110 protein-coding genes, 1 pseudogene and 1 riboswitch (2 of these 112 only partly in view) are annotated in these 111,525 nt (G+C 64.5%); of the genes and pseudogenes, 58 read left to right on the forward strand and 53 right to left on the reverse strand.

Going from position 1 to position 111,525, the window contains the following annotated elements:
* The 6 genes from gudD to IVB50_RS21385 all read right to left on the reverse strand — a co-directional run.
* Positions 1-856: the 5' portion of a glucarate dehydratase gene (gene gudD, locus IVB50_RS21360; RefSeq protein WP_018457542.1), read on the reverse strand. It extends 488 nt beyond the left edge of the window; the window shows 856 of its 1,344 coding nt (coding positions 1-856); the start codon lies at positions 854-856; its stop codon lies beyond the left edge, outside the window.
* Between the two features lie 24 nt (positions 857-880).
* Positions 881-1,825, reverse strand: coding sequence for a 5-dehydro-4-deoxyglucarate dehydratase (gene kdgD / locus IVB50_RS21365; protein ID WP_007602056.1), 945 nt, complete (start codon positions 1,823-1,825; stop codon positions 881-883).
* A 125-nt stretch (positions 1,826-1,950) separates the two neighbouring features.
* Entirely contained in the window at positions 1,951-2,856 is a 906-nt protein-coding gene (locus IVB50_RS21370; protein WP_018457543.1) for a LysR substrate-binding domain-containing protein, read from the reverse strand.
* A 123-nt stretch (positions 2,857-2,979) separates the two neighbouring features.
* Positions 2,980-4,320, reverse strand: coding sequence for an MFS transporter (locus IVB50_RS21375; RefSeq protein ID WP_018457544.1), 1,341 nt, complete (start codon positions 4,318-4,320; stop codon positions 2,980-2,982).
* Between the two features lie 299 nt (positions 4,321-4,619).
* Positions 4,620-6,572 carry a hypothetical protein gene (locus tag IVB50_RS21380; RefSeq protein WP_247297159.1) on the reverse strand — a complete coding sequence of 651 codons (1,953 nt, stop codon included), beginning with the start codon at positions 6,570-6,572 and terminating at the stop codon, positions 4,620-4,622.
* A gap of 154 nt (positions 6,573-6,726) precedes the next feature.
* Positions 6,727-7,809 (reverse strand): YbhN family protein, encoded by a 1,083-nt coding sequence (locus tag IVB50_RS21385; protein ID WP_247297161.1) that lies wholly within the window; start codon positions 7,807-7,809, stop codon positions 6,727-6,729.
* Positions 7,810-8,225: 416 nt separating this feature from the next.
* Between IVB50_RS21385 and IVB50_RS21390 the strand changes: the two genes are divergently transcribed.
* Complete coding sequence (locus IVB50_RS21390) at positions 8,226-8,732, forward strand: ferritin-like domain-containing protein (protein WP_007612365.1); 507 nt, start codon at positions 8,226-8,228, stop codon at positions 8,730-8,732.
* Between the two features lie 154 nt (positions 8,733-8,886).
* On the forward strand, positions 8,887-10,290 hold the full coding sequence (locus tag IVB50_RS21395; RefSeq protein WP_247297162.1) for an MFS transporter: 1,404 nt from the start codon (positions 8,887-8,889) through the stop codon (positions 10,288-10,290).
* Between the two features lie 14 nt (positions 10,291-10,304).
* On the opposite strand, the gene IVB50_RS21400 is transcribed toward IVB50_RS21395, so the two are convergent.
* Complete coding sequence (locus IVB50_RS21400) at positions 10,305-10,739, reverse strand: hypothetical protein (RefSeq protein ID WP_018457549.1); 435 nt, start codon at positions 10,737-10,739, stop codon at positions 10,305-10,307.
* A gap of 79 nt (positions 10,740-10,818) precedes the next feature.
* Here IVB50_RS21400 and IVB50_RS21405 point away from each other — a divergent pair, with 79 nt between their 5' ends.
* Both IVB50_RS21405 and IVB50_RS21410 read left to right on the forward strand, forming a co-directional pair.
* Complete coding sequence (locus IVB50_RS21405) at positions 10,819-11,406, forward strand: hypothetical protein (RefSeq protein ID WP_247297163.1); 588 nt, start codon at positions 10,819-10,821, stop codon at positions 11,404-11,406.
* A gap of 62 nt (positions 11,407-11,468) precedes the next feature.
* Positions 11,469-12,068 carry a YdcF family protein gene (locus tag IVB50_RS21410; RefSeq protein ID WP_247297164.1) on the forward strand — a complete coding sequence of 200 codons (600 nt, stop codon included), beginning with the start codon at positions 11,469-11,471 and terminating at the stop codon, positions 12,066-12,068.
* A gap of 18 nt (positions 12,069-12,086) precedes the next feature.
* Here IVB50_RS21410 and IVB50_RS21415 read toward each other — a convergent pair whose 3' ends face one another.
* Positions 12,087-13,430 carry a PLP-dependent aminotransferase family protein gene (locus IVB50_RS21415; RefSeq protein ID WP_247297165.1) on the reverse strand — a complete coding sequence of 448 codons (1,344 nt, stop codon included), beginning with the start codon at positions 13,428-13,430 and terminating at the stop codon, positions 12,087-12,089.
* A 184-nt stretch (positions 13,431-13,614) separates the two neighbouring features.
* On the opposite strand from IVB50_RS21415, the gene IVB50_RS21420 reads away from it, so the two are divergent.
* Positions 13,615-13,851: a DUF1127 domain-containing protein gene (locus IVB50_RS21420; protein ID WP_162496269.1), complete on the forward strand. Its 237-nt coding sequence runs from the start codon at positions 13,615-13,617 to the stop codon at positions 13,849-13,851.
* 914 nt (positions 13,852-14,765) lie between these two features.
* Here the strand turns inward: IVB50_RS21420 and IVB50_RS21425 are convergent.
* The 3 genes from IVB50_RS21425 to IVB50_RS21435 form a co-directional block, all read right to left on the reverse strand.
* Complete coding sequence (locus IVB50_RS21425) at positions 14,766-15,227, reverse strand: hypothetical protein (protein ID WP_247297166.1); 462 nt, start codon at positions 15,225-15,227, stop codon at positions 14,766-14,768.
* A gap of 15 nt (positions 15,228-15,242) precedes the next feature.
* Entirely contained in the window at positions 15,243-15,668 is a 426-nt protein-coding gene (locus IVB50_RS21430; protein WP_007602088.1) for a universal stress protein, read from the reverse strand.
* Positions 15,669-15,772: 104 nt separating this feature from the next.
* Positions 15,773-16,306, reverse strand: a complete 534-nt coding sequence (locus IVB50_RS21435; protein ID WP_247297167.1) for a histidine phosphatase family protein — start codon at positions 16,304-16,306, stop codon at positions 15,773-15,775.
* Positions 16,307-16,500: 194 nt separating this feature from the next.
* Between IVB50_RS21435 and IVB50_RS21440 the strand changes: the two genes are divergently transcribed.
* The 9 genes from IVB50_RS21440 to IVB50_RS21480 all read left to right on the forward strand — a co-directional run bounded on the left by IVB50_RS21440 (position 16,501) and on the right by IVB50_RS21480 (position 30,574).
* Entirely contained in the window at positions 16,501-17,958 is a 1,458-nt protein-coding gene (locus tag IVB50_RS21440) for an FAD-binding oxidoreductase (protein WP_247297168.1), read from the forward strand.
* An 85-nt stretch (positions 17,959-18,043) separates the two neighbouring features.
* A complete protein-coding gene (gene msrB / locus IVB50_RS21445; protein WP_026233843.1) occupies positions 18,044-18,556 on the forward strand; it encodes a peptide-methionine (R)-S-oxide reductase MsrB in 513 nt (170 codons plus the stop codon).
* Between the two features lie 178 nt (positions 18,557-18,734).
* Positions 18,735-20,990 carry a flagellar hook-basal body complex protein gene (locus IVB50_RS21450; RefSeq protein ID WP_247297169.1) on the forward strand — a complete coding sequence of 752 codons (2,256 nt, stop codon included), beginning with the start codon at positions 18,735-18,737 and terminating at the stop codon, positions 20,988-20,990.
* 35 nt (positions 20,991-21,025) lie between these two features.
* On the forward strand, positions 21,026-22,909 hold the full coding sequence (gene flgK, locus IVB50_RS21455; RefSeq protein WP_247297170.1) for a flagellar hook-associated protein FlgK: 1,884 nt from the start codon (positions 21,026-21,028) through the stop codon (positions 22,907-22,909).
* Positions 22,910-22,930: 21 nt separating this feature from the next.
* A complete protein-coding gene (locus IVB50_RS21460; protein ID WP_247297172.1) occupies positions 22,931-25,333 on the forward strand; it encodes a flagellar hook associated protein in 2,403 nt (800 codons plus the stop codon).
* Between the two features lie 71 nt (positions 25,334-25,404).
* Complete coding sequence (locus IVB50_RS21465) at positions 25,405-26,187, forward strand: hypothetical protein (RefSeq protein WP_247297174.1); 783 nt, start codon at positions 25,405-25,407, stop codon at positions 26,185-26,187.
* Positions 26,177-27,826, forward strand: coding sequence for a hypothetical protein (locus tag IVB50_RS21470; protein WP_247297176.1), 1,650 nt, complete (start codon positions 26,177-26,179; stop codon positions 27,824-27,826). Before IVB50_RS21465 ends, IVB50_RS21470 begins: the two co-directional genes overlap by 11 nt.
* A gap of 1 nt (position 27,827) precedes the next feature.
* A complete protein-coding gene (locus IVB50_RS21475) occupies positions 27,828-29,081 on the forward strand; it encodes a hypothetical protein (protein ID WP_247297179.1) in 1,254 nt (417 codons plus the stop codon).
* Entirely contained in the window at positions 29,078-30,574 is a 1,497-nt protein-coding gene (locus tag IVB50_RS21480) for an aspartate aminotransferase family protein (RefSeq protein ID WP_247297181.1), read from the forward strand. The genes IVB50_RS21475 and IVB50_RS21480 overlap by 4 nt, the downstream gene beginning before the upstream one ends.
* Before the next feature lie 98 nt (positions 30,575-30,672).
* Here the strand turns inward: IVB50_RS21480 and flbT are convergent, their stop codons facing one another.
* Complete coding sequence (flbT, locus tag IVB50_RS21485) at positions 30,673-31,113, reverse strand: flagellar biosynthesis repressor FlbT (RefSeq protein ID WP_027566886.1); 441 nt, start codon at positions 31,111-31,113, stop codon at positions 30,673-30,675.
* A gap of 319 nt (positions 31,114-31,432) precedes the next feature.
* Here flbT and IVB50_RS21490 point away from each other — a divergent pair, with 319 nt between their 5' ends.
* The 4 genes from IVB50_RS21490 to flaF all read left to right on the forward strand — a co-directional run bounded on the left by IVB50_RS21490 (position 31,433) and on the right by flaF (position 39,499).
* On the forward strand, positions 31,433-33,718 hold the full coding sequence (locus IVB50_RS21490; RefSeq protein WP_247297187.1) for a DUF1522 domain-containing protein: 2,286 nt from the start codon (positions 31,433-31,435) through the stop codon (positions 33,716-33,718).
* A 320-nt stretch (positions 33,719-34,038) separates the two neighbouring features.
* A complete protein-coding gene (locus tag IVB50_RS21495) occupies positions 34,039-36,324 on the forward strand; it encodes a DUF1522 domain-containing protein (RefSeq protein ID WP_247297188.1) in 2,286 nt (761 codons plus the stop codon).
* A 223-nt stretch (positions 36,325-36,547) separates the two neighbouring features.
* Positions 36,548-38,845 carry a DUF1522 domain-containing protein gene (locus tag IVB50_RS21500; protein ID WP_247297189.1) on the forward strand — a complete coding sequence of 766 codons (2,298 nt, stop codon included), beginning with the start codon at positions 36,548-36,550 and terminating at the stop codon, positions 38,843-38,845.
* Between the two features lie 285 nt (positions 38,846-39,130).
* Complete coding sequence (gene flaF / locus IVB50_RS21505) at positions 39,131-39,499, forward strand: flagellar biosynthesis regulator FlaF (RefSeq protein ID WP_007612319.1); 369 nt, start codon at positions 39,131-39,133, stop codon at positions 39,497-39,499.
* 141 nt (positions 39,500-39,640) lie between these two features.
* On the opposite strand, the gene IVB50_RS21510 is transcribed toward flaF, so the two are convergent.
* From IVB50_RS21510 to IVB50_RS21525, 4 genes are all read right to left on the reverse strand, one after another.
* A complete protein-coding gene (locus IVB50_RS21510) occupies positions 39,641-40,000 on the reverse strand; it encodes a hypothetical protein (RefSeq protein ID WP_247297190.1) in 360 nt (119 codons plus the stop codon).
* Positions 40,001-40,159: 159 nt separating this feature from the next.
* Positions 40,160-40,657 carry a hypothetical protein gene (locus tag IVB50_RS21515; RefSeq protein ID WP_247297192.1) on the reverse strand — a complete coding sequence of 166 codons (498 nt, stop codon included), beginning with the start codon at positions 40,655-40,657 and terminating at the stop codon, positions 40,160-40,162.
* Between the two features lie 11 nt (positions 40,658-40,668).
* A complete protein-coding gene (gene flgJ, locus IVB50_RS21520; protein ID WP_204511741.1) occupies positions 40,669-41,034 on the reverse strand; it encodes a flagellar assembly peptidoglycan hydrolase FlgJ in 366 nt (121 codons plus the stop codon).
* Positions 41,034-42,158 carry a flagellar basal body P-ring protein FlgI gene (locus IVB50_RS21525; protein WP_026233176.1) on the reverse strand — a complete coding sequence of 375 codons (1,125 nt, stop codon included), beginning with the start codon at positions 42,156-42,158 and terminating at the stop codon, positions 41,034-41,036. The genes flgJ and IVB50_RS21525 overlap by 1 nt, the downstream gene beginning before the upstream one ends.
* A 270-nt stretch (positions 42,159-42,428) precedes the next feature.
* Here IVB50_RS21525 and IVB50_RS21530 point away from each other — a divergent pair, with 270 nt between their 5' ends.
* Complete coding sequence (locus IVB50_RS21530; RefSeq protein WP_247297193.1) at positions 42,429-42,842, forward strand: flagellar assembly protein FliX; 414 nt, start codon at positions 42,429-42,431, stop codon at positions 42,840-42,842.
* 4 nt (positions 42,843-42,846) lie between these two features.
* Here the strand turns inward: IVB50_RS21530 and IVB50_RS21535 are convergent, their stop codons facing one another.
* Entirely contained in the window at positions 42,847-43,218 is a 372-nt protein-coding gene (locus IVB50_RS21535) for a helix-turn-helix domain-containing protein (RefSeq protein WP_247297196.1), read from the reverse strand.
* Positions 43,219-43,367: 149 nt separating this feature from the next.
* Between IVB50_RS21535 and IVB50_RS21540 the strand changes: the two genes are divergently transcribed.
* The 3 genes from IVB50_RS21540 to IVB50_RS21550 all read left to right on the forward strand — a co-directional run bounded on the left by IVB50_RS21540 (position 43,368) and on the right by IVB50_RS21550 (position 45,857).
* A complete protein-coding gene (locus IVB50_RS21540) occupies positions 43,368-43,979 on the forward strand; it encodes an NAD(P)-dependent oxidoreductase (protein ID WP_247297197.1) in 612 nt (203 codons plus the stop codon).
* 215 nt (positions 43,980-44,194) lie between these two features.
* The gene (gene dksA, locus IVB50_RS21545; RefSeq protein WP_008554760.1) at positions 44,195-44,560 is read left to right on the forward strand and encodes an RNA polymerase-binding protein DksA; all 366 of its coding nucleotides are present in this window, start codon (positions 44,195-44,197) and stop codon (positions 44,558-44,560) included.
* 517 nt (positions 44,561-45,077) lie between these two features.
* Complete coding sequence (locus IVB50_RS21550) at positions 45,078-45,857, forward strand: fumarylacetoacetate hydrolase family protein (protein WP_018456425.1); 780 nt, start codon at positions 45,078-45,080, stop codon at positions 45,855-45,857.
* A gap of 292 nt (positions 45,858-46,149) precedes the next feature.
* Here the strand turns inward: IVB50_RS21550 and flgH are convergent, their stop codons facing one another.
* Genes flgH through flgF form a run of 4 tightly spaced genes read right to left on the reverse strand, consistent with a single transcriptional unit; the run spans position 46,150 to position 49,637 of the window.
* Entirely contained in the window at positions 46,150-46,917 is a 768-nt protein-coding gene (flgH, locus tag IVB50_RS21555; RefSeq protein ID WP_247297199.1) for a flagellar basal body L-ring protein FlgH, read from the reverse strand.
* Positions 46,918-46,920: 3 nt separating this feature from the next.
* Complete coding sequence (flgA, locus tag IVB50_RS21560; RefSeq protein ID WP_204511688.1) at positions 46,921-48,060, reverse strand: flagellar basal body P-ring formation chaperone FlgA; 1,140 nt, start codon at positions 48,058-48,060, stop codon at positions 46,921-46,923.
* A 10-nt stretch (positions 48,061-48,070) separates the two neighbouring features.
* Positions 48,071-48,859, reverse strand: coding sequence for a flagellar basal-body rod protein FlgG (gene flgG, locus IVB50_RS21565; RefSeq protein ID WP_247297201.1), 789 nt, complete (start codon positions 48,857-48,859; stop codon positions 48,071-48,073).
* Between the two features lie 16 nt (positions 48,860-48,875).
* Complete coding sequence (gene flgF, locus IVB50_RS21570) at positions 48,876-49,637, reverse strand: flagellar basal-body rod protein FlgF (protein ID WP_018456422.1); 762 nt, start codon at positions 49,635-49,637, stop codon at positions 48,876-48,878.
* A 379-nt stretch (positions 49,638-50,016) separates the two neighbouring features.
* Between flgF and fliL the strand changes: the two genes are divergently transcribed.
* From fliL to IVB50_RS21595, 5 genes are all read left to right on the forward strand, one after another.
* Entirely contained in the window at positions 50,017-50,517 is a 501-nt protein-coding gene (gene fliL / locus IVB50_RS21575; protein ID WP_018456421.1) for a flagellar basal body-associated protein FliL, read from the forward strand.
* 19 nt (positions 50,518-50,536) lie between these two features.
* Positions 50,537-51,739 (forward strand): flagellar motor switch protein FliM, encoded by a 1,203-nt coding sequence (gene fliM / locus IVB50_RS21580; protein ID WP_018456420.1) that lies wholly within the window; start codon positions 50,537-50,539, stop codon positions 51,737-51,739.
* A complete protein-coding gene (locus IVB50_RS21585; protein WP_247297202.1) occupies positions 51,736-52,182 on the forward strand; it encodes a DUF6468 domain-containing protein in 447 nt (148 codons plus the stop codon). Before fliM ends, IVB50_RS21585 begins: the two co-directional genes overlap by 4 nt.
* Before the next feature lie 9 nt (positions 52,183-52,191).
* The gene (locus IVB50_RS21590) at positions 52,192-52,950 is read left to right on the forward strand and encodes a flagellar protein FlbB (protein ID WP_247297204.1); all 759 of its coding nucleotides are present in this window, start codon (positions 52,192-52,194) and stop codon (positions 52,948-52,950) included.
* Positions 52,951-53,052: 102 nt separating this feature from the next.
* Positions 53,053-56,778, forward strand: coding sequence for a hypothetical protein (locus IVB50_RS21595; protein ID WP_051112998.1), 3,726 nt, complete (start codon positions 53,053-53,055; stop codon positions 56,776-56,778).
* 277 nt (positions 56,779-57,055) lie between these two features.
* Here the strand turns inward: IVB50_RS21595 and IVB50_RS21600 are convergent, their stop codons facing one another.
* The 3 genes from IVB50_RS21600 to IVB50_RS21610 form a co-directional block, all read right to left on the reverse strand.
* Positions 57,056-58,261 carry a multidrug effflux MFS transporter gene (locus tag IVB50_RS21600; protein ID WP_247297206.1) on the reverse strand — a complete coding sequence of 402 codons (1,206 nt, stop codon included), beginning with the start codon at positions 58,259-58,261 and terminating at the stop codon, positions 57,056-57,058.
* Positions 58,262-58,458: 197 nt separating this feature from the next.
* Entirely contained in the window at positions 58,459-59,220 is a 762-nt protein-coding gene (gene fliP / locus IVB50_RS21605) for a flagellar type III secretion system pore protein FliP (RefSeq protein WP_026233171.1), read from the reverse strand.
* Positions 59,217-60,188 carry a flagellar biosynthetic protein FliO gene (locus tag IVB50_RS21610; protein ID WP_247297208.1) on the reverse strand — a complete coding sequence of 324 codons (972 nt, stop codon included), beginning with the start codon at positions 60,186-60,188 and terminating at the stop codon, positions 59,217-59,219. The genes fliP and IVB50_RS21610 overlap by 4 nt, the downstream gene beginning before the upstream one ends.
* A 350-nt stretch (positions 60,189-60,538) precedes the next feature.
* On the opposite strand from IVB50_RS21610, the gene flgB reads away from it, so the two are divergent.
* The 9 genes from flgB to atzF all read left to right on the forward strand — a co-directional run bounded on the left by flgB (position 60,539) and on the right by atzF (position 69,493).
* Positions 60,539-60,943: a flagellar basal body rod protein FlgB gene (flgB, locus tag IVB50_RS21615; protein ID WP_018456413.1), complete on the forward strand. Its 405-nt coding sequence runs from the start codon at positions 60,539-60,541 to the stop codon at positions 60,941-60,943.
* 18 nt (positions 60,944-60,961) lie between these two features.
* A complete protein-coding gene (gene flgC / locus IVB50_RS21620; RefSeq protein WP_007602149.1) occupies positions 60,962-61,387 on the forward strand; it encodes a flagellar basal body rod protein FlgC in 426 nt (141 codons plus the stop codon).
* 16 nt (positions 61,388-61,403) lie between these two features.
* Positions 61,404-61,712 (forward strand): flagellar hook-basal body complex protein FliE, encoded by a 309-nt coding sequence (gene fliE, locus IVB50_RS21625; protein ID WP_007612285.1) that lies wholly within the window; start codon positions 61,404-61,406, stop codon positions 61,710-61,712.
* A 64-nt stretch (positions 61,713-61,776) separates the two neighbouring features.
* Positions 61,777-62,040: a flagellar biosynthesis protein FliQ gene (gene fliQ / locus IVB50_RS21630; protein ID WP_007612284.1), complete on the forward strand. Its 264-nt coding sequence runs from the start codon at positions 61,777-61,779 to the stop codon at positions 62,038-62,040.
* A gap of 17 nt (positions 62,041-62,057) precedes the next feature.
* On the forward strand, positions 62,058-62,828 hold the full coding sequence (fliR, locus tag IVB50_RS21635) for a flagellar biosynthetic protein FliR (RefSeq protein WP_007612283.1): 771 nt from the start codon (positions 62,058-62,060) through the stop codon (positions 62,826-62,828).
* Between the two features lie 11 nt (positions 62,829-62,839).
* Positions 62,840-63,919: a flagellar biosynthesis protein FlhB gene (gene flhB / locus IVB50_RS21640; RefSeq protein WP_027518912.1), complete on the forward strand. Its 1,080-nt coding sequence runs from the start codon at positions 62,840-62,842 to the stop codon at positions 63,917-63,919.
* Positions 63,920-64,073: 154 nt separating this feature from the next.
* Positions 64,074-66,656: a PAS domain-containing protein gene (locus IVB50_RS21645; RefSeq protein WP_247297210.1), complete on the forward strand. Its 2,583-nt coding sequence runs from the start codon at positions 64,074-64,076 to the stop codon at positions 66,654-66,656.
* Positions 66,657-66,947: 291 nt separating this feature from the next.
* On the forward strand, positions 66,948-67,940 hold the full coding sequence (locus IVB50_RS21650; RefSeq protein WP_247297212.1) for a Tim44-like domain-containing protein: 993 nt from the start codon (positions 66,948-66,950) through the stop codon (positions 67,938-67,940).
* Positions 67,941-68,107: 167 nt separating this feature from the next.
* Complete coding sequence (atzF, locus tag IVB50_RS21655; RefSeq protein WP_247297214.1) at positions 68,108-69,493, forward strand: allophanate hydrolase; 1,386 nt, start codon at positions 68,108-68,110, stop codon at positions 69,491-69,493.
* 10 nt (positions 69,494-69,503) lie between these two features.
* On the opposite strand, the gene IVB50_RS21660 is transcribed toward atzF, so the two are convergent.
* The 4 genes from IVB50_RS21660 to IVB50_RS21675 form a co-directional block, all read right to left on the reverse strand.
* Complete coding sequence (locus IVB50_RS21660; RefSeq protein WP_247297215.1) at positions 69,504-70,229, reverse strand: Crp/Fnr family transcriptional regulator; 726 nt, start codon at positions 70,227-70,229, stop codon at positions 69,504-69,506.
* Between the two features lie 86 nt (positions 70,230-70,315).
* Positions 70,316-71,155, reverse strand: coding sequence for an ABC transporter ATP-binding protein (locus IVB50_RS21665; protein ID WP_247297218.1), 840 nt, complete (start codon positions 71,153-71,155; stop codon positions 70,316-70,318).
* Positions 71,156-71,175: 20 nt separating this feature from the next.
* Positions 71,176-71,997: an ABC transporter permease gene (locus IVB50_RS21670; RefSeq protein WP_247297342.1), complete on the reverse strand. Its 822-nt coding sequence runs from the start codon at positions 71,995-71,997 to the stop codon at positions 71,176-71,178.
* Between the two features lie 14 nt (positions 71,998-72,011).
* Positions 72,012-72,929 (reverse strand): NrtA/SsuA/CpmA family ABC transporter substrate-binding protein, encoded by a 918-nt coding sequence (locus IVB50_RS21675; protein WP_247297220.1) that lies wholly within the window; start codon positions 72,927-72,929, stop codon positions 72,012-72,014.
* Between the two features lie 461 nt (positions 72,930-73,390).
* Between IVB50_RS21675 and IVB50_RS21680 the strand changes: the two genes are divergently transcribed.
* Together IVB50_RS21680 and IVB50_RS21685 are read left to right on the forward strand one after the other, a co-directional pair.
* Complete coding sequence (locus IVB50_RS21680) at positions 73,391-74,068, forward strand: lectin (RefSeq protein WP_247297222.1); 678 nt, start codon at positions 73,391-73,393, stop codon at positions 74,066-74,068.
* 184 nt (positions 74,069-74,252) lie between these two features.
* A complete protein-coding gene (locus tag IVB50_RS21685) occupies positions 74,253-74,960 on the forward strand; it encodes a glutathione S-transferase (RefSeq protein WP_247297224.1) in 708 nt (235 codons plus the stop codon).
* 78 nt (positions 74,961-75,038) lie between these two features.
* Here the strand turns inward: IVB50_RS21685 and IVB50_RS21690 are convergent, their stop codons facing one another.
* From IVB50_RS21690 to IVB50_RS21700, 3 genes are all read right to left on the reverse strand, one after another.
* The gene (locus IVB50_RS21690) at positions 75,039-75,713 is read right to left on the reverse strand and encodes an isoprenylcysteine carboxylmethyltransferase family protein (RefSeq protein ID WP_247297225.1); all 675 of its coding nucleotides are present in this window, start codon (positions 75,711-75,713) and stop codon (positions 75,039-75,041) included.
* Between the two features lie 116 nt (positions 75,714-75,829).
* A complete protein-coding gene (locus tag IVB50_RS21695; RefSeq protein WP_247297226.1) occupies positions 75,830-76,003 on the reverse strand; it encodes a hypothetical protein in 174 nt (57 codons plus the stop codon).
* A 284-nt stretch (positions 76,004-76,287) separates the two neighbouring features.
* Positions 76,288-76,761 carry a hypothetical protein gene (locus tag IVB50_RS21700; RefSeq protein ID WP_026233168.1) on the reverse strand — a complete coding sequence of 158 codons (474 nt, stop codon included), beginning with the start codon at positions 76,759-76,761 and terminating at the stop codon, positions 76,288-76,290.
* A 246-nt stretch (positions 76,762-77,007) separates the two neighbouring features.
* On the opposite strand from IVB50_RS21700, the gene IVB50_RS21705 reads away from it, so the two are divergent.
* Positions 77,008-78,663: a fumarate hydratase gene (locus IVB50_RS21705; protein ID WP_247297227.1), complete on the forward strand. Its 1,656-nt coding sequence runs from the start codon at positions 77,008-77,010 to the stop codon at positions 78,661-78,663.
* 134 nt (positions 78,664-78,797) lie between these two features.
* Here the strand turns inward: IVB50_RS21705 and IVB50_RS21710 are convergent, their stop codons facing one another.
* The 6 genes from IVB50_RS21710 to IVB50_RS21735 all read right to left on the reverse strand — a co-directional run bounded on the left by IVB50_RS21710 (position 78,798) and on the right by IVB50_RS21735 (position 83,052).
* Positions 78,798-79,718 carry an SH3 domain-containing protein gene (locus tag IVB50_RS21710; RefSeq protein WP_247297228.1) on the reverse strand — a complete coding sequence of 307 codons (921 nt, stop codon included), beginning with the start codon at positions 79,716-79,718 and terminating at the stop codon, positions 78,798-78,800.
* A 14-nt stretch (positions 79,719-79,732) separates the two neighbouring features.
* The gene (locus IVB50_RS21715) at positions 79,733-80,029 is read right to left on the reverse strand and encodes a hypothetical protein (protein ID WP_007602176.1); all 297 of its coding nucleotides are present in this window, start codon (positions 80,027-80,029) and stop codon (positions 79,733-79,735) included.
* 104 nt (positions 80,030-80,133) lie between these two features.
* Positions 80,134-80,688 carry a septation protein IspZ gene (locus tag IVB50_RS21720; RefSeq protein WP_085349396.1) on the reverse strand — a complete coding sequence of 185 codons (555 nt, stop codon included), beginning with the start codon at positions 80,686-80,688 and terminating at the stop codon, positions 80,134-80,136.
* Positions 80,689-80,700: 12 nt separating this feature from the next.
* On the reverse strand, positions 80,701-81,276 hold the full coding sequence (locus IVB50_RS21725; RefSeq protein WP_018456401.1) for a hypothetical protein: 576 nt from the start codon (positions 81,274-81,276) through the stop codon (positions 80,701-80,703).
* Positions 81,277-81,344: 68 nt separating this feature from the next.
* Positions 81,345-81,614: a hypothetical protein gene (locus IVB50_RS21730; RefSeq protein WP_026233167.1), complete on the reverse strand. Its 270-nt coding sequence runs from the start codon at positions 81,612-81,614 to the stop codon at positions 81,345-81,347.
* Between the two features lie 40 nt (positions 81,615-81,654).
* Positions 81,655-83,052, reverse strand: coding sequence for a carotenoid oxygenase family protein (locus IVB50_RS21735; RefSeq protein WP_247297229.1), 1,398 nt, complete (start codon positions 83,050-83,052; stop codon positions 81,655-81,657).
* Between the two features lie 107 nt (positions 83,053-83,159).
* Between IVB50_RS21735 and IVB50_RS21740 the strand changes: the two genes are divergently transcribed.
* On the forward strand, positions 83,160-83,885 hold the full coding sequence (locus IVB50_RS21740; RefSeq protein ID WP_018456399.1) for a TetR/AcrR family transcriptional regulator: 726 nt from the start codon (positions 83,160-83,162) through the stop codon (positions 83,883-83,885).
* Positions 83,886-83,903: 18 nt separating this feature from the next.
* On the opposite strand, the gene IVB50_RS21745 is transcribed toward IVB50_RS21740, so the two are convergent.
* Positions 83,904-84,524 carry a hypothetical protein gene (locus tag IVB50_RS21745; protein ID WP_247297344.1) on the reverse strand — a complete coding sequence of 207 codons (621 nt, stop codon included), beginning with the start codon at positions 84,522-84,524 and terminating at the stop codon, positions 83,904-83,906.
* Positions 84,525-84,689: 165 nt separating this feature from the next.
* On the opposite strand from IVB50_RS21745, the gene IVB50_RS21750 reads away from it, so the two are divergent.
* A complete protein-coding gene (locus IVB50_RS21750) occupies positions 84,690-85,250 on the forward strand; it encodes an SET domain-containing protein (protein ID WP_018456397.1) in 561 nt (186 codons plus the stop codon).
* Positions 85,251-85,390: 140 nt separating this feature from the next.
* Here IVB50_RS21750 and IVB50_RS21755 read toward each other — a convergent pair whose 3' ends face one another.
* Both IVB50_RS21755 and IVB50_RS21760 read right to left on the reverse strand, forming a co-directional pair.
* Positions 85,391-85,789, reverse strand: a complete 399-nt coding sequence (locus IVB50_RS21755) for a hypothetical protein (protein ID WP_018456396.1) — start codon at positions 85,787-85,789, stop codon at positions 85,391-85,393.
* A 38-nt stretch (positions 85,790-85,827) separates the two neighbouring features.
* Entirely contained in the window at positions 85,828-86,058 is a 231-nt protein-coding gene (locus IVB50_RS21760) for a hypothetical protein (protein WP_026233166.1), read from the reverse strand.
* A 101-nt stretch (positions 86,059-86,159) separates the two neighbouring features.
* On the opposite strand from IVB50_RS21760, the gene IVB50_RS21765 reads away from it, so the two are divergent.
* The 3 genes and pseudogenes from IVB50_RS21765 to IVB50_RS21775 all read left to right on the forward strand — a co-directional run bounded on the left by IVB50_RS21765 (position 86,160) and on the right by IVB50_RS21775 (position 87,847).
* Positions 86,160-86,981, forward strand: coding sequence for a helix-turn-helix transcriptional regulator (locus IVB50_RS21765; protein ID WP_247297230.1), 822 nt, complete (start codon positions 86,160-86,162; stop codon positions 86,979-86,981).
* 109 nt (positions 86,982-87,090) lie between these two features.
* Positions 87,091-87,380: pseudogene (locus IVB50_RS42285) on the forward strand (helix-turn-helix transcriptional regulator); the annotation flags it as partial.
* A gap of 50 nt (positions 87,381-87,430) precedes the next feature.
* Positions 87,431-87,847 (forward strand): hypothetical protein, encoded by a 417-nt coding sequence (locus IVB50_RS21775; RefSeq protein ID WP_247297351.1) that lies wholly within the window; start codon positions 87,431-87,433, stop codon positions 87,845-87,847.
* Here IVB50_RS21775 and IVB50_RS21780 read toward each other — a convergent pair.
* Positions 87,835-88,230, reverse strand: a complete 396-nt coding sequence (locus IVB50_RS21780; RefSeq protein WP_247297231.1) for an acyl-CoA thioesterase domain-containing protein — start codon at positions 88,228-88,230, stop codon at positions 87,835-87,837. The genes IVB50_RS21775 and IVB50_RS21780 overlap by 13 nt on opposite strands.
* Entirely contained in the window at positions 88,194-88,634 is a 441-nt protein-coding gene (locus IVB50_RS21785) for an acyl-CoA thioesterase domain-containing protein (RefSeq protein ID WP_247297232.1), read from the reverse strand. Before IVB50_RS21785 ends, IVB50_RS21780 begins: the two co-directional genes overlap by 37 nt.
* A 168-nt stretch (positions 88,635-88,802) precedes the next feature.
* On the opposite strand from IVB50_RS21785, the gene IVB50_RS21790 reads away from it, so the two are divergent.
* Positions 88,803-89,468, forward strand: a complete 666-nt coding sequence (locus IVB50_RS21790; RefSeq protein WP_247297235.1) for a DsbA family oxidoreductase — start codon at positions 88,803-88,805, stop codon at positions 89,466-89,468.
* Between the two features lie 8 nt (positions 89,469-89,476).
* Here IVB50_RS21790 and IVB50_RS21795 read toward each other — a convergent pair whose 3' ends face one another.
* On the reverse strand, positions 89,477-90,640 hold the full coding sequence (locus IVB50_RS21795; protein WP_247297236.1) for a GNAT family N-acetyltransferase: 1,164 nt from the start codon (positions 90,638-90,640) through the stop codon (positions 89,477-89,479).
* A 171-nt stretch (positions 90,641-90,811) separates the two neighbouring features.
* Between IVB50_RS21795 and IVB50_RS21800 the strand changes: the two genes are divergently transcribed.
* Both IVB50_RS21800 and IVB50_RS21805 read left to right on the forward strand, forming a co-directional pair.
* A complete protein-coding gene (locus tag IVB50_RS21800; protein WP_247297237.1) occupies positions 90,812-91,240 on the forward strand; it encodes a YeeE/YedE family protein in 429 nt (142 codons plus the stop codon).
* Positions 91,241-91,245: 5 nt separating this feature from the next.
* On the forward strand, positions 91,246-91,713 hold the full coding sequence (locus IVB50_RS21805) for a DUF6691 family protein (RefSeq protein WP_247297238.1): 468 nt from the start codon (positions 91,246-91,248) through the stop codon (positions 91,711-91,713).
* 57 nt (positions 91,714-91,770) lie between these two features.
* Here IVB50_RS21805 and IVB50_RS21810 read toward each other — a convergent pair whose 3' ends face one another.
* Positions 91,771-92,100, reverse strand: coding sequence for a hypothetical protein (locus IVB50_RS21810; protein ID WP_018456387.1), 330 nt, complete (start codon positions 92,098-92,100; stop codon positions 91,771-91,773).
* A 110-nt stretch (positions 92,101-92,210) separates the two neighbouring features.
* The gene (locus tag IVB50_RS21815; RefSeq protein ID WP_018456386.1) at positions 92,211-92,615 is read right to left on the reverse strand and encodes a hypothetical protein; all 405 of its coding nucleotides are present in this window, start codon (positions 92,613-92,615) and stop codon (positions 92,211-92,213) included.
* 184 nt (positions 92,616-92,799) lie between these two features.
* Between IVB50_RS21815 and IVB50_RS21820 the strand changes: the two genes are divergently transcribed.
* Together IVB50_RS21820 and IVB50_RS21825 are read left to right on the forward strand one after the other, a co-directional pair.
* Entirely contained in the window at positions 92,800-93,033 is a 234-nt protein-coding gene (locus tag IVB50_RS21820) for a hypothetical protein (protein WP_247297239.1), read from the forward strand.
* A gap of 33 nt (positions 93,034-93,066) precedes the next feature.
* Complete coding sequence (locus IVB50_RS21825) at positions 93,067-95,082, forward strand: pyrroloquinoline quinone-dependent dehydrogenase (RefSeq protein ID WP_247297346.1); 2,016 nt, start codon at positions 93,067-93,069, stop codon at positions 95,080-95,082.
* 46 nt (positions 95,083-95,128) lie between these two features.
* Here IVB50_RS21825 and IVB50_RS21830 read toward each other — a convergent pair whose 3' ends face one another.
* Complete coding sequence (locus IVB50_RS21830) at positions 95,129-95,371, reverse strand: PilZ domain-containing protein (protein ID WP_247297240.1); 243 nt, start codon at positions 95,369-95,371, stop codon at positions 95,129-95,131.
* Between the two features lie 180 nt (positions 95,372-95,551).
* On the opposite strand from IVB50_RS21830, the gene IVB50_RS21835 reads away from it, so the two are divergent.
* The gene (locus tag IVB50_RS21835) at positions 95,552-95,845 is read left to right on the forward strand and encodes an HdeA/HdeB family chaperone (protein WP_007602202.1); all 294 of its coding nucleotides are present in this window, start codon (positions 95,552-95,554) and stop codon (positions 95,843-95,845) included.
* Between the two features lie 117 nt (positions 95,846-95,962).
* On the opposite strand, the gene IVB50_RS21840 is transcribed toward IVB50_RS21835, so the two are convergent.
* Entirely contained in the window at positions 95,963-96,427 is a 465-nt protein-coding gene (locus IVB50_RS21840) for a PaaI family thioesterase (protein ID WP_247297241.1), read from the reverse strand.
* Positions 96,428-96,787: 360 nt separating this feature from the next.
* Here IVB50_RS21840 and IVB50_RS21845 point away from each other — a divergent pair, with 360 nt between their 5' ends.
* Positions 96,788-97,099 carry a hypothetical protein gene (locus tag IVB50_RS21845; RefSeq protein ID WP_026233159.1) on the forward strand — a complete coding sequence of 104 codons (312 nt, stop codon included), beginning with the start codon at positions 96,788-96,790 and terminating at the stop codon, positions 97,097-97,099.
* 106 nt (positions 97,100-97,205) lie between these two features.
* On the forward strand, positions 97,206-97,460 hold the full coding sequence (locus IVB50_RS21850; protein ID WP_007612182.1) for a hypothetical protein: 255 nt from the start codon (positions 97,206-97,208) through the stop codon (positions 97,458-97,460).
* 9 nt (positions 97,461-97,469) lie between these two features.
* Here the strand turns inward: IVB50_RS21850 and IVB50_RS21855 are convergent, their stop codons facing one another.
* A complete protein-coding gene (locus tag IVB50_RS21855) occupies positions 97,470-97,703 on the reverse strand; it encodes a hypothetical protein (RefSeq protein WP_018456379.1) in 234 nt (77 codons plus the stop codon).
* A 140-nt stretch (positions 97,704-97,843) separates the two neighbouring features.
* Complete coding sequence (locus IVB50_RS21860) at positions 97,844-98,032, reverse strand: hypothetical protein (RefSeq protein ID WP_247297242.1); 189 nt, start codon at positions 98,030-98,032, stop codon at positions 97,844-97,846.
* A gap of 296 nt (positions 98,033-98,328) precedes the next feature.
* Between IVB50_RS21860 and IVB50_RS21865 the strand changes: the two genes are divergently transcribed.
* The gene (locus tag IVB50_RS21865) at positions 98,329-98,586 is read left to right on the forward strand and encodes a DUF2798 domain-containing protein (protein WP_018456377.1); all 258 of its coding nucleotides are present in this window, start codon (positions 98,329-98,331) and stop codon (positions 98,584-98,586) included.
* Positions 98,587-99,224: 638 nt separating this feature from the next.
* Here IVB50_RS21865 and IVB50_RS21870 read toward each other — a convergent pair.
* Entirely contained in the window at positions 99,225-99,392 is a 168-nt protein-coding gene (locus tag IVB50_RS21870) for a hypothetical protein (protein WP_247297243.1), read from the reverse strand.
* Positions 99,393-99,655: 263 nt separating this feature from the next.
* Between IVB50_RS21870 and recA the strand changes: the two genes are divergently transcribed.
* The 3 genes from recA to IVB50_RS21885 all read left to right on the forward strand — a co-directional run bounded on the left by recA (position 99,656) and on the right by IVB50_RS21885 (position 102,866).
* Positions 99,656-100,744 carry a recombinase RecA gene (gene recA, locus IVB50_RS21875; protein ID WP_026233157.1) on the forward strand — a complete coding sequence of 363 codons (1,089 nt, stop codon included), beginning with the start codon at positions 99,656-99,658 and terminating at the stop codon, positions 100,742-100,744.
* 103 nt (positions 100,745-100,847) lie between these two features.
* Positions 100,848-101,834, forward strand: a complete 987-nt coding sequence (locus IVB50_RS21880; protein WP_247297244.1) for a hypothetical protein — start codon at positions 100,848-100,850, stop codon at positions 101,832-101,834.
* A 9-nt stretch (positions 101,835-101,843) separates the two neighbouring features.
* On the forward strand, positions 101,844-102,866 hold the full coding sequence (locus IVB50_RS21885; RefSeq protein WP_247297246.1) for a hypothetical protein: 1,023 nt from the start codon (positions 101,844-101,846) through the stop codon (positions 102,864-102,866).
* 102 nt (positions 102,867-102,968) lie between these two features.
* Here the strand turns inward: IVB50_RS21885 and gcvP are convergent, their stop codons facing one another.
* The 3 genes from gcvP to gcvT form a co-directional block, all read right to left on the reverse strand.
* Positions 102,969-105,833 (reverse strand): aminomethyl-transferring glycine dehydrogenase, encoded by a 2,865-nt coding sequence (gcvP, locus tag IVB50_RS21890; RefSeq protein ID WP_247297348.1) that lies wholly within the window; start codon positions 105,831-105,833, stop codon positions 102,969-102,971.
* A 157-nt stretch (positions 105,834-105,990) separates the two neighbouring features.
* Positions 105,991-106,359, reverse strand: coding sequence for a glycine cleavage system protein GcvH (gcvH, locus tag IVB50_RS21895; RefSeq protein ID WP_085349374.1), 369 nt, complete (start codon positions 106,357-106,359; stop codon positions 105,991-105,993).
* An 11-nt stretch (positions 106,360-106,370) separates the two neighbouring features.
* The gene (gcvT, locus tag IVB50_RS21900) at positions 106,371-107,519 is read right to left on the reverse strand and encodes a glycine cleavage system aminomethyltransferase GcvT (RefSeq protein WP_247297248.1); all 1,149 of its coding nucleotides are present in this window, start codon (positions 107,517-107,519) and stop codon (positions 106,371-106,373) included.
* Between the two features lie 159 nt (positions 107,520-107,678).
* Positions 107,679-107,768: riboswitch (glycine riboswitch) on the reverse strand.
* Positions 107,769-107,990: 222 nt separating this feature from the next.
* On the opposite strand from gcvT, the gene alaS reads away from it, so the two are divergent.
* Positions 107,991-110,684, forward strand: coding sequence for an alanine--tRNA ligase (gene alaS / locus IVB50_RS21905; protein WP_247297250.1), 2,694 nt, complete (start codon positions 107,991-107,993; stop codon positions 110,682-110,684).
* 4 nt (positions 110,685-110,688) lie between these two features.
* Positions 110,689-111,525, forward strand: partial view of a cyclic nucleotide-gated ion channel gene (locus IVB50_RS21910; RefSeq protein WP_247297252.1) — the 5' portion only. The gene runs 390 nt beyond the window's last position; only the first 837 of its 1,227 coding nucleotides appear in the window; it begins with the start codon at positions 110,689-110,691; its stop codon lies beyond the right edge, outside the window.

A 111,525-nucleotide genomic window follows, 5' to 3' on the forward strand; every position in this document is an offset into this window, starting at 1 on the left:
GGCCCGTTGCGCGGCGGAACTCGGCCATGATCTCACGGCCGGAGAAGCCGCCTTCGGCGCCGCAGGGGTCCTCGGCATAGGCGAGGATGCCGTGCATGTCCTTGCAGAGGCTGATGGCCTCGTCGAGCGACCATGCGCCGTTCGGATCCAGAGTCACGCGCGCATTCGGAAAGCGCCTGGCGATCGCGGTGACGGCCTCGATCTCCTGCTCGCCGCGCAGCACGCCGCCCTTGAGCTTGAAATCGGCGAAGCCGTAATGGTCGTGGGTGGCTTCCGCGAGCCGCACCACGGTCTCCGGCGTCATCGCCTCCTGATGGCGGAGGTTGAACCATTCCGCCTTGCCGGTCTCGCCGCCGACATAGTCGAGCTTGGATTTGCGGCGGTCGCCGACGAAGAAGAGATAGCCCAGCGTCTCGACGCTGGTGCGCTGCTGGCCCTCGCCGAGCAGGGCTGCGACCGGCAGGTTGAGATGCTGGCCGAGCAAATCGAGCAGCGCGGACTCCACGGCCGTGACGGCGTGGATCATGACGCGGAGATCAAAAGTCTGCTTGCCGCGGCCGCCGGCATCGCGATCGGCGAAGGCGGTCCTGATATCGGCGAGGATGTTGTTCATCGCGCCGACGGTCTTGCCGATCACGAGATCACGGGCGTCCTGCAGTGTCTGCCAGATCTTCTGCCCGCCAGGCACCTCGCCGACGCCGGTGTGACCGGCATTGTCGGTGAGGATGACGATGTTGCGGGTGAAGAACGGCGCATGCGCGCCGCTCAAATTGAGGAGCATGCTGTCACGGCCTGCGACCGGGATCACCTGCATCGCGGTGACGACCGGTGCGCCAGTGATCTCGGTCTTGACCATCGCAGGCTCCTCCCTGTGTTGTTGTTATTCTGCAGCCTGTTGTGACGATCGGATGGCGGGCAGATTCTTCACCAGCGCCGTGACTTCCGCGATCTCCTGCTCGGTGAGGTCGGTCAGCGGCGGGCGGACCGGGCCGGAATCGCGGCCGATCACCTTCATGCCGGCCTTGATGATCGAGACCGCATAGCCCTTCTTGCGGTTGCGGATCGCGATGAGGGGCAGGATGAAGTCCTTCAGGCCGGCGTGGATCGTCGCGTGGTCGCGCTTGCGCACGGCGGCGTAGAAATTGGTGGCGAATTCCGGAACGAAGTTGAATACCGCCGAGGAGTAGGTGGTCACGCCCATGTCGAGGTAGGGCAGTGCGAAGGTCTCAGCGGTCGGCAGGCCGCCGATATAGGTCAGGCGGTCGCCGAGCTTGGTGTAGACGCGGGTCATCAGCTCGATGTCGCCGATGCCGTCCTTGTAGCCGACGAGGTTCGGGCAGCGTTCGGCGAGGCGGGCGAGCGTATCGGGCTGGAGGATGGCGTTGTCGCGGTTGTAGACGATGACGCCGATCTTCACGGAGGCGCAGATCGCTTCCACGTGGGCAGCAAGGCCGTCCTGCTCGGCATGGGTGAGATAGGGCGGCAGCAGCAACAAGCCGTCGGCGCCGGCCTTCTCCGCGCCGATCGCGATCTCGCGCGCGGTGGCGGTGCCGTAGCCGGTGCCGGCGAGGACGGGCACGCGGCCCTTGGTCTCGTCCACGGCGATCTTGACGACCTGCGGAACCTCGGCCGCCGTCAGCGAGAAGAACTCGCCGGTGCCGCCTGCGGCAAACAGGCCTGCGACGTCATAGCCGCACAGCCAGTCCATGTTGGCGCGGTAGGTCGCCTCGTCGAAGGAGTAATCCGCCTTGAACGGCGTGACGGGGAAGGACAGGAGGCCGGATCCGATCTTCTGGGCCATTTCCTGCGGGGTCATCTTGCTCATGGGCGCTGCTCCCTGGTCTCGTGTTGTGGAGGACGCAAAGGCTGCGCGTCCATGCGACCGTGGTTTAGGAGACCGTTCGATGCGGGTCCAAGCCAAAGCCTATATCGACCAATGCGAAATCAGCATCAATCTTCCATCGCCTCCGCCGAGGACAATTCGCTCGCGATTTTGACGAGTGCCGAGAGCAGCGGATTCTCGTCGTCGCGGCGCCAGACCATGAACAACTCGACCGGGACGCGGGTGCGCAGCTTCAGCGGCCGCAGGCGGACGTCCGCGATCTTCAGGCTCGCGGCCGCCGCCGGCACGATGGCGAGGCCGAGGCCGGCGCGTACCATGGCGAGGATGGAGTGGATCTGGCTCAGGTGCTGCACATAGCGCGGCAGGATGTCGGCGCGGGTGAACAGCGCCACCAGCACGTCGTGAAAGTAGCGGCTCTCATAGGGCGAATACATCACGAAGGGCTGGTTGTCGAAATCCTTGATCGTGACGCTCTCGGCATTCGCCAGCGGATGCTTTTTCGGGATCGCGGCGAGCAGGGGCTCGGCGACGACGCGGCGGCTGGCGATTTCGGGGCGCGCGATCGGCGGCCTGAGCAGGCCGGCATCGATCTGGCCCGAGGTCAACGCCTCGAACTGGTCGCCCGACACCATCTCCTTCAGCGAGAAGTCCACCTCGGGCAGCTTGGCGCGGCAGGCGGCGACGAGCTCCGGGAGGAAGCCGTAGGCTGCGGCTGCGGTGAAGCCGATCTTCAGCGAGCCGGACTTGCCGAGCGCGATACGGCGGGCGACCTGCGAGGCGCTTTCAGCAAGCTTCAGGATGCGCCGCGCTTCCGGCAGGAAGCTGCGCCCGGCAGGCGTCAGGCGCACCGAGCGGCTGGTACGCTCCAGCAGCGGCGCATCGATGATGTGCTCGAGCACCTGGATCTGCCGGGACAGCGGCGGCTGGGTCATGTTCAGCCGCGCGGCGGCGCGGCCGAAATGCAATTCCTCCGCCACCGTGACGAAACAGCGGAGCTGGTTGAGGTCGAACATCGATACATGCCTTAGATGGATAAGGCGTTTCCCCGGCGCTTCTAGCATCGATTACTCCCAAAACAAAGACGGCGGCCGTGAAGCCGCCGTTAAGTTGCCTGGTCAAGCTCCCATGGGGAGCCCTCAGGAGGAACGTTTGAGCACCACGCGCTCGATCTTGCCGACGACCACGAGATAGGCGAATGCGGCCACCAGCGCATTGGCGCCGACGAATATCAGCGCACCGTTGAAGGAGCCGGTCGCGGCCAGGATGTAGCCGATCACGATCGGGGTGCTAATCGAGGAGAGATTGCCGAAGGTGTTGAACAGGCCGCCCGAGACGCCGCCGGCTTCCTTCGGCGAGGTGTCGGAGACGACAGCCCAGCCGAGCGCGCCGATGCCCTTGCCGAAGAAGGCGAGCGCCATGAAGCCGACCACCAGCGCCTGGCCGTCGACATAGTTGCAGGCGATGATCGACATCGACAGCAACATGCCGCCGACGATCGGGATCTTGCGCGCCATCGTCAACGAGCCGGTCTTCCGCAGGATCGCGTCGGAGATGACGCCGCCGAGCACGCCGCCGATGAAGCCGCACAGCGCCGGCAAGGTCGCGACGAAGCCGGCTTGCAGGATCGACAGGCCGCGCTCCTTGACGAGGTAGACCGGGAACCAGGTCAGGAAGAAATAAGTCAGCGTGTTGATGCAGTACTGGCCGAGATAGACGCCGAGCATCATGCGGTTGGAAAGCAGCTGGCGGATATGGTCCCATCCGGAGCCGGGCTCTGGCGCGCGCTCCTCCTTGGGAGCGTCGAGGTCGACCAGCGCGCCACCGGCCTTGATGTAATCGAATTCGGCCTCGTTGATGCCGGGGTGCTCTTTCGGCCCGTAGACGGTCTTGATCCAGACCAGGCCCATGACGATTCCGAGCGCGCCCATCACGAAGAACACATAGCGCCAGCCGTAGTCGTGCGCGATCCAGCCCATCAGCGGCGCGAAGATCACTGTTGCGAAATACTGCCCGGAATTGAAGAACGCAGACGCGGTGCCGCGCTCATTGCCCGGAAACCAGGCCGCAACGATGCGGGCGTTGGCGGGGAAAGACGGCGCTTCGGCGATACCGACGAGGAAGCGTAGGCCGAACAGCACGGTGATCGCGGTGCCGGCGCTGAAGAAGCCGACCCAGCCCTGCATCGTCGTGAACAGCGACCAGACGATGATGCTGAAGGCATAGACAAGCCGGGAGCCGTAGCGGTCGAGCAGCCAACCGCCCGGCACCTGCGCGATCACATAGGACCATCCGAACGCCGAGAAGATGTAGCCCATCGCGACGGGATCGAGGTGCAGCTCCTTGGAGAGCGCGGGCCCCGCGATCGACAACGTGGCGCGGTCGGCATAATTGACGGTCGTGACCAGGAACAACATGGTCACGATGAACAGCCTGACGCGAGACCTTCTCACATCCGCTGCGGACATCACTGCGCTCATGACGCGCCTCCTTAGAACTCGAAACGTTTCCCCACTGCGACTCCTAGAGGTGCGCGCGGCAAAGTGTCCAAGTTCAAGGCAGTATCGATCGATGCTGCTTTTGGATTGATGGAACGGCAGGTGGGAGGAACGATCGAGGTGACGGCGAACCCGATCGCACCACGCGCGCCGTTGTCATTCCCCGCGAAGGCGGGGAATCCAGTACGCCGCGACGTCTCGATTCAATCACGTCTGTCACGGAGTACTGGATCGCCCGCCTGCGCGGACGATGACAGTGTGCGGTTAGAGGCTGCGCGCGTCTACTGCCGCGCGGCCGGCAGCAGCGGCGCGAGCAGCCCGCGTGTCACGCCCGGCGGTGCCGCATCCAGACCCAGCACGGCGCTTGCCGCCGGCAGTGCCGCGTCCGCCATCGCGGCGTGGCCTTCGGCGCTCGGATGCACGGCGCCGCCGTAGACGGCGGAGAGCACGCCCCAGGTCGCGTCATGAATGTCGGTCGGCTGGCTCGCCGCCGGCAGGCCTTGCGGATAGGTCATCGCGGCGAAATAGCTGTCGTTGGCGTCCCGGATCCACCGCGCGCGCGGCAAATAGGCGCGGAATTCGGAGGCGCCGCGGCCGCACAGCATCGGCTGGCTCGCCGCACTCACGATGTCGGGATTGAAGCTCTGGCCGTTCTCGGTAAAGCAGGTGCGGTCGAATTCGGGATCGTTGCCCGAATGCGCGCAGAAGCCGTGATCGGCGAACGCCGCCTGATGCGAATCCACGAAGGTCATGCGGTCGGCCTCGGGATCGCGGCACAGCGCGCCACGGGTGCAGGTGGCGAGCCCCTTGAGTTGCGGCAGGAATTCAGTGTCGACGAAAGTGGAGACGCGGGCGAGGCGCTGCGGATCGGCGTTGAAGGACGGATGGATGTCGAAGCCGGCGCGGCCGCCGCGGCAGGGCACGCCGCCATCGGCGAGCGCCGGGTTGGCGTAGGAGACGTAGACCACATGCGAGAGGTCGCCGCCGACCAGCGGCTTCAGCGCCTCGCGCAGCTTGACGAAATTCTGCGGCAGTTCGCGCGCCAGCGCATCGCGGGAATCATCGACGCTCGCCATCACGCCGGAGCGGCGGAATATCGCGCGCTCGGTTGCTGTCTCGACGATCACGTCGGCGACGAGGCCGGAGAAATAGACGTCGTTGGCGCCGACCGAGAGCAGCACGAGGTCGAGCGTGCGCTCTGGCTGGCGTTTCCTGGCGGCGGTCAGCGCCTCGCGCAGCTCGGCGACCTGCGCGTTCACGCTGATGTTGCAGACGCCCGTCTTGCCGGGCGGGCATTCGCGGGCGCGTTGCGAGCCGAGCAGCCCGTCGCTGATGCTGGCGCCGGTGCAGGCGAGCGGCAGAAAGGTCACCGCGACGTGGGTGTAGCGTACCGCGAGCGCCAGCGCGGTGCGGGCCTGGTAGCTGTAGAGCGATCGGTGGCAGGGCGAGTTGAACCAGAGCGCGCTGTAGCGCTGCCAGTTGGCAAGCGTATCCGGCGCTTCGCAGGCGCGGCCGCCCTTGAAGCCGGCGCGGCTCGGCCGGTAATACTGCGCGCCGGCGGTGCCGAGATAGGACCGGAAGCAAAAACCTTCGTCCGACAGCGCCAGCGGCCGGTCCGGATTGCCTTCGCCCGAGGCGATGCTGTCTCCGAGGCCAGCGACGAAGATGTCCCGGACCTGGATCTCGGTCTGGACCCGCTGGGTCGGATTGGAGCCGGAGGAGACATCGACGCTTGCGACCGTCTGCTTGCCGTAGCGGACCCTCAGATTGATCGGCTCGGCGCAGTCGAAGGTGGATTGTTGCGGCCCGTCGCCGTCGTCGAACGACCAGGCGCAGGTGGCGCCGACCGGCACCGCGCCGGCGAGGCGCACAGTGACGGGATGGTCGAGGGGGGTGAGATAGTTTTCCTTGGTGTTGTCGCGGGTGCAGGGCTGGTTGACCCGGCCTTGGAGGTCGATGCAGAGCCGGTTGACCATGTTGCGGGCCCAGCCGCGGCCCTCGCTCTGGAGCTCCAGCGATTGCTCGGCGGCGAGGATGCTGCGGTTACGCGCGTTCTCGACATGGAGCAGGAAGTCGCGCTCTTCGCGGAACAGCCGGAAGCGGTTGCGCACCTCCCAGCTGATCTGCATGGCGCCCGCGTCCTGCGCGGCCGCCCGCTCCGGCGGGAAGGCGGTGAGGAGCCCGGCGAGCAGCAGGGCACCGGCGAGGAAACGGCGATGGAATAAAGGGATCATGGCCCGCGTCTTCAACGGCAAAGTTGAGGCGGAAATAAGAGAGCTGCTCTCCGCCTGCAACATTGGTCTGACGGTTTTGCCGGCCGGCGTCTAGCGGACTATCGTGGGAGCATGATCTTTTCGGAAAACCACTTCGCACTTGTCCGGATCACGCTCAGCGTTTGCTGGCCTGCCGCAGCGAACGCTCGCGCTCCATCGCTGCCACCTGCTTGGGCAGGTTGGCCTGCGCGCAGGCCTCCGCCAGCCGTCGGCGCTCCTGCCAGGGCTCCACCACATTCATCCAGAGCTCGCGTGCGCCCATGATGGAGATGGCAAGACCGAACGGGATCACGAAATAGAGGATGCGGAAGACGAGGAGCGTGGCCAGAAGCTGCTCGCGGCCGAATTCGGGCAGCGCCACCAGCATGGCGGCGTCGAACACGCCGAGCGAGCCGGGAGCATGGCTGGCGAAGCCGAGCAATGTCGCCAAAATGAACACCACGGAGAGCGACAGGAAATCGATCTGCGGAGTGGCCGGCACCAGAAGGTACATCGCCAGCGCGCAGAATCCGAGATCGACGACGCCGATCAGGATCTGCACCAACGTCAGCGGCGCTGACGGCAGCACCACCTTCCAGCCTTTCTGGCCGAGCTCGCGGCGCTTCTCGCCCATGCACAGCCAGACCAGATAGGCGCCGATCGAGGCGAGGCCGCCGATCGCAATCAGCCGGTTGATCGACGACGGCAGCTGATCCATGTAGGAGGCGGCATCCGGATGGATGGCCATGCCGATCGAGAGCACGAAGATGTTACCGAGCCAGAAGGTCAGGCCCGACAGGAAGCAGATTTTTGCGACGTCGATCGCATTCAGCCCGTAATCCGAATAGATCCGGAAGCGGATCGCGCCGCCGGTGAAGACGGTGGCGCCGATATTGTGGCCGATCGAATAGGACGTGAAGCTGGAGAGCGCTGCTATGCGATAAGGCACGTGCCTCTTGCCGATCGTTCGCAGTGCAAAAAAGTCGTAGAAGGTCAGCGTACAGAACGCGAAGCATACGCAGATCGCCGCCAGCCCGATATTGCCGCGGGGGATTTCGGTCAACGCGGTCAGGATGACCCCGGTGTCGATGCCCTTGAGCGTCCGCACCAGCGTGGTGATCGCGAACGCGATGATGAAGACGCTCGCCGCAACGCCGAGTCGCCGCCAGCCGATCCATCTCTTGAAGCCGCGCTTCAGCGCGGTCAGCAGTCCGTGCATTCATCCTCCCGGCGGGGGGCAAGACCGACCAGGCCAGACATTGGCCGGTCGGATGCGATCAGTGCCCGATGTGGGCTTGGATCGCTAGGCATGATGTAGCTCATTTAAGGCAAAAACAGTGACTTGTGCAGCCCTTGACAAGGATTGGTTCTGCCTTGGACCAGCTACTTTGTCATACGCGGTTCACATCGGACGCGCGTTAAGCATATGAGTCGTGGCACCGGTCGCGTCCGTCCGTGACATAGTCTCAGACCCTGCATGGCCGGCATTGTTCCAGCGCAAGGGATGCGGGCTTTTTTGGAACGACGATGCCGTGCGCTGGTTAGTGCCCCATCAGCAATCGAACATGGCGGAATAACCGGCTTCTCCTGCGAGCCGGTGCCTCCGTGTTCCCACAACCCGAGAGGATCGGACCGATGGGATTGTTCACAAAAGACATCAAGACCATGAACGACCTGTTCGTGCATCAGCTCCAGGACATCTATTACGCCGAGCAGCAGCTCACCAAGGCTCTGCCTAAAATGGCGGATAAGGCGACCGATCCGCAGCTGAAGCAGGGCTTTTTGACGCACCTCGAAGAAACCAGGGAGCACGTCAAGCGCCTCGAGGAAGTGTTCAAGATGCACGGTGCGCAGGTGAAGGCGGTCGATTGCCCCGCGATCGACGGCATCATCGAGGAAGCCGACGAGACCGCCGGCGAAGTCGCCGACAAGGCGGTGCTCGACGCCGCGCTGATCAACGCGGCACAGGCGGCGGAGCATTACGAGATCGTCCGCTACGGCAGCCTGATCGCCTGGGCCAAGCAACTCGGCCGCAACGACTGCGCCAGCGTGCTCGCCAAGACGTTGGAAGAAGAGAAGGCGACCGACAAGAAGCTGACCACGATCGCCGAGAGCAAGGTGAATCTGCGCGCTGCGAGCTGAGGGCCAGGCGTAGCCAGGATCGAGCGTCGCGCGGTCATCCGCGCGACGCTCGAACATGACGCATCCGTCCCGCATCCATCATTCGACCCTTGTCGTAACATGACGAGGGGCAGGAAGCGTATCGTTCGCATGGGGCTGCAACCGAGGTGGCAGCATGCGAGTAAGCACCGCCAGATACGAAGCCTTCGAAGCCGGCGCGCCGCATTCCGGCTCCCGCCTTGCGACGTCCCTCACCCTTGCCGCGATGAGCCTTGGTTATGGCGTGGTGCAGCTTGACGTCACCATCGTCAACACCGCGCTCGACGCGATGGGCAGGACGCTCGGCCGCGGCGTCGCCGAGCTGCAATGGGTTGTCAGTGCCTACACCATTGCGTTTGCCGCCTTCATCCTGACGGCCGGCGCGCTCGGCGACCGCATCGGCGCCAAGCGCGTCTTCATGGCGGGTTTCGCAATCTTCACCGCCGCATCGCTCGCCTGTGCGTTGTCGCCCAATGCGACCGTGCTGATTGGGGCGCGCCTGGTCCAGGGTCTGGCGGCGGCGATCCTGGTGCCGAATTCTCTTGCCCTGCTCAATCATGCCTATCCGGACGACCGCGAGCGCGGCCGCGCCGTCGCGATCTGGGCCGCCGGTGCGAGCCTCGCGCTCACCGCGGGCCCCTTCGTCGGCGGCGCGCTGATCACGCTGGTCGGCTGGCGCGCGATCTTTCTCGTCAACCTTCCGATCGGCCTCATCGGCCTTTGGCTGAGTTGGCGCTATGCGACCGAGACCACGCGCGCGCCCTCACGCGAGATCGATCTGCCCGGCCAGCTCGCGGCAATTGGTGCGCTGGGGGCGCTCGCCGGCGCGATCATCGAGGGGGGCGCGCTTGGCTGGCAGCATCCGGCTGTGCTCGCGGCGTTCGCTTCAGCCGCTTTCCTGGCGGTGCTGTTCGTCTGGCGCGAGAGCCGCGCGACGCAGCCGATGCTGCCCCTGTCCCTGTTCGATCACCGGCTGTTCAGCCTGACCGCGCTCGTCGGCCTGCTCGTGAACGTCGCGATTTACGGGCTGATCTTCGTGCTCAGCCTTTACTTCCAGAGGATCAACGGCCTGTCGGCGTGGTGGACCGGTCTCGCCTTCGTGCCGATGATGGCGGTGGTGCTGCCGGTCAATCTGCTGGCGCCGCGTCTCGCCGAGCGCATCGGGTCGTGCCCGACCATCGTCGTCGGCGCCTGCGTCTCGGCGCTCGGCTGTCTCGGCCTGCTGTGGATCGAGGCCGGCACAAGCTATTGGGCGATCTTTGCGCAGATGATCGCGATCAGCAGCGGGCTTGGGCTGCTGGTGCCGCCGCTGACCTCGACCTTGCTGGGCAGCGTCGAGAAGGCACGCTCCGGCATCGCGGCGGGCGTCCTGAACGCGACGCGGCAGACAGGCAGCGTGCTCGGCGTTGCGCTGTTCGGTTCGCTGGTGGCCTCGGAAGGCGCGTTCATGACCGGCCTGCACGCATCGCTGGTGGTATCGGCCGCCGTCCTCGTGCTTGCTGCCGCCGTGATCGGGATCGGCGCGCCGTCGCGCGGATGAACTGTGCGGAGGAATTAGCCGCGGCGCAGTGCGAAATGCGCGCCGCAGAACGCCATCACGGCACCGAGGCCCAGCGCGGCAATCCCGGCCAGCACGCCTGAGACCGTCGGGACCGGGCTCGGCGCCGAGGCCACCTGGCCAGCCCCCGCAAGCAGCAGCACGCCGACCGCGATCAGGAATTGCCGCATCCGTTGCGGGATCTGGCCCGAGACGGCGCTCTGCATCAACGTCGCCGTGAAATAGCCGCCGGAGAAGCCGACGGAGGCGATCAGCCACCAGGCGATCGCCGCGCCCGCCGGTATGAACTCGTGCGAGTCCGAGTGCCAGAGGCCGCCGAGATCGAGCCCGTAGCGCGCGCCCAGCATGTGCACGGCGAGCGCGAGCAGCACGCCGGAGATCACGGCGGCGCCGAGAATCAGGCGGCGCGGAAAAAAAATCGTCTCAGCCATGTCTCGCTTGTAGGATGGGGCAGGGCGCTCACGCAAGCGGGTCGCAGACTGGATTGCCCGGATAGGATCGATTGTGAAGATGCGGGATTCGGGAGTTGAGCCGGCTGCGGGTGCGAGCTATGCCTACAAGGCGTCGCTGATCGGCTCGGCGCATCGCTTCGAACTGACCGAGGAGGGGCTGTCCTGGCACATCGCCGGCCGCACCTCGCTGTGGCGTTATGACGAGATCAGTGCAATCCGGCTGTCGTTCCGCCCCGTCTCGATGCAGCAGCACCGCTTTCGCGCCGATGTCAGCCACACCGGTGGCGGCCGTATCGCAATCCTCTCGACGAGCTGGCAGACCGCGGCCCTGATGGCGCCGCAGGACAATGGCTTTCGCAATTTCATCGTCGCGTTGCATGCGCGCATGGCGCAGGCCGGCAGCCACGCCGAGTTGACCGCGGGCCTTGGCCGCAGGACCTACGCGACAATGCTGGCTTTTCTTGCGGTGCTTGCAGTGGCGATGACGGGGCTCCTGATCCGGGCGCTTGCGATCGGCGAATTCGCCGGCGCGCTGTTCATCATCGGTTTTGCCGCGCTGTTCGCGTGGCAGATCGGCGGCTTCGTGCGGCGTAACCAGCCGCGGAGCTACAGCTTCGATCGCGTGCCGAGCGCCTTGCTGCCCTAGGTGCAACGGGCCGCAATCAAACGTGACTTCGCGCCGTTGCGGCAGTGTCGCATCGTGCTGCCATGTCAACCCTGGATCGCAGCACGCGGAGGCCTTCGGCGGATGAGATCGCCAGGATCAACTGCGCGCACCTGATCGATACGCGACTTCGGCCGGCCGACCTGTTGTTCATGTTCGGCACCCGCGAGGACGTCACGCTGCGGGCCGACACAGCAGCCCGGCTGTGGCACGAGGGTTTGTTCCGCTGGTCGATTGTCAGCGGCGGCGTGACGGCGGGCTCGGAGCAATCCGAGTGCACGATCATCAAGGCGGCGATGGTCGCGGCGGGCATTCCGGCTGAGCGAATCCTCGAGGAGCATCGTGCCCTAAACACCGGCGAGAACGTGATCCTCTCGCTGCCGATCATCGACGCGGCGCTCGGGCTGCACAATGTCCGCCGCGTGATCTGCCTCGGCAACACCTGGACCGCGCGGCGTTATCCGATGACGCTGCACCGGCACTGGCCGGAGGTCGAGAAAATGCTGCTCACGGTCGACAGCTTTGCGACGTCGCGCGCGCTCTGGCACACCGATCCCGAATTTTGCCGCCGCATGCTGCACGAATGGGACAAGATCGAGCCTTACAAGGCGAGGGGCTTCATCGCGGAATGGCCGGAGGCCTGAGCTTGGGGCAAGCGCGCGTTACTCCGTCGAGTCGAAATCCTCTTCCTTGGTGCCGAGCAGCGATGCGATCGTGCGCAGGCCGGAATCGAGCTGCTCGAACGAAGGCGGGGCGAGCGCGAGCCGCACTGCGTTCGGTGCGTGGCCATGCGCGATCGCGAAGGTCGAGGACGGTGTCAGCGCGATGCCGCGCCGGGCTGCCGCGGCGACGAAGGTCTGCGAGCGCCAGTGTGCCGGCAGCGTGAGCCAGAGATGATAGGAGCGCGGATCGGCGGCGAGCTGGTAGCCGGTGAGCAGCCTTGCCGCGGTCTGCTGGCGGCGCGCGGCGTCGATGCGTTTCAGCCGCGTCAGCTCGGCGACGGTGCCGTCTGCCATCAACCGCTGCCCGGATGCGAGCGCATGGCCGGACGCGATCCAGCCGCCGGTGCGGACCGCGCTCATGACGCCCTCGCGCAATCGCGGCGGGGCGACCAAGATGCCGAGCGCGAGGCCCGGCGCGACCTTCTTGGACAGGCTGTCGATCACGATGCAGCGGTCGGGGCCGAGCGCGGCCAGCGGCGTGTCGTCGGCCAGGAAACCGTAGACGGCGTCCTCGATGATGGTGAGATCGAGCTTCTGGGCGACGCGCATGATGTCGGCGCGCCGTGTCGCGTTCATGGTGACGCCGAGCGGGTTCTGGATGATGGGCTGGAGATACAGCGCCGACAGATGCGCCTCGCGATGCGCCTTCTGGATGGCGTCGGGGCGCGCGCCAAATTCGTCGATCGGTATCGGGACCAGCGTCACGCCGAGCCGCGCGGCGATGCTCTTGACGTAAGGATAGGTCAGCGCCTCGACGCCGCAGCGGCCGCCGGTGGGAACGAGGGCTGCGAGGGCGGCCGCGAGCGACTGCTTGCCGTTGGCGGTGAAGACGATCTGCTCGGCCTGCGGCGCAAAATCCTTGCGCGCGAGATAGGCGGCGGCTGCATTGCGCGCGCTCTTGGTGCCGGTGCTGGTGGAGACGCGCAATGCGGATTCGAGCGCGTCGACACGCTCGAGGCCCGCAAGGCTTTTGGCGATCATTGCCCATTGCTGCGGCAGCAGCGGGTAATTGACCTCGAAATCGATCCGCGCGTCGCGCGGCTCGCTCAGCGCCTCGACCTCGCGCCTGATGTCGCCGGAGATGAAGGTGCCACGGCCGACCTCGCCGACGACGAGGCCGCGGCGGAGCAACTCCGTATAAACCCGGCTCGCGGTCGAGACCGCGATGCCGCGGTCATAGGCAAAATTGCGCTGCGGCGGCAGCCGGTCGCCGGGCCTTAACGTGCCGTTAGAGATATCCGAGGCAATGGCATCGGCAAGCTTCACGTACTCGAACTTGGACATTATTGCACCGAGAGCAATGTTTCACTTGCTCCGAGCAGTGTACTGAAGCATTTAAGTTCCATCAAGCTTCACGATTGAGCCGAGGAGAGCGAGAGCAATCCGACGGCAAATGAGGTGCATGCGCTCAGGCGCTTGCGCCAACGGCATCCGCTTCGCCGCGTGGACAACAGGCCGGAGAAGGACAATGACCACGATCTCGCAGACCGCCGGGCGGAGTTTACGCTCATCCTCGTCAAACGGATTTTTCCGCAAGCTGGCCAACGGCGCCTATGCGCTGTTCGACAGTCTGGAGCGCCGCTCCGCCGTCAAGACGCTGAACGACCTCGATGACCGCGCCTTGCGCGACATCGGTATCACCCGCAGCCAGATCGAGGACGCGGTCTACGGTCAGGCCAAAGCAGAGCTGACGCGGTATCTGTAAGCGCTTCGCTCTTGTCCGGGACGCGCTGCAGCGTTCTGACGCTGCTGCGCTGCGTCCGGGGCACGAGACTAGCGTTTCGGGCACGCCTGCTTCGACATCGTCATTGCGAGCGCAGCGAAGCAATCCAGAAATCCCACCGCGGAAAGACCCTGGATTGCTTCGCTGCGCTCGCAATGACAGCGTTTGTGGGTAGCACTGTCGCTCCTTTAGCTCGCGCTTTCATTGCAGACACACCTTCGCCCTCTCGCGGCTTGTTCGCCCGAGCTTTGCTTGGTCGCCTCACCCTCGAATGAAAGAGGGCGCAGGGAAGACCGGGCGCCGGCTGGCACCCGCGGTCCACTGTGCGAAGTTGCAGTAAAAAATCTGCACAGCGTCATACAGGTGAAGCCAAAACGTCCGGCCTTCCCTGCGCAGCGGTTTTACGGCTTATGCCGTGCTCTCCCCGGGGAGCGATGCACTATTGCCCCCGTCGCCTCATGGATGGCTGATGCGCGAACCCGGTCGGGCCGCCACATCACCACAAGACTTGACGCACAGACCCCGGGCGTCAGGACGACACGGTTTTGCCGTACGCTGTCAGCACCGGTCGTGTGCGCGACGCCTTCGCTCACGGTTGCCCGCCCTGCGAAACCATTCGCGCCGGTGCCCAGCGTCCGCCGCTGTCCGGCCCGCGTTCGTGACGATCGCGATACGCCCCTCTTCCTTGGGCCGGGTTGCGGCGACACATACGTGATTTCCGAATTTCGGTAAAGTGGAATATTTTCAGCGGCGGGCGTTGACTGACAGCTTGGGTGTTTTGCCCGACGGGCAATGCAAGGGCTCGTAGCCCGGATGAGCAAAGCGATATCCGGGAATCGTGATACGAGTCGTCGCGGGTATCGCTCGCTCATCCGGGCTACGAGCTTGTATATGGCTCAGGCGAAGGCGGCCTGGTCCCAAACACCGCCGAGAGCTCGATCGTCTTCAGAGCGCTCGGGCTTGCGGTGAGGTCGTGTCGCTGCGCCGCGTTGGCGCCGACGCCGGACATCCCGACGCGGCAAATGTGCAGCGACGTTGCCCACGAACTTGGCGATACGTGCGGCGGTCTGTTCAAGGACGAACAGCATCGTCGTGACGCGGCTGAGCGCGCCGAGCAAGATCAGCACCGAGAAGATGTCGATATAGGCGAGGAGGTCGCCGACCAGCATCAATTCCGGCGGGATTGGGATCCTGTGGTAGTAAGCCAGTACGAGGATCACGACGGGGATGAAGGCGATCACCTTCCGCACCGTCAGCCTGTCCAGCAGTGCGGCCAGTTGCACGACCAGCACCTGCCACAAAGCATCGCCGATCGCGAGCGGGATCTCGTACGTCCATCTCCGCCACCATTGCTTCACGACATTGCTCCGAGCTCAGTGCCTGACCACCAGCACGGAGCATTTTGCGTAGCGCACGACGTGCCCGGCATTGGAGCCGAGAAAGTAGGTGCGCATCGCCGGCCGGTGCGAGGTCATCACGATCAGCTCGGCCTTCATGTGAACGGCTTCCTCCAGGATCTCGTGATAGATGCCGCCCTGGCGCACCACGCTGGAGATGCGGGAAGGCTCGATGCCGGACTCGCGTGCGACGATGGCGAGGGCTTCTTCCGAGGTCTGGCGCTGCTGCTCGTCGAAATCGGCCGGCACGTATTCGGCCAGCATCACCGGCGTCATCGGCAGCACGTTGAGCAAGCGCACCACGCCGCTCCAGGTCTGCGACAGCGTTGCCGCGGTCGCGATCGCCGGCTTGGCCAGGTCGGTGTCGGCGAGGTCGATGGGCACGAGGATGGACTTGAACATCTGCGCCTCCAAATCTTCCAGTCAGGACGTCTTGCCGGCACGTCGCGCGATCAACCCGATCGAAACAGCCTTAGCTTCGAAGCAACCTTAACTTCGAAGTAGCTTTAGCTTCGAAGCAGCCTTGGACTGACGAACAGCACCAGCCTACCGCGGCGGTAAGCCACGTCACCCCAATCCTTGACGTCAAAATCGAAGATCGCAAGCCCCGACGTGGGCAGGTTGTCGGCGAGCGCCTTGGCGGCGGCCGGATCGCCGCCGCCCGTCAGCATCAGGGCGATCTCGTGCATGCCCGGATTGTGGCCGACCAGCAGCAATTGTCTCGGATCAGCCGGAATGGTTGCAGTGCGAATGGATTCCAGGATCTGGGCGGGATCGGCGGCGTAGAGTTCCGGCAGGACCTCGACCTGCGGCGCGGCGACGCGGTCCTTCATGGTCTCCCAGGCAATGTCCCAGGTCTGCCGCGCCCGGACGGCATGCGATACCAGTACGGCCTCGGGAAAGGGGGGATGGGCGGCCATCCAGTCGCCGATCTCGGCGGCATCCTTGTGGCCGCGGTCGTCGAGCCGGCGGTCCTGGTCACGGCCGCTCGGCGCGTCAGTCTCGGTCTTGGCGTGACGCAGCAGCATCAAACGGCGCATGGCACTCTCGAATCGTTACGCGTTCCAGAATAATCTACAGGTGCCGGTTGAGGGCAAGGTGACAAGGGCCTGCACAGTCCTCTAAAGCGCGATGAGATTAGGACAATCCCCATCGCGCTTTAAATTATTGTTTTGAGCATGATCTTTTCGGAAAACCGCTGCACACTTTTCCGGATCATGCTCTAAGAAACGACATGAGCGAGACTTTCACAAGCGTGTCCCAGGAAGAAGCCGGCTTTCGTGAACGCGCGCGACTGTCGTTTGATCTCGACGCCGACATCTGCGTGATCGGGGCGGGGCTTGCAGGGCTCTCCATTGCGCTCGAGGCGGCCCGGCTGGGGGCCAGCGTCGCGGTGCTCGAGGGCCGCCACATCGGCTGGAACGCTTCCGGCAATCAACTCGGCACCGTGATGCCGGGCTTCGCGCTGCCGCTCGCCGAGCTGATCGAGCGCATCGGCTTCGAGGATGCGCGGGAATTGTGGACACTGTCGAAAGAGGGCGCCGAGTTCGTCCGGGCCAACGCCACCGAAGAGAACATGCCCGGGATCGGCCGGACCGACGGCGTGCTCGAGGTCTCCAACGTCGATGCCGGCGACCGGCTGATCAGCCGGTTGCAGATGCTGAACGAGGATTTCGACACCGAGGCCGAGGGCTGGCAGGTCGATCGCGTCCGCGCGGCACTCAAGACCGATCGCTACTTCCACGGCGTGTATTATCCGAAGGCGTTCCAGGTCGACGGGCGCAAATATGTGCACGGCCTCGCGGCGCTGGCGCGGCGCGCAGGCGCCCGCATCTTCGAGGACACGCCGGTCGTCAGCATCGATCATTCCGGCATCCGCAAGCGCATCGTCACGCCCTCGGCGCGGCTGCGCGCCACCCATATCGTGCTCGCCGGCAACATCCATCTCGGCGCGCCGTTGCGGCGCCTATCGGACACGCTGCTGCCGGTCTGGCGCTATGCCGGCATCACCGCGCCGCTCGGCGAGCGCGTGCACGAGATCATCGGCTTCAAGGGATCGGTGATGGATTCCGACGGCGTCGACCATTTCCGGATCGTCGATGGCGACCGGCTGATGTGGGAAAGTCCGGAGACCACTTGGGCCGCACGGCCGCAGCGCTTTGCAGGCAGCGTCAGGCGGCGGATCCGGTCGATCTTTCCCCAGCTCGGCAATGTCGAGATCACCGACATGTTCGGCGGCGCCACCGGCCAGACCGTGCATGGCATGCCGCAGATCGGCCAGTTGCGCAAAGGCCTCTGGGTCGCAAGCGGCTTCGGCCGCCAAGGCATGAACACCTCGGCCATGGCCGGGCAGATGATCGCCCGCAGCATCCTGTGGGGCGACGAGCGCTGGAAGCTGTTCTCGCCGTTCGAGCTGGTCTGGGCGGGGGGAACGACGGGGCGGGTTGCCGGGCAACTGGTCGGAATCTGGGGCAGGGCGAGTTCCGCCGCCGCAGGCTCGCTTGCCAGGTATCGCGAGCGTGCCGGGGTCAAGGACCGGGAACGCGAGGCGCGGCTGGCCGAAGCCAACCGGGCCGCCGGGACCGGTCCGCGCCGTCCGCCGCCCCGGGTTCGGCCCCGGCCGGCCCCACCGCCGAAGCCTGTGGCGGAAGCCGTGGAACCAGTCCCGCAGGACGACAGCGCCTCGCGATAAGGTGAGAAAAACTCGGCCCGGAAGTGTAACGTCGACGGTTAGAGCCCGTATCTCAGGGCGTAGACGCTCCCGCATGGAGAATGAGATGTTTGACCGCCGCATCCTGTTGACGACTGTCGCCGGCCTGTTCGGCCTTGCGGCCTTCCGCTGGCTCAGAGCATCGCCGGCTGAGGCTGGAGAGAAAGCCGCGCAAAAATTCGAGATCGAGAAGACCGACGCCGAATGGCGTGCCCAGCTCACGCCGCAGCAATATGAGATCCTGCGCAAGGAGGGTACCGAGCGGCCGGGCTCCAGCCCGCTGCTCAAGGAGCACCGCAAGGGCGTCTTCGCCTGCGCCGGCTGCGACCTGCCGCTGTTCGCCTCCGACACCAAATTCGAGAGCGGCACGGGCTGGCCGAGCTTCTACCAGCCGATCGAGGGCAATGTCGGCAAGACCGAGGACCGCACCTACGGCATGCTCCGCACCGAGGTGCATTGCCGGCGCTGCGGCGGCCATCTCGGCCACGTCTTCGACGACGGTCCGAAGCCGACCGGATTGCGCTACTGCATCGACGGTTTCGGGCTGGTCTTTCATCCCGCGGCGGCGTCCGCAACCTAGCTTTCGTCCCGGCAATTGTTGCCGGTCCCGGCAATTGTGCCCCGGTCATCAGGCCGGGGCTTTTTCGTTAAGTCATTGATTTTATGAGAAAACCCGCATTGGCATAGCCCTTGCGACAGTCTCCTCCGACTGCGGCCATGGTCGATCGGCCGCCGAGATCGGATCTGGAGACAAAGTTATGGGTATCTTCGATGCAATGAACACCTCGGTGGGTGGCCTGCAGGCGCAGTCCTACGCGCTGCAGAACATTTCCGGCAACATCGCGAACTCATCCACCACCGCTTACAAGGGCATCGGCACCAGCTTCGTCGATCTCATTCCCGACTCATCGGTCCCAAGCAAGCAGGTCGCGGGCGGCGTGACCGCCAACGCCAAGGCCACCATCACCACGCAGGGCACAATCTCGGGCTCCAGCGTCGCCACCAACATGGCGATCACCGGTGACGGCTTCTTCTCGATCCAGAAGGCCACGGGCGTCGTCGACAATGCGCCAGTGTTCAGCGGCGTCACCTATTACACACGGCGCGGCGACTTCCAGCTCAATGCCAACGGCAATCTGGTCAACGGCGCCGGCTATTACCTGATGGGCGTCACGGTTGACCCGAAGACCGGCAACCCGCAAGGCAACGTTGCGACGGTCCTGAAATTCCAGAACAACTTCATCCCGGCGCAGGCGACGACCTCGATCCAATACGCGGCCAACCTGCCGACCCAGCCGAACACCGTGGCGAGCACGACGGCGGCAACCAAGACGCTGCTGGCGGCCGGCGGACTGAACCCGTCGGACTTCGCCGCCAACCCGCTGCCGGTCGGCACGCCGCCTCCGCCCTATGCAAACGCCACAACGTCCGGCGCTGCCGCGACCGGCAATGTCCGCTCGCCGTACTCGTCGACCACTGCGACCGGCACAACGGCGCTCCAGAATAACTCTGCAGCGGTGGCATCCACGACAACGTCTTTGAACAGCGCGGCCGGCACCCATCTCGCCTCCAGCATTCTCGCTCAGCTGACCGGCCAGACGCTGGTCGTCAACGGTCACAATATTGTCTTCGATAATAGCTTGACCAGCACTCCCGACGGTCTTGGCGGTACGGCGATTGGTCTCGGCTCGGGTACTACCACAACGGTGGCCAGCATCATCTCCGCTATCCAGTTGGCCGGCGGCGCCGGCGTTACCGCATCGCTCAGCCCCAGCGGCAACATCGTCATCTCCAGCGGCACCGGCACCGACGTAGCGGTTGGTAGCGGCCAGGTGGCCACGGCGCTCGGCATCAGCAGCGTGACGCGCGGCGGCAACGTGCTGTCCTCGCCCGCGATCTCGGGTGCCACGGTGCTGAGCGGCGCGGCGGCTGCCGGCGGCGCCGAGGTGCTCACATCGGGCTTCTCCGCCGGCGACATCATCACCGTCAATGGTCAGTCGCTGACCTTCATGGCCTCCGGCGCGACAGGCCCGAACCAAATCAACGTCACTGACAACATCACGATGCTGCTCGGCAAGATCGACACTCTCTCCGGTGCAACGGGGTCGTCGGTCAGCAGCGGCGGCGTGATCACGCTGAACACCGGCACAGCTTCCAACCTTTCGGTGGCGAGCTCCAACAGCGCCGCCTTCGCCGCGCTCGGCTTCACCTCGACCATCACCAAGAATCGTGACGGTGGTGGCGTTGCCGGCACCGGCGGCGTAATCGGCAATGACATCGCCACCTTCACCAAGGAATCGATCAGCGGTGGCGCGGTGACCGCCTACAACGCAGCCGGCACGCCGGTGAACCTGCAATTGCGCTGGGCCAAGACCGACAGTGCCTCGCTCGGCGCCGGCCATGCCGATACCTGGAACATGTTCTACCAGACCGATCCGAATGCGACCGGCACGACGGTCGGCTGGGTCAATACCGGCCAGGCCTTCACCTTTGCCGCCGACGGCTCGCTGACCTCGCCCAGCGGCTCTGGCATCACTATCAACAATGTCAGCGTCAGCGGCCAGTCGCTGGGCTCGGTCTCCTTCAACATCTCCTCGGGCGGGCTGACCCAATATGCCAGCACCAGCGGCGCGGTCACCATCAACACCATCACCCAGAACGGCTACGCCGCCGGTCAGCTCCGCTCGGTCGCCGTCAACAACAACGGCCTCGTGGTCGGGACCTTCTCCAACGGTCAGAACCTCGACCTCGCACAGGTCTCGTTGTCGCATTTCAACGGCACCAACTACCTGAAGGCGCAGGACGGCGGCGCCTACGCCGCGACTGAACAGTCGGGCCCTGCCATCGACGGTGCTTCCGGTTCGATCAGCGGCTCGTCGCTGGAAGGCTCGAACACCGACATCGCCGACGAATTCACCAAGCTGATCGTGACCCAGCAGGCCTATTCGGCCAACACCAAGGTGATCACGACGGCGAATACGATGGTTCAGGATCTTTTGAACGTGTTGCGCTGATTGGTGCGTGACGTAACCAGAGGCGGCAAGCCAACATGGGTTTGAGTTCAGCCCTCGCCAGTGCGATGAGCGGTCTGCGTGCTAACCAGGCTGCGCTCTCGATCGTTTCCTCGAACGTCGCCAACTCGCAGACGCCGGGTTACGTCGTCCAGACGCCGAACCAGATCGAGGTCACCACCGGCGACTTCGGCTCGACGGTGACGACGACCGGCGTCAGCCGCGAGCTCGACACCTATGTGCAGAAACAGCTGCGCACCGAGACCGGCGGCAGCGGCTACGCCGACCAGATGGCGAACATCCTGAAGCAGCTTCAGAATGTCTATGGCACGCCCGGCAACAGCGGTACGCTCGAAACCGCGCTGAACAGTTTCACCACGGCGCTGCAGGCGCTGTCGACCAACGCGGGCTCGTCGTCGGCGCAAACGGTTGCGCTCGGCGCCGCGCAGACGCTGGCGCAGCAGCTCAACCTGACCACCAAGGGTATCCAGTCGCTGCGCTCCAACGTCGAGCAGGATCTCAGCACCTCGGCCCTAGCTGCCAACGCGGCGATGCAGCAAGTCGCCGACATCAACTCCAGACTTCAGGGCCTGTCGGAACACGACCCCTCGGCTGCGACGCTGATGGACCAGCGCGACCAAGCCATCAATAACCTGTCGAAATATGTCGACGTCCACGTCACCACCGACGGGTCCAATCAGGCCAACATCTATACCACCACCGGCATCCAGCTGGTCGGCGCAGGCCTCGCCTCGCAATTTACCTTTGCGTCCGCTGGCACGCTGTCGGCGACCTCGCTCTACAACATTGATCCGGCCAAATCCGGCGTCGGCGCGTTCAATATCAAGCTCCCGAACGGATCGTCGGTCGACGTCATCGCCAACAACGTGGTGTCTTCGGGGCAGATCGCGGCCGATCTGAAGCTGCGCGACCAGACGCTGGTGCAGGCGCAGAATCAGATCGACGAGTTCGCGGCGACGATGTCGAGCGCGTTGTCGGACAAGACCACGGCCGGCAGCACGGTCACCGGCCCGCCGGCCGGCTTCGATCTCGACCTTGCCGGGGCGGCGCCGGGCAACAGCGTCAACTTCACCTACACCGACACGACCACCAATACGAAACGACAGGTCACGCTGGTCAACGTGACCGATCCGGCGGCGCTGCCGCTCCAGAACGCCACCAACGCCAATCCGATGCAGATCGGCGTGAACTTCTCCGGCGGCATGGGCGCGATCGCCTCGGCGCTCAACACCGCGCTTTCCGCCTCGCATCTGTCGTTCGCCGCCGCCCCGTCGCCGGCGACGGCCACCACATTGCGGGTGACCGACGACAACAGCGGCCTCGCCAAGGTCAATTCGGCCTCGATCACCAAGACGATCTCGTCGCTGACCTCGGGCAATCCACAACTGCCGCTGTTCACCGACGGCGGGCAGGCGCTCTACACCGGCGCGATCACGGCATCGGGTTCGCAGATGACCGGCCTTGCCGGACGCATCGCCGTGAACACTCAGCTTTCCTCGGACCCGACCAGGCTGTCGATCTACAACACCTCGCCGGTGACTCCCACCGGCGACACCACGCGCTCGGACTATCTCTATTCGCAGCTCACCTCGGCGGTGTTCTCCTATTCGCCGCAATCCGGTCTGGGCTCGGCGAGCCAGCCCTTCACCGGCAGCGTCTCGAACTACCTCCAGCAGTTCCTGAGCGTTCAGGGCAATGCCGCGACCCAGGCGACTCAGCTCCAGCAGGGCCAGAGCGTCGTGGTCTCGACGCTGCAGGCCAAGTTCAACTCGACTGCCAGCGTCAACCTGGACTCGGAGATGTCGAACCTGATCCAGCTCCAGAATGCCTATGCCGCCAACGCCCATGTCATGTCGGTGGTGCAGAGCATGATGAATACGTTGCTCCAGGCTCAAGTGTAACAAGTAACAGGGCTCTGAAACATGTCGATCAGCAGCATCAACTACTCCTCGTCGGTTCTCGGCTCGCAGATCCGCAACATCAACCAGCAGCTCACCGACCTGTCGACGCAGCTCTCGACCGGCAAGCTGTCGCAGAACTATTCCGGGATGGGCACCAACGAGGGCTTTGCGATCGCCGGGCGCGCGCAGCTCTCCAACATTGCCGCCTATACCGACACGATGACCAACGTCAACGTCAGCATCAACCTCGCCAATACCGCGTTGCAGTCGCTGACCACGATCCGCAACACGGTGCAGACGGGCTCGGCCAACACCGCGCAGGATCTCAACGTCAACGGCCAGACGGTTGCGCAGAACACTGCGGCTGCGCAATTCGGCTCGATGGTCGGCGTTCTCAACACGCAGTCTGGCAACCGCTATCTGTTCTCCGGAACCGCCTTCAACACGCCGTCGGTCGCGAACGCCGGCGACATCATCAACGGCACCACGACGCAGGCGGGCTTCAAGACCGTCATGGCGGAGCGTCAGGCCGCCGACCTCGGCGCCAACGGCATGGGCCGGCTGGTGCTGACGACGCCACAGCCGACGCCGAGCTCGGTGAAGGTGTCCGAGGACTTCGCGGCATCGCCATTCGGCCTGAAGATCGCCGCGGTCTCCTCGACGCTGACCGGCGCGACGGTCACCGGCCCGAGCGGCTCGCCGGTGTCGTTCTCGGTCGACCTCAACGGCGTCAATCCGAAAAATGGCGACAAGCTCAGCGTGCAGTTCACGCTGCCCGATGGCTCGACCGAGCAGATCGACCTGACGGCGTCCACCGCGACGCCGACACCTGTCGGCAGCTTTGCGATCGACCCCGGTAATCCCAATGTCGTTCCGGTCGTTCCTCCGGACCCGAACATCACGGCGACGAACCTCAACACTGCGCTGAATACCGCGATCAAGAAGCTCGCCGGCACCTCGCTGGTGGCGGCGTCCGCTATCACGGCCGGTGACAATTTCTTCAATACGGCGGGATCCGCCACCGCGAATGTGGCGGCCACCGGCAATCTGCGCTCCTATACCTCCACGACCGGGACGGGCTCGGTCGCGTTGCAGGACAGCGCATTGGCGATTGCGTCTACGACCACGTCGCTCGACTCGTCGGCGACACCCCATCTCAACGGGACCATTCTCAACGCGCTCGCCAACGCTCCGACCGGTACCACACTGACCATCACCGGCGCGAGCGGCGCCCACACGATCACCTTCGACCCTACCGTCACTACCGTCACCACAACGGCCAGCGGCAATACCACTATCGGACTGGCTTCGGGCAGCGCCGCGAAGCTGTCTGATATCTTGAATGCGATCGCGACGGCCGCCGGCATCCCCGCCGCCAACGTAACTCTGAGCGCCGGCGGCAATATCCAGATCGCGACCGGCACCGGCACGGACGTGGCGGTCACCGGCGGCGCGGCGGCCACGGCGCTCGGTCTCAGCAGCGTGACGCGCGGCAGCGTGGCGTCGACGCCTCAGATCACCGGTTCAACTGTGCTGAGCGGCATTGCGACTACGGGCGGCCCGGAAGTCCTCTCGGCGGCGTTCCAGGCGGGGTCGGCGGGTCCGCCTGCCGTTAATCCCGATACGATCACGGTGAACGGTCAGACGCTGACTTTTGTCGCCTCGGGCGCCAGCGGCCCAAACCAGATCAACATCACCGACAACATCACAACTCTGCTTGGCAAAATCGATCAGATCACCGGCACCACGAAGCCGTCGACGATCCATGGCGGCGTGATCACGATCAACACGGACGATCCCGGGAGCCTCAATATCACGAGCTCGAACAGCACGGCGTTCGCGGCGCTCGGCTTCACGACCTCCCCGGTCACGGCGGCAAAGGCTCCGCTGCGCGTCGGCTCGTCGCCCCTCGGCTCGGCGACGACGCTGGTGAACGGCTCGGCCACCACCGTGCAATGGTACCTGGGCAATGACGGCCCCGGCTCGCCGCGCTCCACCGCGATGGCCCGGGTCGACGATTCCGTCACGGTGCAGTATGGCGCGCAGGCGAACGAGGACGCGATCCGCAAGGAGCTGCAGGCGGTCGCCGTGTTCGGGACGTTCTCGACCTCACCGACCGGGCAGTATTCGGGCGGGCAGGTCGCCGCGCTGAGTCTGCGGGTGACACAGGCCCTGACGAAGCAGCCAGGCGAGCAGCGCATCGAGGACATCCAGACCGACATCGCGATGGCCCAGAACACCATGAAGGACGCAGGCACGCGTCAGACCCAGGCCAAGGCGCAGCTCCAGACCATCATCGACCAGGCGGAATCAGCCTCGCCGGACCAGGTCGCGAGCGAGATCCTGTCGCTCCAGAATGCGCTCCAGGCGTCCTACCAGGTGACCTCGAACCTCGCGCAGCTCTCGCTCGTCAAGTTCCTGTAAGCAGGCGTTAAGGCGCCGTTAACCATGCCTCTTTACCTCTTGGTGAGGATTGCAGCGGGGCGGAGCTGACGATGTCGGAGAAGATGAAACTGGTGGTGGCCACGCCATGTTTCGGTGGGCAGGTGACGAGCATCTATGCGAGCTCGATCTTCGCGCTTCAGCGCGCCGTGCACGGCATGGCCAATCTCGCGCTCAAGGTGCTGCTGCGCGACGGCGATGCGCTGATCACGCGCGCGCGGGCCAATCTGGCCGCGATGTTCCTGGACGATCCCGAAGCGACGCACTTCCTATTCATCGATGCCGACATCGGCTTCAAGCCGGAGCAGGTGTTCCGGCTGATCGAGTGCGGCGCGGACGTCGTCGCCGGCTGTTATCCAATCAAGCGGATCAACTGGGACAAGGCCGCGCGGGCGATCCAGTCCGGCCGCGCCGACGTGCCGGCCGCATCGCTCGACTACGTGCTCGAGATCGAGGACCCCGACCGCATCGTGGTAGTGAACGGCTTCACCCGCGTGCGCTACGCCGGCACCGGCTTCCTGATGATCCGGCGCTCCGTGCTGGAGGCGATGTGCCGCCATCCGGACTACGCGGCCCTGCAATTCTTCCACGAGCATTCGCACGATACGCTGGCGGCGAGCCACAACCGGTTTGCCTTGTTCGAATGCATAATCGATGCGGCGACCGGCACCTATCTGTCCGAGGACTTCGCCTTCTGCAAGCGCTGGACTGATATCGGCGGTGAGATCTGGGCCGACATCGAGAGCTCGCTCGATCACGTCGGACCGTCGGTGTTCCACGGCGACATCACCTCGCAATTCGCACCGGCGCCCGCGGCGGCGGCCGATGCGGCGTGAGCCTTTCGGGATGAGCGCCGGCGCATCCCGTCTGTCAGCCAGCGAGCGCGCGTCCGACGGCGGCTCGCGCTATCGTCTGCGCGATCTCTTCACACCACTGGATACGCTGCTCGCCTCCGGCGGAGATCCGCGGCTGGCGCTCGATCCGAACTACCGTGTCAACGCCTACGGCTGCGCGGCTTCGCCGGAGCCGGAGCTCTGGAATTTCGCCTCCGCGACCGCATCGATGATCTCGCAGATGGCCTACGACCGCGCCGCGCTGGCGCGCGAAGAGCTGATGCACAAATGCCTGTTCGACGAGGTCGAAATCGCCTTCGACGCCCGCTGCGAGGACATGCGCGAGGAGCTGCGCGGCCACCTTGCGCTCTCGTCGCGGATCGACGTCGTGTTCTCGCCGTCCGGCACGGACTCCCAGCTTCACGCCCTGTTCGTAGCGCGCGCGGTGCTCGGCGCGGCGCCGGTGACGATCGTGGTCGGCGCCGACCAGACCGGAAGCGGGACGCCGCATACTGCACGCGGCCACCATTTCAGCACGATGACGGCAGGCGGCATGGCCGTGCGCAAGGACGGCGCGGTGACGGGGCTCGCCGGCGACAGCATTGCGGTGCCGCTGATCGACATGGCGGCCGGCATTGCGATGCGCACCGATGCCGATGCCGCGGTGCTGCATGCGGTCGAGACCAGCCTCGCGCAAGGCCGGCGCGTTTTGTTGCAGATCATGGATTCGTCAAAACTCGGTTGGCGTGCCCCAAGCGAGGCGTGTCGCGACGAGATCGCGCGGCGCTGGCCGCGCAAGGTTCAAATTGTCGTCGATGCCTGTCAGGCGCGGCTCGGTCGCCGGCGGCTGCGAGCCTATCTCGACCGTGGTTACATGGTGCTGATCACCGGCTCGAAATTTTTCGGCGGACCGGCCTTCAGCGGTGCGCTGCTGCTGCCGAAAGGCCTGTCGCGGTCGATCGACCGGATGGGCGGGATCGCGCCTGGCATCTTCGATTATGCCGGCCGCTGCGACTGGCCGGTGGCGTGGACGATGCTGCGCTCGCGGTTCGAGCGCCGGCCGAATTTCGGTCAATGGCTGCGCTGGGAGGCCGCGCTGGCCGAGATCGGCAGCTACTACGCCGTGCCCAGGGCTTTCCGCGCCAGGATGCTGGCCGAGCTTGCAGCCGGCATCGACAGCATGATCGCGTTGTCGCCGTCGCTTCGTGCCGTTCCCACCGCGATCGAGAAGTCCGGCGCGGACGACGAGGAGTTCGCGCAAACCACGATCTTTCCGTTCACGCTGCTGCGCGGCGGCAAGCCGGTCTCGCTCGCCGAGACCAGCGCCGTGCATCGGGCGCTGGCGTGCGACATGGCCGAGGAGATCAGCGGCAGCGTGGCAGACCGGCAAGTGGCCGCCCAGCGCTGTCTCATCGGCCAGCCGGTCCGACTGGAGCGGCAGGACGGTGCGCCGCAGGCCGTGTTGCGCCTCTGCGTCGGCGCACGATTGGTGACCGAGGCATGGTCGCCGAATACAATGCAGGCGCAACGCAATGTGCAGCACGTTCTCGATCGCATCGCCCATGTGCTGGTGAAGATCGAGCTGCTGCTTGACCGTGGCGCGGTTGCGGCCGTGCCGGCAAAGTCCGCGTTCGAGGTGTGAGATGCAACATCCAGTTTCCGCGCCGAGCGGCGTGACCGCGCCGACCTATGCCGACCGCATCGGCTTTGCGCAGTTGACGCGCCGCGCCTTCGAGGGCGGTGACCTGCATCCGTTGCGCGAGCGGCTGCTGGCGCGGATCGAGGAGGGAACGGCGGAGGCCGGCGAAGGCCTCGATCTCTCGCTGATTGCCCAGCTTCTCGGCGAGAAGGAGGCTGGGCTGGTGATCCAGACCGAGGTGCTCTCCTTCCACCAATTGTTTCGTACGCCTTGCGCGGCTCCAAAACCCCGCCTGCGCGTGCTCGCGCTCGCCGCCGATATCGACATGGGCGGCAACACGCCGATCGACTTCCTGCTTGAAGATTCCGACATCGAGCTGTTGACGCTCTACGTTGTCAAGGGCGTCGGCCTGCCGGAGACTCTGCCCGAGCACGACGTCGCCATCGTGATCGCATCCGATTCCGAGGAGTGCCGGGAGGCGCTCGCGCTGATCGAGAAGGCCGCGCCGCACTGGCCGAAGCCGCTGCTCAATCGTCCCGATCTCATTGGCAATCTCGATCGCGACAAGCTGTATCGTCTGCTGACGGGCGTGCCCGGCCTCGACATTCCCGTGACCGCCCCCACGACGCGTGCGCAATTGTCGGAGCTTTCGCGAGGCAGGATCGTTTGCGAGGAGATCACGGGCGAACTGCGCTTTCCAATGATCGTGCGGCCGCGCGGTACGCATGCCGGCGTCGGGCTTGCCAAGCTCGACGACGCGGTGGCGCTCGCGGCTTATCTTGCCGAGCGGCAAGAGCAGGACTTCTTCGTTGCGCGCTTCGTCGACTATGCGAGTTCCGACGGACTCTACCGCAAATATCGTCTCGCCATGGTCGACGGCAAACCCTATGCCTGTCACATGGCGATCGCCGATCGCTGGGACATCTGGTATCTCAACGCCTTCATGGCGTTCAGCGAGGAGAAGCGGGCCGAGGAAGCCGTCTTCATGCTCGACTTCGACCATGCCTTCGCGGCGCGCCACAAAATCGCGCTCGACGAAATGAGCAGGCGCGTCGGCCTCGATTACTTCATCGTCGATTGCGCCGAGAACCAGAACCGCGAGCTGCTGGTCTTCGAAGCCGACAACACCGCCGTCGTGCACAACATGGATCCGCCGGCCGTGTTTCCGTACAAGCCACCGCAGATGCGCAAGATCTTCGCGGCGTTCACGGCGATGCTGTCGCGGCATGCAAGAGCGGGTGAGGAGAGTGCAGCATGAACGAGATCATCCGCAACGCGCAAAGCTCCGTCACGCACACTTCGCTCGATCCGCAGGACTGGAGCGAATTTCGCGCGCTCGCCCATCGCATGCTTGACGAGACGATCGACGGCATCGCCAGCGTTCGCGCGCGTCCGGTGTGGCAGCCGATCCCCGACGGCGTTCGTGCGGCATTCAAGGCCGACGTGCCACGCGAGGCGAGCGATCTCGCCGACGTCTATCGCGACTTCTCCGAACATGTCGCGCCCTATGCGACCGGGAACGTCCATCCCGGTTTCATGGGCTGGGTGCATGGCGGCGGCACCGCGGTCGGCATGGTCGCGGAAATGCTCGCGGCAGGCCTCAACGCCAATCTCGGCGGCCGCGACCATATGCCGATCGAGGTCGAACGCCAGGTTGTCGACTGGATGCGCCGTCTGCTCGCCTTCCCGGAAAGCGCGAGCGGCATCTTCGTCACGGGCACGTCCATGGCGAATCTGATGGCAGTACTGGTGGCACGTACGAGCGCGCTCGGCACGCTGGCGCGGCAGTACGGCATCGGCAATGACGGTGCGCTTCTCACCGCCTATACGTCGCAGGCCGCGCATGGCTGCGTCTCGAGGGCGATGGACATCGCCGGGCTCGGCACCGACGCGCTGCGCAAGATCGGTGTCGATGCCGATCATCGCATGGACGTTGCCGCGCTACGTGCGCAGATCGCGATCGATCGCGAGGTTGGCTTCAAACCGTTCCTGGTCGTCGCATCCGCCGGTACGGTCGATATCGGCGCGGTCGACGATCTCAAGGCGATCGCGCAGCTGTGCCGCCAGGAGAGAATCTGGTTTCACGTCGATGGAGCCTTCGGTGCGCTCGCGATCCTGTCGCCCGAACTTGCGCCGCTGCTGGGCGGCATCGAGCTTGCAGATTCCATTGCGCTGGACTTCCACAAATGGGGACAAGTGCCTTATGATGCCGGCTTCCTGCTGGTGCGCGACGGCGAGCAGCATCGGCAGGCCTTTGCGCAGCCCGCGGCCTATCTGCGCCGCGAGGCGAGGGGACTTGCGGCCGGCGCGATCTGGCCCTGCGATCTCGGCCCCGATCTGTCGCGTGGCTTCCGTGCGCTGAAGACGTGGTTCACGCTGAAGACGTTCGGCACCGATCGGCTTGGTGCGGTGATCGCGCGAAGCTGTGCGCTGGCGAAATACCTGGAGACGCGCGTTCTCGCTGAGCCGCGGCTGGAATTGCTGGCACCGGTCAATCTCAACATCGTCTGCTTCCGTTACCGCGCCGCCGACGAGGTCAATCGCGAGATCGTTGCCGACATCCAGGAGTCCGGTATCGCGGCGCCCTCGAGCACGACGCTGGACGGCAGGTTTGCGATCCGCGCCGCGATCGTCAATCACCGTACCAACGAGTCCGACATCGACGCGCTGGTCGCGGCCGTGCTGGAATTCGGCGGACGCCGGAGCGGGGGAGTGATCGAGGTCGAGGCGCCGCCGCTCGCGGCACAGTAGCTCGATGCATGTCTGAAACGACAACGGCCCCCGGAGACGATCCGGGGCCGTTGTCGTTTCAGGCCGGTCGTTCGCGCGGCGTGGGCCCGCGAACGCGATCAGGCGGCGGTGCTGACGTCGTCTTTGTCCGCTTCGGCCTTGGGATGGGTGGCCTCGAACTGGCCGCGCAGCTTCTCCTCATAGGCGATCAGCTTGCGGGCATCCTTCAGTGCGCGATAGAGGTCGCCGTTGAGGATGTTGTTGTTGATGCCTTCGATGATCGGCCAGGAGCTCGGCACCGCGGTGACGATGTCGCGCACCAGGTTGAAATAGGTGCCGTGCTGGGTCTGCGGATCCGGCGAGATGTACATGAGCTGGACCGCCAGATAGACGAGCTTGGCGGGCGAGTCGGCGGTCTCCGGTGTGAGGATGTCGCGCTCGCGCAGGATCGGCACGTTGTCGCCGTCGATCAGAAGGCGGGCGCGCTGGTCGGTGTTGGTTATTACGCAGTTACCGACGATGATGCGTTCGTGCGGTCTGAGCTCGACCTTGAGGGCCATGCCTGTTCTCCATCAACGCTTTCGTAACCGAGCGTGTGTTGCGGCGGGTCAGGGCGCAATACTCCATCAAGACTAGTTAACGAGTTGTAAATCCCGGCCGATGCTGCGGAAAAACTCAATCATTTCAAGGCCGAAATCGCCCGGCTGCGTGGCGTCGCGGGTGTGCGAATGGGCCGAATCGCGCGCCGACTCAGCAAAAGCGCCGATTTCATTTCATGTTTCGTTAGAGGACTCCGCCCCACGGTCCGCCGGTCGCTGGGTCACTCGATCCATGCAGACGCGTAACAGTAAGCGTCGTTTACCAGAAAGGTAACACCTAATGTCCGGTATCGTTCTCTCCTCTTCGGTTCGTCAGAACCTCCTCTCCCTCCAGTCCACCGCCGACCTCCTCGCCACCACGCAGAGCCGTCTGTCGACGGGCAAGAGCGTCAACTCGGCCCTGGACAATCCCACCAACTTCTTCACCGCACAGTCGCTCGACAACCGCGCCAGCGACATCAACAATCTGCTCGACGGCATCGCCAACGGCGTGCAGGTGCTGCAGGCTGCCAACACCGGCATCACCTCGCTGCAGAAGCTGATCGACTCTGCGAAGTCGATCGCCAACCAGGCGCTGCAGACCACCGTCGGTTACTCCACCAAGTCCAACGTCTCCACCACGATCTCGGGTGCGACGGCTTCGGATCTGCGCGGCACCACCTCGTATGCAAGCTCGAGCGCGCTCGGCAACGTGCTGTATAGCGGCGCTGCCGGCGGCACGACCGCTGCGACCTCGTCTTCGACGCTGGGCAGCGCTGCCCAGGGCAGCTTCACGGCTGCCGCGGCAGTGAAGGCGGCCGACACTACGACCAACCTGGTCGGTACCGCGACCCTGATCGGTGCGGCCGGTGCTGCGACCGTTGCCGGTACGTCCCCGGCTGACGGCGACACGCTCACCGTCAATGGCCACACGATCACCTTCCGCGCCGGCATTGCGCCGACCGGTACGTCGATCCCGAGCGGTTCGGGCGTCAACTCGGGCGGTACCGTCCTCACCGACGGCAGCGGCAACTCAACGGTCTTCCTCGGCACCACCGGTACGCCGCTCGCCACGGTCAACGACCTGCTGACCGCGGTCGACCTTGCCAGCGGAGTGCAGACCGCTTCGATCAACAGCAGCGGTGTCGCAACCTTCGGCGCGGCTACCGGCGCAACCGGTTCGTCCATCGCCGCCGGTATCGCGACGATCAAGAGCTCGACCGGTGCCGACGTCAGCATCACCGGCAAGGCCGACTTCCTCAAGGGCCTGGGTCTCACCAGCGCAACGGGTAGCGGCAACGCGACGCTGAACGTCACGCGCACGACGGCGGGCGGCTCGCTGGGTTCGTTGATCCAGGACGGTTCGACGCTGAACGTCAACGGTCACGTCATCACCTTCAAGAACGCGCCGATCCCCGGCTCGACAAACGCTCCGGCGGTTCCGAGCGGCTTCGGTGCCAGCGGTAACGTCCTGACCGACGGCAACGGCAATTCGACGGTCTATCTGCAGGCCGGTTCGGTTGCCGACGTGCTGAAGGCGGTCGACTTTGCGACCGGTGTGCAGACCTTCACGCTCAACGGCAGCGGTGGCGGTACGCTCGCGACGGCAACCGGCCAGATCGCCTCGTCGATCAACGCCTCCGGCCAGCTCAAGCTGTCCACCGGCGTCAATGCCGACCTGTCGGTCACCGGCACCGGCAACGCACTGGCGGCGCTCGGCCTCGCCGGCAACACCGGCAGCGCCACCGCGTTCACCGCGGCTCGCAACTCCGGTGTCGGCGGCATCAGCGGCAAGACCCTGACCTTCTCCTCCTTCAACGGCGGCACGGCGGTCAATGTCACCTTGGGCGACGGCACCAACGGTACGGTCAAGACGCTCGATCAGCTCAACACCGCGCTTCAGGCCAACAACCTGTCGGCCACGATCGACGCCAACGGCCTGCTCACGATCTCGGCCACCAACGACTACGCGTCTTCTACGCTCGGCTCGAGTGTAGCGGGTGGTTCGATCGGCGGTACGCTCACCTCGTCGCTGACCTTCTCGACGGCTTCCACGCCCACTCAGGACGCGGTTGCCCAGACATCCCGGTCCAACCTGGTCAATCAGTACAACAATATCTTGCAGCAGATCGACTCGACTGCGCAGGACTCCTCGTTCAACGGCGTGAACCTGTTGAACGGCGATCAGCTCAAGCTGGTGTTCGACGAGACCGCCAAGTCGAGCCTGAGCATCACCGGCGTGACCTACAACTCTAAGGGTCTGGGCCTCGCCGCGTTGACCAGCGGTGTCGACTTCATCGACAACGCTGCCACCAACAAGGTGCTGACCAATTTGAACACCGCGTCCAGCACGCTGCGTTCGGAGGCCTCGGCGCTCGGTTCGAACCTGACCATCGTGCAGGTTCGTCAGGACTTCAACAAGAACCTGATCAACGTGCTGCAGACCGGTTCGTCCAACCTGACCCTGGCCGACACCAACACCGAAGCGGCCAACAGCCAGGCGCTGTCGACCCGCCAGTCGATCGCGGTCTCCGCGCTTTCGCTGGCCAACCAGTCGCAGCAGAGCGTGCTGCAGTTGCTCCGCTAAATCGCGGACGACATCGCAAGATAGATAGAGCGGCGGGGCTTCGGCCCCGCCGTTTTCTTTTTGCGCCAGTGTTTGCGGGCCCTCACGTTGTCCCGAAAAGTAACCCGCGGTTATGGTTAATGGAGCGTAAGCACGAAAAATCGCCAGTAAATTCAGTCGGATTTCAAGCTCTGCCAACGCCTGCCGCCGACTTATGGTGAACCGGCGCTTATACGAGCGAGTCTCATTTCACCCTTTCTTAGCCATGTCGCGGCACGCTGTCCCTGTCACTCGATCCGAAGCGATCGAACGAAGACGCGTAAACCAGAAGGGTAAGAGTTATGTCCGGAATTGTTCTCTCCACGTCGGTTCGCCAGAACCTGCTCTCTCTCCAGTCCACCGCCGACCTCCTCGCCACCACACAGAACCGTCTGTCGACCGGCAGGAGCGTCAACTCGGCTCTGGACAATCCCACTAACTTCTTCACCGCGCAGTCGCTCGACAACCGCGCCAGCGACATCAACAATCTGCTCGATGGTATCGCCAACGGCGTGCAGGTGCTGCAGGCCGCCAACACCGGCCTGACCTCGCTGCAGAAGCTGATCGACAGCGCGAAGTCGATCGCCAACCAGGCGCTGCAGACCACCGTCGGGTACTCCACCAAGTCCAACGTCTCCACCACGATCGCGGGTGCGACGGCTGCGGATCTGCGTGGCACGACGTCTTATGCCAGCGCCACTGCATCCAGCAATGTGCTCTACACGGGTACGGCCGGCGGCACCACCGCCGCGGCTTCGACTTCGTTGCTTGGTAGCGCTGCCCAGGGCAGCTTCTCGGCTGCCGCGGCAGTGAAGGCCGCCGACACTACGACCAACCTGGCCGGCACCGCGACCCTGATCGGTGCGGCCGGTGCTGCGACCGTTGCCGGTACGTCCCCGGCTGACGGCGACACGCTCACCGTGAACGGCCACACGATCACCTTCCGCGCCGGCACTGCGCCGACCAGCACGTCGATCCCCAGCGGTTCGGGTGTCAATTCGGGCGGTACGGTCCTCACGGACGGCAACGGCAATTCGACCGTTTATCTCGGCACCACCGGCACGCCACTCGCCACGGTCAACGACCTCCTGACCGCGGTCGACCTTGCCAGCGGAGTGCAGACCGCTTCGATCAGCACCACCGGAGTTGCGACCTTCGGCGCGGCGACCGGCGCGACCCCTTCGTCCATCGCCGCCGGTATCGCGACGATCAAGAGCTCGACCGGTGCCGACCTCAGCATCACCGGCAAGGCCGACTTCCTCAAGGGGTTGGGCCTCACCAGTGCGACCGGTGGCGGCAATGCCGTCTTCACTGTTACGCGCACGACGGCGGCCGGCTCGCTAGGGTCACTGATCCAGGACGGCGCAACGCTGAACGTCGACGGTCACGTCATCACTTTCAGGAATGCGCCGATCCCGGGCTCGACCAACGCTCCGGCGGTTCCGAGCGGTTTCGGTGCCACCGGTAACGTCCTGACCGACGGCAACGGCAATTCGACGGTCTATCTGCAGGCCGGTTCGGTTGCCGACGTGCTGAAGGCGATCGACTTTGCGACCGGTGTGCAGACCTTCACGCTCAACGGCAGCGGTGGCGGTACGCTCGCGACGGCAACCGGCCAAGCCAACTCGTCGATCAATGCCTCCGGCCAGCTCAAGCTGTCCACCGGCGTCAATGCCGACCTGTCGATCACCGGGTCGGGCAATGCGCTCGCCGTGTTCGGCCTCGCCGGCAACACCGGCAGCGCCACTGCGTTTAGCGCGGCCCGCACCTCCGGCGTCGGCGGCATCAGCGGCAAGACCCTGACCTTCTCCTCCTTCAACGGTGGTACGGCAGTCGACGTCACCTTCGGCGACGGCACCAACGGCACGGTCAAGACGCTCGATCAGCTCAACACGAAGCTGCAGGCCAACAACCTGTCAGCCACGATCGACGCCAACGGCCAGCTCACGGTCACTGCGTCCAACGACTACGCATCTTCGACGCTTGGTTCCACCACGGCCGGCGGTGCAATCGGCGGCACGCTCACCTCGTCGCTGACGTTCTCGACGGCATCTACGCCGGTGCAGGACGCAGTGGCGCAGACGGCACGTGCGAACCTTGTCAGCCAGTACAACAACATTCTGAATCAGATCGACACGACCTCGCAGGACTCCTCGTTCAACGGCGTGAACCTGTTGAACGGCGACCAGCTCAAGCTGGTGTTCGACGAGACCGCCAAGTCGAGCCTGAACATCACCGGCGTGACCTACAACTCGAAGGGTCTGGGACTCGCCGCGTTGACCAGCGGTGTCGACTTCATCGACAACGCTGCCACCAACAAGGTGCTGACCAACCTGAATGCCGCGTCCAGCACGCTGCGGTCGGAGGCCTCGGCGCTCGGCTCGAACCTCTCGGTCGTGCAGATCCGTCAGGATTTCAACAAGAACCTGATCAACGTGCTGCAGACCGGCTCGTCCAACCTGACCCTGGCCGACACCAACACTGAAGCGGCCAACAGTCAGGCGCTCTCGACCCGCCAGTCCATCGCGGTCTCGGCGCTGTCGCTGGCCAACACCTCGCAGCAGAGTGTGCTTCAGCTGCTCCGCTAATAAGCAATTGAAATTACAAGAAGAAATAGAGCGGCGGGGCTTCGGCCCCGCCTTTTTTTATTGGCGCGAAGCGCGGGCGGGAAGGGGGCGCTAACCGCGCATTAACCCTGTCCCTTAAACCGGCGTTAACCATACATTAAAGGACAGGCCCTAAGACTGGACGTAAGCCCGCTTTCAGACCCGCGCGGCCGATTCGTATCCGGTTCAAGAGGAAGACCTGCCAATGTCCAACATCGTTCTCTCGGCGTCCGTTCGCCAGAACCTGTTGTCGCTGCAGTCGACGGCCGACTTGCTGGCCACGACGCAGGAGCGGCTGTCGACCGGCAAGAAGGTCAACACAGCCCTCGACAATCCCACCAACTTCTTCACGGCCCAGGGGTTGGACAACCGGGCGAGTGACATCGGCAACCTGCTGGATGGCATCAACAACGGTGTGCAGGTGCTCCAGGCCGCCAACACCGGCATCACCTCGCTGCAGAAGCTGATCGACAGCGCGAAATCGATCGCCAACCAGGCGTTACAGACCACGGTCGGCTATTCCACCAAATCGAACGTCTCCACCACAATTCCCGGTGCGACGCCCGCCGATCTGCGCGGCACGACTTCCTATGCGAGCGCGACCGCCAACAGCAACGTGCTTTATACCGGCGCGCCCGGTGGCGTGACGCCCGTCACGTCGGGCGCCTCGCTCGGTGCGTCGCTCGGATCGACCGCAGGCACCTTGACCGGCGCGGCCGCCAAGGCTGCGGACGGCGCCACCAACCTCGTCGGCACCGACACTCTTCTCGGTTCTACGCCCGCCACGACATTCGGCTCATCACCGGCGGACGGCGACTCGATCACCGTCAACGGCAAGACCGTGACCTTCCGCACCGGCGGGGCGCCTTCGACGCAGCCGACCGGCTGGGGGCTCGATGCCAGCGGCAACATCGCAACCGACGGTACCGGCAATTCGATCGTCTATATGGGGACGGCCGCTGCGCCCAAGGCCACGGTCAACGACGTCCTTAGCGCGATCGACCTCGCAAGTGGCGTCAAGAGCGCGGCAATCAGCGCCGGCGCAGCGACCATTACGGTGAGCGGCACCAGCGGCGCGCCACCTGTCGGTACGGCCCAGACCGCATCGTCCGTTGCCGGCACCGGCATCGTGACGTTGAAGAGCTCGACCGGCGCAGACCTGAGCGTGACCGGCAAGGCCGACTTCCTCAAGGCTCTCGGCGTGACGTCGGCGACCGGTGCGGGCAACGCCAGCGTCTCCGCGGCCCGTTCCACGACTGCCGGATCGCTTGGATCGCTGGTCAAGGATGGCTCCACGCTGAACATCGACGGCCACACCATTACCTTCAAGAACGCCGAGACGCCCCAATCGGCGACGAGCGTGACCTCGGGCGGCGTCAACGGCAACATCGTCACCGACGGCAACGGCAACTCGACCGTCTATCTGCAGAGCGCGACGCTGACCGACCTGCTCAATTCGATCGACCTGGCCACCGGTGTGAAGACCGCCAGCATCTTCCTGGGTGCTGCGACGCTCGCGACCACCGCGGGCCAGATCCCGTCGTCGGTCAATACCAGCGGCCAGCTGGCGCTCTCGACCGGCATCAACGCCGACCTCTCGATCACCGGCACCGGCAATGCGCTCGCCGCATTCGGTCTCAGCGGCAACACCGGAACGGCGACCGCCTTCAGCGCGGCGCGCACCTCCGGCGTTGGCGGCGTCAGCGGCAAGACGCTCACCTTCAGCTCGTTCAACGGCGGCACGCCGGTGAACGTCACCTTCGGTGACGGCACCAACGGCACGGTCAAGACGCTCGACCAGCTCAACGTGCAGCTTCAGGCCAACCATCTGACGGCGACGATCGACGCCAACGGCGTGCTGACCGTCACCACCGTCAACGAATACGCCTCTTCGACACTCGGTGCAACGGCCGCGGGCGGCGCGGTCGGCGGTACGCTCACCGGCGTGCTCGCCTTCACCACCGCACAGCCCCCGATCCAGGATCCCGTCGCACAGACGGCGCGCTCCGGTCTGGTCAGCCAGTTCAACAACATCCTGGCGCAGATCGACACGACCTCGCAGGACTCCTCCTTCAACGGCGTCAACCTGCTGAACGGCGACACGCTGAAGCTGGTCTTCAACGAGACCGGCAGCTCGACGCTCGGCATCAATGGCGTGGTGTTCAACGCAGCGGGTCTCGGCCTCAGCAATCTCGTCCCCGGCACGGACTTCATCGACAACGGCGCAACCAACAAGGTGCTGACGAGCCTGAACGCGGCCTCGAGCACGCTGCGCTCGGAAGGTTCCGCGCTCGGCTCCAACCTCTCGATCGTGCAGGTGCGCCAGGATTTCTCGAAGAACTTGATCAACGTGCTGCAGACCGGCTCATCCAACCTGACGCTCGCCGACACCAACGAGGAAGCGGCCAACAGCCAGGCGCTGTCGACCCGCCAGTCAATCGCGGTCTCCGCGCTGTCGCTGGCCAACCAGTCGCAGCAGAGTGTGCTGCAGCTGCTCCGCTAATCTCGCAGCGCAAGATACTGAATCGGAATATCGCGGCGGGGCTCATGCTCCGCCGTTTTCATTGAGATCGGTAAGGCAGGATTAGCCGAGATTGATGCGCATCATGGAAGCGTGTTTACAGCATGCATCCGCGCATCTAGCTTCACGACGAAGGACTCCGGGCCCGTATTTATCCGGAGCCCTTCCAAGCACTCACGTAAGCAAATCTTAAGCGGTGCTGCCTAGGGTCGGGAAAGAAATCCTTAAGCGCGTTCAACGGGCTAGGTAACCTCCAGGGTGTGATTGATGTCGAATTCCGCTGCCTCGGCCTACGCGCGTGTTGCAACGACCACCGCATCTCCTCGCGACATCGAAGCGCAGACCCTGCTCAAGGCCGCGAACAAGCTTCAGGATGCGATCAACAGCGCCGAGCCGTTCAGCGAGCAGACCACGCAGGCCCTGATGTTCAATCGCAAGCTCTGGACGATTTTCCTGAGCGAGGCCATGCGCGAGAACAATCCGCAGCCGATCGACGTCCGGCAGAAGATCGCCAACATCAGCGTGTTCGTGCTGAGCCAGACCGCCGCACTGCAGATGAGCCCGCAGTTCGATCACTTCCGTCCGCTGATCGAGATCAACCGCAATATCGCCGCTGGTCTGTCCGGCCGTCCGTGATCGAGCACGGCTCGTTTCTTCGGCAACACCAAATTCATGCTGACGGATACCGGCAAGACGCAGATCAGGAACGTCGTCACCGGTCCCGCGACCGGTTCGAGCGATCTCGATGTTGCCGTTGCGACGCTCGACGCCTGATTGTCAGGCGCTGCGGTCCGTGCTGGCCGGACGCGAGGGCTCGGATTTCAAATCCTGCGCATGGAAATAGGCCCGCCGGCGCAGCATTGCTTCGTCGGGGAACTGGTTGACCACCGCGTCGGTCCTGTCGTTGACGACCTGGAAGACGAACGACGCCGCCGCCTGGTCGAACACGACCTGGCGTGAGACGTTCTCGTTGCTTCGCAAATCATTGCGTGCAGGCGGGCTCGCCTCGCCAGCGGCCACTGTCTGGCTCACGGGCAGATCGGTTTGTACGGCCTCGTTCGCCGCCGCATTCGACGTCGCTACGATCTGCACGACAACCGGTATCCCCACCGGCCTGATGCTGAAATCTGTACTCATGGCAGCCTCCTGGTTGCCTCACGTGAGTCAAATCCCAACCCCTCTCAATACGCAACCATGGAACACCGGGATTGAACATCCGGTAAGGAAACGTGCCTAACCGCGCGACGATGTTGCCGCGCGGTTTTTCATAAAATTGTCGCTTGTTGTTGCGCGCGCTCAGAGCGAGCGGCTGACCGCGAGCGGCGTGACGTGGCGCGGGCCCGGCGTGGCGCGTCGTCCCGCGGCCGTATAGGTGTTCGGCACGTTGCGCTTCTGGATCTCGGCGTTGACGCCGCGCACGACGCTCTCCGACACGGCGTGAGCGGTTGCGAGCACGGTGAGGTTGACCTGGAGCATCGCGCGGAATGCATCGTGGTGCCGATGCAGCGTCGAGAGCAGCTCGGGCGCGGATTTGGCGAGCTGGGCTTGGTTCGCCTTCAACTGGGTGACCGCGCCGACATAGTTTCGCGACAGCTCCTGCTTCTTGCTCTCGAGGGTCATCGCCTCGCGGACTTGGCCGGCGCGCACGAGCTCGGTCTCGCGCTCGATCAGACCGAGCAGGGCGCTCATCGCATCCATCAACTGCTCGGCGATCTTGCGCGCCTCGGCGCTGCCGGGTGCGGTGTTCGGGCGCTGCGCTTGCACGGGCTGACGCGAGGCGTTGAAATGGTTCATCTCGTTTGACCTTATGCCGTGCGGATCGTTTTTGCCTGCTGCATGATCAGGGTGCGATATACGTCGCTTGCGATGCCGACGCCGCCGGCGTTGGCGAAGTTCTTGGAATATTGCTCGGTCAGCATCGAGCGCCACACGCCGGTACCAGGCGTGTCGCCGAACGGGCCTTCGCCCTTCAGGCCCGAGGTCATCTGCGAGAACATGCTGTTGAGGAACATCGCCTCGAAGTCGGTGGCGATCTTCTGCGCCTTGGCCTGCTGTTTCGGCGAGACCTTTTGCAGTGCCGCGGCGAGATCGAAGTCCGGCCGGCCGTTGCGGCTCTCTACCGAGAAGGCGGAGCTGGCGACGCGTGCGGTGTTGACCATGCCGGTCTGCATCACATCACCTCGATGTCGGCTTCGATCGCACCGGCGGCCTTGATCGCCTGCAGGATGCTGATGAGATCGCGCGGGCCGATGCCGAGACCGTTGAGGCCGTCGACGAGCTGCTGAAGCGAGACGCCGTCCTTGACGACAGCGAACTTCTTGCCGTCCTCGGTGACGCTGACGCTGCTGCGTGGTGCGACCACGGTCCGCCCCCGCGACAGCGGGTTGGGCTGGCTGACCTGCGGGCTCTCGGAGATGGTGACGGTGAGGTTGCCCTGTGCGACCGCAACGGTGGCGACGCGGACGTCGCGACCCATCACGATGATGCCGCTGCGTTCGTCGATGATGATCTTGGCGGCGAGATCCGGATCGACCTGGAGCTGCTCGATCTCGGTGAGAAAGGCGACGACGTTACCCTTGAACTCCGGCGGGATCGCAAGCTGCACGGTCGATGGGTCGATCGGCTCGGCGGTCTTGACGCCGAGATAGTCGTTGATCGCGGCGGCGATCCGCTTGGCCGTGGTGAAGTCGGCATTGCGCAGCGCAAGCCGGACGTTCGGCAGGCGATTGAGCGCAAATTCGATCTCGCGCTCGATGATGGCACCGTTGACAATGCGTCCGACGGTCGGCACGCCACGCACGATTTTCGCCGCCTCGCCCTCGGCCTGGAAGCCTGAGATCGCGAGCGAGCCCTGTGCGACCGAATAGACGTTGCCGTCGGCGCCGAGGAGCGGGGTGACGAGCAGGGTGCCGCCCTGGAGATTCTTGGCGTCGCCGAGCGCGGAGACGGTGACGTCCATGCGCGTGCCCTGGGTGGCGAAGGCCGGCAGATTGCCTGTCACCATCACGGCGGCGACGTTGCCGGTGCGGATGGTGGCGCCGCGGATGTTGACGCCCATGCGCTCGAGCATCGCTTGCAGCGACTGCTTGGTGAAGGGGATGTTGTTCAGGGTGTCGCCGGTGCCGTTGAGACCGACGACGAGCCCGTAGCCGATGAGCTGGTTCTGCCGCACGCCTTCGATGTTGGCGAGATCCTTGATGCGCGATGTCGCGCTTGCAGAATTGACCGAGAGCGCCAGCGCTGACAGCGCGGCGCAGGCCACCCCCACAAGTCTCACCCAACGAACGCTTGGCATCCTCTGCTCCCCGAGGCTCCTCAAATCAAAGGACCATCACGACACTCCCATGACGAGCTGGTCCGACGCTGTCCTTGCGAGCACTGTGCCAACTCGGGGCAGCGGGGGTAGGTCGCTGAATAGGTTGAATAAATCTGTTTCGAGCGACCTCAGCCTGCGTTGTCCCTGAGGAGCGAAACTGCCGCCTGTCGGCAGATTTTGCCGAGCTGTTTACGGGCCGTTAACCATAAAACGGCGAATGTGGCGCATCGATCACCCGGATTGCTTCCGATGCGCATCTACGGACCGAACGGCACCACGCTTGGAACGCCGGCCAGCCAGGCCAGGCGGACGAGCTCAGGCACCTTCGTGCTACCCGACACCTCGTCGGCGCCGGAGACGCGAGGCGCCGCCGCACCGAAGGCGGCCGCCAACATCGACGGGCTGCTCGCGCTGCAAGGCATTGAGGAGGATCCCGTCGAGCGTCGCAAGCGCTCGGTCGTGCGCGGAAAGACCGCGCTCGACGTGCTCGACGATCTCAAGATGGGGCTCCTCTCCGGCAAGCTCAACGCCTCGACCGTGATGCGGCTGCGTGACGCTGCGGCGAACCTGAAATCGTCCTCCGGCGATTCCGGCCTGGATTCGGTGCTGTCCGAGATCGAGCTGCGCGTCGAGGTCGAGCTCGCCAAGGCCGGGCAGGCGTAGCGGCTTACGCCGCTTCATCCTTCAACTGCGCGTCATAGCGGCGCTGGGCGGCGAGCACGTCTTTCAGATTCTGTTCGGCCCAATCGCGCAGCGGATCGACGGCGGCGGCGAGCGTCACGCCGAGCTGCGTGATCGAATATTCCACGGTCACCGGCACGGTTGCGATGGCGTGACGCTTGATCAATCCGTCGCGCTCGAGCGACTTGAGAACCTGGCTCAGCATCTTCTGCGAAATGCCTTCGATCGTGCGGCGCAATTGATTGAAGCGCATCGGATTCTCGCGCAGCAGCAGCAGGATCAGCACCGCCCATTTGTCACCGACGCGGTCGAGGATCTGTCGCGTGGGGCAGTTCGCTGCATAGACGTCTGGCTTCATCGTCGGGTCCTCACGATCCATTCCGCTGATTTGCCGGCCGCCGCCGGTTACTCCCGTGTAATCAGGTAAGCACAAAGTGCTCTCTTAACACCAGCGATCTTTGCGATATTTAGTCACCGTTGGTTACTACAGAAGCAAAGGAGCCTTCCATGAAAATCGCAGTTGCCGGCGCCTCGGGCCGGGCCGGGTCGGAGATCACCAAGGAACTGTCCCGCCGCGGCCACGCGGTTACGGCCATCGCCCGCAACCCGGAGAAGATCGCGGTCCTGCCGAACGTCACGCCGACCAAGGGGGATGTGCTCGACCAGCCAGCCCTTGCCAAGCTGTGGGCCGGGCATGACGTCGCCGTGAGTTCCGTGCACTTCCTGGCCAGCGACGCGCTCAAGCTGATCGGCGCGGCCAAGGACTCCAAGGTCGGCCGTTACCTCGTCGTCGGCGGGGCCGGCAGTCTGGAGGTCGCTCCGGGCGTCAAGCTGGTGACAACTCCCGGTTTTCCGGCTCAGTACAAGGCTGAGGCGGAGGCGGGTTCAGCCTTTCTCGACCTGCTGCGGCAGGAAAAGGAGCTGAACTGGACCTTCATCTCGCCGTCGGCCCTGTTTATCGAGGGAGAGCGCACCGGCAAATTCCGGCTTGGGACGGATCAGCTTCTCGCAGATGCGAACGGAAAGAGCCGGATCACCTTCGCGGATTACGCCATCGCGCTCGCCGACGAGATCGAGCGGCCGGCCCATGAGAGGCAGCGTTTCACGGTCGGCTACTAGGCCGTCGGCCGCTCCCGGGCCCTCCAGGATAAACCTTCCTGTGCAAGGGCTTGGGGGCGCCGGTCGGGCGATCAGGGAAACATTGTCTGTCACAGGAGGCCGCTATATAACGCCCCGCTCAGCGGACCCCGTTCCGTGTACGAGTCGTTGCTTAGACAGATAGGCCGCCCTTGGAAAAGTTGAAAAACTACCGACCGACCGAAAAAGAGCCTTTCATGAACGACAGGCAGAAGGAGTACTTCCGCCTGAAGCTCCTCGCCTGGAAGGATGAGATCCTCAAAGAGTCCAAGCTCACCCTGCAAGCCCTGCAGGAGGAGAATGTGAACCACCCCGATCTCGCCGATCGGGCATCGTCCGAAACCGACCGCGCCATCGAGCTCCGTGCCCGCGACCGCCAGCGCAAGTTGATCGCCAAGATCGACGCCGCGCTCCAGCGTATCGAGGACAACACCTACGGCTATTGCGAGGACACCGGCGAGCCGATCTCGTTAAAGCGGCTCGAGGCCCGTCCCATCGCGACGCTTTCGGTGGAGGCGCAGGAGCGCCACGAGAAACGCGAGAAGGTCTATCGCGACGAATAGAGCCGAGCCGCAGCAATGCGGCTCTTTGTTTTTTGAACGCAAGGTGCGCCTTTTCGCGCCGTGATCAGCATTTTGCTTGTCGCTTGCGCGCGCGTTTCGGCGCGCGGGCGCAATCGCGAAAAGTGAATCGCAATCAATGAGCTAGACTCAACTCCTCCGAGCTCACGTGAGTTCGGATGAGAAACAGCCTTCACTTCAGGTGCGACAGGTTTTGCGAGTCGCATCAAGGACATCGACTCGAATGCTGAGGCGCTGATCCAGCAGCTTCACACATTGCTGCAATCAGGCCTGTTGCGACGCTACAAGGCGTGCATCCCCATAAAGCCCGGACCAGCTCAATATTTCCTTAAACGCCGGCGCCGCCCGTGAGGCTTGCCATGATGTGGACGATCAGCGTCCGCAGCTCATCCAGCTTGGGCTGTCATGACGTGCTACCGCGCGGCGCCCTGCGCTTGTCACGCCCCGGCGGGGATGCTGAAGTGCCGCCCTCGATTGTGGTGTGTAGGAGTCGGCGCTGATGGACAGAATTCTCGCAGCCGCAAAGGCGATCGCGCTGGCGCGCCGCAACCATGCGCCGCTCGCGGCGCTCGAAGTTCCTCCGGCCGATGAAGCCGAGGGCTATCAGGTCCAGCGGGCGCTGCACGATCTGCTGCTGCCGCATGCCGGCCCGCTGGTCGGTTACAAGATCGGCTGCACCAGCCAGGTGATGCAGGATTACATCGGGATTCCACACCCATGCGGCGGCGGCGTGTTCCAGAAAGGCGTGCACGACAGCGGCGTGCAGCTCGCGGCTGCCGACTATGTCCGCGTCGGCGTCGAATGCGAGATCGCGGTGCGGCTGAAGCGGAATCTCGCCGCCGGCGAGGCGCCGTTCACGGCCGAATGGGTCGGCGAAGCCGTCGAGGCCTATCATCCCGCGATCGAGATCGTCGACGACCGCTATGTGAAGTGGGAAACGATGGGCGCGCCGACGTTGATCGCCGACGATTTCTTCGCCGCCGGCTGCGTGTTGGGCGAGATCGTGCCGCGCTCGTCGGTGCCGGACCTGAAGGCCGTCAAAGGCCGCGCCATCGTCAACGGTGAAGAGGTCAGCCACGGCACCGGCGCCGACGTGCTCGGCCATCCCCACAACGCACTCGCCTGGCTCGCCAACCATCTCGCCGCCGAGGGCAAGGGCCTTCACGCGGGACAGCTCGTGCTGACGGGGAGCCTGGTCAAGACGCTGTGGCTGAAGGCCGGCGACAAGGTGCGGATGGAGCTGGACGGGCTGGGCGTGGTGGAGGCGGAGTTTACGTAGGCTCTGCGGGCACCGCGTCGTCATTCCCCGCGAAGGCGGGGAATCCAGTACGCCGCGGCTTCTCGGTTCATCGCTGACGTCTCGAAATACTGGATCGCCCGCCTTCGCGGGCGATGACAGTCGAGGGGGCGGCGAGGGGATAGCGGCGTCGCTAGAATCGCGCGTCGCTGAGCGCTGTATGCAGCCATCGCCAAAATACATGCGGCCCTCGCCAGGGGAGCTAGCGAGGGCCGCGTCGTACATCGTCGTCCGCGCCTAGGTTCGCGAACACGATGTGGGAGCTCGGGAGAAGCTAGAAGGGCAGCAGCACGTCCATGACTTGCTGGCCGTAGCGCGGTTGCTGCACGTCCATGATCTGGCCGCGGCCGCCGTAGGCGATGCGGGCCTGCGCGATCTTGGTGGAATCGATGGTGTTGTCGCTCTGGATGTCTTCGGGACGGACGATGCCGGCGACGATGAGCTCGCGGATTTCGTAGTTGACGCGGATCTCCTGCTTGCCCTCGACCACGAGGTTGCCGTTCGGCAGGAGCTGGGTGACGACCGCCGCGACGTTGGTCTGCAACGCTTCCTTGCGGTCCACGCTTCCTTTGCCCTCGCTGGACGCGGTCGAGTCGGCGGTGAGGATGCGGCCGGGCAACACCTTCTGCGCTTGGGCCCCCAATGTCTTGGCGCCGATGAAGTCGGTGATCCCGGAATCTTCCTTGTTGGTGCGGCTGCGCTGGGTGTCGTTTTCGATATTGGCCTTGTCGGTGATGTTCACGGCCACCGTCAGGATGTCGCCGACCTGATGGGCACGCTGGTCCTTGAAGAAGGCCCGGCTGCCGCTGCGCCACAGCGAGTTCGGATTGTAGGAGGCGACCTCGGGCTTCGGCATCGGCATCTGCACCGGCTTGTAACCGGGCTGCGTCGTCGGATTGTCGATCGCCGACAATTTCGGCTGCTCGCCGATCTGCGACAGACGGTCGATCGAGGAGCAGCCGCTCGCCAGCGCGCACGTCGCCAGCAGCAGGGCAGAGATCGCGATGCGACGGGGACGAAAAGCCGAACTGAACGTGGACATGACTTACTCTGACTTGGCTGGAGCTTGCGAGACGCGAACTTGCGGGATCTGGGCTTGTGCGATCTGGGCCGGGGATGCCGGGGCTTGGACCAGGTTCCGGACGAGGGCTGCGGTATCGACGGGGGCGGGCGCCTCGTCGCGCTTGAGCGAGGAGGTCTGTTCGACCGCGGCCGGCATCGGCGCGGCCTGGCTGGCGCCCTGGACCGTCACCTGGCCGCGGCCGGTGACGACGCCGCTCAGCGTGCGCTTGGTCTGCAGGTTGAGCACGCTGATGGTATCGCCCTCGGCGCCGCTCTCGATCGCCTTGCCGCGCGTGGTGAGATAGATTCCGGGAACCTGGTAGATGACGGTGACGTTCTGGTCGCGCTGCACGAAGTCGGGCTTGACGATGTCGGCGACGCGGATCGGCGTCCCCGCCCGCATCGGCCGGCGCAACTGCATGCCGAGCGTGCGATCGCGCGAGGCGGCCTCACCGGTGACCTCGGCCTTCGGCCGCCGCTCCATGGCGACATCGGACGCCTTCAGGAGATCGACGCGGTCGATGTCGCGCGTCAGCACGGCCACTTCCACCGTTTCGGTCGCGGTGCCGGTGAAACGCAGCTTGGTCGGTGCCGGATTGTTGTCGTTGTTGATCTCGAAGGCGATGTCGAAACGGCCGCTGCGGGCGTCGTAGCGGGTTGCCACCGGCTGCAGCACGCCGGTGTTGGAGGCATCCAGCCGCATGTCGGCAATGCCGCGGTCGAACGTGACGGTGATGTTGGCGGCATCGCCAAGTCCAAAGCGGCGCTCGAGCGCCGAGGCGACCGCGGTCTCGAGGTCCTTGTTCACGAGCGTGCGGGCGAGACGGGTGACCTGGACCTCCTTGATGTCGCCGGTCATCACGCCGATCACCTGCTTTGCGCGCAACACCGCCAGCACGTGGGCGACCGGCAGCGCACCGGTGGTGCCGAGATCGGGTGAGCGGTAGACCGGGATCAGCGCGGCCGAGCCGGCATTGTCGATGAGATCGCCGACCCGCACCACGTCCGAGGTCACGGTGATGCTCGCGCGCAGCGTCGGCGTCGCGATGAAGTCGTCGGCGGCCCGTGCGGGCAGCGCCAGCACGAGGAGAGCGGAGATCGTGGCGAGGGTGGTGCGGATCATAGTCATCACCTCAGCGGAACAACGCCGTGGTCGACTGCATCATCGGGTCGGCGGCGCTGATCACCTTGGCGTTCATCTCGTAGGCGCGCTGGGCGGCGATCAGGTCGCTCATCTCCGAGACGACGTCGACATTGGCCTGCTCGAGGCTGCTCTGGGTGATGTTGCCGAAACCTTCGGAGCTCGCGGTGCCGTCCTGCGGCGGGCCGGAGGAAGGCGTCTCGGTGAACTGATTGTTGCCGACCGGCTGGAGGCCCGCCTTGTTGATGAATCGGGTCAGGCCGATCTGGCCCTGGACGGCCGAGGTCGAGGAACCCGGCAGCGTCACCGAGACCTGGCCCTGCACGTTGATGGTGAGGCCCGAGGCGTTGTTGGGGATCGTGATCGTCGGTTGCACCGGGTTGCCCTGCGCCGTGACGATGCGCCCCTGATTGTCCATCTGGAAGGTGCCGTCGCGGGTGTACTGGTAGCTGCCGTCGGGCATCAGGATCTTGAAGAAGCCTTCGCCCGTGATGGCCATGTCGAGGTCGTTGCCGGTCTGCGACAGCGTGCCCTGGGTCATGCTGCGCGGCGTGCCGACGGTCTTGACGCCGCCGCCGATGTCGACGCCGACCGGCAGGATGGTGCCCTGGTCGGACGACTGGGCGCCGACGCGGCGGACGTGTTCGTAAATCAGATCCTGGAACGCCGCGGTCTGCTTCTTGAAGCCGGTGGTGCGCAGGTTGGCGATGTTGTTGGAGATCACCTGAACGTTGAGTTCCTGTGCCGCCATTCCGGTTGCTGCGGTGTGAAGCGCCTGCATGTCAGTTCTCCCTCAATCAGGCCGGAACGTCGGCGAGCTTCTCGATCGCCGACTTGTGCATGTCACTCTGCTGCTGGAGCAGGTTGGCGATGGCGGTGTAGCTGCGCATGACTTCGACCATGCGGCTCATCTCACCGACCGAGTTCACATTCGACTTCTCGACATAGCCCTGCTGCACGGTCGACTTGGTGTCGGCCTGCGGGACCGCGGAGCCGATGTCATAAAGGTTGGCGCCCAGTTTGGTCAGCTTGGCCGGATCGTCGAACGAGGCCATGCGGATCTTGCCGCGGATCGAATCGTTCTTGGCCGTGCCCTCGAGCACCGTGACGGTGCCGTCCGGCGCGACGTTGATGTCGTGGTCGGTCGGCTGGAAGGTGATCGGGCCGGCGGTGCCCAGCACGAGGTTGCCGTCGAAGGTGACGAGCTGGCCGGTGCTGTTGAGCGAGAATTTGCCGTCGCGGGTGTAGCGCTCGGCGCCATTGGCCTGCACGGCGAAATAGGCGTTGCCGCTGATCGCCATGTCGAGCGGATTCTTGGTCGGCTCCATCGGCCCCTGGCCGACGTCGCGGAAGGTGCCGCGGTCCTGCACATAGGAGACCCGGCGGTCGGAGCCGACGAAATTGTCCTCACGCGCGTTCGAGTTGAGGTACTCCTCGAACAGCGAATGATCGGCCTTGAAGCCGTTGGTGTTGGCGTTGGCGACGTTGTTGGCGATGACATCCATCTGGCGTTCCAACGTCATCTGTCGTGACAAGCCGATCAGAAGCGCGTTCTGCATCGGAAATCTCCCCTGAGTGAGATCTGCCAGCTCGCTCTCCCAAGCGCATTGGCCGATCCCGTGAACGAGACCTCGGGTTCTCCCAAACCTTGGGTCTCGGTCCTTTCTCAGCGAAACTCGTGCCAGGCGGGAAAATTATGTACTTTCAATATCTTATCTGTTTTTCGAGGATGCGGGGAGGCGGCAGAAAGGGTCTGTTAGCCATGTTTGCCCGGCAGATTTTTCCTAGCGAAGGCCCAATCGAAAGGTTCCGTTAACCATTATTACCGTAGCGTTTGCGGGTAAGAGGAGCACTGCGCTGGGGCATTTGTATCGCGTCACTGTCTGCGAGGAGCTTCGCTCTTTCGACCCCTTTGAGAGATGAGCGAGCGCGGCGATCATGGCAGAGAATGAAGCGGAAGGCGGCGCAGCCGCCGACGGCGCGGAAGCCGCTCCGCCCAAGAACAAGTTCAAGCTGATGATCATGGTGGTGGGCCTGCTCGCCGTTCTCGGCGGCGGCGCCGCGACCTGGTTCTTCTTTTTCCGTCACGGCGACGACGAGCATCACGCCGAGGCGGCGCCTCCGCCGAAGCCGCCGTCTTTCGTCGAGGTTCCCGACATCATGGTCAACCTCGCCGGCGCGCCGGGCGAGCGCGTGCAATATCTGAAGCTCAAGATCGTGCTGGAGCTGAAGGAAGAGAAGCAGGTCGAGGCGATCAAGCCGACGATGCCGCGCATCACCGACATCTTCCAGACCTATGCGCGTGAGCTGCGCTCCTCCGACCTCAACGGTTCCGCCGGCATCTTCCGCCTCAAGGAAGAGCTGACCAAGCGCGTCAACGCCGCGGTCGCTCCGGTCCAGGTCAGCGCGGTGCTGTTCAAGGAAGTCGTGATCCAGTGAGCATGACGGGCTAGGGATCATGGCAGGCACCGACCAACCAGACCAGGATGCAATTGCCGCCCAATGGGAGGCCTCGCTCGATTCCGAGGATCCCGCTGAGGCCGCGAAGGCTGCTGCCGAAAACGAACTATCCGAGACCATGGCCCTGCAATGGGCGGCCATGGTCGAGGATGGCAGCCGCGATCTCGGCGCCGGCAAGAATTCCGGCGAACGCGTGCTGTCGCAGGAGGAGATCGACAACCTCCTCGGATTCGCGGTCGGCGACGTCACGCTCGACGACCATTCCGGCATTCGCGCCATCATCGATTCGGCGATGGTCTCCTACGAGCGTCTGCCGATGCTCGAAATCGTCTTCGACCGCCTGGTGCGGTTGCTGACGACGTCCTTACGCAATTTCACCTCCGACAACGTCGAAGTCTCGCTCGACCGCATCACCTCGGTGCGCTTCGGCGACTACATGAACTCGATCCCGCTGCCCGCCGTCCTCACCGTCTTCAAAGCCGAAGAGTGGGACAATTTCGGCATGGCCGTGGTCGACTCCAGCCTGATCTACTCGATGATCGACGTGCTGCTCGGCGGCCGCCGCGGCTCAAGCCAGCTGCGCATCGAGGGCCGGCCCTACACCACGATCGAGACAGAGTTGGTCAAGCGATTGGTCGAAGTCGTCATGGCCGATGCCGAACAGGCGTTCCGGCCGCTGTCGCCGGTGACCTTCACCATCGACCGGCTCGAGACCAACCCACGTTTCGCCGCGATCAGCCGTCCTGCCAACGCCGCGATCCTGGTGCGCCTGCGCATCGACATGGAAGATCGCGGCGGCAACATCGAGCTCTTGCTGCCTTACGCGACCATCGAGCCGATCCGGGGCGTCCTGCTCCAGATGTTCATGGGCGAAAAGTTCGGCCGCGACCAGATCTGGGAAGGCCATTTCGCCACCGAGATCGTCCAGGCCGAGATCTCCGTCGACGCCGTGCTCTACGAAGCCGACATTCCGCTCAAGCAGCTGATGCGGTTAAAGGTCGGCGACACGCTGCCGCTGGACATGCGCGCGGATGCCAGCGTCACCGTTCGCTGCGGCGACGTCACCATCACCGAAGGACGCATGGGCCGGGTCGGCGACCGCGTCGCGATACGGGTGACGAAACCCTTGCGCAAGCCAAGTACGACACTTGCGATGTTCGAAAAGGTCGACGAGCAGAACAAGATGATGGAGGCCCCATGAACCACTCCCTGGGAATGGCGATCGAGACGCTGGTGGCTATCCTGCTGATGCTGACCATCGTCTACTGCGTCACGCTCAACAAGCGACTGACGCGGCTGAAGGCGGACGAGCATTCGCTGAAGGCGGTCATCGGCGAGCTGATCACCGCAACCGAGATCGCCGAGCGCGCGATCGGCGGGCTGAAGCTCGCCGTGCGCGACGTCAACGAGAACCTCGGCAGCCAGCTTGCGGCGGCAACCCAGATGTCCGAGCAGCTCTACAAGCAGCTCGGCGAAGCCGACAACGTGGTGCGGCGCCTGTCCAAGATCGCGGTCGCCGCGCGCCCCGTGACGAACCCGGAAACGGTCGCCGCGCCCGCAGCCAAGCCTTCGTCGGCGAAGGCGGTGGCGGCTGCGGCCGAAGCCTTCTCCGAACGCCGACGATCCAACGGTCTTGCCGCATAAAGTCAGGGTATGAAGTCTTTTCGCAACATCCGCGTCATTCCGATCGTGCTGGTTGCCGTCGCTGGCCTGGCCACGCTGAAGGTCACGGGTCTTGTGATCAATGGCGGCTATGTCTTCGACTACAAGCCGAGCCCGACCAAGAAGTCCTGGGCGCAGGAGAATCTGAACTTCCCGGCCAGCCGCGAGGATCCCGACATCACCGGCTCGACCCATGGCGCGCCGAAGGAGGCGCCGAAGCCGGCCGCACCCGACACCAAGTCCGAAGGCGCCGCGGTCAACGAGGAAGCCCAGCCGCAGATCTCCGCCTCGGAGCGCGCGATCCTGGAACGCCTGCAGTCGCGCCGCCAGGAGATCGAGGCCCGCCAGCGCGAGATCGACATCCGCGAGAGCCTGTTGAAATCCGCCGAGAAGCGCATCGAAAACAAGGTCGAGGAGATGAAGGCGGTAGAAACCCGTATCTCCGCGACGCAGGCCGAGCAGAAGGCCGCCGAAGCCCAGCGCATGAAGGGCCTCGTGACCATGTATGAGGGCATGAAGCCCAAGGACGCCGCGCGGGTCTTTGACCGACTCGAGATGGGCGTGCTGATCGAGATCGCCTCGCAGATCGCGCCGCGAAAAATGTCAGACATCATGGGATTGATGTCCCCGGAGGCCGCCGAGCGGCTGACGGTCGAGATGGCCCGCAGGGCCAATGGCGGCGGCGATCAGTCCGCCTCTGCCGGCGAGCTGCCCAAGATCGACGGCAAGCCGACGCAAAAGCCGAATTGAGGGCTCATACTTAAGAAGTCCTTAATTGCCAAAATCTACAGTCTGGGGCAGGGGCCGGCAGCAATGCCGGCGTGGACCGTCGAACCGGAAGTAATGCCGTCAATGGCGCGAGAGGCTGCCGCTGGATTTGTGTCGCGAGCCCGCGCCCTGGCGCGGACGCTGTCGCGTCATGTCCGCGCGGCGCCGCTGCTGGCAGCCAGCCTGCTGATCGGCTTCACGGCGCCTGTCCGGGCGGCCGACGCTGTCAGGGGCGAGGCGACTTTCTCGGCCAGCGGCGGCTTTGCCCGTCTCGTGATCAAGCTCGGGGAGGACGTCCCTTCCGAGGTGACGACGGCCGGCTCCATTCTCGTCATCCGTTTCGACCGGGCGGTCGACGTTCCCGTCGATCGCGTCCCGGAAGGCGCGCCCGACTACGTCAACTCCGCCCGCCGCGATCCCGATGGCGGCGCCATCCGCCTGTCGCTGGCGCGGCGCGTCACCGTCAACACCATGAATGCCGGCGAACGCACCTTCATCGACCTCTTGCCGGAGGGTTGGAAGGGGCCGCCGCCGAGCCTGCCGATGGACGTGGTCAAGGAACTCGCCGAGCGCGCGCGCGTCGCCGAACGCGCGCTGCGCGCCCAGCGCGCCGCGGCGGAGAGCAAGAAGCGGCCGCAGATCCGCGTGCGCGCGTCGGTGCAGCCGACCTTCGTCCGCTTCGTGTTCGAGATGCCGGATGGCGTCGGCGTATCCTCCGTGCTCAACGAACAGAAGCTCACGCTCGCCTTCAACGCCAACCTGAATTTCGATCTGGCGGACGCGGTCGTCGCAGCGCCGCCGAACGTCGCCTCGATCAAGCAGAAGGCCGACATCGACCAGACCAGTGTCGAGATCGCGCTGATCGGCGATTCCGACGTGCATTCGTTCCGCGACGAGAAGAACTACGTCGTCGACATCTCCTTCCAGCCGGACAAGGGCAAGATGGCCACGTCGGCGGAAGCTGCGATCGCGCAGGCCAAGCCCGCCGCTCATGGACCGGCGCCTGCGCCTGAAAAGCCGGCGGCCGAGAAGCCGAAGGACGCGCATCGCGAGATCGCGCCGCCGACGTCCGAGACGATCGCGCGCGAAGCCAGGATCGATGCCAAGCCCGAGGTGAAGCCGGAAGCGCCCGCCGCGATGCCGCCCGCTGAAGCGCCGAAATCGGTCTCGGCTCCTGCATCCGAAGCCGCGCCCGCGCCCAAGGAAGCGTCCAAGGAAGTTTCGAAGTCTGTCGCGCCAGTTGCAGACGCTGCGGTCGCGCCCGCCAAGCCGGTCATGGCCGAAGCGCCTCAAGAGGTGGTGAAGGATGCTGCCAAAGAGCCGGTCAAGGCTGCTCCAGCAGAAGCGCCCGCGGCGCCGCAGGCGACTGGTGCCAGCGTCGATGTGCGCCGCGACAGCGATGGCCTGCGCGTGACCTTCCCGCTTCAGGTCGCAACGCCTGCGGCGGCGTTCCGCCGTGGCGACACCGTCTGGCTGGTGTTCGATACGGCAAAGCCGATCGACGTCGAGGCGATCCGCACCAAGGGCGGCGCGATGATCGGCGAGGTCGGCCGCGTCCCGCTCGAGAAGGGACAGGCGGTGCGCATCCGTCTCACCCGGCCGCTGGTCTATTCGCTGTCGAGCGAGGAGGTCGGCAAGCAGACCAACTGGCTCTTGACCCTCGCCGACAAGATCCAGGCGACGCCGCTGCCGCTGATGATCTCGCGCAATATCACCGACCCGGCGCTCGCCAACATCGCGATCCCCTTCGCCAATCCGGGGCTCCTGCACAAGCTCACCGATCCCGATGCCGGCGACACGCTCTATGTCATCACCGCGCAGCGGCCGGTGCGCGGCTTCATCAAGCGGCAGGACCTCGTCGATCTCGCGCTGCTGGAATCCGCGCATGGCATCGCGATCCGGCCGAATTCCGACGAGGTCGGCGTCGAGGTCGGGGCTGACAAGGTCATCCTCGGCAAAAAGGGCGGGCTGACGCTGTCGCCGGTCGACATCTCGGCCGAACGCGCGCCGACCGCAGTGCGGCCGGTCTTCAGCCCCGAAGGTTGGCGCAAGGGCCAGTCGGAAAATTTCATAGCGCGCCAGAACGAGCTGATCACGGCGATCGCCAACCTCGAACCGGCGATGCGTTCGCTGCCGCGGCTCGACCTCGCGCAATTTTACATGTCGCGCGCGATGTATCACGAGGCGAAGGCCGTCACCGAATTGATGCTCGCCGATCCTCTCAACAAGGAGGAGAGCGGTGCGCTGATCATGCATGCGATCGCGAGCATCCTGATCGGCCGGCCGGCGCAGGGCCTGAAGGACCTCGCCAACCCCGTGATCGGCAACAGCCACGATTCCCAGCTCTGGAAGGCGCTCGCCTATGCGCGCCAAGGCAAATGGGCGGACGCGCGCGAGAAGTTCAAGAACGTCGAATTCGCCATCGCCTCGCTGCCGCTCGACATCCAGCGCATCGTGACGATGGAGGCGATGCGGGCTTCGCTCGAGGTGAAGGACTATGCGGGCGCTTCCAAGCGCCGCAGCGAGCTCGAGGTGGTCGGCGTCTCGCCCGAGGCCGCGCCCGGCTTTGCCGTGCTGCGCGGCCGGCTTGCCGAGGCGCTCGGCCACGACAAGGACGCGCTCGACGACTACAAGTTCGCCGTCGGCTCGTCCGACCGGCCGGCTGCGGCCGAGGCCAAGCAGCTCGAGGTCGCGCTGCGGCAGAAGCGCGACGAGATCGGCAAGGAAGACGCGTTGCGCGAGCTCGAAACGCTCTCGATGACTTGGCGCGGCGACTCGATCGAGGTCAAGACGCTCCAGATGCTGTCGCAGATGTTTGCCGAGAACGGGCGCTACCGGGACGCGCTCACCGCGGCGCGTACCGCGACAAAGCTGCAGCCGAACGCGGAAGCCTCGCGCCAGGCGCAAGACCTCGCCTCCGACCTGTTTACGCAGCTCTTCCTGGGACCGAAGGGCGACGAGCTGCCGCCGATCGAATCGCTCGGGATGTTCTACGAGTTCCGTGAGCTGACGCCGATCGGCCGCCGCGGCGACGAACTGATCCGACGCCTCGCCGACCGTCTCGCCTCGATCGATCTGCTCGACCAGGCCGCCGAGCTCCTGCAATACCAGGTCGACCATCGCCTCGAAGGCGCGGCGCGTGCGCAAGTCGCCGCGCGCCTCTCCATGATCTATCTCGCCAATCGCAGACCCGACATGGCGATCACGGCGTTGCGCGCGAGCCGGATCAGCGACCTCTCAGGCGAGCTCAGGCAGCAACGCCTGCTGCTGGAGGCGCGTGCACAGAGCGACGTCGGCCGCCACGATCTTGCGCTCGATATCGTCTCCAACGTTACAGGCCGCGAGGTGCTGCGCCTACGCTCGGATATCTTCTGGGCGGCGCGGCGCTGGCGTGAATCCGCCGAGCAGATCGAGCTCTATTACGGCGAGCGCTTCCGTGACTTCAAGCCGCTCAACGCGGTGGAGAAAAGCGACATCATCCGCGCCGCCGTCGGTTATGCGCTCGCCGACGACTCGATCGGCATGTCGCGCTTCCGCGAGAAATATGCGCCGCTGATGAGCGAGAGCGCCGATCGGCTCGCCTTCGACATCGCGAGCAAACCGACCGGCGCCTCCAGCGCCGAATTTGCCGATATCGCCAAGCTGGCTGCCAGCGTCGACACGCTCGACGGCTTCCTGCGCGAGATGAAGCAGCGCTTTCCCGACGCCACCGCCCGCGCGCCGGCCTCTCCGCAGGCCAAGGACGAGTCCGACCACACCGGCTCGCTGCCCACGATCCCCGTCGTGCGCCAGATCAAGATGACGCGGTAGGATCGCCGCTCCTTCTTGGCCTCGCGACAGGTACCCGTGAGCCAGCTCTCAAGTGACGGGCAGGGCCGAAGACTATCGCCCGCGTACTCATCAACCCGATCAGTCCACACGGGCCTAGGCCTTGTCCATTCAGTCTTTGAGACCGGACATGGCCCGTTTGCCTTTGCGAGTCGGCTGAGGGCTCCAGGTCCATTGTGAGAAACATATGCTCCGCGAACCGATCTTAGGGCGTGGAAACAGGGGAAGCCGCTAAGGCCAGCAAGCGACGTTAACGGGCCTAATTGAGCTTTGCCCGGACCTGATAAATTGCCGAGCCCAAGCTCGAGGCAAGCACTAGCACAAGACCAAGCCCGATCATGGGGTTCCTTGCGATCACCGCCGCAAGCGATACGCCCAGCGCCGCGGCCAACATCTGCCAGAAACCCAACAGGGCCGAGGCAGCACCGGCGCGATCGCCGAATGGCGAAAGAGCTTGCGCGCTGCAGAGCGGATTGACCATGCCCATGCCTAGCAGGAATACGCATGCGCCGACAAGAAATGGCAAAAAGCGCCCGTCGAAAAGCGCGAAAAGCAACACCATGCCGCCGCCGACACAGGCCAGCGCGAGACCGATGCAAATCGATCGGTCGAGACCAAGGTGTGGAACAATTTTTGTAGCGATAATGCCGGCGCTAAAGACGATCATGACAGTGCCTGCGAAGAACAGGCCGAGTTGCATGGGTGTGAAGTCGAGGCCTTCTATCAAGACTCGCGGCAACGCCGAAAACATTGCAAACAGCGCACCTAAGATGAGGCTAACAGTTGCGGCAGGAACCAGGAAACGGCGGTCAGTCGATAGCGACCAGTAATTCTTGGAGATCGTCGAGAAATCGAACTCGGCCCGTGGCGCGTGGTGCGTTTCTCCGAAAGCCGCAAGAAATGCTAAAGCGGCGACGACGGCGAAGATTCCGACGAACACAAATGCTGAACGCCAGCCAAAAAAATGATCCAGCGCGCCACCGACCAAGGGCGAGAATCCAGGCGCCGCTGCCATCGCAACCATAACAAAGGTGAGCACGCGCGCTAGCTTTTCGCCCTGGAAAAGATCTCTTGCGATAGCTCGCGAAAGGACAGACGTGGCACATGCGCCACCGGCCTGCACAACGCGACCAATCAATAGTGCCGCCAAATCATTGGCTAACGCGCACCATATGCTACCTGCGAAAAATACAGCAAACCCGATCATCACGGGTATGCGCCGGCCGAAACGATCCGACAACGGACCGACAACGAGTTGTCCGACCGCGAACATGGCGAGGAATATGGTGATAGCTGACGTTACCTGAGCGCTGGTGACGCCCACCGCGACGGCGATACTCGGTAGCGAAGGCAACAGAATGTTGGTGGCCAACGTGCCACTCGCAGACAACGCGGCAAGAACGGCGACCTGAAGACCAAGCGGCACGACCCGAGCGAGCAGATGGTTTTCGACGTTGCTGGTCATAAGCCGCTTCGGATCTAGGGATGATGACGATCATATCAATGACCCATTGAATGCGCAACCTGAGCATATTCCGATATATCACGAGCCTCCGAACGCGCTGACGATAGCAGGCTTCCGCCTTGCGCTGGTAAGCTCAAGTGCACGCCTACAAGCATCGGGCTAGAGAGGATGGGGTCGCTGACCTCTGCCCAGGACCGCTACCCCCCGTAACTCTGCACCAGACTGCCTGCCACCAGCGACCAGCCGTCGACCAGCACGAAGAAGATCAGCTTGAACGGCAGCGAGATCGTTGCCGGCGGCAGCATCATCATGCCCATCGACATCAGCACGGACGCGACGACGAGGTCGATGATCAGGAAGGGAAGGAACAGCAGAAAGCCGATCTCGAAGGCGCGCTTCAGCTCCGAGATCATGAAGGCGGGGACGAGGATGCGTAAGCCTAGATCGTCGGGGGTTGCCGGCGGCGGCTCGCCGGAGAGATCCAGGAACAGCTTGAGGTCCTTCTCGCGGACGTTCTTCTGCATGAAGCCGCGCAGGGGGACGGAGGCGCGCTGGAGCGCGTCCTCGACGCCGAGCTGATTGGCGACCAGCGGACGGATGCCTTCGTCGTAGGATTTTTGCAGGACGGGTCCCATCACGAAGAAGGTGAGGAACATCGCCAGCGCGATGATCACCGAGTTCGGCGGGGCGGTCGCGGTGCCCATTGCGGTGCGCAGCAGCGACAGCACGACCACGATGCGCGTGAACGACGTCATCATGATCAGGATCGACGGGGCGATCGACAGCACCGTGAGCAGCGCGATCAGCTGGATCGCGCGCTCGGTGACGCCGCCACCGCCAGCGCCTCCGCCGCCGAGATTGATGCTGATGTCCTGCGCATGTGCCGGCATCGCGAGCGAAGCCGCGCCGATCAGGACAGAAAGAAGAAAAACTCTACGCGGGAGGGCCGGCAGCCTCACGAAGACGGCTTCGGACGGCCGAGCAACGAGGCCATCTCGTCTTCGAGATTTTCAAAGCTGGTCTTTTCCGGAGCCGGCTTTGCGGCAGGTGCCGATGGCGCCGGCGGCTCGCTGCGGGCCACACGCGGAGGAGCGGCCGGGGGCTCCGGGGCGACCGGTGGGGCAAGCGTCTCGCCGGCGGGGCGGCGCAGCGCAGCTTCGAGCCGCTGCGCCATCTCGGCGAGATTCTGCTCGGCGCTCGATGGCCCCCCAGGAGCGGACGCCGGCGGCGGAACGGGCGGAGCCTGCGGCACAGGCGGAGGAGGCGCGGCTACGCGCTCGGAGCGCACCGGAGGCGCCTTTACCGGCTCGCTCTGGCGGGGCGGGCGCGACATCAGAGGGGGTTCGTTGCGCGCAACGCGCGGCGGAATAGGTTCGGGACGCGGCTCGCGCTCGGGGCGCGGCGCGAGCGGCTCGGAGGTGAAGCCGGCCAGTGGCGGCTCGTTGCGGCGTTCGGCCAGCCCGGGAGCGGGCCGGCGCACTTCGTCGGCGAAGGAGGGACGCGCGGGCCGCGGTGGCGGCTCGGGCATTTGCGGCTCGGGATGATCGAGCAGCTCGGGCCGCGGTGCTTCGTCGGCCCAGCTGCTGGTATCATGCATCGGCGCAAGACGCGGCGGCTCGGCGGCATTGGAACGCTGCGGGAGCTGGTCGCGGCCGGGTACTGCGCGCACGATGTTGGGTTCGACGACGATGTCGGTGGGGCCACCGATCATCAGAAGATGCTCGACATTGTCACGCCGGACCAGCACCAGACGGCGGCGACCGTCGACCGCGGCCGCATCGATGACGGCGAGCCGGGGCATCCGGCCGCGCTGGGTGTTTGCGCCGAGCCGGCTGGTGGCGAATCGGCGAACCAGCCATGCAGCGACGCCGATCAACGCCAGAACGACGATGAACGCGACGATGAAGGTGATAGGGCTGCCTTGCATACTTGTCCCCGACAAATGGCGCTTGTCTCGGGCCAGTGGTCAGATGCGCCAACCACCGGCTTACGTTGCCCCAAACTGCGATTTCTTAACGTCCCACGGCAAGTTTTGCCGTCCCCAACTCTTAATAACCCATGAATCGCTCGATCCAAAACGACTTCTTGACCTGTGAATGCGCCGCCAGGCGGTTGGGTTAATGCCGCTTCTGGAGGCGTAGAATCACGGGGCACGCGCAGTGGTGTCCCGCCGGGGGACAACTGCCTGCGACCTCCTTAACCGGCTGTTAACCATACAGGCGGCAAATTCTGCCTAGCTTCGGACCTGGGTCCTGCGAGGCGGAAGGAGCCGCAACGATGTCCATCAACGATCTTCCGGTGCTATCGGCGCTTCGCACCAAGATGCAATGGCACCAGGAGCGCCAGCGCGTCCTGTCCGAGAACGTCTCCAATTCCGACACGCCCAAATTCCGTCCGCGCGACCTGGTCGAGCCGAAGCTGGACAAGAGCGGCGCCGTCACGGGTTCGATGGGTCCCTTGGCGCTCGCCCGCACCAGCGGTTCCCACATGGCGCCGTCAGGCGCGGCCTCCGGATTCGACCAGAACAAGAATGCGGGTTTTGAAACCCGCCCCGCGGGCAACGCCGTCAATCTCGAAGAGGAGATGATGAAGGCCGCCAGCAACCAGATGGACTATGCGGCGGCGACCTCGCTCTATTCGAAGAGCCTGCACCTGCTCAAGACCGCGATCGGCAAAGGCTAGAGCTAGAGGAAGCGCATCATGGCGAATGACAGCAGCGACTTTGCCCGTTCGATGGCGATCGCGACCTCCGGTCTGCGGGCGCAGGCCGGGCGCATGCGGGTGATCTCGGAGAACATCGCAAACGCGGATTCGACCTCGCAGACCGCCGGCGGCGATCCTTACCGGCGCAAGGTGCCGACGTTCTCCTCGGCGCTCGACCGTACACTCGACGCGCAGGTCGTCACCCTCGGCAGGATCAAGCCCGACCAGTCCAATTTCCGCACCAAATACGAGCCGAACAATCCGGCGGCGGATGCGACCGGCAACGTCAAATATCCCAACGTGAACTCGGTGGTCGAGATGACCGACATGCGCGACGCGCAACGGTCGTACGAGGCCAACCTCAACATCATCAGCGCGACGCGCCGGATGATCCAGCGCACCCTCGACATCCTCAAGAGCTGAACAGGACATTTGAACCATGGCAACACCGACAATTGCCGCCAACGCCTATGCAAACCTCGCTCGCGTGCTGGAGAACAGCGGTGCCGGCAAGGGCAGCGAGCCGAGCGGGCAGTCCTTCGCCTCTCTTCTGAAAGATACTGTCGGCAGCGTCCTGGAGTCCGGCCGCAAATCCGATGCGCAGACGGTGGCGATGGCCGCCGGCAAGGCCAACGTGATGGACGTGGTGACGGCGGTCGCAGACACCGACGTCGCCGTGTCGACGCTGGTCTCGGTCCGCGACCGCGTGATCGCGGCCTATGAAGACATCATGAAGATGCCGATCTGATTTTTCGGGTTCGTGTGGTCCTCATCAAGCGGTGGGGATGAGAGTTGAATAAAGGAACTGCGAAATGACCGGACCGGAAACCCTCGACGTCGCGCGTGATGCGATCTGGACCATCGTGATCGTGTCGTCGCCCCTGATGGTGGTCGGTCTCGTGGTCGGCGTCGTCGTGTCGCTGTTCCAGGCGCTGACGCAGATCCAGGAGCAGACGCTGATCTACGTGCCGAAAATCCTGGCCATCTTTGCCACAATGCTGTTGGCCTTGCCGTTCATGGCCGACGCACTGCATTCCCACATGCTGCGGATATCGTCGCGAATCATCGGCGGCTGAGGCACTATGCGCCTATCATGCGCATCGACGTCTCGCTGCTGCCGGCGCTTGCCGCCTCCTTCATGCTCGCCTTTGCCCGGGTCGGCGCGATGGTGATGCTGTTGCCGGGCCTGGGCGAGACCAATATCCCGACACGGATCAAATTGTCGATCGCGCTGCTGCTCACGCTGATCATCCTGCCGCTGCATCGCAATGCCTATCAGGTCGACATGGGCTCGATCGCGCCGCTGCTGGTCCTGATGCTGCATGAGATCGTGATCGGCATCGTGCTGGGAGCGACCGCGCGGGTGACGTTGTCGGCGCTGCAGGTTGCCGGTGCCGTGATCGCGCAGCAGATGGGGCTCGGCTTCGTCACTTCGGTCGATCCGACTCAGGGACAGCAGGGCGTGCTGGTCGGCAACTTCCTGACGATACTGGGGGTGACATTGCTGTTCGCCACCGACAGCCATCATCTGGTGATCGCGGCGCTGAACGACAGCTACACGATCTTCGCGCCGGGCGAGACCGTGTCGAGCGGCGATGTCGCCGCACTGGCGACGCGCGCCTTTGCCGCCGCGTTCCGCCTGGGCTTGCAACTTTCCGGACCGTTCCTGGTGTTCGGCCTCGTCTTCAACATCGGACTCGGCGTGCTGGCGCGGCTGATGCCGCAGATGCAGGTCTATTTCGTCGGCGTGCCGCTGTCGATCTTCGCCGGCTTCCTGGTGCTTGCCGTCGTGCTCACGGCGATGATGGGCACCTTTCTCGACTACTTCATCGGTGTCATGCACCAGATGATGCCACTCAAGTGACCGGGTGATCGATGGCGGAAGACAACGATCCAGAGAGTCAAACAGAAGACCCGACGCAAAAACGTCTCGAAGAGGCGCTCGAACGCGGTGACGTCGCCAAGAGCCAGGAGATCAACACCTGGTTCATGATCGCGGGCGCCACGCTCGTCGTCTCGAGCTTCTCGGGATCGGTCGGCAGCGGGCTGTTGGCGCCGATGCGCAACCTGCTCGCCAATTCCTGGATGATCAAGACCGACGGCAGGGCTCTGCTCGCCCTGATGCAGCAGATCGAAGTCGCGGTGCTCGCGGCGGTGGGCGTGCCGCTACTGATGCTGGTGCTGGCGGCAATTGCCGGCAACGTGCTGCAGCACCGCCTGGTCTGGTCGGCCGAATCCCTCAAGCCCAAGTTCAGCAAGCTGTCGCCTGCCGAAGGCCTCAAGCGCATCTTCGGCAAGCAAGCGGCGGCGAACTTCCTCAAGGGTCTCGGCAAGCTGATCGTGCTCGGCGCGGTCATGACCGTGATCCTGTGGCCGGAGCGGCATCGCATGGAGGCGATGGTCAGGCTCGATCCGGCCGCCCTGCTCGGCGCCTCCACCAGCCTGACCATTCATCTGCTCGCCGCGGTGGTCGCGGCGCTCGCGATCATCGCCATCGGCGACTATTTCTTCCAGTATCGCAGCTGGTTCCAGCGGCAGAAGATGTCGCTCCAGGAGATCAAGGAAGAGTACAAGCAGTCCGAAGGCGACCCGCACATCAAGGGCAAGCTGAGGCAGCTGCGCCAGCAGCGCTCCAAGAAGCGCATGATGGCGGCGGTTCCCAAAGCCTCGGTGATCATCACCAACCCGACCCACTATTCGATCGCGCTGTCCTACGAGCGTGGCATGTCGGCGCCGATCTGCGTCGCCAAGGGCGTCGACAACCTCGCTTTCAAGATCCGGGAGATCGCGCGCGAGCACGACATCCCGATCGTCGAGAACGTTCCGCTCGCCCGCGCGCTCTACGCCACCGTCGAGATCGACGAGGAAATCCCGACCGAGCACTACCATGCGGTCGCCGAAGTCATCGGCTACGTCATGCGTCTGAAGAGCGGATTCGGTGCCAGCCGGCAATAAAACCCCTGAAAAGTACTGGAAATGGCCGTAATCTGGGAATCAGCGTACCTTTCGCCCATGCTGCCCTTGCGCCTGCGGGTCCGATTCAGGCAGGGAGGACCCTGCGCGCCCTGTAGCGCGTTGATTCTCTGCCGACAGGCTGTGCCAGCTTGAGATGACTGCCGAGACCGACCACGACCTCACACGCGAGCCCGTTGCGGCGCACGAGCCGTCGCCGCGCTCGGGCAGCATTGCGCTGGTGCTGCTGGTGGCCGCCGGCCTCGTCGCCGTTGCCGTCGGGTTGATGACGCTCGGGCGCGCGCAGGCCCAGCCCTATATCCTCGGTATCCTCGCCGTGCTGGCGATGGTCGGCCTGTTCAACCTGTTCGCCTTCGCCGCCGGCATCATCCGCTTCGCCGATCGCAATCTCGACGATCCCGTGATGGGGCGCATCGCCGACCACGCCTTCGACGGCCTCGCCGTGACCGACCCGCGCGGCCATGTGGTCTATTCCAATGCGGCCTATCTGACGCTGACCGGCGCCGCCGGGCCACAGGACGTGCGCCCCGTGGAACGCGTTTTCATCGGCAACCCCGACGTCTCCGAAGCGGTGTTCCGCCTGTTGAAAGCCGCGCGCGAAGGCAAGCGGCAGCAGGAAGAGGTGCGCATCTCCGGCCATGACGGCAGCCAGGGCCGCTGGCTGCGCATGCGGGTGCGGCCCCTCGGCACCGGCAAGCGCGAGACGAGATACGCGGTGTGGTCGATCGCAGACATCACCCGCGACCGCGAGCGCCAGGAGGACGTGTTCCAGGAACTCCAGCACGCGATCGAATATCTCGATCACGCGCCTTGCGGTTTCTTCTCGGTCAATCCGGCCGGCGAGCTCGCTTATGTCAATGCGACGCTGGCGAACTGGCTCGACTACGACCTCGCCGAGATCGGCTCGGGCGGGCTGAAGCTCACCGACATCGTCTCCGGCGACGGTGCTTCGCTGCTCACCGCGATCGTGGCGGTGCCGGGCGAGGTCAAGACGGAAGTCTTCGACATCGACCTGCGCATGCGTACCGGCAAGACCATGCCGGTTCGGCTCTATCACAAGCTCGCCTTCGGCGCCGACGGTGCGCCGGGCCCGTCGCGCACGCTGGTGATCAGCCGTGCCCGCGACGAGCGCAGCGATCCGGATCGCGCCGCCGAAGTGCGCTTCATGCGCTTCTTCGACCATACCCCGATGGCGATCGCGACGGTCGACCGTGGCGGCAATGTCGTGCGCGCCAATGCGCGCTACGCCAAGCTCGGGCAGGCACTGGGGCTCGACAGCGCCAGCAAGTCGATCTTCCGCGCGGTCAATTCGCGCGACCGGCACCTTTTGATCGCGGCCATCAACCAGGCTGCGGAGGGCCAGGCCGACGTCGCGCCGGTCGAAGTGGCGCTCGAAGGAACCAGAGAGCGCTGGGGCCAGTTCTTCGTCACGCCGGTGGATGCGGCCGAGAACGACGCCGAAGTCGCCATTGTGCACATGCTCGAGACCACCGAGCGGCGCGCGCTGGAGAACCAGATCAACCAGTCGCAGAAGATGGAGACCGTCGGCCAGCTCGCGGGCGGCATCGCCCACGACTTCAACAACGTGCTCTCCGCCATCATGATGGCGAACGACTTCCTGCTGAACGCGCACAAGCCGACCGACCCGTCGTTCCAGGACATCATGCAGATCAAGCAGAACGCGACGCGGGCCGCCACGCTGGTGCGGCAGTTGCTGGCGTTCTCGCGCCGGCAGACGCTGCGGCCGCAGGTGCTCGACCTCGGCGATGCGCTCTCCGATCTCGCCATGCTGCTGCGCCGGCTGATCGGCGAGAAGGTCAAGCACGAGACCATCCACGGCCGAGATCTCTGGCCGGTCAAGGTCGACGTTTCCCAGTTCGAGCAGGTCATCGTCAACCTCGCGGTCAACGCGCGCGACGCCATGCCCGACGGCGGCAAGCTGATCATCCGCACCGCAAACGTCACCACCGAGGAAGCGGCCAGGCTGGCCTACAAGGGCATGCCAGCCGCCGACTATGTGCGGATCGAGGTCGCCGACACCGGTACCGGCATTCCCGCCGACATCCGCGACAAGATCTTCGAGCCGTTCTTCTCGACCAAGGAGGTCGGCAAGGGCACCGGCCTCGGGCTCTCCACCGTCTATGGCATCGTCAAGCAGACCGGCGGTTTCATTTACGTGGACTCCGAGCCCGGGCAGGGCACCTCGTTCCACATCTTCCTGCCGCGCCATCATGCCGAGCCGGAGGTGCAGGTCGAGCAGCCGGCGCCGGTCGTTGGCGCCAGCAATGGTGCCGCGAAGGAGGCCGGGTCCGTGGCGGACGCCAAGCCCCGCACCGATCTCACCGGACAGGGCACCATCCTCCTGGTCGAGGACGAGGAGGGTCTGCGCGCGCTCAACGCACGCGGGCTGCGCTCGCGCGGCTACACCGTGGTCGAGGCCGAGAACGGCGTCGAGGCGCTGGAGGTGCTGGAAGAGCAGAGCGGCGGAATCGATCTCGTCGTGTCCGACGTCGTCATGCCGGAGATGGACGGCCCGACATTGCTCAAGGCGATGCGCGAGAAGAACCCCGACATCAAGTTCATCTTCGTTTCCGGCTACGCCGAGGACGCGTTCGAGAAGAGCCTGCCCGAAGGCCAGCAGTTCGACTTCCTGCCCAAGCCGTTCACACTTAGCCAGCTCGTGGCGGCCGTGAAGGAGACGATGGCGAAGGCGGGGTGAGGGCGCGGGCTCCACATTCTCCGTCATTGCGAGGAGCGAAGCGACGAAGCAATCCAGTTGCCTCCGCGGAAACAGCCTGGATTGCTTCGCTTCGCTCGCAATGACGGAAAAAAGCTGAACTGCTGTCGCCAAACCGACCGGTAGCCGGCGACCGCGGCTCCTTTGCACACCCGGCCAAGCCGCCGCCAAATATGGGCTTTTGCCACATCCCCGCGACTGAGGGCCGCAGCCATAAGTTCCGATAGTGGCTTCCTTTTTACGGAAGGCTGCCCATCTTAGGGGCACATCCCCATGCCGGGGATCTGGGAAACCAACATGAATTTCTCGCAACGCTCCCGCAGTCTCTTCAAGACGATTGCCGTCGTGCTGGCGCTTGCGCTGCCGACTGCGCTGGCGATCTCGTCCGCCGACGCGCGCGTCGGTGGCGGTGTGTCGTCGGGTTCGCGCGGTTCGCGCACCTATTCGGCCCCGCCATCGACCACGACCGCGCCGGGCTCGACCTCGCAGTTCAATCGGACCTACACCCAGCCGGGCGCAGGCATGAATTCGGCTGCCGCCGCACCCGCGCGTGGCGGTCTGTTCGGCCGGGCCGGCGGCTTCATGGGCGGCCTTGCGGCCGGGTTCCTCGGCGCGGGCCTGCTCGGCATGCTGTTCGGCGGTGGCCTGTTCGGCGGCCTCGGTGGCCTGTCGTCGATCATCGGCCTGATCATCCAGATCGTCCTCGTGGTGCTCGTGGTTCGGCTGGCGATGTCCTGGTGGCAGCGCCGCCACACCCCGCAGGCGGCCTATGCCAATGCTGACGCCGGTGCCGGTCCGGGACCGCAGGCGAACAATCGTAGTGGTCTTGGCGGTGGCTTCGGCTTCGGCGCCAACAACGCACCGCTCGAGATCAAGCCGGACGACTATGAAGCGTTCGAGCGCCTGCTCAGCGACGTCCAGTCGGCCTGGTCCAACGAGGACGTGGCCAAGCTGCACACGCTCGCGACGCCGGAAATGGTCTCCTATTTCGAGCAGGACCTCGGCCAGAACCGCGCGCGCAATGTCGTCAACAAGGTCAGCGGTGTGAAGCTGTTGCAGGGCGACCTCGCGGAATCCTGGCGCGAAGGCGAGACCGATTACGCGACGGTGGCGCTGCGCTTCGCGCTCACCGACAAGACGCTCGACCGCAATACCGGCGCGATTGTCGCCGGCAGCGAGCAGCCGGGCGAGGCCACCGAAGTCTGGACCTTTGCCCGACGTCCGGGCGGCACCTGGGAACTGTCGGCGATCCAGCAGACCAACTGATCGCCCGTATAGCGACAAACGAGGGCGTCGTGCTTCGGCACGGCGCCCTTTTTGTTTGAGCGGTGCGTTTCCGGTCAGGCGGCCATTTGGGCGAAGCACTTAATTGCTTGTTGGCCGCGCAGAGCTGCCGCAATTTCGCGCCTGCCGGTTGGATGAGGAGATATTCCGTGAGCCAGTGTGTCGCGCGCCTCAGGACAAACTACGAAGGCATTGCCAGGAGTTCGTCCCTGCTGCTGGAGGCGATCGGAACGGCGTATGACCGGATCGAGGCCGAGCGCGACCGCAATTGCTGGATCTATCTTCGCCCGCGGCAGGAGGCACTCGAAGAATGCCATAAGCTGGTGGCGCGCGCGCGGACGGGCGAAAATCTTCCGCTGCTCGGCATTCCATTTGGTGTGAAGGACAACATCGACGTCGCGGGAATGCCGACCACTGCCGCATGTCCGGCGTTCAGCTATACGCCCTGGCATTCCGCGCATAGCGTCGAACGCCTCACCGCAGCCGGCGCAATTTGCCTCGGAAAGACCAATCTCGATCAGTTCGCCACAGGCCTGTCCGGCGTGCGCTCGCCCCATGGCCCCTGCGCGTCGGTTGCCGATGCGCGCTATGTTGCGGGCGGTTCCAGTTCCGGCTCCGCGGTCGCCGTGGCGGCGGGGCACGTCGCCTTTGCGCTCGGCACCGATACCGGCGGCTCGGGGCGCATACCTGCCGGGTTCAACAACATCGTCGGAATCAAGCCCACCGTTGGGCTGGTGTCATCACGTGGCCTGGTGCCGAATTGTCCGACGATCGATTGCGTGTCGGTATTCTGCAATACCGTCAGCGACGGCGAAGCAATCCTCGACATCATCGAAGGGTTTGATTTCGAAGATCCGTACAGCCGCCTGCCCAGAACCTTTTTCCCCGCCAACGGGGCGGCGGCATCATTCCGGTTCGGCCGCGTTGCGCCAGCAGATCTCGAATGCTTCGGCATGTCGGAATGCGGCGAACTCTACGAGAGTGCCTGCGAACGTCTTGCTCATATCGGAGGAACGGCGATCGAGGTGGACTTCGCCCCATTCCGCCAGGCCGGGGAGTTGATGTTCAGCGGTCCCTGGGTCGCGGAGCGGCACTCGGCCATCGCTTCGCTCATCGACGTCGAATCCGGCGCCTTGCTTGATGTCACGAGGACCGTGCTGGGCTCAGCCGCCGGGTATTCGGCGATCGACACGTTTGGCGCCATTCACCGGCTGCACCGGCTTCGCCGCGACGCCGAAGCAATCTTTGCCGGCATCGATGCCCTGGTGGTTCCGACTGCACCGCGGCCGTTCACACTGGAGGAGATGCATCGTGATCCGATCACCCTCAACAATCGTCTGGGCTACTACTCGTACTTTGCCAATCTGCTCGATCTCTGCGGCGTCGCCGTTCCGAATACGAAATTGCCGAACGGCATGCCCATGGGCGTGACCCTGCTGGCGCCGGCCTGGCACGATCGCGCGCTGATCGGACTCGCACGGCGGTTCGAGGCCGGCGCAGACGGATCGGCATTCGAATTGAAGTCTGCCGGCTAACGGGCGGACATTATCCCATCGCCTGCCCGAGTGTAGAAACATCCAGGATCGAAATCACGGATCTTTCGTATCTGATCACGCCTTCGTCCTGGAGCCGCGCGAGTTGCACGGTCACCCATTGGCGGGTGGATCCGATCAGATTGGCAAGGTCGCCGTGCGTAAACGGCATGCCGACGACGATCTCGCCGTCGCGTTTCACGCCGTAGACGTGCGACAGGAAGATCAGCAGGCTGTGCAGCCGCTCGGTGACCGAGCGCGTCCCAAGCATCTGGGCCATTGCCGAATAGCATCGCGCCTTGAATGCGAGGGCATCCAGCAAGGCGACGGCGATTGCCGGCGATTCGAGCGCAAGCCGCCGCAATGCCAGTCCGGGCATGAACGTCAACCGGCTGCGCTCGGCCGCAACCGATGTCCACATGTGCGGGCCCGTCCCGAATATGTCGGGCCCGCCGACGAAGTTGCCGGGAAACCAATAGGCGAGCGTGACTTCGCGCCCCGACGGTGCCGCATAGTAGCTGCGTATGCGCCCCTCGCTGATCAGGTAGATTCCGGCCTGTGCGTCGCCCTGAGACCAAACCAGTTGGCCGGCTTCCAGGATCTTTTCGCGTCCGATCGCACGCAAGCGATTGCAATCAGCCCGGTTGAGACCATCCAGCAGGCCGGGCAGCGGTCTGACGAGATCGTCCGACTCCGCGAGCATCACACCTGCCGCTATCGCGCTGTTCGCCCTGTGCATGGCCGGCTCCGCATGTGAGACCCGGCATCGGCTATTCAAGAACCATGCCAGCCCGCTGCGTTCGCCTCAGACGCGCGGGCTCCGCGTCAGTCCGCGTCCGACTGATTGAACGCCCGCAACCCTTCTGCGCGGATGACGTCGAGACAATCCTTCTTGAGCGAAAGATATGCTGGCTCGACCATGACAGAACTCGACCGTGGGCGCGGCAGCTTGACCGCGACTTCGCGCAGGATGCGGCCGGGTCCCGCGCTCATGATGAGAACGCGGTCGGCCAGCACGATGGCTTCATCGATGTCATGCGTCACGAACACGATCGTCGCCTTGATCCGGTCGCGCAGCGCCAGCAGATTGTCCTGCATCACCGCGCGGGTCTGCGCGTCGAGCGCCCCGAAGGGCTCGTCCATCAGCAGCACACGGGGCTGATTGGCCAGCGCTCGCGCGATCGCCACGCGCTGTTGCATGCCGCCGGACAGCGTGTTCGGATAAGCGTCGGCGAAACGCTTGAGGCCGACCATCGCGATCAGATCGTCGGCGATGGCATACGCTTCCGTCGTGGACTTGCCGAGCATCCTGGGACCGTGGGCGATGTTGCTGCGGACGGACTTCCAGGGGAAGAGATGCGGCTGCTGGAACACCATGCCGACATCGGGACGCGGACTGTAGACGGGCGCGCCCTCGACCAGGATCTCGCCTTCGAACGGCACTTCCAGCCCGGCGATCGTATTGAGCACCGTCGACTTGCCGCAGCCGGAGGCACCGGCGATGCAGACGAACTCGCCAGGCGCCACGTCAAACGAAACGCGATCGACCGCGATGATTTGCCCGCGCTTGGTGTCGAAAACGATGCTCAGGTTCGAGACTTGAATGGCCGGTTGTTTTCGCGCCGATTCGACGGAGGCAGGCGAACTTGCCAGTGCCAGTTTCATGCCCGATCGAGATCCCGACATCAGCGCCACCAGACGATACGTTCGGCAAGAGCCGCAAACAGCCGGTCGGCGATGAACGACATCAACCCGAGCGCTGCGAGCCCGCCCATGACCTGGCCCGTTTGCAAATTCTGCTGCGCAATCTCGATCCTGTACACAATGCCGGCGAAAGCGCCGGCCAGTTCAGCCGCGACGAGCGTGTAGAAGGAGATGCTGACGGCGGTGCGCAACCCGACGACAATGTAGGGAAGCGCGCCCAGCAGCACGATCTCCTGCAGCATCTGCCGTCGGGGCGTGCCGAGCATCAATGCCGCCCGGATCAGGCCACGGTCGACCTTCTGCACGCCGATGTGAGTCGAAAGCCATACCGTGAAGAATACGCCCCATACGACGAGGAACAATTTTCCCGCCTCCGACAGGCCGAACCAGAGGATGACGATCGGCACGAACGCAATCGGCGGAATTGGCCGCAAGATATGGAATAGCGGGGACAGCAAGCTCGAGATAACGGGGAATTGGCCGGTGAGAACACCGAGCAGGATGCCGAGCGTGCCGCCTATGATGAATCCCGTGGTGACGCGAAAGAGGCTGGCCAACAGATCGCTAAAGAACTGTCCGCTTCGTATCCACTCAAGCACGGCCGCAGCAACCACCGTCGGCGGTGGAAACAGCACCATGTTGACGGTCCCGGAACGGGAGACCAGTTCCCAGAGCCCAATGAACAAGGGAAGCGAAAGCGCCCCGACCAGAATATTGAGGCGGCGAAGCCGAACTGAATTCGGCCGAGCGCGACCGCCAGTGCGGATGGCAATATCGCGTCCTGCTGAAATGGCTTCCTGCATGGCCGCGCGGGTGCCTATTTCCACGACAGGGTGACGCGTGCGGGATCGACCTTTTTCAGTGGCTCGGTGACGACGACCTTGCTGAAGTCGGGCATCGCCGCTCCCGGAGGATGGTTGCCGCTCTCGAGGCGCCATGCGGAATGGGTCTTCAGAATCTCGATCAGCCGGTCGTCGAGACGCACCCGGTAAACATAGTCGGCCCAGATGGGGGCGAGTTCGTCCCGCTTCATTCCAACTGCGTCCGCGACTGTCGTGATTGCTTCATCCGGCTGTGCCTTCATCCAGATCTCGGCATCGATCAGTGCGGCGATGAATTTCTCGACCAGCACCGGGTTGGCGTCCAGGTAGGGCTTCATGACGACGATATTGAACGTCTCGGAGTAGGTGCCCTTTGTATCTACCTCAGTGACGGCTTCGCCCAGGGCTTTCTTCGCGTTGGCGACGTGGGGCTCCCAGGTGTCGATCGCGTCGATGCTTCCGGCTGCAAGTGCCGGCAGCATCTCCTGCGGCCGCAGATTGACGAGGGTGACATCCTTGGGCGTCAATCCCGCCGACTTCAGCAAGGTCGCCGTGTAAACCTCGCTACCGGTGCCGGCAGTGAAGGCGATTCGCTTGCCGCGAAGATCTGCCTTGGTCTTGACGCCGGCCTTGGCCGCGACGAGCGTCTTGAGATCGGAGTATTCCATCCCGGCGACGAAGGCGATGGGCTGGTTTGCCATCGTCGATGCGGTGACCGGCGCCTCCGCCGTGGTCGCGATGTCGGCACCGCCCCCGATCACGGTGTCCAGGCACTGCTTGCCGGACGTGAAGTTCGAAACCGTGATGTCAAGTCCGTGCTTTTCGAAGATTCCCTTCGACTTGGCGACGATCGCAAGGCCGGAGATCGGTGCGAGATTTTGCGCCAGCCGGGCTTTGAGCAGTTCCGCGGCCAAGGCGCAGTTCGGACCCAGGGCAAGACCGACGGCAAGGCAGCAAAGGGTGGCGCGGCCGGCAATTGTCGTGATTGGGCGGATTGTGGTCCGGTGCATGAACGATCTCCCCTTGCGCCGCGCGCTACGCAGCCCCGATGTGATCGCGGATACCGCCCTGAACGGTCCCGCCACAGTCCCCCGCGTCCTCCCCTGGACGATCACTTGAGGATCGGCCCATTTGGTATGCTCGCCCGGCACCATTGTCCCGGGAAGCAATTAATCGACATGGCAGTCGGGAAGCGGCTGGGAATCGTCGGCGATCCCGTCGACCAACTGATCGCAGACGACATGAAAAAACCAGGGCATCGTGCTTCTTGCACGGGGCCTTTTTCTTTTGGGCGTCTCGCATCGCGGCATCGGAATAAGCGGGCCTGCGTCGGGTTGAAATCTGGCGGCCAACGACAACACAAATGGAGGACAGGATGATCCGCATTGAGAGAACCATGACGATTTCAGGCCTCGCGCTCGCTGCGGCCTTGCTTGCGGCGCCATCGGCGCAGGCGCAGTCGGCCAACATGACGTTCTTCGTGACTTCCAACGGTCCTGGCAAAGGCGCCGATCTCGGCGGTCTGGAGGGGGCCGATGCGCAGTGCCAGAAGCTGGCCCAGGCCGGCGGCGCCGGCAGTAAGACCTGGCGCGCCTATCTCTCCACGCAGGCCGCCGACGGCAAGCCGGCCGTCAACGCGCGCGACCGCATCGGCAAGGGACCGTGGCAGAACGCCAAGGGCGTGGAAATCGCCAAGGACGTGGCCGATTTGCACAGCGCCAACAAGATCAGCAAGGAGACAGCGCTGACCGAGAAGGGCGAGATTGTAAACGGCTATGGCGACCAGCCTAACCGGCACGACATTCTCACGGGATCGCAGTCCGACGGCACCGCGTTTGCGGGTCCCGACGACCGCACCTGCAAAAACTGGACGTCGAGTACGCAAGGCGCGGCGATGCTCGGCCACTCCGACATCAACGGCCCTGCGACCAACCCGACGGTCAAATCCTGGAACACCGCACACCCCTCGCGCGGACCCGATGGCGGCTGCTCGCAGGCCGATCTGAAGAGCACCGGCGGCGGCGGCTTGCTCTATTGCTTCGCATCGAATTGAGGCTTCCGTCATTGCGAGGAGCGCAGCGACGAAGCAATCCAGAGTCCCTCCAGGGTGACAGTCTGGATTGCTTCGCTGCGCTCGCAATGACGGAGCGTGTGGTGCCGCCCTTCAGCCCCATCCTGACGGAACCTTGTCGCGCGTGATAGATTGGTCCTGTCGCTTCCACGCTCACGGACCCTCCATGAAATACGAGCTCTATTATTGGCCCGAGATCCAGGGCCGCGGTGAATATGTGCGGCTGGCGCTGGAGGAGGCGGGCGCGGCATACGTCGACGTGGCGCGTGGCCCACGCGGCACAGCCGCGATGATGAAGATGATGGACGCGCACAGGGGCACGCCGCCCTTTGCGCCGCCGTTCCTCAAAGCCGGCAAGCTCGTCATCGGCCAGACCGCGAACATCCTGCTCTATCTCGGCGCCCGCCACGCCCTCGCCCCGAAGTCGGAGGCGGGTCAACTCTGGGTGCATCAGCTCCAGCTGACGATCACCGATTTCGTGGTCGAGATTCACGACACCCATCACCCGCTCGGGCCCTCGCTCTACTACGAAGATCAGAAACCGCCGGCAAAGAAGCGCACCGCCGACTTCTGGGGCGAGCGCGTGCCGAAATATCTCGGCTATTTCGAAGAGCTTCTCGCGGACAATGGCGGCGCCTATGTCACCGGCCGCAAGCTGACCTATGTCGATCTCTCGCTGTTCCAGCTCGTCGCGGGACTACGCTATGCGTTTCCGAAGCGGATGAAGGCGTTCGAGACAGATATCCCAGGCCTCGTCGGCCTGCACGACCGCGTGTCGGCGCGCCCGAACATCAAGGCTTATCTCGAAAGCGAGCGCCGTATTCCCTTCAACGAGCAGGGCATCTTCCGCCGCTACCGCGAGTTGGATGGCTAGAGCGCCTGCGAACGCTTCGGGCGACGTCAGTCGATCGGAGGAAACGCTTTTCCGCAAATTGCAGACTGATGCGTGCGCTCACCACACGCCAGGCAGCAGGCGATAGCGCACGCGCGTCACATAGTCGGCATAGCCCGGCAGGCCCTCGCGCAGCGTACGCTCCTCGATGCGAATGCGGCCCGCAAACAAGACGAGGAATAGCGGCACCATCATAAGTCCCCACCATGAGCCCAGAAGCAACGGCACGCCGGCGAAGAACAGGATCATGCTGCTGTACATGGGATGACGTACATGGGCATAAGGCCCCGTCGAGATCACGCGCTGCGCGCGCTCGGCTTGCAGCTTCACCACGGGCGCCGCGAACGAGTTCTCGCGGAAAACGCAGAGGATGAACAGCGTCGAAAGCAGGAACAGGGCGAGGCCGAGCATCTGCAGCGCCCTCGGCATGTCGGAGGACAGCGTACGCCGGTCGAGCCCCATCGCCGCCAGCCAGACCAGCATCGCGACGACGAAGACGGTCATGAACACCTTGTCGGCAGCGGGCTGGTCTTTTTGCAGGACCGGCCGCAGGCGTTCGGCGAGCAGTGCGGGGTCGACCTGGTAAAGCCACCAGCCGCCGAGCGGGCCGAGCAGGGCGGAGGTCGCGAGGAACACCCAGGCCGAAGGCCAATGCAGGGTCCCGGCGGACGCGAACAGCAGCGCGCCCATGGCGGCGGTGGTGATCGTGCTCTGCAACAGGAGTCTTGCGATCATGCGCAGGTCTCAGGGTAGCCGCGCATGATATTGGTGCAGCTATCCGGCGAAGATGCGGCCGGACACGCGAAAAGCCCGATCGACCGGATCGGGCATTTCATCTTCGACGCGGCTGATCAGGCGAGCTGATCGATCCGCGTGCCCTGACCCGGCGGCAGCGGCGCGGGCGGCGGCGGCTTATAGCTCGGGTCGTTGTCCTTGGTCTTGATCTGATCGTCCTGCTGCTTGGTCGTGTCGTAGCTCGGCACCACGATCGCGATCGGCGGCGGCGAAACGGTAGAAACGCTCATCCACAAATCCTCACACATGGAAACAATTGACCCTGCGCCGCGAGGAGCGAAATTTCATTCAAGCCAATCGTTAAAATGCGAGGGATCCGGTGCGGTGGAGGAGGCCGCTTTCGTGTCGCCACAAGCGCTGTTTCCGCGAGAGGACAGACCTCTCCTCGTCATTGCGAGCGCAGCGAAGCAATCCAGTCTGTCTCCGCGGAGGGATTCTGGATTGCTTCGCTACGCTCGCAATGACGGTCCGTAGTGGGCGGTGTGCTGTCAGGCGCACACCGCGCGGGGACCGCCTATTCGTCCTTGCCGCGCGTGATCGCGATGGACGCATCCGTCTTGGTGCGGGCGCATTCCATGTTGAGACGCCGGTAACGCATGCTGATCTTGTCGCCGCGCAAGAGCCCCATCCGCTTCAGGCAGCGTGTCGCGCCCGTCGTCGTATCGTCCTTGGTCACGGTGAAGACGATCGCCGCCATCGACCCCACCAGCGCAAAGAACTCAGGCTTGGGCTTGCGATCGCCCTTTGCATAGAGCTCGATCGAATATTTGTCGCCACGGCAGGCCACGGACAATTCCTTGGCCGCCGGATGAGTCAGGTAGACGACGTTGGCGGCGCGGAAATTCACCTTGAGGCGATCGACCTGGTTCGCCAGCTCCTTGGCGCTGTCATCGCAGCGGTCCGCGCGGGCGGGCGAGGCGATGGTCACAAGGCCGGTGATGGCGGCGGCGACCAGGATCGCGCCGCGGACGTGCAAGTTCAATGTCATGATGAAAAGCCCCTTAGCGGGCGCATTCAACCGTCGTCGGGCGCGTAGCGCAAGGGGTGCACCCAGGGTCTTCACCGGCATCATGAGAGCTTGGTGTCCGCCGACAGCCGCCGAAAATAGGTCGCCGTGTCGCCGAATCGGGATGCCCCGACCGCACCAGAGCGCCTTCCCTTTGCAGCAAAAAAGCTTAGAACGCTTCTATGAAAGGGGCCCATGCGAGGGCTCCAAAACCCCGAGATTCCCGCCATGAACGCTCCTACCGCCTTTCCCGATCCCGCAAAGCCCGTTCCGCCCTACAAGCACACGCCGCTGTTTCCGCTGGGCAAGGACGAGACGCCCTACAAGAAGGTCTCGTCCGAGGGCGTCAGGGTCGAGAAGGTTTTGGGGAAGGACATGCTGGTGGTGTCCCGCGACGCGCTGCGGGCCCTGTCGGAAGCGGCCTTTGGCGACATCAACCACTATCTGCGACCGGGTCATCTGAAGCAGCTCCGCGCGATCCTGGAGGATGGCGAGGCGAGCCCGAACGACAAGTTCGTCGCGCTGGACTTCCTCAAGAACGCCAACATCGCTGCAGGCGGCGTGCTGCCGATGTGCCAGGACACCGGCACCGCGATCATCATGGGCAAGAAGGGTTGCAACGTCATCACCGATGGTGACGACGAGGCGGCACTGTCGGAAGGCGCGCGCGATGCTTACCTGCGCCGCAATCTGCGCTACTCGCAGGTCGCGCCGTTGTCGATGTACGAGGAGAAGAACACCGCCAACAACATGCCGGCGCAGTGCGAGATCTACGCCGAAGGCGATGACGCCTACAAGTTTATGTTCATGGCGAAGGGCGGTGGCTCCGCCAACAAGAGCTTCCTGTTCCAGGCGACGCCCTCGGTGCTGACCAAGGACCGGCTGCTCGCCTTCCTGAAGGAGAAGGTGTTGACGCTGGGCACCGCGGCGTGCCCGCCCTATCACCTCGCGATCGTCATCGGCGGCACCTCGGCCGAGCTCTGCATGAAGACGGTGAAGCTGGCGTCGGCTCGCTATCTCGACGCGCTGCCGACCCACGGCTCGCCCGACGGCAACGCGTTTCGCGATCTCGAGATGGAGCAGGAAATTCTGAAGATGACGCAGTCGCTCGGCGTCGGCGCGCAGTTCGGTGGAAAATATTTCTGCCACGACGTCCGCGTGATCCGCATGCCGCGTCATGGCGCCTCGCTCCCGATCGGGCTCGGCGTGTCCTGCTCGGCCGATCGCCAGGTGCTCGGCAAGATCACCAGGGAGGGCGTCTATCTCGAGGAGCTCGAGCACAACCCGGCGCAGTATCTGCCTGAGGTCGAGCAGTCGCTCGGCGGCGAGGTCGTCAAGATCGACCTCAACCAGCCGATGAAGGATATCCTTGCCACGTTCTCGAAGTACCCGACCAAGACGCGGGTATCGATGACCGGCACCATGATCGTCGCGCGCGATTCCGCGCATGCCAAGCTGCGCGAGCGGCTCGACAAGGGCGAGCCGCTGCCGGACTATTTCAAGAACCATCCGGTCTATTACGCCGGCCCCGCCAAGACGCCCGAGGGCTATGCCTCCGGTGCGTTCGGCCCGACCACTGCGGGCCGTATGGATTCTTTTGTCGATCAGTTCCAGGCCGCCGGCGGCTCGATGGTGATGGTCGCCAAGGGCAACCGCGCGCCGGCCGTGCGTGAGGCCTGCAAGAAGTATGGCGGCTTCTATCTCGGCTCGATCGGCGGTGCCGCGGCGAATCTTGCCGAGCACTGCATCAAGAAGGTCGAGGTGCTCGAATATCCCGAGCTCGGCATGGAAGCGATTTGGCGCATCGAGGTCGTCGACTTCTCGGCGTTCATCATCATCGACGACAAGGGGAACGACTTCTTCAAGGAGTTGAATCTGGGCTGAGGCCGCGTTCCCCGGACGCTGCGCAGCATGAAATGATGCGCTGCTGATCCGGGGTCCCCGTGGCGGGCATGGGTCCCGGCTCTGCGATGCACCGCTTCGCGCTGCGTCGCGTCCGGGACACGAGACTTACTCGCTCAACTACAATTTGTGACCTGGTTGGAGCACAGCCCGCGCCACCAGCCGCGGATGCCGTCCTGGCTCTCGACCAAGCCCCAGAGGCCGCTGCAGGCAAAGATGCGCTTCGGGCCGCCATCGGTGTCGATCGCGCCGCCGAGTTCGCGCTGGGCGGGCATCCATTTCGCATCAACGAAGGGCGCCTGGAACAGACCGCCCATGCGTGTCGCGCCATTGGCGTAGGACGCGCCGACCTTGTTGGAGGCGACCCAGGCGCGTCCGGCATAGGGCTTTGGCGCGCTGCGCGGATATTTCTTGTCGTCCTCGTAGTCCTTGCCCGGCGGCTTGGCGCCTTCGATCAGAAACCAGCCGTTCTTGAAGCCGATGATGCGGAATTCGGTGAGCCAGCCGCCATCGGGCGTGTTCTCGCTGCCGCCGAGCTTGAGCCGGTAGGGCGGCGGAAGCGTGCCGAGCACACGCGCCTTGATCGATGGTTCGGCACGCACGTTGAGGCCATCAGGATCCTTGTCGACGGACCAGGCGCCGAAATCGCAGGGCTCGGTACCGTCGGGAAGCGTCGAGCGCTTCGCGGCGAGATCGGCATGCAGCTTTGGGAAGTCGGTGTCGTCGGTGTCAGGATCGGGCCCGCTACGCGGTTTCAATGCGATCGAGACTGCGCGCGTCGCATCCGGCGTCAGCGCGACCACGAGAGCCTGGCGCGTGGCGAACACGCTTGCAGGTGACTTCGGATCGTTCGACGAGATCGGATAGACGGCGAGGTAGCCCGTCGACCCTTCGGTTCGATAGGCCGTGCCGGCGACATAGCCTGCCGGTAGCATGGCGAGCGCGCTTGCCCGCCACGCCGGTTCGGCGTCGTCCGCGCTAGCCGCTTGTGTCGCGACACACAGGATCGTCGCCGCGATGAGACCGAGCGCGCGCACCGTTGCCGCGCGGCTTAGGCGCGCGTGCCGGTGAACGGGAAGCTGCCCATCGGGCCGATGCCCATCTCACCGCTCATGCTGTCGCCGGAGACGGTTCCGATGAATTCGAGCGTCAAGGGCATCGGATTGGTGATCGAGACCTTCCAGTTGACGGCATCGCCGCTGACGGTGCCATCGAAAATCTCGGCTGTATCGCCTTCCGCGCCCTGCGTCCCCGTGAGCGTGCCGCCGGCAGCCGTCAGGCTCAGCGTCGCCTTGCGCTCGCCCATGGGGGTCGTCAGGGTCAGAGTCCAGTTGCCGTCGACGGCCATTCGCGTCTCCCAAGATCCCGGCGGACCGCGACGATCCGCGGGCCAGTCCCGGCCGAGCGTATAGCGCAACTCGCCGCTCGCGCCTAACGCTCCGTTGGAGGCATTTAGGCGCGGGCGGCGGCGCGTCGTCGGCTGGTGACGATGAGGCGAAGCACGACGTATTGCACGGCGAAGGCGAGGATCTTGGCGCCGCCCGCGACCACTGTGATGTAGAACGCCCACAGCTTCAGATCGCCTGTGGAGGCGACGGCGATCATGCCGGCGCCGATTACGAACATCAGCGCGGCCCAGGCATAACCTGCAGCCGTCACATATTCCGGAACGGTCTCGACGACGATCGGCGGCATGTAGCGCAGCATCCAGCCCCGCTTGAGCATGATGGCGCCGATCGCGAAATGCGCGATCGAGGGCTTTGCGAGCATGAAGCGGGGATCGTTGGTCAGCAGCGTGACCGTGCCGAGCACGACGACGAGCGCGACGCTCGCATAGGTCATGTAATTGAGCTGCTGCCCCTTGACGCGCGCGTAGATCACCTGCGCGATCGCTCCGGCAATCGCCACCGACGTTGCCAGGACGACGTTGTCGGTGATGATGTAGATGACCAGGAAGACGATGGCAGAGAAGAGGTCGGAGGCGAGGCGGGCGAATACGTCCTTCATCGTCGATCCTGTTCAGCGGGAGTTGGACATTGGGCTGGCCGGCGCACCGTACTTGATCTGCCGATATTCGGGATACCATTTTGTGAAATAGATCGCGCTGTTGCGGGCGGCGAAGGCGACCGCAAGGCTCGACCAGAGCGGCAGGCCGGGGACATAGAGCAGCACGAGATTGGCGGCCGCCATCAGCAGCGCAGCCGCGGTCCAAGCGCCCGTGATGACGTAATTGGCATAGAGAAAGCCGGGCATTGCCGCGATCTCGGCCGGCACGGATTCGACCGCGTATTGCAGCGTGAAGGGACGCCGCACCAGCATCGAGCCGAGCGAGATGACGAAGATGCCGATGTCGACCGACAGCTTGACACCGAGCGTGCCAAGCGCCGGGTCGAACAGCGCGAGGTGGAGGCCGATTGCGGCGAATAGCAGCGCCGAGCCCATAGCCAGGATCTTCACCGAGCGACCGCGCACGACATCGATCGCCACGGTGGCCAGACAGGTTGCCGAGGCTACGAATACGCTGATCGTGGCAGACGTCATCAGCATCAGGAAAGTGAAGGCGCCGTAGGGCGCGAGGATCAGGAAAATCGCCATGGTTCGCGCCTTATCTTTACGATGTAAAGATCAATATGTCAGGAGCGAGGCGGGGTCAAGTAGAATCTTTACAGTGTCAAAATGACGTAAGCGACTTCCAAAAATCGAATTGCTGCAACGGCTTGGTCGGCCATCTCATCGATGAAGCCGGCCCAGGACAGGTGCGGCAGCACAGGTAACGCACAGGCGATCGAGAGGACGAAGGCGAGCAAGATACCGCCGTTGAAGATGGTTTGGCCGCTCCGCCGCGGCCGGATCATCGGGAGCGTGATCCCGGCGCAGATCAGGAACAGGATCAGGACAGCGAGGCGGTCCGCGGTGATCGAGGGCATATGCATGAGAGGCCTTTTGGTGACATCAGCGATGTCGAGAGGAGAGCTACCGCGCGCCGACCCAACTGCCGTGAAAACCGTCGGGCACGCGATGGCCGAGCTGCACCAGCGCGACGGGGCCGGCCTCGACATCCTTGGCATTGAACACGGCGAGGTCGCTGCGGTTCTCCCGCGCGCGCCACACCACCGCCAGCAGCCAGCCGTCGCCTTCCGCGGCATCCTTCGACCGCTCGACGAAGACGGACTCGGAGATGGTGTCGCCGGTCGGCAGCAGATAATGGCCGAGGCGCGTTCCATTGCCATCGACATGGACGACGCCGGACAGCGCGCCGAACATCGGCAGCTTCGGATTGGCGCAGGCGTACCAGCCATGACGGCTCTTCAATCCGGCGCGGCGGTCGTCGATGCGCGGGAATTCGCCGGTGAGATCGTCGAGATAGGTCTGCTGGAAGCGGTCGGTCTTCCCGGCAAGATCGAAGGTCCAGCGGCAGTGGCGAGCGAAGGATTTCTCGGGATTGGTGGGCGTGCCGTCGGGATGCGTAAATAGTGGTGCTTCCTCGAACTGCATGACGTCCGCGATGACGCGGTCACCGTCCTCCCACGCATTCATGACGTGGAAGACGTAGCAGGCTTCAGCACGAAACCAGACGATGTCCTTCGCGCTGCCCTTGCGCTTGATCACGCCGACATAGGCGCCCTTGTCCGGCTCCCAGGCATAGGGCGGCCGCCCGCTGATCGCGCGCTCCATGCTGCCGGTGATGGGCAGGATCGGAAACAGCACGTGGTTCTCGGTGACGATGAAGTCGTGCACCATGCTGGCATAGGGCGCCTCGAAACGTTCGAAGCGCGTCGCCTTGCCGGACGCGTCGATCGAGCCGTAGGAGAGGGCAGGCGTCAGCGGACCCGCGGCGTTGTAGCCGAAGAACACCAGCTCGCCGGTGACGGGATCGATCTTCGGGTGCGCGGTGAAGCTGCCGGCGACACGGCCCTGATAATTGTGATAGCCGCGGGTTGCGAGCGTGCCCGGATCGATCTCAGTCGGCAGATGGGCTTCTTCCAGCGCAAGCAGCTTGCCGGCATGGAAGATGATGTTGGTGTTGGCGACGCCGCCGTCGGTGAGATCTTGCGGCGCATCCGGCAGCTTGCGGCCGAAGCCCCCGAACAACGCGCGGCCGGCATCGTGCTCGGCCAGCCATTTCGGCGTACGGACCCAGCGATTGCGATGGCTGGCGCGGCCGTTCTCGAGGTGAAAGGCGTGCAGCATGCCGTCGCCGACGAACCAGTGCGCGCCGGGCGAGTCGAACTGCGGATTGGGGCCGTTGCGATAGAGCGTGCCGTTCAGTTCGCGCGGCAATTCACCGATGATTTTCAGGAAGGGCGCGTCGGCCTCGAACGGAATCGGACCGAGGTTGTGGCGGCGTTCGGCAACGGCGTCCTGCTGCACGGCGTATCCCTTCCTTATCTTTACATCGTAAAGATCAAATAGCCGTACGAGGGGTTCTGGTCAAGTGAAATCTTTACACTGTCAATATTGCATCCTATAGCTGGCCCATGGGCAAGAGTGAGATCAGGACAGAAACCGCGCGCGGTGCGCGTACTTCAAAGAAGGCGAGCGCGCCGGCGCGTCCCGCGCGACGACCGGCGAGCGTCAAGTCCGAGGCGCCCTATCACCACGGCGCGCTGCGCGAGGCGCTGCTCCAGGCCGCCGAACGGGTGCTGGAGCGTGACGGGCTCGCCGGCCTGACATTGCGCGCGGTGGCGCGCGAGGCGGGCGTCTCGCACGCCGCGCCCACCCATCATTTCGGCGACCTCACCGGGCTTCTCAGTGAGCTCGCGGCCGTCGGCTTCCGCCAGTTCAATGCGGCGATGGCGTCGTCCTCTGACACCGCCACCACCCCGCTTGAGCACGCGCTGGCGCGGCCGAAAGCCTATGTTGCCTATGCCCAGGCTCATCCCGGCATGTACGGCATCATGTTCCGCACCGAGCGCCTCGACTATTCCAGGCCGTCGCTGCACGAGGCCGCCGAGGCGTCCTTTGCGGGACTCGCCAATGCCGTCGGCATGATGCGGCAGGAGCAGATCCGCGGCGACGCGCTGACGCTCAATCAGGGCGCTGCGATCGCGCGCGCCTGGTCGATGGTGCACGGTTTTACGATGCTGCTGCTCGATGGACGGCTGGAGGATATTCTGGGGCGTCTGCCCGAGGGCACGACTCCCGAACGCCTGCTCGAGGCCATGCTGATGTCGCCCGTGACGGGGAAGCCGCCGGGCCCCTGATCGATTGCCGGCGAGCGCCTAGCGCATCGTCGCGAGCTCGACCGCGCGGCCGCGTGCGCCTATGATCTTCACCTCGTCCTTGCCGCAGGTAAAGCTGCGGGCGGACTCGTCCGCGGCCTTGCGCGCGAGCTCATTGGCGTTCGGGTTGGCGATCGCGTCGACATAGGCGACGTGGCAGACGGGGCCGGGTGGCAGACGGGTCACGATGAGCATGGCCTTGGTGTTCGGCCGCCCCTGCTTGTCGGGATCGGTGCCATCGGCGATGTGCCAGCGCTGGATCATCGCAAACGGCTTGGCCCCAGCGGTGCGCCATTCGACGGTGGTTTCGGACGAGTTGAACGGAGCGAACCAGACTTTAGCCGCCGGTTCCTCGGCCGCGGCCTCGCGATTGCGGCCGACGGAGACGATTTCGCGAAGATCGTCTTCGGCGATCAGGACCACGAGGCCATCCTTGCCCTTGCAGACCCGCGTGGTGCTGCCGTCGAGCTCGCTGGGCTTTCCGATCTGGCGGCAATCCTTCAGGGCCGTCGAGGTATATTGGCTCCCCACGGATCGGGCGTCGGCGCGGTCGAGACCACTGCACATCAGCAACATGGCCAAGAGCAATATGGCCAAGCCTGCGGTGGTGATGCGGAACATGACGACGCCTTTGATCGAGTGGGAACTCCGTACCATCAGACGTCTTGATTGTGGGCAAGGTTCAAACGGGGTCAACAGACACCTGACAGCGGCGCGGAATCGTTCTAGAAGAGCGGCTTCGCTTGGGCTCTTTCAGCCTCGTTCGCGTCCTCGTTTTTCGTGATCATGCCAGCCACCTCGTCCAGCAAACCTTATCGCGTCGGCCGCTCGAAAACCGGGCTCGGCCTCTTCGCCACCAAGCCGATCAAGAAGGGCACCCGGATCATCCGTTATTACGGACCGATCCTGGACTCCCGGATTCCCGAGCACGACGACATCGAGAACAAATACCTGTTCGAGCTCAACGGTCGCTGGACCATTGACGGCTCCGTGCGCAAGAACCTCGCGCGCTACATCAACCATTCGTGCAGGCCCAACGCCGAATCCGACGTGCGGCCGCGCGAGCGCAAGGTTTTCATCCGCGCCATCAAGAACATCGAGCCGGGCGACGAGATCAATTACGACTACGGCACCGATTATTTCAAAGCCTACCTGAAGCCGATCGGCTGCAAGTGCGAATCTTGCGAGAAGAAGCGCAAGAAGCTGCGCGCCGAGGCGCGGGCCGAACGCGCCAAGGTGAAGGCCCGCGCGGAGCGCAAAGCCGAGAAGGCGAGCGTGAAGTCCGCCAAAAAGAAGAAGCTTAATGGTCATGCCGTCGGCAAGGCGAAGGGCCGCGCGCGGGCCTAGCCTGAGTTCGAGCTTCTGGCATAACTGTCATGCCCCGCGAAAGCGGGGCATTCAGTACGCCGCAGCTCCGTATGCGACGACTACCTCTGGAATACTGGGTCGCCCGGTCAAGCCGGGCAACGACAGCGAGTGATGTGGCCTCAGGCAGCCAGCACACTCCCGCTCCTGCGCAATCCCACATATTGCAGTTCGGCAAACACGCCGGTCGCGATCGCCTGCGCCACGACCATGAGCTCGCCGGCAAGGTTCGGCGACACCGCGCCCGAGAGCAGCAGCGCAATGCTGCCGACGGTCCAGGCCGCGTTGCCGACCACGACCAGCAGCACGAGCGGCTTTGCCACGGAGGCGCGTGAGGCGAGCCAGCCGACCAGCGCCGTGTAGGCGATCAGGAACAGGCCGGTCTCGCGCAGCAGCGCTTCGGGTAGGTTGAACAGCGAGGCGAACGCGCTGGCGCCGAACGTGAAACCGAGAGCGGCCACGCCGCTGAAGATCGCGTCGGCAAGAAGCGCGCGGCGAAGGAAGGTGGATGCGTCGATCATCGTGGGTCTCCATGGTTGGGGTGGGCTCGAGGTGAAACTCAGTGCAATCCACGCCACCAGGCGCGGAGCAGGCGGGCGAGGCGGAACGGGCAGAGGCTCCTGCCGACGCTGTGCTCGAAGGCCGTGACCTGCGCGACGACGTAGTCGCCGGTCGAATGCACCAGCGGCTCCGGCATGTTGAGGCTGCGCGCCAGCATCCGGGTTGCGAGCGCCATGGCCCAGGGAACTAGCTGGTCTGTGACGGTCCGGTAGAGCAGCAATGCGATCATGGTCGTCTCCTGTTGCGACCCAAGATGCGCCGGCCCGAGCCCCAATTCGATTACCTCCGACGTAATGGAAGGGCCGAAATCTGCGTGCTAGGTTTTCGACCATGAACGCACATGCATCCACCGCACAGGCCGAACGCAGCCAGCCGGTCCATATCGGCGACCATTTGCGCGAATGGCGGCAGCGCCGCCGCATGAGCCAGCTCGATCTCGCCGGTGAGGCCGAAATCTCGGCGCGGCATTTGAGCTTCGTCGAGACCGGCCGCGCCGCGCCCTCGCGCGACATGGTGCTCAGACTCGCCGAACGTCTCGACGTGCCACTGCGCGAACGCAACGTGCTGCTGGTCGCCGCCGGCTATGCCCCGGCCTTTCCGCAGCGCCCGCTGGAGGATCCCGCCTTGAAATCAGCCCGCCAGGCGATCGACCTCGTCCTCAGGGCGCATGAGCCGAATCCGGCGCTGGCCTATGACCGGCACTGGAATCTGGTCTCCGCCAACCGCATGCTGGCGCCGCTGCTCGCCGGCATCCCGCAGCGGCTGCTCGGTCAGCCCTTCAACGTGCTGAGGCTTGCCTTCCATCCCGAGGCGCTGGCGCCGCGCACGGTCAATCTCGCGGAATGGTGCGGACATCTCCTGGAGCGGCTGCACCGGCAATGCGAGGCCACGGCCGATCCCGAGCTGATCAAGCTGTATAACGACTTGAAGAGTTATCCGATCCCGGCGCGCGCGGCGCCGCTGTCGAGCGACAATGTCGCGATCCCCTTCAAGCTGCGCCACGAGGGGGAGATACTAAGTTTCTTCTCCACCACCATGGTATTCGGTACGCCCGTCGACATCACGCTGTCGGAGCTGGCTCTGGAAACCTTCTTCCCGGCCGACGAGCGCACTGCCGAGCGGCTGAAGCAGATGGCGGCTGGCTTGCAGTAGTGCCGTTTACAGGAGCCGGTGGCGCTCGCATAATCCCCGGATGGACACACGCTCGTCCCGGCCATTACGGTCGGCCAATCCGGTCGGCGACCTTTTGCGCGGCTGGCGCATGCGCCGTGCATTGAGCCAGGCGGAGCTGGCGTTCGAGGCCGGCATTTCGATCAAGCATCTGAGCTATGTCGAGACCGGCAAGTCGGCGGCAAGCCGGGAGATCCTCCTGCAGCTCGCGACCGCCCTCGGTTTGTCGCTGCGTGATCGCAATGCGCTGCTGGAGGCCGGGGGTTTCGCGCGACTATACGGCGAGCGCGATCTTTCAGCGCCGGAGCTTGCCGACGCGCGGCGCGCGATCGATCTTCTGCTCCGGCGGCACGAACCGTTTCCCGCGATCGTGACCGATCGGCGCTGGAACGTGATGGAGGCCAACTGCGCCGCGTCGCGGCTGAGTGACGATGCTGCTTGGGCAAGAACGCATGCAGCGGCCGCTCAATCACATGCGCATGTTCCTCGCGCCGAACGAGCTCAAGCCGTTCGTCGAGAATTGGCCCATCGTCGCGACCGCGTTGTTGTCGCGTGCGCGGCACGAAGCGATGGCTGCACCGCTCGACGAGGCCCTGCAATCCACGTGGCGCGAATTGACGCGGCTGCCGGAGCTTCCCGCACTCAGGATCGAGGACAACGTCGCGCCGGGGCCGCTCTGCGAAGTGCGCTTACGAAAGGGCGACGCCCGCATCGGTCTGATCGGTGCGGTGCTGACGCTCGGGACCCCGCAAGACGTGACGCTTCAGGAGCTTCGCGTTGAAATGTTCATGCCGGCGGATGCCGTGTCCGAGGCCACTCTGATCGCGCTTGCGGCTCAGGAGGCCTGAGCTCGCTCGGCGTCGCGGCGCTCAAAGCTCATGGCTTGCATCACCTCCGCAAACGGACCTTTGAGATCGCTCAGTGTCGCCATGGTCAGGCCCGCGCCGTTGGTGCCGACGCGCGTGGCGGCGCGGATCTGGATCCATTCGCTCTCCGGCGGTCGGAAGAAGTAGAGTCTGATCTCGGGATTGATAAAGGTCCAGTTGCGCATGTCGACGATCTGCGCAACGCCGCTCGAAAAGTCCGCGGCCTGCACCGCTTGGAGCAGTGGTGTGTTCGGTTCGCCCTCCACCAGGGGTGCATCAAGTCGCATCCAGGCGGCGGCCGGGCCGGGCTTCTCCAGCGCGCCCTCGATCAGCCGCACCGACACGTTCTGGAAATACCGGCCCATTTCTGCGCGAAGGCCGCCGGTGCTGCGCCTGTCTCAGGCGTCTTGTCGATAGTCGCGGGCCTGGCGAAGGGATCGACGGGCGATTCTCCGCTCGGCGCCGTCAAGAGCGCCGTGCGACGGCCGATCTCGGTCTCTCCGTCCATCAGCCGCACCTGGGCGGTCTTGGCCTTGCGGCCGTCGCGCAACAATTCGGTGGTGGTCTGGAAGACGCGCAGGCCCGCCGGTCGCCACAGGTCGAAGGTCAGGCGCCGCACCGCGAAGCCGGATTCGGTGGCGAGACGGTCGATGTCGCGGGTCATCAGGGCGGTGGTGGCGCTTCCCTGCAACATGTCAGGCGACCACGGGCCGCCGGCATGCTCCGTAGCCCGGAACTGCTGGCCTTCCGGCTTGAAAATAGCGGTCATCGCGGTTTCCCCTCGTGCTTGATCGTGGCCGCGAGTATCGGGTCGGGTGAGGCCTGTCACAATAACCGCAGAGGTGAAGTCGTGAGTCATGCAGGACCGGTGCCTTGCGCCGCCTCCGGTTCGGTTTATCTTCCGACGAACCCGTACCGTCCGAAGGAGACGTCCGACATGAGCACGTTGAAACCTCTTCAGATCGACGTCGTTTCCGACGTGGTATGCCCCTGGTGCTATATCGGCAAGCACCGGATCGAGAGTGCGCTGGCGCTGGTGCCCGATGTTCCGATCAAGCTCAATTTCCGTCCCTTCTTCCTCAATCCCTGGGTGCCGTCCGAGGGCATCAGCCGGGAGGAGTATCTCACCAAGAAGTTCGGCTCGGTCGAGGCCTACAAGGGCATTGCGGGACGCGTCGTTGCGGCCGCGGGCGAAGAGGGGCTCGTCTATCGGCCCGAGCTTGTCGCGCGTCAGCCCAACACCACCGACTGCCACCGCCTGATCCTCTGGGCCGAGGCGATCGGCAAGGCGCCCGAGATGAAGCAGCGCCTGATGGAGCTCTACTTCCGCGACGGCGGCGACCTCACCGATTTGAACGTGCTTGTGCAGGCGGCTGCCGATGTCGGCCTCGATGCCGACGACGTGCGCCGGCGCCTCGCCACCGACGAGGGCGTCGCGCGCGTATCGGCGGACGCGCAGGAAGCCGCCGAGAAAGGCATCTCCGGCGTGCCGACCTACGTGTTCGCGCAAAAATACGCCGTCTCCGGCGCGCAGGATCCCAACATGCTCGCGCGCGCCATCCGCGAGGTCTCGGCGGAGATCAACGCCCAGGCGGCGGAGTAGGAGCTATCCTATTTACGAAGCAGGCGAACTGCGCGACGCGCCGCCGCGTAGGTGATGCCGTGCGCCGCGAGCGCTCCGTGAACGAGCGCCACGATGGGGTCGTTCCGCCGCAACGTTATCAGCACGTCGCCGACGGCGAAGCGCCCACGCCAGATCGGGTTGATCATGGGGTGATCGGCGCTCGCGGTGGAATCCGCGCTGGCGATGGCCGGATCGGCGCAGAGGCGGCGGGTGAGCTCGAGCGTGAGCTGCACGCCCGGCGAATATCTTGCAAAGCGCTCGTCGATGCCGAGCTTGAAGAAGAAAGCGCGATCCTGATGTCGCAGCACGATGCCCGCGGCCACCGGCGTCGCGCCGGCGCGAAGGGTGACGATCTCGCATTGCGCGGTTTCCGCCAGCGCGCGAGCGGCGCGGCGGATGAAGGTTGCATCGCCCGCGTGCTGGACCAGCGCGGTTCCGCGCTTCCCCTTCCAGCCGCTGGCTTCGAGCTGCAAAAATGTCTCGAGCGCCGGCCCGATCTCGTCGGGGCTGCGCGCGACGTCGAACACGATTGCGCCATGTTCTTCGAGGCGATGCCGTTGGCGGCGTAGCTCCTTGAGCTTTTTGGTGCCGAGCGCGTCGCGCAGCAGCGTCTCACCGTCCTGGGTCGCGTCGAGGCTGGCGCGGATGCAGGAGTTGAGGAGGCGCGGCTTCTGGCCGTCTCGATTCAGAACCTGGCTGAGGGCGGTCATTGCCGCCCCATCGAGCGCGACATCGTTCAGCACGAGCGCATGCGCCCCGGTTGCGCGGGCCTGCTGCAACAGGCGCGCCGCTGCCTCGATCGGGGCATCGCGGTCGATCAGCGGGCTGCACAGCGTACCATAGGGATGCGCGCTCACCAGCGCGGGCAGGGGGATCTTCCATGCCCGCCAGAGCGAGATCACCGGCATCAGCCCGATCAGCCGCGATCCATCGTATGCGGAAAGCGCCGAGGCGTCGGTGCGGCCGCGCGCGGTTGCACTGACAGCGAGCTCCCAGCCCGGCAGGTAATATCCGTTCGGCTCGATCGCGCGCTGCGCGAGTGCGCGCCACTGGCCGGGTTCGATCGCCGTGAGCGGGACGCGCGCGCGCGCCGTCGCGGCATGCTTTGCCGATGCCGGATTGATCGCAGCCTGGTGCGCGATATCGACCACGTCCCGTCGTCCCCGTTCAGGAGGCCATGCTTAGCGCAAAGATTGGAAAATACAGTTGGGACACCGCTTCAATTCGAGTGGTAATATTAACGTTTCGTTGAGCATCCGGCCGCGAGCCGGCCGGATGCGCCGATGGATACGCCAGAATTGCTCTCGACACGGAGGATCATCATGGTCGCCACATCTTTTACGCCGATTGCGTCGCTCCTTGGCGGCGCGTTGATCGGCCTGTCCGCCGTGCTGCTGATGTGGACGACGGGGCGAATCGCCGGGGTCAGCGGTATCGCGGCGCGGCTGTTTCCGCCTTACGAGGATCGGCAATTCGCCGGGCGGGTCGCCTTCGTAGCGGGCCTTATCGTCGCGCCCGTTCTGGTGCGCCTTGTCACGGGAGGCCTGCCGGCGCAAACGATCGGCGCCGGAACGCCGCTTCTGATCGTCGCGGGATTGCTCACCGGCTTCGGCGCGGTGTGGGGCAGCGGCTGCACCTCTGGCCACGGCGTCTGTGGCTTGTCGCGGTTGTCGGTGCGATCGCTAGTCGCGACCATGACGTTCATGGCGGCGGGCATGGCGACCGTCTTCGTGATGCGGCACTGGAGCTGACCGCGATGACGATCCTCATTCAGTTCGCGATCGGTGTGGTCTTTGGCCTTGGTCTCATCGTCTCAGGCATGTCGAACCCGGCAAAGGTCCTGAATTTCCTGGACGTTGGCGGCATCCCGGCAGGAACGTGGGACGCGAGCCTGGCCTTGGTGATGGCTGGCGCGGTCGCGGTGACCTTCATTGGCTTCAGCCGCGTCTTGAAACTCGCAAGGCCTGTCTTCGCCGACCGCTTCTATGTCCCAACGCGAAACGATATCGATCCGAGAATTATCGCCGGTCCCGCCATCTTCGGTATCGGCTGGGGCCTCGTAGGCTTTTGTCCAGGCCCGGCATTGACCGCGCTCGGATTTGGCTCGGCCTCCGCCTTCATCTTCGTCGTCGCGATGTGTGCCGGCATGGTGCTCGCCCGCTTCATCGCGCAGCTCCCGTCGGCAACGCGTATTGTCACGCCGGGAAAACCGCTCGAGATCTGACATGGACAGGACCGGGCGAGTTATCTCGTCCGGTCCTGCATTTCATGGCTTCATCGACTACCAGCGATCGCCGACACCAACGCCAACACTGACGCCGGGTGCGCGGATGCCGACGCCGCCGCGCGGACCATCGTCCCAGTCGCGATAGGTGCGGCGCTCATAGTAGCGGTCACGCGGCATCGTCGCGTAGGAGTCGCGCACGATCACACGCGAGCCGCCGCGGGTGCGATAGCAATTGCCGGAATCGTCGCAGACCAGCCGCACTTGCTGGACGAGATCGGGGCTGGTGTATTCGCTGGTCGTATAGACGTCGGCGGCCTTCGCGCCGCTCACCGCTGCCAAGGCTCCAACGCCAGCCAGCAACGCAATCGTGAATGTCCTCATCATGTCCTCCTCGAAACTGCCCTCGGCGGTAACAAGAAGGGGAGGCCATGATCGTTCCGGCAAAATTACAGGTTTTTCCCGGAACCGGATCGGACGTCGGCTTCATCCGTTTCCTAGATCGGCTCGTAGCTTTCCGATCCGCAGATGTCGTCCGCTTCGGCGCGGCGGCGATCGACCACCTTTCCGCCTGATATGGTCACGATGTAGGTCTGTGGCCCGAGCGGCGATCCGGTCGCCGAGGTGAGCTGGGCGCGGACGCAAGCTGTCCAGCCCGGTCCTCGTACCTCACGATGGGGTGTGGCGACATGCACCTCACGCGGATAGGACGTGCTGAGGAAGACGACTTCGATCTGCTCGCGCACGACGCGTTTGACGTCGGGGGGCGATTCGGGCGGCGGCTGCTCGGCCTCCTTCATGCGCATGAACTCGGGCACCGGTGCGCGGCTGTCGGCAAACCCGCAGGCCCCGAGCGCGAGCGCGCTGGCCAGCAGCGCGGCATGAGCAATAATCCGTAACATCCGTGAAGGTCCCCTGCGGGCCAAAACATAGGCACGAATGCGATCCGACGAAGACCCGGCCGATCAAAATTTGCTGAAGCCAAGATTTCCTGAAGCCAAGATTTCCTAAAGCCCTGGAGCCCGCGGCATTGGCTATTCCATGATTGCCGGCTAGTTTGTACCCCAGACGAGGGGGATTGCGCCCATGAGGATTTTGGTCATAGCGGCCGCCGTGCTGGCGCTGGCGGTTGCCTCCGCGCAGGCGCAGATGGGTGGTGGCAGGCGTCAGCCTAACGAGGGCGGCCAGAAGGCGGACAACAAGCCCAAGGTCGACGAGAAGGCCTACAAGGCCGCACTCGAGCGCATTCCCGAGTCCAAGGAGAAGTACGATCCGTGGAGCGGGGCGCGTCCGCCCGAACCTGGCAAGAAGGCGAAATAGGTGAGGCGGGCCTTGGCGACCCGCTCCTGCTATTTGGCCGCTCTCATCCCGCTCCTCTTGTTTTCGTCGCGGCCAGGCATCGCCTGGGAGAGCTGGGGTGGCGATCCCGGTGGCTCGCGCTTCTCGCCATTGCGAGAGATCACGCCCGACAATGTCGGCAACCTGGTTCGGGCCTTCGAATTCCACACGGGCGATCTCGCGGCGCGGCCGCCCGGGGTGATGCGGCGAACCAAATTCCAGGCGACGCCGCTGTTCGTCGAGGACAGCCTGGTCTTCTGCTCGCCTTTCAACGAGGTGATCGCGCTCGATCCCGGTACGGGCGCGCAGAAATGGCGTTACGATCCCAGGATCGCGATGAACCAGCGTCCCGCCAACCGCTACGTCTGCCGCGGCGTCACTTACTGGATCGACGATGAGGCGCCTGTAGATGCCGCATGTCGATCGCGTATCTTCATGGGCACGAACGATGTTCGCCTGATCGCGCTCGATGCGAAGACGGGAATCCCCTGTGCCGGCTTCGGCGAGGGCGGTGAGGTCAGGCCCGACATTGGCATGAAGCTGGAATGGCCGGGCGAATTCCAGATCACCTCGCCGCCGGCGGTCGGCCGCGGGGTCGTCGTGGTCGGCTCCGCGATTGGCGACAACCGCCGCGTCGACGCGCCGAGCGGTGTGGTGCGTGCGTTCGATGCGCGTAGCGGTCAGCCGCGCTGGACGTTCGAGCCGCTCAAGCGCGACGGCATCGAAGCCGGTCACGCCAATGTCTGGGCGCCGATGTCGGTCGACGCGGTGCGCGGACTGGTATTCCTGCCGACGTCCTCGCCGTCGCCGGATTTCTGGGGCGGCAAGCGGCCGGGCAACAACGAACATGCCAATTCGGTGGTCGCGCTGCGCATCGAGACGGGCGAGCTCGTATGGGCGTTCCAAACCGTGCATCACGACGTCTGGGATTACGATCTGCCGGCGCAACCGACGCTCACGCGCATCGACGCCGGCGATGGTCAGCGCGATGTCGTGATCCAGCCGACCAAGCAGGGCTTTGTCTTCGTGCTCGATCGCGACACCGGCAAGCCGGTGTGGGCGGTCGAGGAGCGCAGCGTCCCGCAGGGGGCCGCGGAAGGTGAACGGCTGTCGCCCACGCAGCCATTCCCGACGCATGTGCCACCGCTGATGTCGCAAAAAATCTCGGCTGAGGATGCGCTCTCGCTCGTTCCTAGCCTGCGCCGCTCAGCATGCGAGAAGCAGTTTGCGGAGGCACGCAACGAGGGCCTGTACACGCCCCCCTCAACCCAAGGCACGCTGGAGTTTCCCTTCACCGGCGGCGGAGTGAACTGGGGCAGTGCGGCCTTCGATCCCGTCAACCAGGTCCTCTATGCCAACACCAGCCGGGCCGTTCATCTCATCAAGCTGATTCCGCGGGCGGAGGCGGTCGGATTCGATCCTCCGCCCGGTCATGATTTCGGCCAGCAGACGGGTGCGCCGTTTGCGATGTCGCGTGCGGTGGCAATGTCGCCGCTCGGGCTTCTTTGCAACAAGCCGCCCTGGGGCGAGATGGTCGCGGTCGATCTGAAGGCCGGCAAGATCCTCTGGCGTTCGACGGTCGGCACCACCGAGGATCTCGCCCCGCTCGGCGTGCCGCTGCCGTGGGGTGCGCCGCTCGTCAACGGGCTCGCGGTCACGGCAGGTGGGCTCGTCTTCACCGGAGCGATGGACGCCTATTTGCGCGCCTTCGATGCGCGCAGCGGCAGGGAGCTGTGGCAGGGTCGGCTGCCCGTGCCCGGCGTCGCCAATCCCATGACCTATCTCTGGAAGGGCGAGCAGTATGTCGCGATCGGCGCCGGCGGCCACTCCGAGGCAGGCACCTCGATCGGCGACAGCGTCGTTGCGTTTCGCCTGGCACGGCCGGGCGAGGGGCCGTCGCTGTGGTCGCGTACGATCGATCGCCCCGGTGGACGATTTTTTGCGGCATCATCGGCGATCGCGGTCGCGATCGTCGCGCTCGTGGTTGCAAGCCTGCGCTGGCGTCGCCGACGTCGTGTCGCGCGAACATGACGCAGCATCACGCGCGCGATGCGAATGATCGTTCACATCGTATGCACTACTGTACGAAAGCGAGGCCGATGCGCCTGTCGCTACGCCAGACAGGGCGGCATTTTCGCACGAAATTGTCGCGCGCGATCGCGAGCGTGAAGGATTGCGGCAATGTGACGAGGGCATCGAGGTCGATTGCGGCGCCGTCCGCCGACATGTTTCGCACCGTGCATGTGATGCCGCTGTTTTCAAAGGTGATCTTTCCACCCTTGAAAACACGGTAACGCTGCGCTGCACGCTTCTCGATCATCCGCGTCAATCCATAATGATCTTTGTGAAGTAGTGCATAGAAATTACGTTGAACTAAACTCAATACTGGCGCTACTTGCACAGCGCTTCAGATTTCGTTTACGACGTCGAAGCGGAAGTCACTCCGCGGATTTTTCCCCAAGCCGTTCCTTTGTGGCGCTACGCGCCGATGGAGATATTGATGAAGACCACGTTTTCGCTTCTGTTCGCCGCAGCGCTCTCGCTCTCGTCCATGCCCGCCCACGCCACCAAGCTCGATCTCGCGACCATGAGCTGCAAGCAGTTCCTGGAGAGCGGCGACGACACCATCAAGATGGTGCTGACCTGGATGGACGGCTGGTACAAGGGCGACGAAGAGAATGCGATCATCGACACCGACGTATTCGTCGAGAACGCCAAGCAGTTCGGCAGCTATTGCGGAAAAAATCCCAACGTCAGCATTGTCACCGCGGCTGACGAAGTGCTCGGCAAGTAATTTCTGCCGCGTGTCGGCACGACGCGCGATCACAACCGCGCTTCCCGTCTCGACATGACGCCATTGAGAGCCGCGGTGCGCATTGCGCTCACGCGGCTTTCTTCTTTCGGATGATGCTCACCCCGGCAGCATCGCGAACGCGCTCGACACCATCGCCACCGGCTTGTTGTCGGTGGCCGAGAGCAGCGTGACCCGGCCAAAGCTCATGGTGCGTCCGAGTCGCACCACGCGGGCGTCGGCCAGCACGTCCGACGAGGAGACCGCGCGCATGAAATGCGTGGTCTGGTCGACCGTCGTCATCGGACGATAGCCGCGGTTGGCGGCTAGGTTCGCGATCACCATCGCGGTGTCGGCGAGCGCCATCAGGGCCTGGCCGCAGACCACACCACCGTTGCGGCACAGCCGCTCCGAGAACGGCATGCGCAGGAGCGCTGCCGGCTGCCAGTCCGGCACGTCCGGCGGCGGCAGGTGATCGATGCGCTCGACCGACAGGTTGAGATCCTGGACCCAGGGCGCAAAGACTTCGCCGAGGATGCGTCGGGCCTGATTGATGCCGAACTCGGCTTCTGGCTGCGATGGCATTGCTGTCGTTCCCTCCTGTATTGCCGGATGTTCGGCATTTCGAGCGGACCGGCGCGGCAAAGTCGCCGGTCTGCCGCGGGTCCCGTCGGCTTGAAAATGCCTGACTTCGCCCGGTATGATGCCATGGAGTGGGTATGGGTGGGTGATGTTGCGTAGGTATGTCCTCGTATTTTGTCTGGCCGGGCTCGGCCTGTTGCTGAACGGGTGCACCAAGTGCGGCCCGATCTGGGACGACTGGCTCCACGCGCCGAAATCGTGCAGATCGGACCGGCTCTAGCGGGCCGAGCGGCCCCTGCGGTTGTGGCAGGGGTGACAAGGCGCGGGCGACCCGCGCCGCCATGGATGATCAAGGAGTCAATGATGAAGCTTTTCCGTATGGCCGCGGTGCTGGCTGTTCTGGCGGGACCGACCGTGCTGGCGGGACCGGCTTATGCGCAAATGCCCAATCTCAATTTGCTGCAGGAGGGGCCTGGCAAGACCCCCGAGGAGAAGGCCGCTGAGGCCGAGCGTGACAGGGCTTACAAGGAAACGCTGAAGAAGATTCCAGACTCCAAGGCGTCCAACGATCCCTGGGGTGGCATGCGCTCCGACCCGCCGAAGCCGTCGGCGGCGCCAAAGGCGTCGGCCGCAACCGGTGCGCCGAAGAAGAAGTCCGGCACGACTGCCAATTGACCTTCCGCCCGAGCGGCGGCGGTTGAATGCCTCCGGCCGGGACTCCTCTTTGATCGGCCTGCTTCCTACATTGCGCGGGAGTGTATCGCGTCGAGGAGAGCAGAACATGGCCGATCGTCCGCGGGATCTCGCCGAGCGGATGGCGCGCCGGCGAAAAATGGGCGGCAAGCCCGGCCCGACGGCCGGCGACGGCTATCTGCGCGAGACCTTCACGCTGCCGCGCGCGGCGGCACGGGAGAGGGCGCAGGCTTTCTTCGCCCGCTACCCCAAGGCCGGCTATATGAGCGCGGTCGAGACCTGGCGCGAGCTGCCCGGCGGCGACATCGAATTCACGATGCGGCGGCTGCCCAGCGCGGATTAGGGCCGGCCCCTATTCGAAGGTTTCGGATGTGATGCGGATCCGGAATACGGGCTCCTTGGCCTCGTCCAGCAACTCCATATTCCATTCGGAATTTTCCTGGAGCTTGCGGGCGATGCCGGCGGCCATGTCGGCGCAGACGCTGGTCATCTCCTTCCAAGCCAGATCGCGATCGGCAAATTCCGACGCCTGGTCGGCACAGCCGGAATAGCGGCCGTTCCGGATTCGAAAGAAGTAGAGCGGCATGGTTCGCACCGATCGCGCCTGATGGCTCCGTCCCCACGGCCATAATCCCGGCAGTCCAATCCCAAACCGTCGGCAGATCAATTCCGGTCGGCTACGGAATAGCCCCATGGACGCCAGCCCACCGATCTCGGTCCGACGGCTCAGGCCGTGTCGCGTCCGATCGCCTTCAGCTCCCGATCGATGCGCAGCTGCACCCGTCGGATCGCCAAGAGATCGATCTTGGTCTCAGTCTTGCCGGTCTTGATCTGCTCGCCGATCCGGAACTGCCACTGCCAAATGCCGGGAATTGCCGTCTTGGCGACGGTGAACTCGATGCCCCTGTGATTCATGGGCCATCTCCCACGATTCACTTCCATCACTGAGAACATGCTGGGCGGCATAATATTCCAAGAAAGCCAAACCTGTCGGTAAGCCCCGGATCGCTCACGGCTATCGCGCAAACGCACGCGCTCTGGAACATACGAAATCGAAATTCGAAAGACGCCGGCCGCCCAGCGGCGGCGCGACCTCATGCCCGTGGTTCTCCGGCCAAGAACAGAGTTCCTGGGATGGGTAAGGGCACCTTCCGGAACGCGGCGGCATGTGCCTTGCTTGGCCCGATGCGGCTAAGCAACATGGACGCGTCATGCCGGGCATTCCCCGCCGCTATTCTCATTTCGTGTTCGGAATCATCCAGTCGGGACTGACCTCGCTGATCGCCGCGGGCATCGCCAGCTTTCCCGCAGGGAACGCGCTGGACTTCCTGGCGCACTGGATGGTGTCGTGGCTGATCGCATGGGCGGCGATGCTGCCGATAGTGCTGCTCGCAGCGCCGGCGATCCGCGCCTTCTCGCTGCGGCTGACGCAGGAGGAGGGCGGTTCGCAAACCGGCCGGCCGGCATGAAAATCGGAATGAAAAAACCCCGCTTGGGAGAACCAAGCGGGGAGAAGGTTATTGGAGGCTGAGGTGCTGGGCTGCAACACCATAGCCGGGCGACCCTAGCCGGCTCAGCTTACGACAGCCTGACAAGGCCCGACGGTGGCAGCAAAAGCCGGAGCGCGGGGGCCGCAGACTGGCCCCGCACCGGTCCCAATTTCGACATCCGTTCGCACAACTCAGGACACAACCGCAGGCGAGATTTCGCGGCGACGGTGCTGCCATGGGGGAAACGTGGCGTGCCGGCAACGGGGTGGCATCATGGACAACGTAGAGCGGTCATTCGCCGCCGCGACGGCGGCTGGCTTCGTCGTGCTGGTGATCGGCATCGGGTTGCTGGTTCTGCTGTAGGCGCTGTTGGGTGCGGGAGATGGCTCCGAGGGTGGAAAGGCCCGTGCGCGCCTTTCAAAAATCGCGAAAACAACCCCATGCACAGTAGCGTGCCTACAAATTTCCCCGCCCAATCAATGGCTTACTGGTAGTATTTAGATACCATATCGGCTCGGATTCGCCTTTCACGGCCATCCGAATCCCGATACCCGTGCCGATTCCCTGAGATCAACGGGCTGCCGCTCCGGCACCGTCGCCAGCGCGGTCCCAGCGGCCTAATGAACCTTGATCGCGTCCAGCGGCAAACGGAGTTCGGCGGCACGCTCTTCGCGGTCTTTCTTGCGGAACTCGTTTTCCTTGCGCTCGAACTTGCTCAGCTCCTCCCGCGCCGCCTCCAGCAGCGGAGTGCGCCGGGTCGTATCGTGATGCGTGTTGTCCGTCATGACTGAAGTCCCCTCAGTTGCGGTCCCATCCAAGAGTCCATCCAGGAGAAGGCCGCAGACCGCGAAAGGTTCGTGCCGCAGGATGACGGAATTCTGACGGTGTGCGGGTCATCCGTCTTTGATGCGCGTCAGCCAGAGCGTGCAAATTCCCAAAAGAACATATTGCGAACCTAGAACAAATAGGGTACATTGTTTTTATCGCCGCGCCGCCTCGCCAATCGTTTGTCCCTCACGCGAATCCTCGTCATAAGGAGCACGACCCGATGTCCACCACTGCCTTGCGTATCGTCGAAGGATCCTCCATGGACAAGAGTAAAGCTCTCGCCGCCGCGCTCTCCCAGATCGAGCGTCAGTTCGGCAAGGGCTCGGTGATGAAGCTCGGCAAGAACGACCGTTCGATGGATGTCGAGGCGGTCTCTTCGGGCTCGTTGGGGCTCGATATCGCGCTCGGGATCGGCGGCCTGCCGAAGGGGCGCGTCGTGGAGATCTACGGGCCGGAATCCTCGGGCAAGACCACGCTGGCGCTGCACACGGTGGCGGAAGGGCAGAAGAAGGGCGGCATCTGCGCCTTCATCGACGCCGAGCACGCGCTCGACCCGGTCTATGCGCGCAAGCTGGGCGTCAATATCGACGAGCTCCTGATCTCCCAGCCGGACACCGGCGAGCAGGCGCTGGAAATCTGCGACACGCTGGTGCGCTCCGGCGCGGTCGACGTGCTGGTGATCGATTCGGTCGCGGCGCTGGTGCCGAAGGCCGAGCTCGAGGGCGAGATGGGCGATGCGCTGCCGGGTCTGCAGGCGCGTCTGATGAGCCAGGCGCTGCGCAAGCTGACGGCGTCCATCAACAAGTCCAATACCATGGTGATCTTCATCAACCAGATCCGCATGAAGATCGGCGTGATGTACGGCTCGCCGGAGACCACCACCGGCGGCAACGCGCTGAAATTCTATGCTTCCGTCCGCCTCGACATCCGCCGCATCGGCGCGATCAAGGAGCGTGACGAAGTGGTCGGCAACACCACGCGCGTCAAGGTCGTCAAGAACAAGCTGGCGCCGCCGTTCAAGCAGGTCGAGTTCGACATCATGTACGGCGAAGGCGTCTCCAAGATGGGCGAGATCCTCGATCTCGGCGTCAAGGCCGGCATCGTCGAAAAATCCGGCGCATGGTTCTCCTACGACAGCCAGCGTCTTGGCCAGGGCCGCGAGAATTCGAAAGCGTTCCTGAAGGCCAACCCCGACATCACCGCCAAGATCGAGACCTCGATCCGCCAGAACTCCGGCCTGATCGCCGAGCAGATTCTGGCCGGCAGCCCCGAGCGTGACGCCGACGGCGAGGAGCCGGCGGACGAGTAAGCTTCAACAGTAAAGTTTTTCGCGAGGAGCGGGCGCTGAGGACGTTGAGTTGCCGACGTCTTCGGCGCCTGTTTCGTTTGGCGTGGGGGCACCGGGTGGTGCGATGAAGCGTCTGATCTTGACCAGTTCGTCCGGAGGCCAGCTCGCACGATCCGGGTTGGCGGAGCTTGTCATCTCATCCTCGTTTCACTTTGAGTGGGGACCGCTGCCCTCGCCCGAGAAGCTCGCAGCCTATTTCGCGCCGCGTTCGGCGAATCTCGGGCCTGGTGATCATTGGTCTGATTGGGGCATCCGGTGGCCCAAGAGCATCAAGGATCGCAAAGACTTGTCCCTTGCGGACTTCTGCGAGCAATATGACTTGGTTGAACTTTGGTTCGACCCAGCTCCCCGGGATCAATTGCAGCTCGTCTGCCTGCTGGACCACCTCAGCTCCTGCTCCTCGCTGGTGCCAAAGCTTCGACTTCGACTTGTCTCATCCGAGCTGACGACAGCACACGGTGAGGATCTCGCTGCGTCCGAGCCGCACATCCATGTCGTGCCTGTTAGGGCCCAGGAGTTCGAGACTGCCCGGTTGGCGTGGTCGGCCTACCGTGCGATGACCCCTGAGGCGTGCGTCGATCTCCTTCACCAGGATCTCAGTGCATTGCTGATGCTGCGCCCGGCCTTGCTCGATCTCTTGGCAGAACTGCCGTCGCCTTTCACGGGTCTCGGTGCGACCGAGATGCGATTTCTGGAGCTCCTTGCCAGAGGGTTTGCAAACACGAATGCGTTGTTTCACCTGCGCTCGCAACGGCGCACATATGTGTTCGGAGAATTTGAGTTGGGTTCGTTGCTCGAGGGGCTCGCGCTCGGCCCCAACCCCGTAGTGGCCGGGTTGGGCGACGAACTGCGCACGATCGATCGCGAAAATTTAAGAGCTCGGCACGAGGTCTATCTCCGCAGCCGGTTGTCGTTGACCGAGTTCGGCAGGGCCGTCCTGGCCCATCAGGAAGATTTCAGTCGCCACAATCCGATCGATCGCTGGTGGGGCGGCACGCACCTGACCAATGATCGGCTGTGGCGTTACGGTAATGTTTTGACGAAGCCTTGAGACCACGGCATGACGCGGCTCATTGTCACGACCGACTCGTCCATCGCCGGCGCTATTCAACAGGCGGGCCTTGCCGACCTCGTGATTGCCATCGAGCGCCGGCTGGTCTGGGGACCGTTGCCAGCCGATGCAGAGCTGGACGCATTCTTTGCGCCGCGTACGACACAGCCCCGCGGGCTTCACTGGCTCGACGATACGCCGTCCTGGCGTCTCGAGGAATCAGGCGTGAAGGATCGAGGACTGATTGAACTGCTCGCGGAATATGACACGGTCGAGTTTTGGCGAGGGCCGGAGCCAAATGCGCAATTGATCCTGCTCTGGCTGCTCGATCATTGGGGCCGCCGACACGATGCAAATCCCGACTTTGTCGTGCGCTCCCTGTTCTTGGGTGTCAGGGATGTCGACCCACCGCGAAGCGAACTCTACCCGCCGGCTGTCGCGATCACACCTCGTCAACTCAAATCGGCCAAGCGTGCATGGCGGGCCTATCGCGCGTCGGCCCCGCAAAGGTGGCGGGATCTCTTCAAGACGGATTTGAGCTGGCTGCCACAACTCGCCCCCCACGTGAGGGCTCTTCTCAACGAGCTTCCGCGCCCCGCCTCAGGCCTTGGAGCCACCGAAGCGCGAATACTCCAGCTCATCGCGCGAGGCGGCATGCAGCCTTTCGATGTCTTTCCGGGCCACCAGAAGTGCAACGGGCTGGATGTGTATGGTTATTGGGAAGTTGGAGCGCTGCTTGACGGCCTTGCGCGGTGCGAGAGGCCGGCGGTGTCCGGACTGGATGAAGGTCCGTTTTCGCTAGAGATGCACGACGATTCCAGTCAGTTCGATCGGTACAAGCGATCGCAATTGACGCTGACCGAGTTCGGTAAGGCGGTGCTGGGAGGCGACCAGGATTTCCGCCGGTACAACCGGATTGATCGCTGGTGGGGCGGCACTCACCTGACCAACGAGCGGCTCTGGCGGTGGGACCCCGAGACCCGCTCGTTGGTTGCGCCCAAAATGCGTGTTCCGTGCCGGAGGGTGGGTTAGCGAAGTGTAGCCCACCTCTTCCATTTCGCCAGAGACAGAAGTGGTGGGTTACGCCAGCGACTGCGCTTCGCGCAGCCGGTGGCTAACCCACCCTACAAACGGTTACTCCGCCGCCTCCGCGTAATCGCTCACGGGCGGGCACGAGCACACCAGATTGCGGTCGCCATAGACGTTGTCGACGCGCCCCACCGGGCTCCAGTATTTGTCGGTGCGCGAGGTGCCCGCGGGGAAGCAGCCCTCGGCGCGGGTGTAGGCGCGCTTCCAATCGTCGTCCGCGATGTCATGCACGGTGTGTGGGGCATGACGAAGCGGCGACGCCTCGATCTTGAAGCGGCCTGCTTCGATCTCGGCGATTTCCTTCCGGATCGCGATCATGGCATCGCAGAAGCGATCCAGCTCCGCCTTGGATTCCGACTCGGTCGGCTCGATCATCAGCGTGCCCGGCACCGGAAAACTCATGGTGGGCGCATGGAAGCCGTAATCGATCAGGCGCTTGGCGATGTCGTCGACGGTGACGCCTGAGGTCGTCTTCAGCGCGCGGGGATCGACGATACACTCGTGCGCGACGCGGCCCTTTTCGTTCTTGTAGAGCACCGGGAAGTGCGCATCGAGCCTTGCTGCGACGTAGTTGGCGTTGAGGATCGCGATCTCGGTGGCGCGCTTGAGGCCTTCGCCGCCCATCATCAGAATGTAGATGTAGGAGATGGTGAGGATCGAAGCCGAGCCGAACGGCGCGGCCGAGACCGGCCCCACGGGCGCTTTCCCATCCGTCGCGGGATGACCGGGCAGGAACGGCTTGAGGTGCGACTTGACGCCGATCGGGCCCATGCCCGGGCCGCCGCCGCCATGCGGGATGCAGAAGGTCTTGTGCAGGTTGAGATGGCTGACATCGGCGCCGTAATCGCCGGGCCTGCTAAGGCCGACCTGCGCGTTGAGGTTGGCGCCGTCGAGATAGACCTGCCCGCCATGGCCATGCACGATCTCGCAGATCTCGCGGATGTGCTCCTCGAACACGCCATGGGTCGAGGGATAGGTGATCATGACCGCGGCGAGGTCGTTCGAATGCTTCTCGGCCTTGGCGCGGAGATCATTGACGTCGACGTCGCCGTTCTTCTCGCAGGCGACCACCACCACGTCCATGCCGACCATCGCGGCCGAGGCCGGGTTGGTGCCGTGCGCGGAGGAGGGGATCAGGCAGATCTTGCGATGCGTCTCGCCACGCGCCGCGTGATAGCCGCGGATCGCGAGCAGCCCGGCATATTCGCCTTGCGCGCCCGAGTTCGGCTGCAGCGAGATCGCGTCATAGCCGGTGATGTCGCTCAGCCATTTTTCCAGCCGCGCGAACAGCGCGTAGTAGCCCTTCGCCTGCTCAGGCGGGGCGAACGGATGCAGGCTGCCGAATTCCGGCCAGGTCAGCGGCATCATCTCGGTGGTCGCGTTCAGCTTCATGGTGCACGAGCCGAGCGGGATCATCGCGCGGTCGAGCGCGAGGTCGCGGTCGCTGAGCTTGCGCATGTAGCGCAGCATCTCGGTTTCCGAGCGATGCGCGTGGAAGACGGGGTGGGTGAGGAAAGAGGTCGCACGCTTGAGCGTCTCCGGCAGCGCCTCGCGCGTGGTGGCGTCGATCTCGGCGTATGCAAGCTGCCCGCCGAAGGCGCGCCAGACTGCTTCCACCGTTGCGGGCGTGGTGGTCTCGTCGAGCGCGATCCGCAATGCAGTTTCGCCAGCGCCGAGATTGATCTTCTCGGCCGCCGCGCGCGCCACGATTTCGGTACGCTTCGCCCCTGCATCCACGCTGAGCGTGTCGAAGAAACTGTCGGACTGCAGCGCAAAGCCGAGCTTGCGCAGGCCGGCAGCCAGCACCGCCGTGCGGCGATGCACATTGCGCGCGATCTGCGAAAGGCCTTCGGGGCCGTGATAGACCGCATACATCGAGGCGATCACGGCGAGCAGCACCTGCGCGGTGCAGATGTTGGAGGTCGCCTTCTCGCGGCGGATGTGCTGCTCGCGGGTCTGCAGCGCGAGGCGATAGGCCGGCATTCCGCGCGAATCCACGGAGAGGCCGACGATGCGGCCGGGCAGCGAACGCTTCAGCGCATCGCGCACCGCCATATAGGCTGCGTGCGGCCCGCCATACCCCATCGGCACGCCAAAACGTTGCGCCGAGCCGATGGCGATGTCCGCGCCGAGCTCGCCGGGCGAGGCGAGCAGTGTCAGCGCCAGCAGATCGGCGGCAATGATCGCGAGTGCGCCCTTGGCCTTCAGGCTGGCGATCGCGGGCCTGAGGTCGCGCACAGCGCCTGACGAGCCCGGGTATTGCAGCAGCGCGCCAAGCACGTCCGTCTTGTCGAGATCGGTGAGGGGGTCGCCGACGACCAGGGTCCAGCCCAGCGGCTCCGCGCGGGTGCGCATCACGGCGAGCGTCTGCGGATGCACGTCCTTGTCGACGAAGAAGGCCTTTGCTTCGACCCGCGAGTGCCGCTCGGCGAGTGCCATCGCTTCGGCGGCCGCGGTGGCTTCGTCGAGCAGCGAGGCGTTGGCGACGTCGAGCCCGGTGAGGTCACAGATCATGGTCTGGAAGTTGAGCAGCGCCTCCAGCCGGCCCTGGCTGATCTCGGGCTGGTAGGGCGTGTAGGCCGTGTACCAGGCCGGGCTCTCCAAGATGTTGCGCTGGATCACCGCGGGCAGGATCGTGCCAGAATAGCCCTGGCCAATCAACGAGGTGAAGACCTGGTTCTGGGCGGCGAGTTCGGCCATATGCGCGATCGCCTCGGTCTCGCTCAAGGGCTTGCCGAGATCGAGTGGAGCAGTCTGCCGGATCGAAGCCGGCAGCGTCTGCGCCATCAGCGCGTCGACGCTGTTTGCGCCGACGGCCTCGAGCATCGCGGTGACGTCGCGCGTGGAGGGGCCGATGTGGCGGCGAACGAAGCTCGTGGTATCGCCGTTGGATTTGCGGTGCGCGGTCATCATGGGTCCTCGCTAGGAGTTGCTGTCATCGCCCGCGAAGGCGGGCGATCCAGTACGCCGCGGCCTCTCGGCTGTAGCCGAAGCGGCTGCGTTTACTGGATGCCCCGCCTTCGCGGGGCATGACAGTGAGTATGGGGAGACGGCTCGGCTCATATCTTCACGCCGTATGGGCCTTGTACGCCGCTTCATCCATGAGGCCGCCGAGCTCGCTCTTGTCGGCCATCTTGATCTTGAAGAACCACGCATTGCCCTGCGCGTCCGAGTTCACCAGCGCCGGCTCGCTCGCGAGCTCGGGGTTGGTCTCGAGCACCTCACCGCTAACAGGCGCGTAGACGTCCGATGCGGCTTTGACCGATTCCACGACAGCGGCGGCTTCCGCCTTCTTCAGCACGCGGCCGAGCTTGGGCAATTCGACGAACACGACGTCGCCGAGCTGCGATTGCGCGTAGTCGGTGATCCCGACGGTGGCGACATCGCCGTCGATCGCGAGCCATTCGTGGTCGGAGGTGTAGAGCGTCGTGGTCATTTTCTCGGTCCTCAGCGTTTGTAGGTGTTTTTCACGAAGGGCATGGCGGCGATTTGCACGGCCAGGCGTTGGCCGCGCACCTCGGCGAAGAGTTTTGTGTCGATCGCGCTCGATGCGGTGGGCACATAGCCCATCGCGACCGGCGCATTCAGGCTCGGGCCGAAACCGCCCGAGGTGACCTTTCCGATCGGCTCGGCGGAGGTCGCATCCGCAAACAGCAGCGCGCCTTCGCGCACCGGCGCGCGGCCCTCGGTGCGCAGGCCGACGCGGCGGCGGGATGCGCCATGGTCGAAATGGGCGAGAATCTTTGCCGCGCCGGGGAAGCCCCCGCCACGCGCGCCGCCGGTGCGGCGGCTCTTCTGCACCGACCATTCCAGTGCCGCCTCGACCGGCGTGGTCGCGGTGTCGATGTCGTGGCCGTAAAGACAAAGCCCGGCCTCGAGCCGCAGGCTGTCACGGGCGCCGAGCCCGATCGGCATGACGTCAGGATTGTCCAGCAGGGCCTTGGCGAGCCGTTCGGCATCGCCGGCAGGAACCGAAATCTCGAAGCCGTCCTCGCCGGTATAGCCGGAGCGCGAGACGAAGCAGTCGAGGCCGGCAACCTTGTGCGGGCCGGAATCCATGAATTTCATGGCGGGCGCCTCTGCACATAATTTCGCCAGCGCCGATTCCCCCTTCGGCCCCTGCAGCGCGATCAGCGCGCGGTCAGCCAGCTGCTCGATGACGCAATCGTCCGAGAGATTCGCGCGCAGATGCGCCTCGTCCTCGGCCTTGCAGGCGGCGTTGACGACCAGGAAGAGGTGATCGCCGAAATTGGCGACCATCAGATCATCCAGAATCCCGCCCTCGGCATTGGTGAACTGGGCGTAGCGCTGCCGGCCAGGCGCGATCGCCAAAATATCCTGCGGCACCAGCCGTTCCAGCGCGCGGGCGGCGTCCTCGACCTTGCCGGATTTCGGCCGGAGTGCGATCTGGCCCATGTGGGAGACGTCGAACAGGCCGGCTGCGTTGCGGGTATGAAGGTGCTCCTTCAGGACTCCGGCCGGATATTGCACCGGCATGTCATAGCCGGCGAACGGCACCATCTTGCCGCCGAGCGAGACATGCAGGTCGTAAAGCGGGGTGCGTTTCAGGGAGTCTTTGTCGTCACGCGCAAGCATCGGGGGGCCCTCGGCGGTTCCCCGGGAACGATTTCCCGTGGACACCAGTCGAAGCCCCATCTGTCGCTGTGCCTGAGAGTATTATCCCGTCGGCGGACGCTGTCCGAACCTACCCTTTAAAAGGTCTTGGCCCGTCGGCGCCTCTTTCCAGATGCTGTCAAAGCCACGCGGTCCTTTTGCCTGAGAGTTTCCGGGGCGGTTGCTCCTTCGGCGCCGGCTACCAGTGCCGGTCTCTCCCGACGTGGCCGTACGATACAGATAGGTAAAGACCACAGGCCGGCCAAGCCTGTCAACGCGGCATCGGCGGCTTTCCAACGGATTACGCGACTGCGGCAACGCCTTGATCTGGTTGCACAGTTTCTGGACAGCGAAGCTGGCCTTGTCTAAAAGCGCATTGGCCCGCAGATATCAGCCCAAACTTGCGGTTTGGATGGCTGGAAGGCGGGTGCAAGCACACCCGATTGGATGAAAATGAGCGGCGTCAACGAGATCAGGTCGACCTTTCTGAATTTCTTTGCCGAGAACGGCCACGAGATCGTGTCGTCCTCGCCATTGGTGCCGCGCAACGATCCGACGTTGATGTTCACCAATGCCGGCATGGTGCAGTTCAAGAACGTCTTCACCGGCGTCGAGAAGCGGCCCTATCAGCGCGCCACCACCTCGCAGAAATGCGTGCGCGCCGGCGGCAAGCACAATGACCTCGACAATGTCGGCTACACCGCGCGCCATCTCACCTTCTTCGAGATGCTCGGCAACTTCTCCTTCGGCGACTATTTCAAGGAGCGCGCGATCGAGCTGGCCTGGACGCTCATCACGAAGGAATTCGGGCTCAAGAAAGACAAGCTGCTCGTCACGGTCTACCACACCGACGACGAGGCGGCTGGACTGTGGGAGAAGATCGCGGGCTTCTCCGACGACCGCATCATCCGCATCCCGACCTCGGACAATTTCTGGGCGATGGGCGACACCGGCCCGTGCGGGCCGTGCTCGGAGATCTTCATCGATCGCGGCGAGCACATCTGGGGCGGGCCTCCGGGCTCGCCTGAGGAGGATGGCGATCGCTTCCTCGAATTCTGGAATCTCGTCTTCATGCAGTACGAGCAGGTGACGAAGGAGGAGCGCGTGGCGCTGCCGCGTCCCTCGATCGACACCGGCATGGGGCTGGAGCGCATGGCCTGCATCATGCAGGGCGTCGATAGCGTGTTCGAGACCGACCTGTTCCGTCATTTGATCGACGCGACGGCGTCGGCGCTCGGAAGCGGACCGGACGAGAAGACCGTGGCCTCGTTCCGCGTCATCGCCGACCATCTGCGTTCGTCGGCCTTCCTCGTCGCCGACGGCGTGCTGCCCTCGAACGAGGGCCGCGGCTACGTGCTGCGCCGGATCATGCGCCGCGCGATGCGCCATGCGCAGCTGCTCGGTGCGCAAGAGCCGCTGATGCATCGCCTGGTCTGGGCGCTGGTGCGCGAGATGGGCCAAGCCTATCCGGATCTGATGCGCGCGGAAAATTTGATCGAGGAAACGCTGCGGCTGGAAGAAACCCGCTTCCGCAAGACGCTGACGCGCGGCCTCGCCATTCTCGACGAGAAGAGCGCGTCCTTGAAGAAGGGCGACATGTTCGACGGCGACGTCGCCTTCACGCTGTACGACACTTACGGCTTCCCGCTCGATTTGACGCAGGACGCGCTGAAGTCGCGCGGCATCAGCGTCGACCAGGCCTCCTTCACCGATGCGATGGAGCGTCAGAAGGCCAAGGCGCGCGAATCCTGGAAGGGGTCTGGCGAGGCGGCTTCCGAATCGATCTGGTTCCCGCTGCGTGAGAAGCTGGGCGCAACCGAATTCCTGGGCTACGAGACCGAGAGCGCTGAAGGCGTGGTCACTGCGCTGGTCAAGGACAGCAAGGAAGCCACGAGCCTCAAGGCCGGCGAGCTAGGGGCGATCGTGCTGAACCAGACGCCTTTCTACGCGGAGTCCGGCGGCCAGGTCGGTGACACCGGCGTATTGACCGGCGAGGGCGGCATCAAGTTCCGCGTCACCGACACTCAGAAGAAGCTCGGTGATTTCTTCGTTCACGTCGGCACATTGGAGAGCGGCGAGCTGAAGCTCGGCACCGCGCTGCAGCTCGAAGTGGATCACGGCAGGCGCTTTTCGATCCGCGCGCATCATTCGGCGACCCATCTCATCCACGAGGCGCTGCGCCAGGTGCTCGGCGACCACATCGCCCAGCGCGGCTCGATGGTCGCGCCGGATCGTTTACGTTTTGACTTCGTGCATCCGAAGCCGATCACGGCGGAAGAGCTCGCGCGCGTCGAGGACATCGCCAACGAGGTGGTGCTGGAGAATGACGAAGTCTCGACCCGCGTCATGGGCGTGGACGAGGCCCGTGAGGCCGGCGCACGCGCCCTGTTCGGCGAGAAATATGGCGACGAGGTTCGCGTCGTCTCGATGGGCCGGACCGCGCGCGAGCGCGGCGCCAACGCTCTCGGCTGGTCGGTCGAACTTTGCGGCGGCACGCATGTCAGGCGGACCGGCGACATCGGGCTGATCACGCTGACGGGCGAGAGCGCGGTCGCCTCCGGCGTGCGCCGCATCGAGGCTTTAACCGGCAACTACGCGCGAAAACACGCCAACGACACCATGGCGCTAGCGAAGACCGCGGCCCACGAGCTGCGCACCTCGATCGACGACGTCCCGGCGCGCATTGCCGCTCTGATGGAGGAGCGCAAGAAGCTCGAGCGCGAACTCTCCGACGCCCGCAAGAAGCTGGCGATGGGCGGCGGTGCAGCTTCGAGCAACGGCGCGGCCTCAGGTGTGCGCGAAGTCGGCGACGTCAAGCTGATGGCGCGCGCGGTCGAGGGCATCGAGATGAAGGATCTCAAGAGCCTTGCCGACGACGGCAAGAAGCAGATCGGCTCCGGCGTCGTCGCTATCGTCGGCGTCACCGAGGATGGCAAGGCCGGCGTCGTGGTCGGCGTCACCGCGGACCTCACTTCGCGTTTCAATGCGGTCAATCTGGTGAAGGTCGCCTCCGAAGCGCTCGGCGGCAAGGGCGGCGGCGGGCGGCCCGACATGGCGCAGGCCGGCGGCCCTGATGGCGAAAATGCTGCCGCGGCGCTCACGGCGATCGAAAAAGCCATGGCTGAACAAAAATCGGCCGGCGCGTAGGCAGGTGCGCCCCGTTCCGCGAGGAATTGGGCTTCGCGATCCCAATCTGAGGGATCGCCTCTACGAATTGCTGGAGCATGATCCGCTGGCCTACTCGGTCGGGTCGCGCTTCATCCAGCTGATCATCGGCGTCATCGTGCTCGATGTCGCCGCGATGATCCTTGCCTCGGTGCCGGAGCTGGACGCGCAATTCGGCGCGCTGTTTTCGGCGATCACCATCCTGTCCGTGATCGTGTTCGCGCTGGAATATGCGGCGCGGCTGTGGACCGTGGCGGGCCATACCCAGCGCGCAGCGTCCGCGCTGTCCGACCGGCTCAGCTATGTCTTCTCCGCACTCGGCATCATCGATCTGCTCGCGTTCCTGCCGGCTGCGATCGTGCTGGCCACGGGCCGGCATGCGACGCTGGCAGCGCTCGGCGTGCTGCCGTTCTTCAAGCTGGTGCGCTACTCGCCGGCGATGCGGTCGCTGCTCGCGGCCGTGCACGCGGAGCGGCGGGCGCTGATCGGCTGCATCGTCATCCTGATCGGCGCGGTGCTGACGTTTGCCTCGCTGCTCTATGCCATCGAGCGCGACGTGCAGCCGGACAAGCTCGGAACCATTCCGCAGGCGATGTGGTGGGCGATCGTGACGCTTGGCACCGTCGGTTACGGCGACGTCGTGCCGGTGACGGCGCTCGGAAAGTTCATCTCCGTCTTCACCATCATCAGCGGCTTTGCCATGATCGCGCTGCCGGTCGCGATCATCTCGACGGCCTTTGCGGAAGAGGTGAAGCGGCGCGACTTCGTGGTCACCTGGGGCATGCTGGCGCGGGTGCCGCTGTTCTCGCATCTCAGCGCATCC

Origin of the sequence: Bradyrhizobium sp. 87 (genome assembly GCF_023073015.1) — a bacterium.
GTDB lineage: Bacteria > Pseudomonadota > Alphaproteobacteria > Rhizobiales > Xanthobacteraceae > Bradyrhizobium > Bradyrhizobium canariense_D.

Excerpts from the sequence above, each read along its gene's own strand:
- kdgD (WP_007602056.1), bottom strand. The coding sequence starts at position 1,825 with ATGAGCAAGATGACCCCGCAGGAAATGGCCCAGAAGATCGGATCCGGC.
- IVB50_RS21370 (WP_018457543.1), bottom strand. The coding sequence starts at position 2,856 with ATGTTCGACCTCAACCAGCTCCGCTGTTTCGTCACGGTGGCGGAGGAA.
- IVB50_RS21375 (WP_018457544.1), bottom strand. The coding sequence starts at position 4,320 with ATGAGCGCAGTGATGTCCGCAGCGGATGTGAGAAGGTCTCGCGTCAGG.
- IVB50_RS21380 (WP_247297159.1), bottom strand. The coding sequence starts at position 6,572 with ATGATCCCTTTATTCCATCGCCGTTTCCTCGCCGGTGCCCTGCTGCTC.
- IVB50_RS21385 (WP_247297161.1), bottom strand. The coding sequence starts at position 7,809 with ATGCACGGACTGCTGACCGCGCTGAAGCGCGGCTTCAAGAGATGGATC.
- IVB50_RS21390 (WP_007612365.1), top strand. The coding sequence starts at position 8,226 with ATGGGATTGTTCACAAAAGACATCAAGACCATGAACGACCTGTTCGTG.
- IVB50_RS21395 (WP_247297162.1), top strand. The coding sequence starts at position 8,887 with ATGCGAGTAAGCACCGCCAGATACGAAGCCTTCGAAGCCGGCGCGCCG.
- IVB50_RS21400 (WP_018457549.1), bottom strand. The coding sequence starts at position 10,739 with ATGGCTGAGACGATTTTTTTTCCGCGCCGCCTGATTCTCGGCGCCGCC.
- IVB50_RS21405 (WP_247297163.1), top strand. The coding sequence starts at position 10,819 with ATGCGGGATTCGGGAGTTGAGCCGGCTGCGGGTGCGAGCTATGCCTAC.
- IVB50_RS21410 (WP_247297164.1), top strand. The coding sequence starts at position 11,469 with ATGTCAACCCTGGATCGCAGCACGCGGAGGCCTTCGGCGGATGAGATC.
- IVB50_RS21415 (WP_247297165.1), bottom strand. The coding sequence starts at position 13,430 with ATGTCCAAGTTCGAGTACGTGAAGCTTGCCGATGCCATTGCCTCGGAT.
- IVB50_RS21420 (WP_162496269.1), top strand. The coding sequence starts at position 13,615 with ATGACCACGATCTCGCAGACCGCCGGGCGGAGTTTACGCTCATCCTCG.
- IVB50_RS21430 (WP_007602088.1), bottom strand. The coding sequence starts at position 15,668 with ATGTTCAAGTCCATCCTCGTGCCCATCGACCTCGCCGACACCGACCTG.
- IVB50_RS21435 (WP_247297167.1), bottom strand. The coding sequence starts at position 16,306 with ATGCGCCGTTTGATGCTGCTGCGTCACGCCAAGACCGAGACTGACGCG.
- IVB50_RS21440 (WP_247297168.1), top strand. The coding sequence starts at position 16,501 with ATGAGCGAGACTTTCACAAGCGTGTCCCAGGAAGAAGCCGGCTTTCGT.
- msrB (WP_026233843.1), top strand. The coding sequence starts at position 18,044 with ATGTTTGACCGCCGCATCCTGTTGACGACTGTCGCCGGCCTGTTCGGC.
- IVB50_RS21450 (WP_247297169.1), top strand. The coding sequence starts at position 18,735 with ATGGGTATCTTCGATGCAATGAACACCTCGGTGGGTGGCCTGCAGGCG.
- flgK (WP_247297170.1), top strand. The coding sequence starts at position 21,026 with ATGGGTTTGAGTTCAGCCCTCGCCAGTGCGATGAGCGGTCTGCGTGCT.
- IVB50_RS21460 (WP_247297172.1), top strand. The coding sequence starts at position 22,931 with ATGTCGATCAGCAGCATCAACTACTCCTCGTCGGTTCTCGGCTCGCAG.
- IVB50_RS21465 (WP_247297174.1), top strand. The coding sequence starts at position 25,405 with ATGTCGGAGAAGATGAAACTGGTGGTGGCCACGCCATGTTTCGGTGGG.
- IVB50_RS21470 (WP_247297176.1), top strand. The coding sequence starts at position 26,177 with ATGCGGCGTGAGCCTTTCGGGATGAGCGCCGGCGCATCCCGTCTGTCA.
- IVB50_RS21475 (WP_247297179.1), top strand. The coding sequence starts at position 27,828 with ATGCAACATCCAGTTTCCGCGCCGAGCGGCGTGACCGCGCCGACCTAT.
- IVB50_RS21480 (WP_247297181.1), top strand. The coding sequence starts at position 29,078 with ATGAACGAGATCATCCGCAACGCGCAAAGCTCCGTCACGCACACTTCG.
- flbT (WP_027566886.1), bottom strand. The coding sequence starts at position 31,113 with ATGGCCCTCAAGGTCGAGCTCAGACCGCACGAACGCATCATCGTCGGT.
- IVB50_RS21490 (WP_247297187.1), top strand. The coding sequence starts at position 31,433 with ATGTCCGGTATCGTTCTCTCCTCTTCGGTTCGTCAGAACCTCCTCTCC.
- IVB50_RS21495 (WP_247297188.1), top strand. The coding sequence starts at position 34,039 with ATGTCCGGAATTGTTCTCTCCACGTCGGTTCGCCAGAACCTGCTCTCT.
- IVB50_RS21500 (WP_247297189.1), top strand. The coding sequence starts at position 36,548 with ATGTCCAACATCGTTCTCTCGGCGTCCGTTCGCCAGAACCTGTTGTCG.
- flaF (WP_007612319.1), top strand. The coding sequence starts at position 39,131 with ATGTCGAATTCCGCTGCCTCGGCCTACGCGCGTGTTGCAACGACCACC.
- IVB50_RS21510 (WP_247297190.1), bottom strand. The coding sequence starts at position 40,000 with ATGAGTACAGATTTCAGCATCAGGCCGGTGGGGATACCGGTTGTCGTG.
- IVB50_RS21515 (WP_247297192.1), bottom strand. The coding sequence starts at position 40,657 with ATGAACCATTTCAACGCCTCGCGTCAGCCCGTGCAAGCGCAGCGCCCG.
- flgJ (WP_204511741.1), bottom strand. The coding sequence starts at position 41,034 with ATGCAGACCGGCATGGTCAACACCGCACGCGTCGCCAGCTCCGCCTTC.
- IVB50_RS21525 (WP_026233176.1), bottom strand. The coding sequence starts at position 42,158 with ATGCCAAGCGTTCGTTGGGTGAGACTTGTGGGGGTGGCCTGCGCCGCG.
- IVB50_RS21530 (WP_247297193.1), top strand. The coding sequence starts at position 42,429 with ATGCGCATCTACGGACCGAACGGCACCACGCTTGGAACGCCGGCCAGC.
- IVB50_RS21535 (WP_247297196.1), bottom strand. The coding sequence starts at position 43,218 with ATGAAGCCAGACGTCTATGCAGCGAACTGCCCCACGCGACAGATCCTC.
- IVB50_RS21540 (WP_247297197.1), top strand. The coding sequence starts at position 43,368 with ATGAAAATCGCAGTTGCCGGCGCCTCGGGCCGGGCCGGGTCGGAGATC.
- dksA (WP_008554760.1), top strand. The coding sequence starts at position 44,195 with ATGAACGACAGGCAGAAGGAGTACTTCCGCCTGAAGCTCCTCGCCTGG.
- IVB50_RS21550 (WP_018456425.1), top strand. The coding sequence starts at position 45,078 with ATGGACAGAATTCTCGCAGCCGCAAAGGCGATCGCGCTGGCGCGCCGC.
- flgH (WP_247297199.1), bottom strand. The coding sequence starts at position 46,917 with ATGTCCACGTTCAGTTCGGCTTTTCGTCCCCGTCGCATCGCGATCTCT.
- flgA (WP_204511688.1), bottom strand. The coding sequence starts at position 48,060 with ATGATCCGCACCACCCTCGCCACGATCTCCGCTCTCCTCGTGCTGGCG.
- flgG (WP_247297201.1), bottom strand. The coding sequence starts at position 48,859 with ATGCAGGCGCTTCACACCGCAGCAACCGGAATGGCGGCACAGGAACTC.
- flgF (WP_018456422.1), bottom strand. The coding sequence starts at position 49,637 with ATGCAGAACGCGCTTCTGATCGGCTTGTCACGACAGATGACGTTGGAA.
- fliL (WP_018456421.1), top strand. The coding sequence starts at position 50,017 with ATGGCAGAGAATGAAGCGGAAGGCGGCGCAGCCGCCGACGGCGCGGAA.
- fliM (WP_018456420.1), top strand. The coding sequence starts at position 50,537 with ATGGCAGGCACCGACCAACCAGACCAGGATGCAATTGCCGCCCAATGG.
- IVB50_RS21585 (WP_247297202.1), top strand. The coding sequence starts at position 51,736 with ATGAACCACTCCCTGGGAATGGCGATCGAGACGCTGGTGGCTATCCTG.
- IVB50_RS21590 (WP_247297204.1), top strand. The coding sequence starts at position 52,192 with ATGAAGTCTTTTCGCAACATCCGCGTCATTCCGATCGTGCTGGTTGCC.
- IVB50_RS21595 (WP_051112998.1), top strand. The coding sequence starts at position 53,053 with ATGGCGCGAGAGGCTGCCGCTGGATTTGTGTCGCGAGCCCGCGCCCTG.
- IVB50_RS21600 (WP_247297206.1), bottom strand. The coding sequence starts at position 58,261 with ATGACCAGCAACGTCGAAAACCATCTGCTCGCTCGGGTCGTGCCGCTT.
- IVB50_RS21610 (WP_247297208.1), bottom strand. The coding sequence starts at position 60,188 with ATGCAAGGCAGCCCTATCACCTTCATCGTCGCGTTCATCGTCGTTCTG.
- flgB (WP_018456413.1), top strand. The coding sequence starts at position 60,539 with ATGTCCATCAACGATCTTCCGGTGCTATCGGCGCTTCGCACCAAGATG.
- flgC (WP_007602149.1), top strand. The coding sequence starts at position 60,962 with ATGGCGAATGACAGCAGCGACTTTGCCCGTTCGATGGCGATCGCGACC.
- fliE (WP_007612285.1), top strand. The coding sequence starts at position 61,404 with ATGGCAACACCGACAATTGCCGCCAACGCCTATGCAAACCTCGCTCGC.
- fliQ (WP_007612284.1), top strand. The coding sequence starts at position 61,777 with ATGACCGGACCGGAAACCCTCGACGTCGCGCGTGATGCGATCTGGACC.
- fliR (WP_007612283.1), top strand. The coding sequence starts at position 62,058 with ATGCGCATCGACGTCTCGCTGCTGCCGGCGCTTGCCGCCTCCTTCATG.
- flhB (WP_027518912.1), top strand. The coding sequence starts at position 62,840 with ATGGCGGAAGACAACGATCCAGAGAGTCAAACAGAAGACCCGACGCAA.
- IVB50_RS21645 (WP_247297210.1), top strand. The coding sequence starts at position 64,074 with ATGACTGCCGAGACCGACCACGACCTCACACGCGAGCCCGTTGCGGCG.
- IVB50_RS21650 (WP_247297212.1), top strand. The coding sequence starts at position 66,948 with ATGCCGGGGATCTGGGAAACCAACATGAATTTCTCGCAACGCTCCCGC.
- IVB50_RS21660 (WP_247297215.1), bottom strand. The coding sequence starts at position 70,229 with ATGCACAGGGCGAACAGCGCGATAGCGGCAGGTGTGATGCTCGCGGAG.
- IVB50_RS21665 (WP_247297218.1), bottom strand. The coding sequence starts at position 71,155 with ATGAAACTGGCACTGGCAAGTTCGCCTGCCTCCGTCGAATCGGCGCGA.
- IVB50_RS21670 (WP_247297342.1), bottom strand. The coding sequence starts at position 71,997 with ATGCAGGAAGCCATTTCAGCAGGACGCGATATTGCCATCCGCACTGGC.
- IVB50_RS21680 (WP_247297222.1), top strand. The coding sequence starts at position 73,391 with ATGATCCGCATTGAGAGAACCATGACGATTTCAGGCCTCGCGCTCGCT.
- IVB50_RS21685 (WP_247297224.1), top strand. The coding sequence starts at position 74,253 with ATGAAATACGAGCTCTATTATTGGCCCGAGATCCAGGGCCGCGGTGAA.
- IVB50_RS21690 (WP_247297225.1), bottom strand. The coding sequence starts at position 75,713 with ATGATCGCAAGACTCCTGTTGCAGAGCACGATCACCACCGCCGCCATG.
- IVB50_RS21695 (WP_247297226.1), bottom strand. The coding sequence starts at position 76,003 with ATGAGCGTTTCTACCGTTTCGCCGCCGCCGATCGCGATCGTGGTGCCG.
- IVB50_RS21700 (WP_026233168.1), bottom strand. The coding sequence starts at position 76,761 with ATGACATTGAACTTGCACGTCCGCGGCGCGATCCTGGTCGCCGCCGCC.
- IVB50_RS21705 (WP_247297227.1), top strand. The coding sequence starts at position 77,008 with ATGAACGCTCCTACCGCCTTTCCCGATCCCGCAAAGCCCGTTCCGCCC.
- IVB50_RS21715 (WP_007602176.1), bottom strand. The coding sequence starts at position 80,029 with ATGGCCGTCGACGGCAACTGGACTCTGACCCTGACGACCCCCATGGGC.
- IVB50_RS21720 (WP_085349396.1), bottom strand. The coding sequence starts at position 80,688 with ATGAAGGACGTATTCGCCCGCCTCGCCTCCGACCTCTTCTCTGCCATC.
- IVB50_RS21725 (WP_018456401.1), bottom strand. The coding sequence starts at position 81,276 with ATGGCGATTTTCCTGATCCTCGCGCCCTACGGCGCCTTCACTTTCCTG.
- IVB50_RS21730 (WP_026233167.1), bottom strand. The coding sequence starts at position 81,614 with ATGCATATGCCCTCGATCACCGCGGACCGCCTCGCTGTCCTGATCCTG.
- IVB50_RS21740 (WP_018456399.1), top strand. The coding sequence starts at position 83,160 with ATGGGCAAGAGTGAGATCAGGACAGAAACCGCGCGCGGTGCGCGTACT.
- IVB50_RS21745 (WP_247297344.1), bottom strand. The coding sequence starts at position 84,524 with ATGTTCCGCATCACCACCGCAGGCTTGGCCATATTGCTCTTGGCCATG.
- IVB50_RS21750 (WP_018456397.1), top strand. The coding sequence starts at position 84,690 with ATGCCAGCCACCTCGTCCAGCAAACCTTATCGCGTCGGCCGCTCGAAA.
- IVB50_RS21755 (WP_018456396.1), bottom strand. The coding sequence starts at position 85,789 with ATGATCGACGCATCCACCTTCCTTCGCCGCGCGCTTCTTGCCGACGCG.
- IVB50_RS21760 (WP_026233166.1), bottom strand. The coding sequence starts at position 86,058 with ATGATCGCATTGCTGCTCTACCGGACCGTCACAGACCAGCTAGTTCCC.
- IVB50_RS21765 (WP_247297230.1), top strand. The coding sequence starts at position 86,160 with ATGAACGCACATGCATCCACCGCACAGGCCGAACGCAGCCAGCCGGTC.
- IVB50_RS21775 (WP_247297351.1), top strand. The coding sequence starts at position 87,431 with ATGCTGCTTGGGCAAGAACGCATGCAGCGGCCGCTCAATCACATGCGC.
- IVB50_RS21780 (WP_247297231.1), bottom strand. The coding sequence starts at position 88,230 with ATGGGCCGGTATTTCCAGAACGTGTCGGTGCGGCTGATCGAGGGCGCG.
- IVB50_RS21785 (WP_247297232.1), bottom strand. The coding sequence starts at position 88,634 with ATGACCGCTATTTTCAAGCCGGAAGGCCAGCAGTTCCGGGCTACGGAG.
- IVB50_RS21790 (WP_247297235.1), top strand. The coding sequence starts at position 88,803 with ATGAGCACGTTGAAACCTCTTCAGATCGACGTCGTTTCCGACGTGGTA.
- IVB50_RS21800 (WP_247297237.1), top strand. The coding sequence starts at position 90,812 with ATGGTCGCCACATCTTTTACGCCGATTGCGTCGCTCCTTGGCGGCGCG.
- IVB50_RS21805 (WP_247297238.1), top strand. The coding sequence starts at position 91,246 with ATGACGATCCTCATTCAGTTCGCGATCGGTGTGGTCTTTGGCCTTGGT.
- IVB50_RS21810 (WP_018456387.1), bottom strand. The coding sequence starts at position 92,100 with ATGATGAGGACATTCACGATTGCGTTGCTGGCTGGCGTTGGAGCCTTG.
- IVB50_RS21815 (WP_018456386.1), bottom strand. The coding sequence starts at position 92,615 with ATGTTACGGATTATTGCTCATGCCGCGCTGCTGGCCAGCGCGCTCGCG.
- IVB50_RS21820 (WP_247297239.1), top strand. The coding sequence starts at position 92,800 with ATGAGGATTTTGGTCATAGCGGCCGCCGTGCTGGCGCTGGCGGTTGCC.
- IVB50_RS21830 (WP_247297240.1), bottom strand. The coding sequence starts at position 95,371 with ATGATCGAGAAGCGTGCAGCGCAGCGTTACCGTGTTTTCAAGGGTGGA.
- IVB50_RS21835 (WP_007602202.1), top strand. The coding sequence starts at position 95,552 with ATGAAGACCACGTTTTCGCTTCTGTTCGCCGCAGCGCTCTCGCTCTCG.
- IVB50_RS21840 (WP_247297241.1), bottom strand. The coding sequence starts at position 96,427 with ATGCCATCGCAGCCAGAAGCCGAGTTCGGCATCAATCAGGCCCGACGC.
- IVB50_RS21845 (WP_026233159.1), top strand. The coding sequence starts at position 96,788 with ATGAAGCTTTTCCGTATGGCCGCGGTGCTGGCTGTTCTGGCGGGACCG.
- IVB50_RS21850 (WP_007612182.1), top strand. The coding sequence starts at position 97,206 with ATGGCCGATCGTCCGCGGGATCTCGCCGAGCGGATGGCGCGCCGGCGA.
- IVB50_RS21855 (WP_018456379.1), bottom strand. The coding sequence starts at position 97,703 with ATGCCGCTCTACTTCTTTCGAATCCGGAACGGCCGCTATTCCGGCTGT.
- IVB50_RS21860 (WP_247297242.1), bottom strand. The coding sequence starts at position 98,032 with ATGAATCACAGGGGCATCGAGTTCACCGTCGCCAAGACGGCAATTCCC.
- IVB50_RS21865 (WP_018456377.1), top strand. The coding sequence starts at position 98,329 with ATGCCGGGCATTCCCCGCCGCTATTCTCATTTCGTGTTCGGAATCATC.
- IVB50_RS21870 (WP_247297243.1), bottom strand. The coding sequence starts at position 99,392 with ATGACGGACAACACGCATCACGATACGACCCGGCGCACTCCGCTGCTG.
- recA (WP_026233157.1), top strand. The coding sequence starts at position 99,656 with ATGTCCACCACTGCCTTGCGTATCGTCGAAGGATCCTCCATGGACAAG.
- IVB50_RS21880 (WP_247297244.1), top strand. The coding sequence starts at position 100,848 with ATGAAGCGTCTGATCTTGACCAGTTCGTCCGGAGGCCAGCTCGCACGA.
- IVB50_RS21885 (WP_247297246.1), top strand. The coding sequence starts at position 101,844 with ATGACGCGGCTCATTGTCACGACCGACTCGTCCATCGCCGGCGCTATT.
- gcvP (WP_247297348.1), bottom strand. The coding sequence starts at position 105,833 with ATGACCGCGCACCGCAAATCCAACGGCGATACCACGAGCTTCGTTCGC.
- gcvH (WP_085349374.1), bottom strand. The coding sequence starts at position 106,359 with ATGACCACGACGCTCTACACCTCCGACCACGAATGGCTCGCGATCGAC.
- gcvT (WP_247297248.1), bottom strand. The coding sequence starts at position 107,519 with ATGCTTGCGCGTGACGACAAAGACTCCCTGAAACGCACCCCGCTTTAC.
- alaS (WP_247297250.1), top strand. The coding sequence starts at position 107,991 with ATGAGCGGCGTCAACGAGATCAGGTCGACCTTTCTGAATTTCTTTGCC.